The organism is Vibrio sp. 947, assembly GCF_033339115.1.
GTDB classification, from domain to species: Bacteria; Pseudomonadota; Gammaproteobacteria; order Enterobacterales; family Vibrionaceae; genus Vibrio; species Vibrio alginolyticus.
On record NZ_JAWOTX010000022.1, the window covers coordinates 1 to 94,659 of the forward strand.

Annotated in this window: 97 protein-coding genes and 1 pseudogene; 47 read left to right on the plus strand and 51 right to left on the minus strand. The window is 37.4% G+C overall.

Annotated features, from left to right (window positions below; all coding sequences use genetic code 11):
• Positions 1–716, minus strand: a 716-nt coding sequence (locus tag R7Q39_RS21955) for a transposase (RefSeq protein ID WP_318076818.1), incomplete at its 3' end; no start/stop codon positions are given.
• A 24-nt stretch (positions 717–740) separates the two neighbouring features.
• Between R7Q39_RS21955 and tnpA the strand changes: the two genes are divergently transcribed.
• Positions 741–1,154 (plus strand): IS200/IS605 family transposase, encoded by a 414-nt coding sequence (gene tnpA / locus R7Q39_RS21960; RefSeq protein ID WP_138564053.1) that lies wholly within the window; start codon positions 741–743, stop codon positions 1,152–1,154.
• Here the strand turns inward: tnpA and R7Q39_RS21965 are convergent.
• Complete coding sequence (locus R7Q39_RS21965) at positions 1,151–1,555, minus strand: hypothetical protein (protein ID WP_318076819.1); 405 nt, start codon at positions 1,553–1,555, stop codon at positions 1,151–1,153. The genes tnpA and R7Q39_RS21965 overlap by 4 nt on opposite strands.
• 243 nt (positions 1,556–1,798) lie before the next feature.
• Here R7Q39_RS21965 and R7Q39_RS21970 point away from each other — a divergent pair, with 243 nt between their 5' ends.
• Positions 1,799–2,731 carry a hypothetical protein gene (locus R7Q39_RS21970; protein ID WP_318076820.1) on the plus strand — a complete coding sequence of 311 codons (933 nt, stop codon included), beginning with the start codon at positions 1,799–1,801 and terminating at the stop codon, positions 2,729–2,731.
• Between the two features lie 29 nt (positions 2,732–2,760).
• Here R7Q39_RS21970 and R7Q39_RS21975 read toward each other — a convergent pair whose 3' ends face one another.
• Positions 2,761–3,258: a hypothetical protein gene (locus tag R7Q39_RS21975; RefSeq protein WP_318076821.1), complete on the minus strand. Its 498-nt coding sequence runs from the start codon at positions 3,256–3,258 to the stop codon at positions 2,761–2,763.
• 309 nt (positions 3,259–3,567) lie between these two features.
• On the opposite strand from R7Q39_RS21975, the gene R7Q39_RS21980 reads away from it, so the two are divergent.
• Positions 3,568–3,951: a hypothetical protein gene (locus tag R7Q39_RS21980; protein ID WP_318076822.1), complete on the plus strand. Its 384-nt coding sequence runs from the start codon at positions 3,568–3,570 to the stop codon at positions 3,949–3,951.
• A gap of 53 nt (positions 3,952–4,004) precedes the next feature.
• Here R7Q39_RS21980 and R7Q39_RS21985 read toward each other — a convergent pair whose 3' ends face one another.
• Positions 4,005–4,346, minus strand: coding sequence for a hypothetical protein (locus tag R7Q39_RS21985; RefSeq protein WP_318076823.1), 342 nt, complete (start codon positions 4,344–4,346; stop codon positions 4,005–4,007).
• 245 nt (positions 4,347–4,591) lie between these two features.
• On the opposite strand from R7Q39_RS21985, the gene R7Q39_RS21990 reads away from it, so the two are divergent.
• From R7Q39_RS21990 to R7Q39_RS22035, 10 genes are all read left to right on the plus strand, one after another.
• Entirely contained in the window at positions 4,592–5,188 is a 597-nt protein-coding gene (locus R7Q39_RS21990; RefSeq protein WP_318076824.1) for a hypothetical protein, read from the plus strand.
• A gap of 4 nt (positions 5,189–5,192) precedes the next feature.
• Positions 5,193–5,558: a hypothetical protein gene (locus R7Q39_RS21995; RefSeq protein WP_038129015.1), complete on the plus strand. Its 366-nt coding sequence runs from the start codon at positions 5,193–5,195 to the stop codon at positions 5,556–5,558.
• A 153-nt stretch (positions 5,559–5,711) separates the two neighbouring features.
• Positions 5,712–9,371, plus strand: coding sequence for an ATP-binding protein (locus tag R7Q39_RS22000; RefSeq protein WP_318076825.1), 3,660 nt, complete (start codon positions 5,712–5,714; stop codon positions 9,369–9,371).
• A complete protein-coding gene (locus R7Q39_RS22005; RefSeq protein WP_020331331.1) occupies positions 9,371–10,012 on the plus strand; it encodes a condensin complex protein MksE in 642 nt (213 codons plus the stop codon). Before R7Q39_RS22000 ends, R7Q39_RS22005 begins: the two co-directional genes overlap by 1 nt.
• The gene (locus R7Q39_RS22010) at positions 10,009–11,235 is read left to right on the plus strand and encodes a hypothetical protein (RefSeq protein WP_318076826.1); all 1,227 of its coding nucleotides are present in this window, start codon (positions 10,009–10,011) and stop codon (positions 11,233–11,235) included. The genes R7Q39_RS22005 and R7Q39_RS22010 overlap by 4 nt, the downstream gene beginning before the upstream one ends.
• Positions 11,236–11,279: 44 nt before the next feature.
• On the plus strand, positions 11,280–12,131 hold the full coding sequence (locus R7Q39_RS22015; protein ID WP_318076827.1) for a hypothetical protein: 852 nt from the start codon (positions 11,280–11,282) through the stop codon (positions 12,129–12,131).
• Positions 12,132–12,350: 219 nt separating this feature from the next.
• The gene (locus tag R7Q39_RS22020) at positions 12,351–13,727 is read left to right on the plus strand and encodes a transposase (protein ID WP_318076828.1); all 1,377 of its coding nucleotides are present in this window, start codon (positions 12,351–12,353) and stop codon (positions 13,725–13,727) included.
• 374 nt (positions 13,728–14,101) lie between these two features.
• Positions 14,102–15,043, plus strand: a complete 942-nt coding sequence (locus tag R7Q39_RS22025) for a hypothetical protein (protein ID WP_318076829.1) — start codon at positions 14,102–14,104, stop codon at positions 15,041–15,043.
• A gap of 800 nt (positions 15,044–15,843) precedes the next feature.
• Positions 15,844–16,140, plus strand: coding sequence for a hypothetical protein (locus tag R7Q39_RS22030; protein ID WP_318076830.1), 297 nt, complete (start codon positions 15,844–15,846; stop codon positions 16,138–16,140).
• A 227-nt stretch (positions 16,141–16,367) separates the two neighbouring features.
• Positions 16,368–17,507 (plus strand): hypothetical protein, encoded by a 1,140-nt coding sequence (locus R7Q39_RS22035; RefSeq protein WP_318076831.1) that lies wholly within the window; start codon positions 16,368–16,370, stop codon positions 17,505–17,507.
• 249 nt (positions 17,508–17,756) lie between these two features.
• Here the strand turns inward: R7Q39_RS22035 and R7Q39_RS22040 are convergent, their stop codons facing one another.
• On the minus strand, positions 17,757–18,134 hold the full coding sequence (locus R7Q39_RS22040) for a hypothetical protein (protein ID WP_318076832.1): 378 nt from the start codon (positions 18,132–18,134) through the stop codon (positions 17,757–17,759).
• Between the two features lie 128 nt (positions 18,135–18,262).
• Complete coding sequence (locus tag R7Q39_RS22045) at positions 18,263–18,556, minus strand: hypothetical protein (protein WP_318076833.1); 294 nt, start codon at positions 18,554–18,556, stop codon at positions 18,263–18,265.
• Positions 18,557–18,934: 378 nt separating this feature from the next.
• Here R7Q39_RS22045 and R7Q39_RS22050 point away from each other — a divergent pair, with 378 nt between their 5' ends.
• Positions 18,935–19,525, plus strand: a complete 591-nt coding sequence (locus tag R7Q39_RS22050; RefSeq protein ID WP_318076834.1) for a hypothetical protein — start codon at positions 18,935–18,937, stop codon at positions 19,523–19,525.
• Positions 19,526–19,703: 178 nt separating this feature from the next.
• On the plus strand, positions 19,704–20,057 hold the full coding sequence (locus tag R7Q39_RS22055; protein WP_318076835.1) for a hypothetical protein: 354 nt from the start codon (positions 19,704–19,706) through the stop codon (positions 20,055–20,057).
• 119 nt (positions 20,058–20,176) lie between these two features.
• On the opposite strand, the gene R7Q39_RS22060 is transcribed toward R7Q39_RS22055, so the two are convergent.
• The 4 genes from R7Q39_RS22060 to R7Q39_RS22075 form a co-directional block, all read right to left on the minus strand.
• Positions 20,177–20,350 carry a hypothetical protein gene (locus R7Q39_RS22060; protein WP_318076836.1) on the minus strand — a complete coding sequence of 58 codons (174 nt, stop codon included), beginning with the start codon at positions 20,348–20,350 and terminating at the stop codon, positions 20,177–20,179.
• 169 nt (positions 20,351–20,519) lie between these two features.
• Complete coding sequence (locus tag R7Q39_RS22065) at positions 20,520–21,071, minus strand: HEPN domain-containing protein (RefSeq protein WP_318076837.1); 552 nt, start codon at positions 21,069–21,071, stop codon at positions 20,520–20,522.
• A gap of 542 nt (positions 21,072–21,613) precedes the next feature.
• Positions 21,614–22,429 (minus strand): alpha/beta hydrolase, encoded by an 816-nt coding sequence (locus tag R7Q39_RS22070; protein WP_318076838.1) that lies wholly within the window; start codon positions 22,427–22,429, stop codon positions 21,614–21,616.
• 25 nt (positions 22,430–22,454) lie between these two features.
• Positions 22,455–23,177: a hypothetical protein gene (locus R7Q39_RS22075; RefSeq protein WP_318076839.1), complete on the minus strand. Its 723-nt coding sequence runs from the start codon at positions 23,175–23,177 to the stop codon at positions 22,455–22,457.
• A gap of 129 nt (positions 23,178–23,306) precedes the next feature.
• On the opposite strand from R7Q39_RS22075, the gene R7Q39_RS22080 reads away from it, so the two are divergent.
• Positions 23,307–23,645, plus strand: a complete 339-nt coding sequence (locus R7Q39_RS22080) for a hypothetical protein (RefSeq protein ID WP_318076840.1) — start codon at positions 23,307–23,309, stop codon at positions 23,643–23,645.
• A gap of 23 nt (positions 23,646–23,668) precedes the next feature.
• Here the strand turns inward: R7Q39_RS22080 and R7Q39_RS22085 are convergent, their stop codons facing one another.
• On the minus strand, positions 23,669–25,129 hold the full coding sequence (locus R7Q39_RS22085) for a hypothetical protein (RefSeq protein WP_318076841.1): 1,461 nt from the start codon (positions 25,127–25,129) through the stop codon (positions 23,669–23,671).
• A 32-nt stretch (positions 25,130–25,161) separates the two neighbouring features.
• The gene (locus tag R7Q39_RS22090; RefSeq protein WP_258667573.1) at positions 25,162–25,470 is read right to left on the minus strand and encodes a hypothetical protein; all 309 of its coding nucleotides are present in this window, start codon (positions 25,468–25,470) and stop codon (positions 25,162–25,164) included.
• A gap of 393 nt (positions 25,471–25,863) precedes the next feature.
• Here R7Q39_RS22090 and R7Q39_RS22095 point away from each other — a divergent pair, with 393 nt between their 5' ends.
• The gene (locus tag R7Q39_RS22095; protein ID WP_318076842.1) at positions 25,864–26,418 is read left to right on the plus strand and encodes a hypothetical protein; all 555 of its coding nucleotides are present in this window, start codon (positions 25,864–25,866) and stop codon (positions 26,416–26,418) included.
• A gap of 205 nt (positions 26,419–26,623) precedes the next feature.
• On the opposite strand, the pseudogene R7Q39_RS29305 reads toward R7Q39_RS22095, so the two are convergent.
• The 10 genes and pseudogenes from R7Q39_RS29305 to R7Q39_RS22140 all read right to left on the minus strand — a co-directional run.
• Positions 26,624–26,821 (minus strand): annotated as a pseudogene (locus R7Q39_RS29305) (transposase); the annotation flags it as partial.
• Between the two features lie 140 nt (positions 26,822–26,961).
• Positions 26,962–27,591: a hypothetical protein gene (locus R7Q39_RS22100; protein WP_318076843.1), complete on the minus strand. Its 630-nt coding sequence runs from the start codon at positions 27,589–27,591 to the stop codon at positions 26,962–26,964.
• A 103-nt stretch (positions 27,592–27,694) separates the two neighbouring features.
• Positions 27,695–30,310 (minus strand): type IV secretory system conjugative DNA transfer family protein, encoded by a 2,616-nt coding sequence (locus tag R7Q39_RS22105; protein ID WP_318076844.1) that lies wholly within the window; start codon positions 30,308–30,310, stop codon positions 27,695–27,697.
• 156 nt (positions 30,311–30,466) lie between these two features.
• Entirely contained in the window at positions 30,467–30,664 is a 198-nt protein-coding gene (locus tag R7Q39_RS22110; RefSeq protein WP_318076845.1) for a hypothetical protein, read from the minus strand.
• Positions 30,665–30,711: 47 nt separating this feature from the next.
• Positions 30,712–32,007 (minus strand): hypothetical protein, encoded by a 1,296-nt coding sequence (locus tag R7Q39_RS22115; protein ID WP_318076846.1) that lies wholly within the window; start codon positions 32,005–32,007, stop codon positions 30,712–30,714.
• A 28-nt stretch (positions 32,008–32,035) separates the two neighbouring features.
• Positions 32,036–32,863: a hypothetical protein gene (locus tag R7Q39_RS22120; RefSeq protein ID WP_318076847.1), complete on the minus strand. Its 828-nt coding sequence runs from the start codon at positions 32,861–32,863 to the stop codon at positions 32,036–32,038.
• 12 nt (positions 32,864–32,875) lie between these two features.
• Complete coding sequence (locus R7Q39_RS22125) at positions 32,876–33,922, minus strand: ParM/StbA family protein (RefSeq protein ID WP_020331349.1); 1,047 nt, start codon at positions 33,920–33,922, stop codon at positions 32,876–32,878.
• A 150-nt stretch (positions 33,923–34,072) separates the two neighbouring features.
• Positions 34,073–35,716 (minus strand): response regulator, encoded by a 1,644-nt coding sequence (locus tag R7Q39_RS22130; protein WP_318076848.1) that lies wholly within the window; start codon positions 35,714–35,716, stop codon positions 34,073–34,075.
• Between the two features lie 83 nt (positions 35,717–35,799).
• The gene (locus tag R7Q39_RS22135) at positions 35,800–37,365 is read right to left on the minus strand and encodes a hypothetical protein (protein ID WP_318076849.1); all 1,566 of its coding nucleotides are present in this window, start codon (positions 37,363–37,365) and stop codon (positions 35,800–35,802) included.
• Positions 37,366–37,738: 373 nt separating this feature from the next.
• On the minus strand, positions 37,739–38,446 hold the full coding sequence (locus R7Q39_RS22140; RefSeq protein ID WP_318076850.1) for a hypothetical protein: 708 nt from the start codon (positions 38,444–38,446) through the stop codon (positions 37,739–37,741).
• Positions 38,447–38,829: 383 nt separating this feature from the next.
• Between R7Q39_RS22140 and R7Q39_RS22145 the strand changes: the two genes are divergently transcribed.
• Complete coding sequence (locus R7Q39_RS22145) at positions 38,830–40,107, plus strand: GGDEF domain-containing protein (RefSeq protein WP_318076851.1); 1,278 nt, start codon at positions 38,830–38,832, stop codon at positions 40,105–40,107.
• Positions 40,104–40,559 (plus strand): hypothetical protein, encoded by a 456-nt coding sequence (locus R7Q39_RS22150; protein ID WP_318076852.1) that lies wholly within the window; start codon positions 40,104–40,106, stop codon positions 40,557–40,559. Before R7Q39_RS22145 ends, R7Q39_RS22150 begins: the two co-directional genes overlap by 4 nt.
• A gap of 28 nt (positions 40,560–40,587) precedes the next feature.
• Here R7Q39_RS22150 and R7Q39_RS22155 read toward each other — a convergent pair whose 3' ends face one another.
• Positions 40,588–41,490 (minus strand): hypothetical protein, encoded by a 903-nt coding sequence (locus R7Q39_RS22155; RefSeq protein WP_318076853.1) that lies wholly within the window; start codon positions 41,488–41,490, stop codon positions 40,588–40,590.
• Between the two features lie 139 nt (positions 41,491–41,629).
• Between R7Q39_RS22155 and R7Q39_RS22160 the strand changes: the two genes are divergently transcribed.
• Together R7Q39_RS22160 and R7Q39_RS22165 are read left to right on the plus strand one after the other, a co-directional pair.
• Entirely contained in the window at positions 41,630–42,853 is a 1,224-nt protein-coding gene (locus R7Q39_RS22160) for an EAL and HDOD domain-containing protein (RefSeq protein WP_318076854.1), read from the plus strand.
• 118 nt (positions 42,854–42,971) lie between these two features.
• Positions 42,972–43,745 (plus strand): hypothetical protein, encoded by a 774-nt coding sequence (locus R7Q39_RS22165; protein WP_318076855.1) that lies wholly within the window; start codon positions 42,972–42,974, stop codon positions 43,743–43,745.
• A gap of 44 nt (positions 43,746–43,789) precedes the next feature.
• On the opposite strand, the gene R7Q39_RS22170 is transcribed toward R7Q39_RS22165, so the two are convergent.
• Positions 43,790–45,511 carry a hypothetical protein gene (locus R7Q39_RS22170; protein WP_318076856.1) on the minus strand — a complete coding sequence of 574 codons (1,722 nt, stop codon included), beginning with the start codon at positions 45,509–45,511 and terminating at the stop codon, positions 43,790–43,792.
• A 465-nt stretch (positions 45,512–45,976) separates the two neighbouring features.
• Between R7Q39_RS22170 and R7Q39_RS22175 the strand changes: the two genes are divergently transcribed.
• Positions 45,977–46,561, plus strand: coding sequence for a hypothetical protein (locus R7Q39_RS22175; protein ID WP_318076857.1), 585 nt, complete (start codon positions 45,977–45,979; stop codon positions 46,559–46,561).
• 85 nt (positions 46,562–46,646) lie between these two features.
• The gene (locus tag R7Q39_RS22180; RefSeq protein ID WP_318076858.1) at positions 46,647–46,955 is read left to right on the plus strand and encodes a hypothetical protein; all 309 of its coding nucleotides are present in this window, start codon (positions 46,647–46,649) and stop codon (positions 46,953–46,955) included.
• A gap of 51 nt (positions 46,956–47,006) precedes the next feature.
• On the opposite strand, the gene radA is transcribed toward R7Q39_RS22180, so the two are convergent.
• A complete protein-coding gene (radA, locus tag R7Q39_RS22185) occupies positions 47,007–48,413 on the minus strand; it encodes a DNA repair protein RadA (protein ID WP_020331360.1) in 1,407 nt (468 codons plus the stop codon).
• Between the two features lie 129 nt (positions 48,414–48,542).
• Here radA and R7Q39_RS22190 point away from each other — a divergent pair, with 129 nt between their 5' ends.
• From R7Q39_RS22190 to R7Q39_RS22235, 10 genes are all read left to right on the plus strand, one after another.
• Positions 48,543–49,700 (plus strand): TerB family tellurite resistance protein, encoded by a 1,158-nt coding sequence (locus tag R7Q39_RS22190; RefSeq protein ID WP_048515930.1) that lies wholly within the window; start codon positions 48,543–48,545, stop codon positions 49,698–49,700.
• A gap of 232 nt (positions 49,701–49,932) precedes the next feature.
• Positions 49,933–50,526 (plus strand): TerD family protein, encoded by a 594-nt coding sequence (locus R7Q39_RS22195; protein ID WP_318076859.1) that lies wholly within the window; start codon positions 49,933–49,935, stop codon positions 50,524–50,526.
• A gap of 81 nt (positions 50,527–50,607) precedes the next feature.
• Complete coding sequence (locus R7Q39_RS22200; protein ID WP_020331365.1) at positions 50,608–51,210, plus strand: TerD family protein; 603 nt, start codon at positions 50,608–50,610, stop codon at positions 51,208–51,210.
• Between the two features lie 133 nt (positions 51,211–51,343).
• The gene (locus R7Q39_RS22205) at positions 51,344–52,474 is read left to right on the plus strand and encodes a phosphoribosyltransferase domain-containing protein (protein WP_318076860.1); all 1,131 of its coding nucleotides are present in this window, start codon (positions 51,344–51,346) and stop codon (positions 52,472–52,474) included.
• Positions 52,475–52,531: 57 nt separating this feature from the next.
• Positions 52,532–52,837: a hypothetical protein gene (locus tag R7Q39_RS22210; protein ID WP_045592983.1), complete on the plus strand. Its 306-nt coding sequence runs from the start codon at positions 52,532–52,534 to the stop codon at positions 52,835–52,837.
• A gap of 30 nt (positions 52,838–52,867) precedes the next feature.
• On the plus strand, positions 52,868–53,965 hold the full coding sequence (locus tag R7Q39_RS22215; RefSeq protein ID WP_080930757.1) for a cysteine protease StiP family protein: 1,098 nt from the start codon (positions 52,868–52,870) through the stop codon (positions 53,963–53,965).
• 6 nt (positions 53,966–53,971) lie between these two features.
• The gene (locus R7Q39_RS22220) at positions 53,972–54,850 is read left to right on the plus strand and encodes an aldolase/citrate lyase family protein (protein WP_318076861.1); all 879 of its coding nucleotides are present in this window, start codon (positions 53,972–53,974) and stop codon (positions 54,848–54,850) included.
• A 12-nt stretch (positions 54,851–54,862) separates the two neighbouring features.
• Positions 54,863–55,438 (plus strand): hypothetical protein, encoded by a 576-nt coding sequence (locus R7Q39_RS22225; protein WP_048515932.1) that lies wholly within the window; start codon positions 54,863–54,865, stop codon positions 55,436–55,438.
• Between the two features lie 54 nt (positions 55,439–55,492).
• Complete coding sequence (locus R7Q39_RS22230) at positions 55,493–56,137, plus strand: TerD family protein (protein ID WP_021485646.1); 645 nt, start codon at positions 55,493–55,495, stop codon at positions 56,135–56,137.
• A 56-nt stretch (positions 56,138–56,193) separates the two neighbouring features.
• Positions 56,194–56,598, plus strand: a complete 405-nt coding sequence (locus R7Q39_RS22235) for a hypothetical protein (RefSeq protein WP_053318444.1) — start codon at positions 56,194–56,196, stop codon at positions 56,596–56,598.
• 24 nt (positions 56,599–56,622) lie between these two features.
• Here R7Q39_RS22235 and R7Q39_RS22240 read toward each other — a convergent pair whose 3' ends face one another.
• From R7Q39_RS22240 to R7Q39_RS22260, 5 genes are all read right to left on the minus strand, one after another.
• Complete coding sequence (locus R7Q39_RS22240; protein ID WP_318076862.1) at positions 56,623–56,946, minus strand: hypothetical protein; 324 nt, start codon at positions 56,944–56,946, stop codon at positions 56,623–56,625.
• A gap of 53 nt (positions 56,947–56,999) precedes the next feature.
• Positions 57,000–58,253: a hypothetical protein gene (locus R7Q39_RS22245; RefSeq protein ID WP_318076863.1), complete on the minus strand. Its 1,254-nt coding sequence runs from the start codon at positions 58,251–58,253 to the stop codon at positions 57,000–57,002.
• A 169-nt stretch (positions 58,254–58,422) separates the two neighbouring features.
• Positions 58,423–59,556 carry a class Ia ribonucleoside-diphosphate reductase subunit beta gene (gene nrdB / locus R7Q39_RS22250; protein WP_318076864.1) on the minus strand — a complete coding sequence of 378 codons (1,134 nt, stop codon included), beginning with the start codon at positions 59,554–59,556 and terminating at the stop codon, positions 58,423–58,425.
• A 90-nt stretch (positions 59,557–59,646) separates the two neighbouring features.
• A complete protein-coding gene (gene nrdA, locus R7Q39_RS22255) occupies positions 59,647–61,920 on the minus strand; it encodes a class 1a ribonucleoside-diphosphate reductase subunit alpha (RefSeq protein ID WP_085762411.1) in 2,274 nt (757 codons plus the stop codon).
• Positions 61,921–62,184: 264 nt separating this feature from the next.
• Positions 62,185–63,309, minus strand: a complete 1,125-nt coding sequence (locus tag R7Q39_RS22260) for a hypothetical protein (protein WP_318076865.1) — start codon at positions 63,307–63,309, stop codon at positions 62,185–62,187.
• A 428-nt stretch (positions 63,310–63,737) separates the two neighbouring features.
• Here R7Q39_RS22260 and R7Q39_RS22265 point away from each other — a divergent pair, with 428 nt between their 5' ends.
• The 5 genes from R7Q39_RS22265 to R7Q39_RS22285 all read left to right on the plus strand — a co-directional run bounded on the left by R7Q39_RS22265 (position 63,738) and on the right by R7Q39_RS22285 (position 67,069).
• Positions 63,738–64,112 (plus strand): TraR/DksA family transcriptional regulator, encoded by a 375-nt coding sequence (locus tag R7Q39_RS22265; protein WP_054390089.1) that lies wholly within the window; start codon positions 63,738–63,740, stop codon positions 64,110–64,112.
• A gap of 5 nt (positions 64,113–64,117) precedes the next feature.
• The gene (locus R7Q39_RS22270) at positions 64,118–65,029 is read left to right on the plus strand and encodes a hypothetical protein (protein ID WP_318076866.1); all 912 of its coding nucleotides are present in this window, start codon (positions 64,118–64,120) and stop codon (positions 65,027–65,029) included.
• Positions 65,030–65,102: 73 nt separating this feature from the next.
• Positions 65,103–65,813, plus strand: a complete 711-nt coding sequence (locus tag R7Q39_RS22275; RefSeq protein WP_020331379.1) for an NUDIX hydrolase — start codon at positions 65,103–65,105, stop codon at positions 65,811–65,813.
• A 150-nt stretch (positions 65,814–65,963) separates the two neighbouring features.
• Positions 65,964–66,503: a cytochrome b gene (locus R7Q39_RS22280; RefSeq protein WP_318076867.1), complete on the plus strand. Its 540-nt coding sequence runs from the start codon at positions 65,964–65,966 to the stop codon at positions 66,501–66,503.
• The gene (locus R7Q39_RS22285; protein ID WP_318076868.1) at positions 66,500–67,069 is read left to right on the plus strand and encodes a YceI family protein; all 570 of its coding nucleotides are present in this window, start codon (positions 66,500–66,502) and stop codon (positions 67,067–67,069) included. The genes R7Q39_RS22280 and R7Q39_RS22285 overlap by 4 nt, the downstream gene beginning before the upstream one ends.
• A gap of 61 nt (positions 67,070–67,130) precedes the next feature.
• Here the strand turns inward: R7Q39_RS22285 and R7Q39_RS22290 are convergent, their stop codons facing one another.
• From R7Q39_RS22290 to R7Q39_RS22305, 4 genes are all read right to left on the minus strand, one after another.
• Complete coding sequence (locus R7Q39_RS22290) at positions 67,131–67,325, minus strand: hypothetical protein (protein WP_020331381.1); 195 nt, start codon at positions 67,323–67,325, stop codon at positions 67,131–67,133.
• Between the two features lie 18 nt (positions 67,326–67,343).
• The gene (locus R7Q39_RS22295) at positions 67,344–67,730 is read right to left on the minus strand and encodes a hypothetical protein (protein ID WP_318076869.1); all 387 of its coding nucleotides are present in this window, start codon (positions 67,728–67,730) and stop codon (positions 67,344–67,346) included.
• A gap of 124 nt (positions 67,731–67,854) precedes the next feature.
• Positions 67,855–68,484 carry an NADAR family protein gene (locus R7Q39_RS22300; RefSeq protein ID WP_318076870.1) on the minus strand — a complete coding sequence of 210 codons (630 nt, stop codon included), beginning with the start codon at positions 68,482–68,484 and terminating at the stop codon, positions 67,855–67,857.
• Between the two features lie 51 nt (positions 68,485–68,535).
• Complete coding sequence (locus R7Q39_RS22305; RefSeq protein ID WP_318076871.1) at positions 68,536–69,351, minus strand: Dam family site-specific DNA-(adenine-N6)-methyltransferase; 816 nt, start codon at positions 69,349–69,351, stop codon at positions 68,536–68,538.
• A gap of 144 nt (positions 69,352–69,495) precedes the next feature.
• Between R7Q39_RS22305 and R7Q39_RS22310 the strand changes: the two genes are divergently transcribed.
• Positions 69,496–70,014 carry a hypothetical protein gene (locus R7Q39_RS22310; RefSeq protein ID WP_318076872.1) on the plus strand — a complete coding sequence of 173 codons (519 nt, stop codon included), beginning with the start codon at positions 69,496–69,498 and terminating at the stop codon, positions 70,012–70,014.
• A gap of 236 nt (positions 70,015–70,250) precedes the next feature.
• On the opposite strand, the gene R7Q39_RS22315 is transcribed toward R7Q39_RS22310, so the two are convergent.
• The 7 genes from R7Q39_RS22315 to R7Q39_RS22345 all read right to left on the minus strand — a co-directional run bounded on the left by R7Q39_RS22315 (position 70,251) and on the right by R7Q39_RS22345 (position 75,215).
• Positions 70,251–70,532, minus strand: a complete 282-nt coding sequence (locus R7Q39_RS22315) for a hypothetical protein (protein ID WP_318076873.1) — start codon at positions 70,530–70,532, stop codon at positions 70,251–70,253.
• A 298-nt stretch (positions 70,533–70,830) separates the two neighbouring features.
• The gene (locus tag R7Q39_RS22320; RefSeq protein WP_318076874.1) at positions 70,831–72,051 is read right to left on the minus strand and encodes a hypothetical protein; all 1,221 of its coding nucleotides are present in this window, start codon (positions 72,049–72,051) and stop codon (positions 70,831–70,833) included.
• 2 nt (positions 72,052–72,053) lie between these two features.
• Positions 72,054–72,533, minus strand: a complete 480-nt coding sequence (locus tag R7Q39_RS22325; RefSeq protein WP_318076875.1) for a hypothetical protein — start codon at positions 72,531–72,533, stop codon at positions 72,054–72,056.
• A 73-nt stretch (positions 72,534–72,606) separates the two neighbouring features.
• Entirely contained in the window at positions 72,607–73,125 is a 519-nt protein-coding gene (locus R7Q39_RS22330; protein ID WP_038129067.1) for a hypothetical protein, read from the minus strand.
• An 18-nt stretch (positions 73,126–73,143) separates the two neighbouring features.
• Positions 73,144–73,596 carry a hypothetical protein gene (locus R7Q39_RS22335; RefSeq protein ID WP_020331391.1) on the minus strand — a complete coding sequence of 151 codons (453 nt, stop codon included), beginning with the start codon at positions 73,594–73,596 and terminating at the stop codon, positions 73,144–73,146.
• A gap of 42 nt (positions 73,597–73,638) precedes the next feature.
• On the minus strand, positions 73,639–74,562 hold the full coding sequence (lpxC, locus tag R7Q39_RS22340; protein WP_318076876.1) for a UDP-3-O-acyl-N-acetylglucosamine deacetylase: 924 nt from the start codon (positions 74,560–74,562) through the stop codon (positions 73,639–73,641).
• A 113-nt stretch (positions 74,563–74,675) separates the two neighbouring features.
• A complete protein-coding gene (locus tag R7Q39_RS22345) occupies positions 74,676–75,215 on the minus strand; it encodes a nicotinate-nicotinamide nucleotide adenylyltransferase (protein ID WP_318076877.1) in 540 nt (179 codons plus the stop codon).
• Between the two features lie 181 nt (positions 75,216–75,396).
• On the opposite strand from R7Q39_RS22345, the gene pncB reads away from it, so the two are divergent.
• From pncB to R7Q39_RS22360, 3 genes are all read left to right on the plus strand, one after another.
• A complete protein-coding gene (pncB, locus tag R7Q39_RS22350) occupies positions 75,397–76,704 on the plus strand; it encodes a nicotinate phosphoribosyltransferase (RefSeq protein WP_318076878.1) in 1,308 nt (435 codons plus the stop codon).
• Between the two features lie 75 nt (positions 76,705–76,779).
• Positions 76,780–78,867: an NAD(+) synthase gene (nadE, locus tag R7Q39_RS22355; RefSeq protein ID WP_318076879.1), complete on the plus strand. Its 2,088-nt coding sequence runs from the start codon at positions 76,780–76,782 to the stop codon at positions 78,865–78,867.
• Between the two features lie 294 nt (positions 78,868–79,161).
• A complete protein-coding gene (locus R7Q39_RS22360) occupies positions 79,162–80,523 on the plus strand; it encodes a hypothetical protein (protein WP_318076880.1) in 1,362 nt (453 codons plus the stop codon).
• Positions 80,524–80,631: 108 nt separating this feature from the next.
• Here R7Q39_RS22360 and R7Q39_RS22365 read toward each other — a convergent pair whose 3' ends face one another.
• On the minus strand, positions 80,632–81,909 hold the full coding sequence (locus R7Q39_RS22365) for a hypothetical protein (RefSeq protein WP_045593017.1): 1,278 nt from the start codon (positions 81,907–81,909) through the stop codon (positions 80,632–80,634).
• A gap of 149 nt (positions 81,910–82,058) precedes the next feature.
• Positions 82,059–84,254 (minus strand): EAL domain-containing protein, encoded by a 2,196-nt coding sequence (locus tag R7Q39_RS22370; protein WP_318076881.1) that lies wholly within the window; start codon positions 84,252–84,254, stop codon positions 82,059–82,061.
• Positions 84,255–84,336: 82 nt separating this feature from the next.
• Here R7Q39_RS22370 and R7Q39_RS22375 point away from each other — a divergent pair, with 82 nt between their 5' ends.
• Positions 84,337–84,846, plus strand: a complete 510-nt coding sequence (locus R7Q39_RS22375) for a hypothetical protein (RefSeq protein WP_258636956.1) — start codon at positions 84,337–84,339, stop codon at positions 84,844–84,846.
• On the opposite strand, the gene R7Q39_RS22380 is transcribed toward R7Q39_RS22375, so the two are convergent.
• From R7Q39_RS22380 to R7Q39_RS22400, 5 genes are all read right to left on the minus strand, one after another.
• Entirely contained in the window at positions 84,823–85,224 is a 402-nt protein-coding gene (locus R7Q39_RS22380) for a hypothetical protein (RefSeq protein ID WP_258636957.1), read from the minus strand. The two genes, R7Q39_RS22375 and R7Q39_RS22380, sit on opposite strands and share 24 nt — an antisense overlap.
• A 6-nt stretch (positions 85,225–85,230) precedes the next feature.
• Complete coding sequence (locus tag R7Q39_RS22385) at positions 85,231–86,319, minus strand: hypothetical protein (protein WP_318076882.1); 1,089 nt, start codon at positions 86,317–86,319, stop codon at positions 85,231–85,233.
• Positions 86,320–86,400: 81 nt separating this feature from the next.
• On the minus strand, positions 86,401–87,147 hold the full coding sequence (locus tag R7Q39_RS22390) for a hypothetical protein (protein WP_258636959.1): 747 nt from the start codon (positions 87,145–87,147) through the stop codon (positions 86,401–86,403).
• Between the two features lie 60 nt (positions 87,148–87,207).
• Positions 87,208–87,795 (minus strand): thymidine kinase, encoded by a 588-nt coding sequence (locus tag R7Q39_RS22395; RefSeq protein ID WP_258636960.1) that lies wholly within the window; start codon positions 87,793–87,795, stop codon positions 87,208–87,210.
• Positions 87,792–88,640 carry a hypothetical protein gene (locus R7Q39_RS22400; RefSeq protein WP_045593028.1) on the minus strand — a complete coding sequence of 283 codons (849 nt, stop codon included), beginning with the start codon at positions 88,638–88,640 and terminating at the stop codon, positions 87,792–87,794. Before R7Q39_RS22400 ends, R7Q39_RS22395 begins: the two co-directional genes overlap by 4 nt.
• A gap of 95 nt (positions 88,641–88,735) precedes the next feature.
• Between R7Q39_RS22400 and R7Q39_RS22405 the strand changes: the two genes are divergently transcribed.
• Positions 88,736–89,428, plus strand: coding sequence for a hypothetical protein (locus R7Q39_RS22405; protein WP_318076883.1), 693 nt, complete (start codon positions 88,736–88,738; stop codon positions 89,426–89,428).
• A gap of 8 nt (positions 89,429–89,436) precedes the next feature.
• On the opposite strand, the gene R7Q39_RS22410 is transcribed toward R7Q39_RS22405, so the two are convergent.
• Together R7Q39_RS22410 and iscU are read right to left on the minus strand one after the other, a co-directional pair.
• Complete coding sequence (locus tag R7Q39_RS22410) at positions 89,437–89,778, minus strand: iron-sulfur cluster assembly accessory protein (protein WP_318076884.1); 342 nt, start codon at positions 89,776–89,778, stop codon at positions 89,437–89,439.
• Between the two features lie 12 nt (positions 89,779–89,790).
• Positions 89,791–90,168 carry a Fe-S cluster assembly scaffold IscU gene (iscU, locus tag R7Q39_RS22415; RefSeq protein WP_020331406.1) on the minus strand — a complete coding sequence of 126 codons (378 nt, stop codon included), beginning with the start codon at positions 90,166–90,168 and terminating at the stop codon, positions 89,791–89,793.
• 182 nt (positions 90,169–90,350) lie between these two features.
• On the opposite strand from iscU, the gene R7Q39_RS22420 reads away from it, so the two are divergent.
• The 3 genes from R7Q39_RS22420 to R7Q39_RS22430 all read left to right on the plus strand — a co-directional run bounded on the left by R7Q39_RS22420 (position 90,351) and on the right by R7Q39_RS22430 (position 93,821).
• Positions 90,351–90,983 carry a hypothetical protein gene (locus tag R7Q39_RS22420; RefSeq protein ID WP_045593031.1) on the plus strand — a complete coding sequence of 211 codons (633 nt, stop codon included), beginning with the start codon at positions 90,351–90,353 and terminating at the stop codon, positions 90,981–90,983.
• A 77-nt stretch (positions 90,984–91,060) separates the two neighbouring features.
• Positions 91,061–93,127 (plus strand): NAD-dependent DNA ligase LigA, encoded by a 2,067-nt coding sequence (gene ligA / locus R7Q39_RS22425; RefSeq protein ID WP_318076885.1) that lies wholly within the window; start codon positions 91,061–91,063, stop codon positions 93,125–93,127.
• A gap of 127 nt (positions 93,128–93,254) precedes the next feature.
• Positions 93,255–93,821 carry a hypothetical protein gene (locus tag R7Q39_RS22430; protein ID WP_258636964.1) on the plus strand — a complete coding sequence of 189 codons (567 nt, stop codon included), beginning with the start codon at positions 93,255–93,257 and terminating at the stop codon, positions 93,819–93,821.
• 35 nt (positions 93,822–93,856) lie between these two features.
• Here R7Q39_RS22430 and R7Q39_RS22435 read toward each other — a convergent pair whose 3' ends face one another.
• On the minus strand, positions 93,857–94,147 hold the full coding sequence (locus R7Q39_RS22435) for a hypothetical protein (protein WP_258636966.1): 291 nt from the start codon (positions 94,145–94,147) through the stop codon (positions 93,857–93,859).
• Positions 94,148–94,659: the final 512 nt, after the last annotated feature.

The window sequence follows — 94,659 nt, forward strand, 5'->3', positions numbered from 1 at the left end:
TTCGCTAACGCGAGGTCACGTTGTAAAGAGGTTAATCGCTCTTTGCTGTTTCTGAGGTAACGGGGGTTTTCGACTTGCTCAAAATTACCATCCTGATCGATAGTCGAAAAGTAATGAGAAACACCCCAATCCAAGCCAACAGCTTTAGTGCCGCAGTTTCTCTCAATGGTGTCATACTCCATTGAAACTGAAATGAACCACTCACCATTCTTTCGGTTGATTTCGGCAGTTTTCGGCTTGCCTCCTGTGTTTCTAGCTTTACCTCGGATCTTAACGATACCAACATCAGCCAAATAAACAGCACCATGCTTTTTTTCTTTCAGGTTGAGCTTCCAACCATCACCATGAGCCTTGTAGCCCCAACCTTTAAAGCGTTGAAATGGTTTAAAACGTGGGAATCCAGCTTTCTTATCACCTTTTTTGAGCCGTCTAAAAAAACCGTCAAAAGCCAGTGCAACACGTTTTAATGTGACTTGCTCACTCTGAGCATTAGCATTGAAAATGCCATGCGCTTTACGATTATTACGCCACAGAGTGTTGATTTTGCACTGTTCGTGAAAGTTAAGACCGTAATTAGAATCACGATATGTTTCGATGCGATCACGTAAAGCCCAGTTGTACAACTGGTGATGGTGGACAAACAAATCCATCAGCGATTCTTCTTGAGAAACTGATGGTTTCATTTTATATGTAACTTTACGGATTGCTTTTTTCATAACAACTAATTATATTTAGTTGTTATGAAAAAACAAGCCCTAAACACGCTGTATCACAGCGTTTATAATATTCACTATCATTTAGTTCTTGTAACTAAATATCGTCGTCGCTGTATCACGCCAGAGGTTGCCGCGTACTTAGAATCTCAGTACAAAAGGTTGTTAAAATCTTGGGATTGTGAGCTTTTGGAGTGCAATGGTGAGCCAGATCACCTTCACCTTTTAATTTCTGCTAATCCCAAGATGCAACCAAGTAAAATGGTGAACAGTTTAAAAACTGCTACATCAAGACTTGTGCGAAAGGAGTTTTCCGAACACTTGGGTGAGTTTTACTGGAAGCCAGTTTTTTACAGCAGAAGTTATTGTCTGGTTAGTTGCGGAGGTGCGCCACTTGAAATCGTGAAGCAATATTTAGCTCAGCAGGAAGGATTTGATTAAAGCCACCACTTCGTGGTGGTGCGCCTTTCACCACCACCTAAATTAACTCGCTTTGGCTCATTAGATTTAGATGGAGCACTTGGCGCTATTGGGTAGATAAATCTTGGATGGATCATCGACCTAAATGCAAAGTTAAATGCTTCTTTAGGCTTAAAAACCATCCAGTCGCTAACATCAAAGTCTAGCCCATCATACATTTGCTTCATTGACTTCTCGCAATACTTTGCGCCTGGTGCAGATTTAATGGTTTCATTTACAGCTTTTACATAGTCAAGATTTGGACCGCCTGTGATTCCATGAAGAATACCATATACATGCACTGTCACCCCATCGATTGTCACCACAACGCTATCAAGTCTCTCTTGTTTTTTATCTTTAATATTATTTAGAATTGACATCATTTTTTCTCTTTAGATTTTTTCTGAAGTTATTCTATTTTTTTGTCGAATATCAACACCGTTCAGTGCTTAACCTTCAAGACTATTTCTAATTTTCGATGAAAATTTGCGTCAATACGCTGTTTTTGTGTCGTTTTTTATTAAACAAAACATTTTTGTAAACATTGTTGTGTACAATTCATGAAGTGAAAGCTATGATTATAAAAACAAAAACCTTGAAAAAACAAACAAAAGAGTAAAATCTCAATGATATCTAAACAGACTCGAATTGAGTTTTTCTCGCTAGCAGTAATGCATCTATCTATGGTGTACATTCTAATGCTAGCTAATGAAAACGCTACTTACATCGCTCTTGATTACTATGGGCTATACGTATTTGCTACACTTGCCGTTATTGGCACATTCAAAGACAAGTACGATTTCAAGTATGGTGTGATTTCACTACTGGTTGGGGGAAGCCTTGCTTACTTTATCGATATAAAGGACGTAGTGGTCTACGTCATGGAACAAATGGGTATGCACTTCCCAAACCCTAACACAATTGGCTTTTTTACATACTTGGCAGTATCAATCATTTCGATATGGAACATACTAGGAATCATCTTGAAAAAGATTAAGTTTTCATTTTTCAAAATGTTCTCATCAATCATGTTCCTTGCATCATTTACTGTCGCTATATTGTTCCACCAGCTTATCGTGATCAATCAATTTAATTTCTCTCACGATACGAGAAGTGTTCAGACAAAATCAATTCTATCTGATATTCATAAAAAGGAATTCTTTGACGGGTACTGTCAGGGCAATTATTTATTATGCATATCAACAACAGGTGAAGAATTTGAAGACTCAATCAATCATCTAGCGAAAAGAGTGCCGAGCATCAGCGAGACTAAAGATGTCATTATTGATGTCCATAACACACTGAAGAAAAGTGAAGTAGGGTATTTCTCATACACTTACACAAACTTAATCGATGAATTCTTCATCATTGAAACATACGTAAATAAAGACGCTTCTTACCTTGTGATTGATAAACCCACACATGAAGCCCACGTATTCTTTGCCTCTAAAATATTCATGTATTTATTCCAGGCTTTTACTACTATTTGGTTTTTATTTGGCACTATGCTAATAGCGATGCACCAAGATGTAATAAACAGGAAGAAAGCAGAAAGTTGAGAATTGATGGAGCCTGAAGGCTCCATTTTTTATCTGGAAAGGACAGTTCCATCAAGGTATTCTCTATCCATTTTTTGGATTGTATCGATTGGTAGCTTACGCCTCTCATTAATTGGGAGTCTCAATATATCTTTCTTATAAACAGGCACCACCTTTAACACCTTTACATCAGAAGTCCTGTATACCAGATACTCGTCATTTAAAGCCTCACCATTTTCCATCGCAATAGCAATTGAAGTACCGCACGTATCAATAATGGGCGAAATAAGCTCATCAAATTTCTCTTTTGATAACTCGTAATCATTCCTTAACTCATTAATATCTTCTATTAAATCAAAGACAGAGTCGAAGTTGTTAGCATACTCAGAGAACTGTTTAGTGTCGCGAAAAAGGGTATCATCAATGTCATTAAGCAATTGGTATACAGTCGGTAACACAGTGCAAACAGAATCAACTGGAATATGATTTAACATTTTCGGTTCTCTATCCTTGTACTGACACTGATACAGAACGCCATTTCCACCCATTCTGACTCTTCATCAAAATCCAGATCTTCTTCAAATATCTTATAATTAGTCAAAGCGTATGCCAACGCAGAGCTTCTGCGCTCAAAACCTGAAAAGGTATCGAGGTTAAGATTTTATCAAAGCCTGTTGCAGATATTACCGTCTACTTTATAAATGGTGATTCCATTACTATTCCATTTGCAAATGATATTAGAGACGCATTCAGATTTTGTACGTTGTTTGAAAACAATTTAGGAAAAGACCCTTTCTCTAAAGATGGGGGCAAAAGTAAAGTCATTATCAATAATTGATTAATAAAAGAGGTAAATTGTGAGTTTATATCTACAAAGATCTATCAATAGAATTTCTACTCTTGATGGAGCAGACACTAATGGCAAAGAAACATGGGAATTGATCGACAGTATCGATAAAAAACTGAACGAGATCGCTTCAAAATATGGACACTACTTTGATAGATGTTCCATAGGTGATCACGAACAATATGTACTCGTGTTGCACGACAAGAGACATGGTTCGACCTGCGTTTATAGTGGAGAATCCTTTAGCTATGAACAGATTGAAATTCCAGACAATCCTGAATTCCCAGCAAATTCTGAAGCGATTATCGCTGAGATTAATGCTTGTGAAGAGCTAAAGTGTATTCACGGCATTCAGTTTGACGAACCACAAAAACGCATATTTGTGTTTTCGTAAGTCCGTCTCTTGTTGATAAATTATAAATGCAGGTCTAAACAGCCTGTATTTTTTCATAAATAATTTTCTATAAAAACTGGTTTTTGATTCATTATTAGCACATAAACACGTTCATTCTTAATAATAGCTTTCACGTAATCTTTGTTTAAGTTGTCAAAATATTCTCCTTCAAAACCTATCAAAATCAGATTTTTTATCCAAGCCGCTTTCTCAGGCTTATCTGACGTTATAAAGCCTCCAAACTGAATTAGTTCAGATTCATCATTTTCCTTCACAACCTCCAAATGGTTTTGAATCAATGAGTTGCCGTACAGCGTTTCCCCCTGATCATCTAAAGTAACGGTTTCATAACCGCTTAGATGAACGACAAAACTAGGTGCGTCAAAGATCATCATCCCCTCATGGTACACTGTATGGATGTACAGTATTATGCTGATCATTTCACAATTGTGTCAACCCTAACATTCAGTTAATTTATTTGTTAAAGATCGCCTTCATGATAAAATTTATTAAAACGCCAATTTAATTGGCGAATATTCGAATGGTTTTCTCGCTCTTTGTGCGTTTTGATTTTCAGAATATTCTGAACACTCGAATTTTGTATGTTTAATAAATAAACTAATTAATAGAGATATTATTTATGAATAAGTATTGTGAAGCTTGGGCGGAAAAGCTTGGAATTGAGATCGCTGAATACATGGGTGCTGGTGATAATGGAATTGCATTCAAAACCAGTGATGACAAGGTAATGAAAATCACAGGCGATGTGGGAGAGTTCCTACATGCTCATAATCTTAAAGGAAAGTCTCTAAAGCACTTTGCCGAGATTTATGACACACGAATATTTCTAGACGGTAGTATGGGCATACTAATGGAAAAGCTTGAAATATGTGAAGAGCTAAAAGAACAATTCAAGACACTCTGTTCAATTGCCAAATCGAAGAATATGGGGATAGAGGAAGTCGATATCGATGAGGATGAATACTTCGACAGCATTTACGATCTTCAGCAAAACATCGCTGAGCTATTCACCGAAGACCACCAAAACAGACTTTTTTCAAGTGATCTACATCATGACAATATTGGTCTTAAGGAAGATGGGACGATTGCGGTTTTCGATATGCGGTATGATGAGCACATATTGAGAAAATTAGACATCGATGCGGAGCTTAACAAGATTAAACATGAACAATACCATTCTTTACATCAAGATCGCTCTTACGATATAGAGAGGTGACTTCATGAATATTACTGATCTTAAGCTTTTTCACGGCACCACCTCTGATAACTGGAATCCCAACTGTAATATGGGATATCTTTATGTGACAACCCATATCGAACATGCAAAGTATCACGCAAAAGATAGAGTTGAATCTGAAATGTCCGAGGGGATTGCTTCAGATATGGTGCTAATAATGCTCAATAATGAATGCTTATCTGAATTTGAGCTGCTTCCTGATAATGATGTGGACGAAAGTAACGGCTACGAGACATGGCAAGAGTCTTTGAAAGAGATTGGCACACTTATCCTGGTAGGCGACACACGAAAGCTTAAGTACCATTCTAAGATTCTTAAGCTAACTCCATCTTCTGACCTTGCTCCTTAACCATTAAGTATCAACATCCACTTGCATCAAGGATGATGCAACATAATACATATCAGATTTTTTCACCTAAATACTTGATTCTTATTATTGAAATTGGACTCAATTTATTGTCTAATTGTTTTTTATTAATCAATAAAAAGATAAGCATCAAATATGAAAAAAGGTCTACGAAAAATCATACTGATCAATTCCTACATGAAGGAGCTTGTATCGGAAGTTGAGATTGGTAACAACACCATGATTACGGGTGATAATGGCGCGGGTAAAACTAGCTTTCTTAAGCTAATTCCAGCCTTTTTCGGCATGAAAACATCCAAAATCTCAAAGAAATCTGAAAATACTGACAATTTTGTGCAGTTTTACCTTCCATATAAAAACTCATACATTGTCTATGAGTACGTGACACATTTAGGCAATGTGGCTCAAGTGGTTCTATCTAGACACCATACCACCAGCATCGAGCCTAAAGTTCAGTATCGTTTCGTAGCCAAGCCGTTTGATGCTTCTGATTACCTTAATGAAGAGCAAGAAGGTAAGTTCATTGCGCTCGAACCGCATGAATTGCATACGTTATGGTCTGAGCGCCTTATTAACTTCACTAAAGCAGTACCTACACAGTCAGACTTCCGTAAGGTTATGCAAAATGATGAGTTAAGAACCGTTGAAAAAGACTTCCATCCATACTCACTAACAGGTGGTCGAAACAACCTTAAACACATCGATTACATCGTTCATGCCTTGATAACGGGTAAGGTTAGCATTCCTGATATCAAATCATTATTAGCAAAAATCATGCATCAAAGCGGTGGAGACTACAAACTCCAGTTTAACCCGAATGAGGCTGAGCGTTGGATTGAGCATTACGAAGTTGTCAGCAAGTTCGAGTCTAAAAAAGAGCCTTACATGACCACTCTTGAAAACGGCAATGAACTGATTGAAAACGAAGACCAGCTTGAAGTTCAAGCTAAGTACATCGAATCTGCCTTGCAGGTAATTACTGAGCAGTTTGTAGAGCTTCAACAATCGGTGCAGGGCAAGAAGTCGGTACTGAAAGAAGCTGAAAACGCGAAGAATCAATTAATTGAGACAAGTAGTGAATCGCTATCCAATCTAAAGGGTCGCATTAGCGGTGCTTCAACTCAAATCGATAAAATCAACCGTCAGCAAGATCACTTCATCGACCAGGAGATTGAGCACAAATTAGCGTTGTTTGAGTCCATTCCTGAAAAAGAAGCCGATGTTGCAACGCTTCAGTCTGATCTTGATTACTATAGCTCTCACTCTAAAGATATTGAGCAAATTAATACTGAGTCAGAGCTTCGTGTTAAAGAAAAGAATGCAGACATTAAGCGCGAACAGAAAGCGAAAGAGTCCGCATTAAAAGCAATTGATGGAGAGCATGAGATTGCCAAGTCTTCTCTAGAGCAAAATCATTCGAAACTTATCAGTCAGATTGAAAAACAATACTCTCAAGAGCGCGAAATTTCGATTGGTGAAAAGCACAAAGTTGAAGCAGAGATATCCTCATTAAGCAACGCTATCTTATCCGTACCTCTCGATGAAGAAGTGGTAGCAATAGCGGCTGAAATCTCTAAGACTCACACTAGAGAAGTTGAGCTTCTTAACGAGAGTGGCAGCTTGAGCAGCCAAAAGTACAGCATCCAGAATTCAGACCTGTTGAGTGAAAAAAATACAATCACATCACAACTTAAAGAATTTCTGAATGAGAAAAACGCTCACTTAAAATCTATTGAAACACTGGATGAATTGAAGAACGGACTAAAAGGCTCTGCTCTTAATGCGATTCGCGCTATTGATCCAGAACTAATCAACAACCCAATCATCAAGGTACTTGGTCATAAACTGCTTCTCAGAACCGATTTAAGTGCTCATATTGATGAAATCGATATTGATGCTGGCATCTACGGTCTACACCTAGATATCGACTCTCTTCAGTCACCAAGCGAATTCGAAGACATGGATAACCAAATCATTATCCTTGATGAGAAAATCGCAGAAATTGACGAAAAAACTGAAGCTATACGTCAACGTTTAAAAGAAATCGATGCCAAAATTGCAACCAACAACGTTGAGCTTAAGCGACTTGACAAAAAACTTGATGAAGTAAGAACTCTGATCGATGAAAACAAATCGAAAAGGGAGTTCTTGTCAGATAAGAAAGCTTCTCTTATCGCGGAAAAAGAAGCCTCACTCATTAAGCGAAAAGAAGCCGCTGAAAAGATGCTTCGTAAGGCTGAACGCAACATTGCTGCTATCACAGAGAAAAGAGATGAAAGCATTGAAGAGCTTAATGCTTCACACCTTACTGCAAAGTCAGACTGCGACACCATGTTTTCTGAAAAGCGCGAAGCAAGTGAAGACATTTTTGAGCAGCGCATTGACCGTTTAAAGAAAGACATTAAAGCGATTAGAGAAGACGCTAACGCTCGCATCAATGACATCGATTTCGACAATGAAGCCTACCGCGCCGTTAAAGCAAGCTATGACAAGCTCATTGAAACGATTGAAGAGTACAGAAGCTACGAACCTTTAATCAACAGCTATACAAAATTCAAAGAGGACGACTTAACGCGTCTCGATGACCTGATAGCTGAAAAGCAAAGCTTACTGCAAGAGCAATCACTTTTGACTCAAAAAGTTGAAATAGCGAAGCAAGACTACGCTCGTAAGAAAGCCGATATCGAAACTGAAGTGTCAGCACTAAACAGAAAGATTGATGCTTTGACAGAGCTAAAATCAAACCTAACATCTCTAAGCTCAAGCTTGAGTGATATGGGTATTGAAACAGTCCACGATGCTGAGCTTCCTAATGACTTTGATATTTCGGACTTTGTAGCCACCAACCAGAAACTTGTCAGCAAAACAATTGCTATGGGTAAGAGTGTTAAGCGCGAGCTTTCTTCAATTCAACAAGAGTTGGTTAGTAATGGCAGCGAAGATATCCGTAAATGTTGGAATGATGAAGTCGGGATGATGACCACAAGCAATAGTCACAGACTTTACCGCGCTCAAATTGTCGCATTTAACAAAATCGTTCATGAAATCATTCCAGGCTTCAAACAGATCGTGATCAGTAATGCCTTAGCTATGGGGCATGGTGTAAATGAGTTCAAACTCCAGCTAAATGGCATTTCTAGAACGATTAACGACCTTGGAAGAAAAATTTCGGATGCAGTAAACGGGTGCTCAAACTACGACTCTATTACAGATATCAGCATCAACCTAGAGTCCGTAATCCATAAAATCCACGGTTGGGAAAGCATTGTTGATTTTTGTGATGCCTACACAAGCTGGCAAGAAAGCGATTACAAAGAGAATATTCTACCTGGTGAAACATTCAAAAATCGCCTGAAGCAAATCATCGATATTAAACGTATCGGTAACTCAGACGTTAAGATTGAAGACTTGTTTAATGTCGTATTCGCTGTAACTGAAAATGGCAGAAGAAAGACCGCTCGCACAGCGACTGACCTTGAGAAAATGAGTAGTAACGGTCTTACATTCCTATTCATCTCAACACTGTATCTAGGCATGATTAAGGTGCAGAGGGGCGCTAGCCTTGTCTCTATCCAATGGCCTGTAGACGAATTAGGCAAGCTTTCTACTGAAAACACGCTGAGACTTATCGGCATTCTTGAAAATAACAACATAGCCATCGCTACAGCTCTACCAGAGCCGAATATCGATTTGATGAACTCCTTTGGCAAGATGTATCACATTAGCAAACATGGATACCTAGTAGAGAACAACGTTGAAAAAGATGAGCTAGCACTAATGATGGAGAATGCGTAATGAGCACACTATTTGAAAAAACCGTGAACTTACTTTTGAGTGGTGCATTCATTTGCAAAATCACCGAACCTGAAGCACATAACTATCTTAATGACAGCCAAAATCAATACAGCGTAGATGTATTTGTTAAGCAAATTGGTAAAACACTGAAGAGCAGCAACAACGAAAATTGTTTCTATCTAGCATATCAAGAGATAACCTCAGAAAACCGCGCTCAAATCGCCAAGAACATCGAGCAGGCTAGAAATAGTGTTAAGCCAGCCGTTGAGTCAATTCGCGTCATTCTGGACGGTTTAAGAAGCGATATGGGCTTGTACGAGGGTCAAGAGATCGTTGAGGCTACAATTGAGAGCTACGCAGAAAATAATGACTCTTGTAAGGAGAGATTCCGTATCTTGTCGCAATCTCCAAGCATCAAGAAAGGCTCTAAGCTGAAAGACAACCTTCACGACCAAATCATGATGGTGTTGCAGTACCTTGTTCGTGAAGGATACCTTGTTCAACCTAATAAAAATCGAAACATCTTCCTGGTCACAGGGAAAATTTCATTCTTAATTGATTACCTTGATTTCATCAATGAGCGAGAAAAAATTATCGAAAAAGTTCGTGATGAAAGTGCTAAGCAAGGAGTGTTGTTTTGAGTGAATTATCAACGCTTATCAATCTTTTAAAGAAGAACTCTGACATTCTTGATGACGTATACAATCAAGGAACAAAGATTGAAGAAACCCAGAATAGGGAAAGAGCATTGGAACTGACTACCCAACGGGTAGTCTATGCCACCTCTGAGGGGTATCGCCTGAATCCGAAATTGAGAAACTTTTTTGACTCAATTTTCGGCAAAGAAACCAGCTCATACATTGATACTGATTTCAATGAACGCAAAAAGGTGATCCTAAATCAGATCAGTGCATATTCAGTTGCTAAGTACAACAATGACATGATCGGTATGGATAATGCCTTCTTCCTGATAACGGATGAAAGCTTTGCTACTGCGCACCAAGCTAAAGATGTAGTCGCAAAACTTCGTAGACGCGCAAATAGTGAGTTTTCTCACATCAAACGTCTGGAGGAAAAAATTAAGCTCAATGAAGATTCAGCAAGGATTAGTCGCGATGTAATTGAAGCATTTAGGCAGTTCAGTTCAGATGATTTTCTATTGGCACCAAATATCGACCATAAAATTTACAACTTCATCAAAAAAGAACTGATAGATCCTGTCATCAAGCTATGCGCTGAAATGACAGAAATCTTGAACAAACTTGCTGAAAACTCGATCAAGTTTAAAGAGTACAGTAAAAGCAATGAGCTTATCACCGCATTCTCTGACTATTGGATGCTTAGTCCTTCATATGAAATTGATGAGTTTACCGATGAGCAGTACGGTGAAAGCCAGTTCTTGATTCCAGACCCAATAATTCAAAGTGCTGTTATCGATATAGATTCTGATGAAAATGACGAGTTTGTGACAGATACGATTGAGAAAATCAAAGATGGAAACGATAAGTTAACGAAGGTAAAAAGTGAAGTCATTGAGGCTGAAAGCGTTGAGGCACAAGAGCTGCAAACCGAAAAGATTGTCACATTACAGCGAGGTCAGTTTGAAGTTGATTGCCGCAGCTTCCTCACAGAAGTTGTCAAAGAAAAAACCCGTACCAATAACGGATTGTCAGCGAAGAGATATCATAGTGAGAAGGGGCTAGTCTATGACCTAGACCAGTGGCTATTTGGCTTAACAATGTATCACGCTAAATTGAATAATCTTTATAGAAGCAGGTTTAAGATCGAATTGGATGGCGATAAACGCTATGACACTTTCGGAAACCTACTTTTGAAAGAGGTATCTGTAGAATACCAACATTAACAGTATCCCGCTAAGCGGGATACCTTAAATTCTGTAGAAATAAAATGAATAAATTAACGAAATCAGACATCAATAGACTGCACGGAATAGTCAACAAAACTACTGATAGCACCTGCATGGCTACCAATGCCATAAAATCTTTGCACGAGGACTTCGGGATTGGGAAAAGAGTGTCGAAGACGCATGTTAAATTCAATTCAAACGACAAAATAAAAATAATTAACAATATAAAAAGTCGTTTTAATTTAGATTTAAGAATCGCGTTAGAGGGTGACAGGACTACATTTTCTAATAAATCTGGCAATGAAAAGCTCGCTACTGAATCGCCAAAAGAGAAGAATATTGAAGTCCGATCTTTAATGGGAATCGTGAAGATTAATGGCATTGAATCTCACTTGTTTGATCCTTCAATCTCAATAGTTATGAATTCTGAGCAACTTAAGTCAGTTGAGCATACTTCAATTATCATTGTGGAAAACTATGTTGCCTTCAAGAAATTGTCTTCATCTATTCTACCCAAGCATCATGATTTTGCAGACCCTCTTATTGCATACAGGGGTGATAACACAAGGTCTCCGATTGATGGGGCTATTGAGCGTCTAAATACCATTACTTATAGCTGGATGGATTACGACCCACAAGGTTTCAATTTAGCCATTGCTAAAAAAGAAATTACGAAGGGAACCTTAATACCTTCAAACCCTGAGCAATTGTATTCGCAAAATTACGGTAAAAAGGATGTTTTTAATAAACAGTTACGATTTGTTGATGGGCTTAAGGATAAAAACATTGAGTGGGTTAATGATCATATAAACATAATGACGAACAAACTCATGGTACTTACTCAAGAGGGCATCATACACTCTGAGCAGCCGCTAAAACTAAAAAGCTGGTGAGCATTGACCGAAGTCATTAGTGTTTATGATTGAAACCACTATCGCTCTTATTAGAATTTGAACAAGTGTGAGCGCATTCCCCTTCCTTCAGGGAGGGGTGAGCGAACATGAAAACAAACTTGATTTATTTCTTGTTTTCACAATAAACTTTGTTGCCACATAGAGTAATGCGTGATACCTTAAGCTTTCGATTAATCTAATGATTTATTAGGATTTACCTTGGCAATATTAGGCTTTAGCTACAATATTTCTGATAAGATTAATCCAGAGCAAGCCACACTTTTTGCTCAATGGATTGGTGCTGCTAATGTGATCCGAAATCAAAAGATTAATGAATATAAAACCTTTCTAAAAAGCAAAACGCCAGAGCTTATTGCTCAAGGTTACGCTTCAATCAAAAACAATCCCGAGCTTTTATTTTTAAAAGACATTCCAGTTCAACTTTTACGCAATGCCGCAAGCTTGGTTTTCTCTGATGCGGAAGCCGCGAGAAAAGGACTTAGGAAGTTTCCAAAAATTAAAAACAAGTTTAAAAAACGAAGTGTTGTTTTAACTAAAGAAATGTTCTTTGTTGAGCCTTTCGAGAATGGCTCTCGGATCGTGATTAACAATCATGCCAAAGCGAAGCGAAGAATTGTTTTCTCTCTCACTGTTCCTCTTAAACCAGAACAAATCGGGAATCAAATAAGGCTTTCACGACAAGGTGCAAAATTCACTTTATCTGGCAGTTTTGATGATGGTCTCTTGGTTTTAGATGAAAAACAAATCCTTTCAGATTTGTCGCATTTATCTTATGAAGATCTTGAGCTTAAAACGACTGGAGTTGATAGAGGTATTGCGCTTCACCTTTGCTCTAGCGATGGATTTTCAGTCACTTACAGCCCTGAAGAAATGGTGCGTAAAAAGCACAGAGCCAAAAAGATAGCGCATTATCAACGCATTCTTGCACGTAAAAAACGCAGGAATAAGAACAAAACTAAAGCTTGTGAAACGAATCAACAACGCATTGTACAGGCCAGGATCAGCCGTATTCAGGCGAAAGAGTCCGATTGCCGAAACAATCATAATCACCACATTTCAAAAGCATTAGTCGAAAGTGCGAATCAGGTTATCGGTCTGGAAGATCTGAATTTAACTGGCATGACCAAACGTGCTAAACCTAAGAAAAATGAAGATGGAAAAGGATATGCCAGAAACAGAGCCAGAGCGAAAAGCGGTCTGAATCGATCACTGCTTGGCGTTGCGCTAGGTCAACTGGCTACTTACATCGAATATAAAGCCCGTAAAGTGGGTAAAATTGTAATTAGTGAACTGAATCCAGTGAATAGCTCAAAAGAGTGTGCTTGTTGTGGTAGCTTAAATACAGAGCGTCCAGACCAAGCGACTTTTAAGTGCTTATCATGCGGAAATGAAGATAACGCTGATGCAAATGCATCAAAAGTGCTAAAGAAACGACTGATACATTACATTAAAGAGCATACGTTTGCCAAAAGCAAAACTCGTAAAAGTATCGTAGCAAGAAAGAAAAAACTGGCTGACAGAGCCGACACCAGTATAAAAACGAGAGACAAAGAAAGCGCGGTGCTAACATCCTAGTGATGTTAGCTATAAGACCATAAAACTATGGCACCTTTCGCCTGATATTTTATATCGGAAATGTTTCTAATAGGACGAATATTTGGGCTTCGGCATCAATTATTCAGAAACCCAGCACTTTAGGGCTGGGAGGTTCATTATTGCAGATTAGCTTTTACAACCCTCCAATGGCAACCACTACATTCACATTTATGAATAAAATGGCAATATACCCTGATATTACCCTCGGAGATTTTCCAATATCGGGGTTATTTATGCATACATCATGAATACTGGATAAAGCGTGTGTGCCACACGCAAACTTCAATACCACTCGCTTTCTTTTCCTGTTTTTTATATCATATAAAAAATAACAATAGAAAAAGCAGAAGAAAATGAAGAAGGTAAACGAGGTTCAATTTTATCAAAATGGTAAAGTTCAAGTACCTATAGCCATAGGTGTCAACAACTTAGATATTAGCCAAGATACCCTCACATCCACTCTCAAGAGTTTTGAAGAGTTTTTTGCCATTGAACTGGCAGGTGAGTACTTAAGATTTAGTGCAGACCGCTCGGAAATTTGGGACTACGTTGATGAAGGACTCGGCACACACGATTTCCCATCCGAAATTGATGATTTCACACTTGAGTGCCTGAACAATGGTGAAAGCAGAAGAATCTCTGTAAACAACATTGATGTTTTGAATCTGGATGAAGAAGATGAACCATACTTCCATAATGGAGGCGTTAGGGCAGAGTGGGTTGATGGGAAGCTTGACCGAGAAAAATGGCTCTATCTGGTTGAATCGAGACCTGATGAACCAAAAGAGGGAGATAAGCCATTCATTGCAGCGATCATGACATACGCTGCTGCTTTCAACCAAAAGGCTTACCGTCCGAACTGGCAATCTTCCGATCAATGGAACTGGGATCTGATTAATGAAGATCACCCGTCATTAGATACGCTACGAAATATCAATGAGGCTCAATATTCAACCCCTATGGTGGTAGATGTTCCATTTGATGAGGTCAGATATCAGTTGTTTAGAGATCACATACACAATCAATATCCACACCTGGACATCAATTTTCTCGATTCCATTAACCAGGCAGTATTGAAGCTTAATGAGAGAATTGCTTACGAGCATGATACCGACAAGTTGGCCGAAAAATTTCTTTCAGTAATATCAAAATTCGATAAAGAAACTCAGAAAAACATGTGTTCTTTCATCAACAAAAAGAGCTTCAATGAAGCAAAATCTTTTGTTAATAGCTCACACAAGCGTATTTTTGAGCCAGAGTTACCAGAAGTGTCTGACAGCTCCTTAACGATGTGAACTTCACTTTAGACAAAAAAAGAAAAACCAGTCATAGACTGGTTTTTTTCATAATAACTGTTTAAGAGTGATTCACAACGCAAATGATATAAAAGCACATAAGACTTATACATCGCTTGTAGGTTCTGAATGTTTTTTATTATACATAAACTATTCACAGTGTAAAGCATTATTTGGCTAAGGTTAACAGCGCATTGACGTTCTAGAGTGATAAATCACCCATCCCTCTACCGATCTTGTTCAAGTTATCCTCTAAATGCTTAGCCAGAATATTTCTTAAGCTTTGATTGTCACCCGTATCTTTGAGCAGATCCATAAGGTTATGCACCTTTGTAGCGGAGCTAGGCATAAGGACATCGATCTAATGACTCCTGAAAGGAGTTTTAGGGTATCTGGTTAAAGTAGATGTGGTAGATTTATTAAAACCAGGGAATCTATCATCAACCCCCTTAATTTGAGTATCTCTGTTCAAAACAACTACATTTTCAGACAGGCACCTTTCGACTGATATTTTATATCGGAAATGTTTCTAACAGGATGAATATTTGGGCTTCGGCATCAATTATTCAGAAACCCAGCCCTTTAGCGCTGGGAGGTTCATTAGGGCAGAAATAACATCGGTATGCGAATAACCGTAGTTACATTATGTGAACAATGTAAAATTTTGATTTTCATTTATGGTGATATCTCATTGAAGAACAAGTTACCTTATTGAGATTGTTAACAACATCGAAACCATTGATAAAATAACGATTGTCTAATAAAATAAAATACTTACAAAGTCAAAATGGTTGTTGAAAATGAAGAAAATTCCAGATGAGTTCACACTCAAAACAGGTAGGTACTATGATTTCGAACAAGTTCTTTATTGCTACCTAACAGAACAAGATGGCGAAGACGCAGTTTACTTCATCGTAGACCCATCAAGAGGAATGTCATACGAAATTCGAGTTCCTCTTAATCTTCATAGCAGCGATAAGGAAATCAAGGAAAGAGTATTAAAGTCATTCATGAATGATGATTACGTTGGCTCACCTGCGCATTTTCAACAAAAACTAACTAAGTTTGGATGGCGAAATCATAAGGAAAAACTCTAGCTAATAGCGAACACTAATTTTCAATAAAGGCAGCATTTTCAATGCTGCCTTTAAATTTAAAATCATCAAGTTAATTTATTTCATTTTTCGTAATGAACATGTGAATAGGGCGGTTGAATAATAATTTCATCTATCAATATAAGTACGCATATATGTAAAAAAATAAAACTGTTTGCAAAGTATGTTATTTGCTAAAATGTATACAGATAAGTAGAGTTATAGGTTTTATGATGAGTGACAAATTAAGGTTTATGGTCGAAGCTATTGATGGAAACTTCGAGCGTGAATACGATACAGTTGAAGAATTCAAGAATAAAGAGTTAGGTCAGTACGTTGGCTTAAACTCTTACAGTATGACATCTTCTGATGGAATTTGCGTATATTACCCAGCAGATGATTACACAAAAAATAAAATTGAAGATTACCAATCCGCATCAATCGCAAACGATCTCGCAAAAAACTATGAGAGAAACACACAAGTCATCATTGCCAATGCTAGCGGCTTAGGCTTTGCAAATTTGTACAAAATGCAAAAGCATATCGAGAAAAATGGCAATGATGGTGAATACTATGTTGAAACTGACTCTGGAAGGTTCTTTATTGAATCTAGAGATGATGGCTCGTTCTTTAAGCCTTTAGAGCAGGGTAGGTACTTCAACATATATGAGGCTAAAAAAGACCAAATCGTTGACGTGTTTAAAAGTGAGAGCTTAGGATTTGGTGTTAAGAAGAAAGAAGGTATCAACTCTTTCCTAATCGATCCGAATACCATGCTTATACAGGACACCACCAAGACACACACTTCCATTGAATCAATCAAGAATGTTAAAGCTTCAAAGGAAAATGGTGTAGTCTCAGTTATTCGCTCTAGCTTTTATGATGGAAATGAAGATACTCCTGGCACAACGCACAAGTACACACCTGCTGTTATATCAGTCGATAGAGATACATACTTTTCAATTCTGAAAGAGCACTATCCAGAGTATGCGCGTGAAAGTGAACGTGATCAATTTGATTATGATGAACACTATAATCTAGAAACAAATACGCTCGGATACGTTTACGATAAAGATTTCCCAATTGAGAGCAGTAAAGTAAATGGTTTTAGCGCCAAAATACTAAAAGATAACGATACCACTATGGGTGAAGTAATCTTGGTTACTAAGGACTTTCTAGATGAAGTCCATTCTAATGATGATCAAGGTCTGACTGTGAGTATGTATGATGGTGACGTATATTTAGAGCTAGGTAAGTCATATGAGGCAACTGGGTCAACCTTTAGCTCCAAGCGCTCATTCACTGAAATACCGACAACTCATTTCAAGAAGATGAAGCCCAAAGAGAATGATTTAGATTTTCTCTTCTAATCTATAAGCGCTCTTAAGGGCGCTTTTATTTCCAGCCAATAGCGGAACAAAACTAAATTAATGTCCTATAGTAGAACTGTACTCCTTTACTTATATTGAATTTGATAAATCCACCCATAAAATTAATTTGTTTGAAAGGGCACGAAATTTATAGCTCACTTAAAAAGCCTCAGCTACCAACTGAGGCTTTTTACAATTATAGTGAAACTAAGTTTTAACACTGGATATCGATAATTACTCTTCCACAAACTAACAAGAAATAGTGTCTTTGGATTGTTTGCGAATGTTTCCACCCGCTAAACTGGAAAGAAAATGCATAGTATCAACAAGCTCTTCTAAGCTGCTCATTTTAATCCTTTTCTTGGTGCCATCAACAACCTCTAATTCTAACGAAAAGCTAATGGACATAGATCTATCTGACGTTTTTGCTAAAGGTTTCGCTTGGATTATCTCAGAGATTAAGTATGGTCGTTTACCGTATAGAAGTGTAATTTGCTTTGTCGAACAAGATACACTTGCGTCTGTACCAAATCTCTTAGTTTCTACGTAGTTTCCTCCTGACGAGTTAAAAGAAGTAATTTGTTCATCTAAATCTTCATTATTCATCTTTTGTGCAAATTTGTTCATGATGATTAGACAAATCCCCGCGAACGCGCAAAACAAAACCACGGATAAAAATATATAGTCTTCTGTCATATTACTCATAATATGGTCTTTTTATTTGTTTAATTAATAAAGTCAACATTCATCATAACTTATGAGGCTATGTGGACAATAACTGCTATCAATGAAAGGGCGATAAGGATAATAGAACCTATAAGCGTCATATCTTTATCAAATGCTTCAGTTTGGGCATACTGAGACTCAAGAACCGAATCATCGTCTTCAAAGCTTAAAAGCCCACCAGACCAGCCAGCCATTGCTTCTGGTGCTAAAACTAAAGCAGGGAGTAGGATGCCAAACAGTAAACTATATACTGTTAATTTTGCATACAAATACTTCCTGTTCTTCTTTTCAATCGCGCAGATTTTTCCTTTATTTAGAAACATAAGAAAAGCAAAGAGGACTAGTGAACCAATAAAGTAATAAGTTAGAAATTCTATTTTGAACTCTCAATTTTTATTTTCAATTAATTATACGGTCAATTCCCTTAAAATCAACGTAAATTGACTGGCTCATTAATCACATACTAAACCGTATACTAATGAATAAAGGGTAGCTCAAGGCTACCCAATACCGATTGGTCACTTTCTTCTCTGATTCGTGCCACCTGTGTGAGCAAGGATAGAGCTTGATCTTAAAGTTACACTTCGACACCTAACTAGACCCAAATAGTATGTTTACTACAATTATAATTGTTAAATGAATTGAATAACTTTCCTTATGCTTGATAAAATAGGATTAAGAATTAGCAATGAAAAATAAACATGAATAAGATAATCAAAGCTCTAGAGTGCAGACTTAACATTAAAGTTTTAAAAGAAATTGGCTCAGGTCTACAAGGAGTAGCTTACGAAACTGATGATGGTAGAGTATTAAAAATCACAAACTCTTTTTCAGAGGCGCTTAATTCAAAACACTTAATGAATGAACGCTCACAGCATACTGTAGAGTTTTATGATGTCGGTAAACTTATCAACGACAAATACTATATCCTTCAGGAGAAAGTTGAAACGGGTATCGCTCAGCAATTATTTGAGGATTTAATGGAATATGCTGAAGACAAATTCAATTATGACTTTGATTCAATGTTAGGATGTGAAACAAAGGCAGATATAGACCTCTCTGAAGAACACGCTATATTCTTCGAATCAATTCAACTGGCATTAAGAGATTTGGCTTCAAAGGGTATTTATTCTTTTGATTTAACTGAAGGAAATGTGGGTCGAACTACAGACGGTAGATATGTTGTATTTGATATCGAGACTGAAGACTATGAGCCTACATTAGAAGATTTCGCCTATATGAACAGGAATCAAAATACAGATAAAGGCTGCTCACATAGTCCAGGATTCTGATTTCAAGGACTTCATTTGCTGTCCTTTATTCATTTGTATCGAGTAGATGCGAAATTGTTAGAACAGGGCATCTGGCGGGTTGTGAGCAAACTTTAAAAGATAAGTAATTAATATTATATAAAGTTATTCAAAACTTCTTGCAACTGGTAAACTAAGCAAAAAATATAAGGAAATAATCATGACAATCGATCCAGGCGTATATGGACTCATAGGCGGAGTGGGAATGTTTTTAACGGAAGCGCTCATTTGCTATAAAGCTCTAAGGTTTGAGCCTAAATGCATGGCTTTGGTCTGGTGTAGCGCTTGCGTAGCATTAATTATAATACTTGGAATGATGTTAAGTTATTACCACTCTGTCAATGTAACTGATGCAAATCGAGTTCTTTATGAGGGCTTTAAGCCTCTTGTTATAGGGGTGCGTGATCAGATAGGTTTAACTTTGCTAACATACAGTATTTTAACTTGGAGCCTTATTGGATTTCAGGTTTACAAGAAAAAAGAATCTGAGTATTACTCTAGATACTATAACTAAAATGAAGTCTTGACCCCAAGGGCTGCTCTAGCAGCTCTTTCTCATATTTGGAGTGGTATGATAGCTCAGGGTAGAGCAGAGCATATGCGGGTTTCGGACAATAGTTGCTGAAATGACCATCAAATAAATGTCACTTCATAATCTTGATCCTTGTTTTGGAAAAGGTTAAATGTGACATTATTACCGTCAATTTCCATCCATGCTATACCTGCTACTTGTTCTTTTTTCTCTATTGCTTTATGCAGCTTGCTACATCCCAAGAACTCTTTTCTTCTTGCAGATCTAGATTGCATGAAATTTATATCTGGGTCAAAAGTGGCTCTTTAAAGCAACCAAAATTAATTATTAAGAATATAATAACATGCGAGATTAAGCACGACACCTCTGGACTTTAGTTGAGAAAAGGGTGGTGCAGGGTATCTAGCAACTTATAAGCGAGGTGCTAATCAAAAGTCATATTTTTTATTTCTCTTTTTCTACTATGCTTTTGACGGATTCCCTTATATCTCTTGACAGCAAGATTAATTGATTTGATGCTGATTTAAAATCGAATTGCTGAATATTACTTCCTTTTTCAATTTTATCTTTATTGTCTTCATAAAGATACCTTGAGTACTTGAAGTAATTAGCGTACCTGTATAATTCTTGTTCTATTTCCCATCCACGCTTAATTAAGCTTTCTGATAACTGTACTTTAGCTTTTATAGGAATCCTTTTATAAAGATTATGTAGGGTATGTCCTGATTTACCATTAATCCTGTTTGTTTGCGGATTGATTAAGAATGACTTTAAGTAAATCTCTATTGCAAGAGATGCATTTATACAGCTTGAGTGAAGACTATTAGATTCTAAACATAATGATAGATCGTTATTTATGTTTTTACTTATAGACTTTAAGAATAATAAATATCCGTGTTCTGCCAAATCCTGAAATCCATTTGCAGTTTGATATGCTGGTAAGAATACACTTTTTTTAAACGAATGAATGCAGCCAGATGAAGTTTTCTTTTTCATATTTTAAGCCTCTTTTTATTTAATAATGTAGATAAATCAGGCGTGAGTCAAGATCTGACTACTTGTAGATTTATCCAGATTTACAGAGCCGATGGTAAACAGTGTTTTTGGAGTTAGCGCTTCAGTAAAAGGTTTAATCGATGGCGGGTTGAAAGAGTTACTTGGAATAATGATTTTATACCTGGTACTTACTCCTTGTTATGCCGAATATAGGCGATACGTAATAAATAAGTCTAACGAAAATATTAAATTTTTAATCAAAGAACCATAGGTATCGCATAGAGATATTTAGAAATTGCAAATTGATCGCTGAGTAATGACTTAAGAATCTGAATTTGTACAGCTTTTTGCCTCTTGCATTATTTGTGCCAAGTGCGTATTATATGGATTATGTTAAATCCAGTGTGATCTAAGTCACACTTTCAGTGTAATGCAATGCAATAGCACTTATGACCCTCCCCGAATCTTTGTAAGTAATTGAATATTAAGGCAATTTAACATAAAAACTGTAATCTGCATTTTTTGCAGATTACAGTTTAAATCTATTTCACTAAGATGTGTTGAAGCCCCATAAGCAGCTTAAAATGACTAAAGTTAGTCGAATTATGATCGCCGTTAAACTCAATGAAATTAACAGAAAAGCCATCTGCCATTAGAGCATTCTTAAAACTCACCGCAGATTCAATGCTGAACAACTGATCTTTATTTCCGTGAATCAAAGTAAATTTAGTATTTCTAGCTAAATCAGGAGTTTCTAATAACTTATTTAACGAGTTGTAATCCTCTAATAGAAATGAGTTTATGAGGCTTTTCAGACCTTTTGATTCTGTCACTGCTACCGACAAGTCTGAGAATCCAGATTGGATAATTACATTACTCACAGCAGAAGGATTTTGAACAAAAAGCTCTATTGCGTGAGCTGAACCAATAGAACGCCCCCATAATATTAACTCGCTCCCATCATAATGTTGCTCTAGCCATTTATTCGTTGCCTTTATGGAGCCTTTAAGACTAGGAAATCCATCGCTATTACCGTATCCAGGATATTCAATCATAACTATATTGTACCCAATCTCTCTGGACAGGTTTTTAAAGCTCCAAGCATAGTCGTCTACTAACTCCATGTTTCCATGAAAAAAGACAATGAGTGGCTTTGACTCATCTCCTTTAAAGTAGAGAGTTTTAATCTGATTGTTATCAACCACAATCTTCCCAACAACCATGTTTTCAGAGCTGCTAAGTTCGTACTCTTGAAGTGATCGGAAATACGCTGGGTAAATCGCAGCGTTTTGCAGTAGAAAGAGCAATGCCATTCCAAGTATTATGGAAGATGCAATGAGTGCAGCTTTAACTTTCATAATAAATTACCCACTACTACATTAATTAGAATGGTGATACTTTTAAGCAGACAGTATCAATGTCTCTAGGCAAATCATCATCAAACAAGAACTTAACTGTACCCACATAAGACTGACCATCTTGCTTGAAATCGGATAGTAAAGCGCAAGGATGCCAATCATCAATCGCCTGACTCATCGCACTATATGACAACAAAAGATTTGTATCTGATACCACCTTAAACTCATACTTAGTCAAAAATGTATCTATACCAAATACATCAGCATCAATCTTACGTGTGAATTCAATTTCAATATCTACTTTTTTGAAGTCATCTTCAGATAGTGGTTTATTTACCGAATCTTGTTGGTTTACACGGCTAGCAAGCCCCTTCAACATTTGCTCAATTTCAGTAATTGAACTCTCTGCATCATCGAGATCATATGATGATTCACCTACGTAACCTTTAGCTATCTCATTCACGTTACAGTCTTGGCATTCCAAAAATGCTTGTTCGCTACGAAAGGCTTGGTCTTTTCTTGATTTACTCAACTCATCACGAAGTGCATTCATCGAAAATACTAAACTTGAAAGTCTGGCTTTAATCTCTTCTCTTCGATCTGCAACAAGTTTGGCTTCTCGCTCTCTCTTTTCTCTACCTTGTAACTCCCTAATGTAGTCCATTATGTTGATGGAAATTACAAATACGAAGAATGCAATGACAAACGCGCCAACTATAGCTACTACATCTAATAACCCCAAAACCATATCTAAATTCCTCAATTTTTTAGTGTGTCAGGCTTACATCTCTATGTAAATAATCCCGACACTTGATTTATTTGTTTTATTCTTTCCGTTAAAATAGCACCATTAATTAAACAAATAAAAAGGTTTATTGTGGAAAAATCAAAAAAATTTAAAAGAATGGTAGCGAAACATCTTGTAGGTAGCTCGGTAAAATGTTTGGAATATCGTAAGAGTTTTACGAATGGGGAGTCTGTAACATTCATGTATGGAAATTATTATTCTGCGAGCAAGAAATTCACATTAATTCCTGAAGGTAACAGTCTGAAGATAAAAACTGGTAAAAACACATTCGAGCATGTCGTTAACTTTACGCCATATGATTCTATTGATGAAGAATACTCTGAAGCATTTAATAAAACATTAACAGAGGATGGTTTTGCGATAGATGAAGATCTTATGGACAGATATTTTAAACGATTTGAAGACTAGGGTATCGTTAGATACCCTTTTAATTAAATGCCATAGGTCGTATTGGTATGAGCCGCTTTTTGGGTATAGTCATTAGTTCTTTCATTATTAACCCAAACACTTGAGTTCTCTAATTCAGACATCATGTCATGCGTAAAACCATCAAAATTGTCCACGTAAGCTATCATTCTCTGTTGCTTAACATCATTGATGGTCAGCTCCCCTAACCCCTTTTGCAGCAGCTCTCTTGACGCTTCTACCTTATCAATTTTAAAAGCCTTATGATAATGTTTGGTATTAGATGACAGTTCAGAAGCTATCGCTATCCAAGATTCATTTCCGCTCTTGTTAACTGCATCCAAGAGCGCTGAAGCTGCCTGGTTAATTTTTTCCGTTTTACCACTAGGACTTGATTTGTGTATATGCTCCAAGAACTGTTCAGTAACTAAACCGAATTCGAACTGTTGATTAACTCTATCCAGGTCATCCTTTGTTTTTACACGGTCTATAGCAGTTAATGAATGTTCCACAAAATCCCGATTAAAGTCATAATCAATGACTTTAGTAGCTATAATCTCAGCCATTTTTTCAATATCAGAGTTTGTTAGACGATGAAATTGTTCAGGGTCTTTATTGTATAGTGACTTCACGAAAGCCAAGCTAGGAACTGTTCTGTGCGTAGGGTTATGACTCCCTTCGTTTTCGATCTCTTTATTGTGAGCACGGACAACGGCTTTCCTGTCTCTGATCGCTTCATTCAAAAACTCATTAATGAATTCCTGGCTAGCACCAGACTCATGAAGTACATTGATGGTCTTTGCGCTCCCAATTACATCTGAAGAGTTTTCGAGCATGTATAACTGCTTTTGAGAGAAAATGAGCTTTGCTGCATCAATTGCGCCTACTTGCTGGTGTTCTACTGAATGACCAGCTTCATGCATCATTACAAACAAAGTCATCGCTCTTGCAATATCTTCGTTAACTGGGTTTTGCGATCTGAAATCTTTGTATACAGCCTGATTAACATATGAGTAATTGATATCCGCATTGAGTGGATTAGGATCTTGAATATGCCTTGAAGCAAGAGACTTTTCATCTTGTAGTATATCCTTTAGCATCCTATTCCAATCGTAAACATCTGGGTCAATACCAAACTCACTCAAGTCATTACGAATACTGTCTGATGCATCTTTATCATGACTGAACTCAAACACTACCACTTTATCATCATACAATGGGTGCTTATATAAACCACTTTTACTATGGTCAACAATATCAGTAAATGTGTTGCCGTTCACTTCAGCAATTTGCTTTTGACCATAACTCATATCGATAGAATCCTGAACACTTTGCATAGCAGGTGACGCACAGCCTGCAAGAGCCATTGATGAAGCAAGTGCTATTGCTTTCATTGCTCTCATAGTAAGAAAGCCTGAGTTCCCATGCTCTATGCACACACTATCTTTCAAAACCCCTAGCAAGTTTTTTGTTGAAATTTTTGCCATAACTATTTCTTATTGTTTGTATTAATTAAAATTTAGAAAACTTCGTTTTCACGACCAATTGGGCTTACTGTCTGTGCGTCTTCAAATTCTGATTTTTCGTTTAAAAACGCTATTACTAGATATTCGACTTCATTAATTTTAGGGATTAAATGACTTTTGATGCCTTTAAGGACTAAGATTTTTGATTTTGATTGTGATATCTCAGATGGCTCTATGAAGAGATCTTCATTTTCAAGTCTGAAAGCATAGCCATCAAGATTGCATTTATGCTCTGAAGACAAACCAAAAGTAACAGCAAATCTAGATTCGAAAGCTAAGAAGTCTGTAATTTTATTTTCCATTTTCAAGTTCTCTTTAATTATTTCTTTGATTATGCCGTAATCAGGAAACATGATCCATCAAATAGGGTCTCAATCATTGAACTCACCTGAGAATTAAAAAAGAATAGGCTCCCTACCCTTACTTAAAGCACTCATTGGTATCAAATGACACTGTATTCGATAGCCAATACTGATATTATTAGATTAAACATTTCACACTCTTTGATATTGTTTATTTTATATTTGTTAAGTTATAACCCCATTAATATCATAAGTGAACAATATTCCAATATTTTTCTACACTTGAGTTAGTTTTAAACAAAAATTCATTGTTAAAACCAACTCCATAATGTACAATTTTCTCGAAATCTAATTAATTAAACTTTAAATAAACAAGTAAAAAGGAATAATAAAATGGCACTTAAAAAAGCACATGCTACCGCACTTGAAGATTTACTTAATCTTGCAAATCGCTTCTACAAGTTTTCTGGTGACGTTAAAGGCGTTGAAAGCGAGTTCGAATCTGACTTCAATGAGCTGATGAAAGAGTCAAACACAAAAATCACTCTTGTAGAGCGTGATGGTAAACTTGAAGCTGATGTTGTAGAGCTACAACGCGACTTTCTTAAAGTTGTACACAAAAACGAAGAAAACATCTCTATTAAGTCCAAAACCCTTGGCGTGGAAATTGAAGTTAAGGTTTGGCGACAAGATAAGTTTGAGCACACAAACGAACAAATTCGCACAGCTCTCCTTCAGCTAGCTGACCAAATCGAAATCATCCCTACTGAAGCAAAAGATATTGATGAAGATATTTTGATCAAGGGCATCGACTTGTTCAAAAAGACTGAAACAGAATCTGAAGATGAAGATCTGCATGAAGAAGAAGAAGTAGAAGCTGAAGAGCTTGAAGAAGACCAAGATGAAGATCTAGAAGAAGAAGAGCAAGAAGAACTTGAAGAAGAGTAATTCCTTCTTGTTATAAGACTTTATGCTGAAAGGCTCGAAATCAACATTTCGAGCCTTTTAATATATATTTTACATTAAAATATACACCCTATTTATTTTAAGTCTGAGTCTACCCAATAGCGCCAAGTGCTCCATCTAAATCTAATGAGCCTAAGCGAGTTAATTTAGGTGGTGGTGAAAGGCGCACCACCACGAAGTGGTGGCTTTAATCAAAACCTTCCTGCTGATCCAAATACTGTTTTACGATGTCTAGCGGCGCACCTCCACAACTAACCAAACAATAGCTCCTGCTGTAAAAAACGGGCTTCCAGTAAAACTTACCCAAGTGCTCAGAAAACTCCTTTCTTACCAGTCTTGATGTGGCAGTTTTTAGACTATTCACCATTTTACTTGGTTGTATTTTAGGATTAAATCGCTGCTGTGATGATAGAAAATGAGAAAATAATCCCTAAATTTACATAATCTTGACTGGTAAGATTCGAAAACATATAATTCTCCATTAATTAAGGCTAGCACCCTGCTAGCCTTTGTATTTACTTTATATTAAGTTTGTTTTTTTGATTTAACATCTGGTTCTTCATCATCAAAATCATGCGATGAGTCTTCTCCGTAACGTTCTTCTGATTCGTCTGCTTTAGGCGCTACAGAAGCAAAATCAATCTGCTCAGCTTTCTCTTGATATTTAATTGAAATTCCACGGTAAACACCTTTCAATTTGGTAACAATTAGCTCTTTCAAATGAGCAACCAAATCATCAGAAACATGATAGATAAAGCTAGGTAAGAAGCCTAGAATCCAACATGCAATTTTTTCCTTGTTTGAAGTGATCTTCATTTGCTCTTTGATTTTTGCTGCTTGTGATTGAGCTTGAGATACACAAATTTCACCTGATGAGACACTTTCTTTCAACTGTTCTAGCTTTTGAATTGACTCAATATTGAGTACAGCATATCTAGATCTTGACCATAAGATACCAAGCGCCAAGTACCCCACTGCACAACCTAGAATCTCATACCAGGCTAAATCGCCAGTACAAGCGAGCAGAACAAAACCGAAGAAAGACAGGGCTGCGGTTGTTTTTAGGTTTTCACAAAATGCCATGTAAATACTAAATACAAAGAGAACACCAAATATGACAAATGGCATTGCAAAAAAACCAAGTAAGGTTTCCATAAATTTTTCCTTTTTTATTGAAGATTTTTATGGAGTGTATACTCTGACCCAGCGCAATACAATTAGAATTACAAATAAAAAGCCCCTTTCGGGGCTTTTTTGTTTAGACCTTAATCTTAGAAGTTAAGTTATTAAGGAGCATTTTCAAACTATCTTGCGATTGCTTTTCAGGTATTGGTTCTTCAGCATAGTCATCAAATGCAAACTTTTTAGAAATAAATCCTATTCCTTTTTCAGCTTCGCTTTCACTTGCAACTACGTTCTTACCACCAAGCCTTTCCAGCTCAATCAACGTATTAGAAACATCAACTTTTTCGCCAGCACCTTGCTCGACAGTCTTCATTAGTCTTTCAACAAATGAAGTTTCAATGCTTTCAACACTTTCCCTAATAGACAAATCAGGACGGTTTTGCTCTTGAACAACGTCAAGGTATCCTGACTCCATCTCTTCAGCAATTTCTTGTTCTTTAGTTTTGACTTCAGGAGAAGATTTCTCTTGCCCTTCACTCATCACCTTGCTTTTCGCAAGATCAAGAATCTCTTTAGCAGATGGTTCTTTTTCCGTACTAGATGAAGGATTCGCTTGCTTAGCTTCTGATGGCTTAGAAAGGTTCTCTTCTGCTTTGACCTTATCCTTTGAAGGCTCTACTTCTTTTGCCGCAACAGGCTTAGCTTTCGCCTTAGGAGCAGCTTTAACAGCAGGTTTAGCTGTCTTCGGAGTATTGTCCTCTAGAGATTTAGCGTTAAGAATTTCATCACGCATAACTTCTCTTAACTCATACGTACCAATAGCCATTTGAGCTGAATCTGAAATTGATAGTTTGTGGTCAATACACATATTCAAATCAGAAATTAACTGTACGATACCAGGGTCAGACTCAAGATCACTAAAGTCTTGCTTTTCTTCTTCTTCCCATAGTCTCTTAAGTTTTTGGCAAGCATTGTTGTACTTATCCAAAATAGCTCTAGAAGGCTTATCAACCATCATAAACTTGTTTAGCTTGGCTTCTTCAACCTCATGCGGATCCGCAAAGTATAGAGAGCATCTTTCTAGTTTATCACCATTGATTACATGAGCTTTACCAGGTGGCTGCTGAACCAAGTCGCGTAGACTCATACGTTTAACAAGTTCAACCTGAGTATTCTTCATTTGTTTGTACAGAGAACCAATAGCAGCATCATCTTTTCCTTCGTGACCTGGAAGCCTTGCTAAATAAGCCTCACCTGCACGATCTTGCATAATTTGAAGCGTCTCTTTTGGATCTTCAAGTTTCATACAGACTTTTATATTGGTATTCGCAACAGTTGCAGCAGCTTCTTCTTCTGATGCTTTCTTTAGCGACTGATAATCCTGTCCAGCGAACACAACCGACACCCCCAAAGATCGGGCTTGGGCGGCAACGACCGCAAAACCTTTTACCGCATAGTATCCGTATTCGTCCATTATCATTATGAATGGTACGGAACATTTAGTAGGCTTCTTATCGATAACATTTATCTTCAGACCTTCAAGCTCATCACCAAGTGCTGGAGCCAAAGCTGAACGAACACCAGCCACCACTAACTTGCCTAATCCTGCAAGCGCATCAGGGTCTTTCTCTAAACTTGGCAGTATTACAAACAACACTCGACGGTTAAACACGACATCTTTATAATCAACTTCGCCAAGCTTAGCTGAGAAGATATGACCATACGTCTCCGCCAAATCTGCCATGATTTCAGTAAGTTGCATCGTCAGATAACCATGTTGTTCATAGGCTTTTTGTTCAATTGTACCCATTAAAGCATCTTGCTCTTTGTAACCTGGCAAGTCTTGAAGGTATTTTTGGATAGAATTTAGAACACTTGGTTTGAAGTCTTCACGCATAGAAAGTTGCACAATCCTATCGAGAGGCATGTGGTCACGGATGGTGTCGATATCCAGATTTATCTCTCCAGAGTTCCTCATAGCAGTTAGTGCTTTAAGAAGAGTTCCTAACATTGATGATGCGCGACCTTTCCACATATCATCACCACCACCATCACGCATTAGACCTACAATCAATGATCTGAGCTGTTCTGAGGATCCGTGAGCAAAGGGGTTTGAAGTATTGGATTTACGCTTAAGGGACGGTTTACCATCCATCGTCGTGTCTTCTTCACCTGTTAAGTAGTTAATAACAAGCAAATCATCGACTTTATCGACCTTTCTACAGAAACTGAAAACGAGCCACCATACAGTATTATCCCCTTTTCCGTCCACGTATAGACAGCCTGATCCGAACATCATGCTTTGGTATAATACCCCTAATAAAAATCTGGTCTTTCCGCTCCCTGTAGTCCCGAACACGAGCATGTGCGTTCTCAAATCATCATCTGAGAACCATAATGCGGATTTATCTATGATTGAGTTACCTAAGAGAAGAAGACCTTTACCACTGCCCTTGAGTGGCTTTTTCTTATCGTCTACAGCAGAGATGGGTTCATGAAAGATATACTCTTTCACTTTTCGTTTTTGATATGGGTAATACATCATTGCCAAAACAAACAATGCTTCAGCAAGTATGACATTTCCCATTATTGGAGCAGCTAAGATAAGCAATCCAAGACCTAGCATTACCTCACCCGAGTTGTTATAGGTAAGATCTCGGAAAGATTCCATTGTTGTTCTGGTATCTTTCTTTACTAGTCCTGGTTGCAAATCTTCGTTTGCAGTTACACCATGAACTTGTACACTCATTATTATGCCTTTCTTATAATTTATTTATTTCTTTATTATTTATTATTAAATAATCTTGTGCGAGATTTATTTATTATAATTCAGTTAGGATTTTATATTGAAATCAAAACAAAATCCAGAAAGATGAGGTAAATGAATAAAATTTTGAAGGTCAGGTTATACCTGACCATTAAAACGACACTTTCCTTTTCTCACATGTAAATTTCCGCTTCCAATTCTCCACATGTGCTCCCTTAAGTCTTCTTCAGTAAACAATATTTCCTGATTTGGATTTTTCATTAAATAGAATACATGATCAGGCTCTTTCTTCCTGAAAATATTCAATTTTCCGATTGCTGATAATATTTTTTTCATAATTTATTCTCTAGATTTAAGAATACAGCCCCTAAGGGCTGCATAAGTTACTCTGAGTAGCCTTCTCGCTCATGAAGCTTAAGCTCAAGTTTTAGTGCATTAACTGCTTCACTGACTTCAGCATTCATCAATGGCTCGCCAATTACCTGTTCAACCAACCAATGCGCAAAAGGACCAGAACACTCTACAAACGATACTTTTCTACCGTGGGAAGATAAACAGTAGTACAGAACTCTATCGTGCTGCTTAACCCATCCAAGCTCACCCATATCAATTACACCAACACTTCTAGCTCTACCAAATAAACTCATCAAGCCACACCTGATAAATGCATGGTTTGCCAAAATATCTTGCGCATCAGCTTCTTTAATTGGAACAAAGTATTTATCATTTCTGATATACGTTAGAATTCTTCGCTTATCTAGGAACATGCCGCGTGTCATTTTTTGCTTCTTCTTCTTAGCTTCTGCAATTTCAGCGTCAATATCTTCCTTTAGAAGTTTGTATATTTGAGCATTAGGAGGCGTTAACTTCGAAACATTAATCTTTGGAGCATTTGGAACTTTGATGATCGAAGAAATATATTTTTTGAACTTTGGAATGTTCTCTACATGGTTAATTTCCATTCTCTTAATGAAGAAGTCGTAAACCCCTTTCTCAACATCATTTAGAGACTTAATACCAGTAAATCTATTACCCATTTGAGCTATAAAAGCTCTCTCAGCCAAGTCCATGTCAAAACCGACATCACCATCCCAAATTGCTTTGAACTGGTTACTTTTCTTCGCTTCGTCTTCCAGACCCAACGGTGGAGATAAAAGAGCAAAATCTGATGGATCCAAGGAACATCCATATTGATATGTATCTTCCTTCATGTCCCTATCGTAGCGAACAGACTTGTATTCAGGTTTATCCTTCACATATGGCTTAAGGTGAGGGTAAATTTCTGAAAGCTCTGACAGCAATGTATCGTGGTTATAGATGGTATCGATCTTAGTCGTAGACATAGAACGTTTGAATCCAAGGTAAATAACCCAAACAGCGAAAGGCCAAGTTACCCAGCCAGATAAGTGATCATTGATGCTGAACACAGTATCTTTATGAATTAGGTCGTATGGTTGACTCCATATGTAATCAAATAGACCTTTTATTTCCATTTTTCCGTAGATTGGGAACCAATCTGGTAAAACATAGAATAATGAAAGTTCAGCAAGTTTTATCCATTTCCATAGAAAAACCAGCCAAGAATAATGCGTACTAACAAACCAGCAGAGGGCTAAAAAGCCCACTGCTGCTGCTATGTAAAACATATCATTGTCTTGTTGAGGATTTTGTTGACTCATTTTTTATTCTCTTTATTAATTATTCAATTTATCCACCAAATTTCGCCCCAAGCATTTCAAGAGGATCAATGAAATCGTCATCGTCATCGTCATCATTGAAAACATCAGATTCTCCATCACCTAGATCAAATCCGACAAACCCCTCTTCTTCATTTTGAATCATTAAATCAGGGTCGATAATCTCTTCATCAAAACTGACTGGTTTTACTGCTTCTTTCTTAATTACTTGGCTTTCATTTGATTTATTAATGTTTTCTTCATTTTTACTTATGCTTTTAGACTCTTGAACACGCTTATTTTCTTCTCTAACTGACTCATTAAATTGTCGAGAATCACTTTGCTTCCTAACATCCGATGGGCTTTCAGAAGCTGGTGGATGAGGATTTCTTTCCATTTCTCTCTGTTCAGAGCTATCCCTTACCTCAGTCCCATGCTCACTTTCTGGATAATTCATACCAGGTGGCATCATGTGCGGAGGATAAGGATATGGATAAGACGCGGGAGAAGGAAAACTTTGTTGATTGGCGGGGTTAACCCCGCCTCTCATCATCTCAAACATTTGCATCATTCTGAACATATCATCAGGGCTAGGTTGAGGCGCTTGCTGTGTAGCAGGCGCTTTCTTCATTATTCCTGATAGCATCTCAACGACCATTTTCAGGTCATTTTCGTTCACTGAATGCTCTACAGACTGTTGAGAATCCATATGCCTAATGAGAGTGTTATATCCAACTTTTATCAGAGTTCTTATTGCTTCTGAACGCTCCATTCCCTTTGGGTGTTCAGCAATATAATCAGCTATTTCAGAGTCAAGTTTTTTATCTGTGTACAGATTTAAGGTATATCTAACTCTCATTATTTAGATACCTTATTTTTTTAATGCTGTTTCAATGAATTTAGCCATTCCGCGAGCATTAGCAAAACCAGGGTCTTTAACAATGTTTTGGTTACGGAACCAGCCTTGAAGCTCATGCTCTACAGCTACAGTTGTTCCACCTACAAAGTTTACGCTATCAAGATCCGCCGCAGAACCTAAACGTCTGCTAACTTCCGCATGAATCTTAGCCATTTCTTGCTTGATAGCTAATTCGATAAACTCAGATACATCATAGTCAGTTCCCCAAGCGCGGAACATTTTAGTTTTCATCACTTGGTTCATTTGAGCAGTAGTAGGAATAACATCGTACTCGTCTGAAATCTTCTCTTTAACAAGATTCTCAATGTTCAGCATACCAGCTTCAATAGTAGTAGATTTGTCGGTTTCAATATTGCAGTCTTCAATAACTGCGATATCTGTAGTACGACCACCAATATCTACGAAAGCAGTTGGTACTGATGACTTGTCTTTGTTCATTGTCAGATTGCCAGTTTCAGGGTCGCGCTCAAGAACGTAATCCATCCATGCAGCAATACCTTCAGAAATGACGTGATGCTCAACAATACGTGGAATGTTAAGGTTTGATAGAGACTTACCATTAGTGCCGTATAAAACCTCTTTTACATCATTAAGGAGCAGGTTTTTACGCTTAGCCTTAATAAGAGGAAGGTTTTTATCCTTACCACGGTAATAACGTTTGTACGGTAGACCTGTAGCAATAGCAAGGCGGTTTGCGCCTGTAAAGCCAAGTGAAATTAAGGCGTGAGTAACCAGAACGCGGTTCATAGCGCTGATTGGGTAATCATCATTTGATGTAGCATCACTTTCTTTAATTTTACCAACAATGAATGCACCATCTTTGGTTTCATAAGGAAACACAGTTTTAGCACCACCATCAATGGAAATTTGCGTCATCTCACCTGCACGAGCTTGGGATGGAATTACGATCTTAACATCATCACTAACCCAGACTTTAGTTTCACGGAAACCATCGTCAACGCCTACGAAAGCTATCTTTTCTTTGTTATTTTCGCTCATTTTTACACCATGTTTTTCTATTATAATTAGTTTTTATTTATTAATTTATTGAGTTGTGGTGTATATTTTAAATTAATTGTTCAAATAGTCAAACAATTCAGAGCTTTTTAATGACAAATAAAAAGGTCGAGTTCATGGAACCCGACCTTCTTATGCTGCAACGACTTGAAGTCGTTTTTGTATGCTTTCTTTAACGCTTTTTATAGATGAAATAACAGACTCATTCGTGACATGCTTCTCAGCTCTATAGATACACCTCATGCACTCCCTTACTGAGCTGTTGTTGAAGTTATACTGCTTTGCCATTTTATAACTAATCTTTACAGCTAGATTTTGAAGTGATTGAATTTTTGGTTTTTTCTCTAATAAATCATCAATTTTTTTCAATGCATCATAAAGTTTATCATTCGCAATCAGCTCTGTTATCTCGTTTTGAGCATTTTCAACATAGTTTTTTAACTTAAGCCTTCTTGCATTTTTCTCTTCTAATTTTTTTCTAATTTGGGAGTATGTTTCATGAACCCCCATTTTCATCTTCATTCTTTCAACGAGGTTGTTAGCCATATCTTTATGGCATAGACCCAAGTAAAGAAACATTATGCATATCATCGAATCTGAATTGTTTTCAATAAACTCTTTGTGCTCAACATAAGTTCTATTGAGTAAGCTTAGCGCTTTTTGGTTTTCACCTGCCTCATGCAAATGGATCACTTTAAACAACGCCTGGTTAACATGGATAACCTTACTTTCTGGGAAGTTTTCATATCCACGATTCAAGTACTTAATGCTTTCCTTGATAGCATCAATCATTGGAACTTTAATTTTTGATTCCGCATAGTCACGTTTCAAATTTGCCATTTCCACATAGATGTCAGGATATGACTGCAATCTTTTTTCCAGCAAAGAGATGATTTTCTCGTATGAATCAATTGCTTGTTCATACTTCATTTCCTTAGCGTCAATCTTAGAAATTGCGAGACATGCCTTAATGTAGTCTGGACAGCAGCCAGTAACTTCCTTGTAGCACTTATAGGCTTCATCTGTATTACCTAGATTGTCGTAAATATCGCCAAGCAACAGGGTGGCTTTAATACTAGAAGGATGTTTTCGCTTGCAGATCAGTACTTCTTGAAGCGCTTCCTTGTATCGGCGCGTTGCTATAAGTGATTCAGCAAGATAGGTTCTTATCCATTCAGCCTCATTATTAACCAAAAGGAATCGACAAAAACTCTCTATATTTTTGTACATTTTCAGTTCTAGCATGGCTTGGATTTTTACTTTATATAGCCAGCCCCTGATTTGACCTGTATTAAAGTGCTTTTCAAGCTCATAAATAGATTCTAGTACTTCTTGATGATTACCTTCGCTTATAAGTTTTCGCAGTTTTAAAGTCATGATAATGTTTTGAGCATTAGCGAAAATTCTCTGACTTAAGACTTTTAATGTAAAAGGCTTAAGTATGATATCTTCTGCTTCAATTTGTATCATCTCGGCAATATTACGCTTAGTATGGTTGGAGCTGATAAATACAGTACACACCTTAGTATTTGACTCACGGATATGCTTAAAGAGTTCAACGTAGTTATCTTTTAACTCTGAATCAAAGTCGATAATAACCAAGTTAAACTTTTGTTTTTTGAATATGCGAGCGGCTTTATCAGGACTTGAAGCTAGTGTGACGTTGTGGATACCCATTGTGTAGCAATTTTTTCGAATGATTGCCTGAGTAAACTCCGAACTGTCTAAAATCAATACTTTTAATTTATTAGCGTCTTCTGCCGAAAACTTATGCATTTGATAAATTTACTTTATTAGTTAATTGGGCTGTCGATTATAATAATCAACAACCCTAAGTCAATACCTTATTGATTAAGTGCTCAAGAAAGAGTCAGCCTCTCAATTTTCTCTTTAGTTTTAGTGTATTCCGAGAATAGAGGGTGTCTATCACCAACATGACCTATTGATTCTAAAATTGTAAATGCCTGATTCAATAATCTTCCTGAGCCAAGATTCACATGGATTTCAATCAGGATATTTACAAACAACAATGATGATTCTAGGTTGTTTGGTCTTAGCATATAAGCCTTGCGACCAGCTTCTTCAGCCTCACTCAAATTCCCACTCTCAAACAACTCTTTCGCTTTCTCATACGACTCATTAGCCTTTTTAATCGCATCTGAGTTAATTTTAACATTTGAAAGCTCTGTCATTTCAGCAACATTTTGAAGCTTCATTAAACAGTCTGAGTCCAAGTTTAGCTTACCCGCCAGCTCAAGAATGTATTCCATTAGGTATCTGTTTTGCAGTAAAACTGATCTTTCTTTATTTTCGATAGAGCCGATGTGAAGCTTAAGCTTCTGAATATCTCCGCGTAGTGCTGTTTCTTTCAGCTTATACTCTAAAAACGCTGCTTTTAACCAAGTTTTCTGGTGCTTTCTGAAACCTCGACCAATAGCATTAGCCAATTTAGAAACAATTGTTGTACTTGCCGCTTCATTGGATACCCAGTATTTATTTCCATAATGAATCAATCGCTTATACGAATCCTCATCATCTTCTTTACAGTCAATCCTTAGCTTCATAGAATCAAGTTCAACTTCAACTGAACTCTTAAATTCTCCACATTCAAAAAGGCTTTTTGCATGACTAGCGAAAACATTAAACTCCATCACCCCATTAGCAATGATTGTTGATGTAAGAGATTTAGCGCTTGAGAAATCCCCAATGGACATAAACGCCTGTGACATTACAAACAACGCAGCATTCGTCATAGAGCCACCTTCAATCTCATCAGCATAAAGCATCAATGCTTCTGAAGGTCGATTGTCAGCAATTAGCAATTTAGCCATAAGGATCTTAGCTGTAGGATCGTTACGATCCATCATAAGGTCACTAAGCAAAAACTTGCACTTGTCTTTCATCCCTTGAGACATCAAAGATTCAAAAGTGACTTGCAGAAACCACTTATCCAAACCGCTAATTTGTCTGTTTTGTTTGGTGGATAAGCGTTTATGAAGCATCGATTGAAGAGACAGTGAATCTCCAGCGAGGAACATGCGTCTTGCGTCAGACGTTACAACGTAATTTTCTTTGGCAGCACGTAGAGCGAGAAGAGCATCGTTAATTTTGAATGGTCTGGGTATAACGATATCTGCCTGCTTATCTACTGGAATTGAGATCGATTCAACCAAATCATTAGTTACCACGACAGTAACCTGGCTAAACTTAATGTGATTAACCATCTTTAATGATTTTAAAGTCGAATACGATGACATACCCATGTCAATAATTACGGCATCAAATCTATCTCGCTGGAGGTGTGAAATTGCATCAGTTAGAGATAAACACACTTCATACTCATCAGAGGCAGGACTTTTAGCTAAAATTAACTTCCAGTCTTTCAGTGTTATAGATTTTGGGTGCGAAATGAGCAGGAATTTCATCTTCCCTCCTTTTAGAAGAGCCTAAATTATATTAGTGAGTAGTTGCATGTCAAGGTAAACACAATTAAACAGTTAAAATTTCCATATTTGGAAGCCGTGTCAAAAAACCCTTATAAATCAGATATGTTTTTATTTTGCAATCAATTGAAATGTAGAGAGTTGCATATTGTCGTGTTGCTTATGTTATACGCAAAAAATGAAAAAACTTAACCACTTGGTTAATAAAAGTTTCGCATTATTACAAGTATTGAAAATATTAAAAAATCGAATACTTTTCAAAAAAGTATCCAATATACAACCAATGTCGAAAAATCAAAAAACCCTACATCAATTGCAGGGTTTCTATTAACATTTTTTAATAACTAAAAGCGTCCTATAGAGCCAACTCAGGCTCTTTAGCCTTACTCTTAGAGTTACCAAAAGTGTTATTAAATGATTCTAGGTTAAGCTCATCTATGGACTCAAACTCACTAACGTCGAAATTTTCCATGTCATACACACGAAGATCACAACTGGTCACGTTATCCATAGGATACTTATCTTCATTACTTTGGATGAACCTTAAGTCTTCCAGTACCTGACTTAAGTTTAGAGACGTAGCCATAGAAGACGCTTCCAATGAGTCTAGCTGCTTTTCACCCTCAAATACTTGCAAAGTATCTTCTAACTCAATCATCCCAACAAGCTCTCTTTCTGAGTACTCCTGGCTATCATACTCACCATCAACAATGATCTTGATGGTATCCTTATCCCACATCATTTGGCTTTTAATTGTCATAAGAGGTTCATTCGAGAGATTTACAACCTCCATCTCAAACTCATCTTCATTGATAACCATATTGAATGCGAAACCACGCTTTATCACTTTTTCCAACCTGCTTAAAGCCGCACTCAAGGATAGAAGTGATTGCTCTTTAGGAGTCGGTTTAATTGAAGTGACCTTTTCAAACATTTCTGCTTTAAACAGTAAAGAGTTTGGGTCTTGCCCATTTACTGTAGATTCCGTTTCAAATGGGATGCTTAGACCAAGCTTTTCATTTAGGTTGTGAATAGCCGCGTTTCTTGTATTTAGTTGTTTCATCGCAATTCTCGTTATTTTTTATTTATTAATTAAATTATACCCTACGAAATAAAAAAAGCCCATCTATGATGGGCTAAAAAACAAGATAACTATCGCGTCCGTTACTTAAATCACTGTCTAAAACTAACAATGAGAAGTTAACCTAGAAAAATAAAGTATGTGTAACTCTATGATTAAAATTTACTACAAATATTTTTTATTTAATATAAAAAACACCTGTAAGTGTGACGACGATCATGCAATTATTTTACTCTCTAGAATGGACGTATTGATAAAAGTCAGTATAATGAGCGCAAATGAAACTAGAATTGACTGAAAAACATACAAATTATTGTTGATTCAAGCGTTTTTAATAACTAATGCAATTTAACAGTAGGCTTCAAATGGTTCATACAGACTCAACATCATCGGCAGCTAAAAGCCCATGCGTGAAAAGACTTCTTCATGCCTGTGCTTATGTTACCAACTTCAAAAACTCTAGTGGTGATTGTAAGCTTCGCGCTGAAAATCTTAAGAAAAAATTAAAATCTGGTAGCTGCAATTCTGAAGAAGTAATAAATGACCTTGTAGTGATTATTGGACAGTTAACAAGTGTTAATGATTCAACCTCAGAAAATTCACCGCTTACAAAAGAAACCACTGTGTCCGACAAGGACGTTAAGGATGTAGAGAAGGCTGTAAATGAGGTGTTTGAAGGAAATCCAGATTCTCCTGTTCGACTAGGGCTTCTTAACAAGTTAAATGCAAATAGAAATTGCGCATTCTCTGTAATGCGTCAACTGGTTAACTTTGCCATCATAGAAGCTCGTAACCGCGCCGAACGAGAGCGTCAATTAATGACTAACATTGAAGGTGCTGTATCTAGTCTTATTACCAAATCAAAGAGTGCTAAAGAAGCAGAAAGCTCTCACATCGCTGATACAGTAAGCTTTATTCGCGATATGACTAACTCATCAGCTTCACTGAAAGACGAGATAGGTAGCGATAGCGCCCTAAACAATCCCAAGGTGATTGGACTAATTTCAAGCATTGAAAGCCAATTGAACGCCCAAGCGATCAGTCAAAAGACATACCAGGATAAAGCCGAATCTCTCTTAATCGCTCAGCAAGCCCAAGTTGACAACTTGCTTGCTGAAACAGAGAATTTGAAGAAACAGCTATTGGAAACAAAAAAACTTGCTGAAACTGACTCGTTAACAAGACTAAAAAATCGCAGGTCTTTTGAAATCAAGAAGGCAGAGAATAAAAGCTTAAACAAGCCATTTTCTTTCGCGATTATTGATATCGACCACTTCAAGAAAATTAATGATAACTTTGGTCATGCGGCTGGGGATATGGTGATCAAGTCATTCTCCGATATTCTTCATTCAATTTCGTCATCGACAGTTCACCCATACAGAATCGGGGGTGAAGAGTTTGGTGTAATTATTGACGGTGAATATAATGCGCATCACTTATCAATGATGCGGTATATTAGAGTCTCAGCAGCAAAAGATACATGTAACACTCCATATGGTGATATCTCATATACAGTATCAATCGGTCAATCTTCATCTAAAGAAGGCGATAAGTTTGTTGAAATGGCTGACCGAAGATTATACAAATCCAAGGAGTCTGGAAGAAACATGATTACCTATATGAAAAAGGCGATTCAAAAATGACAAAATCAAAAATTTCCTTATCCGCCCTAAATGGTATGCAAAAGAAATACGAAACCTCTACCATAACAATGAGAGCATGGCTCTCTGTATCGGTTATTTTCTTTGTGATAATGGTGCTTAAAGGCTCATACTTTTCACCCCAATCGCTACTACCCTCACCAGAGCTACTATTTGTTTTGAGTGGATTGGTAATCTCTGCATTCCTCTATGACAGAAACAAGAGAATTTCGAATCAGATTGAAGAACTCATTGAGGAAGATGAGCAAAAACTACTTAAAGATAAATTTATTAATCGCTTATCGGGGATGAAAACTAAAGGTGGCACCGTTAAGCTTATCTTTCAGAAATATGGAGTGCTTGGTTGCATTGACCAAAAAACCAACCTAACTCCGTTCCAAAGAGCTAGATTGGTTTTATGCACACAGCATCTAATCAGAGAGAACTACTTTTGACTATGAACACGCAAACGCGTGTTCTTTTTTATTTAGCTAGCTCATTAGCTGGCGAGTCATTTTTTTCAATCTTCGCGACCAAGTAATCCCTTAGAACAATGCCCTTCTTCACTTCATAATCATTCATGTTTGATACAAGCTCTCTTGCCTGCTTTAAAGAATGTTCTGAAAGTACATCTGGCGAAGAACAGCCCTTAGCCGTTGCGATCTGTTTAATTTCAAATTTCATAGGGCTTCCAAGTCTCTCATTATCTGAAAGGTTGTCAGTTACGTAATTTGAGTCGAGCTGGAAAGTCCAGTCAACAAGAAACGATATAGGCTTCGATGTTGGCGTTGGTTTGTCCGTTAAACCTCTTAAAGATGTCGTATCGCCCGTTCTTGTGAAACCTTCGTAATAAAGCATGTATGTTCTACGCTCTTTACTCACACCATCTTGTTCAATCTTAAACTTTGAGTTACTTTTGCCATTAGTTAGCGGCATTTCGTTACATGAGGTTATTTTGATCGTTGAAGTGTGTTCTGAGTTTTTAACCCTGTAGTTATCACTAAGCAGGTCAACTCTCCCTGTACACATACCCGAAATCTTTTCATAGAAATCAGGAGAAAGCTTTTCTTTCTCAGTGACAGTTCCATAAGTACCAATTAGCCCCTGAATATCGAATGCGCTAGTTACTGTTTTTGCAGTTGACGCTTCAAGCTTCATTTGGGAAACCTGTTCTCTTGCTTCTTTCTTGTTTTTCGCAAAAACAATAAGTGAATATTCTTCTTCAACGGACAGATCTAAAAGAGCAGCAGTCTTTTTGTTTTCCTCATCAAAAGCCACGTCATTTGCGACCAATTGATTATCAACGAGCTTAGAACTGCTGTAACTGAAAGGAATTCCAGATTGGCATTTTTTTATATTTGTAAAATTAACTACGAATGGCTTCATCTTTTTTATTCTTTAATTTATTTACTTAGCTTCTATCTTACCACTTTTTGCGCCACAGCAAAATAATTGGTGCTCGTTATTGACATAATTGGCAGCGTATGTAAAATAGCCGCAGTTTAAATGGATAATATTGATTTACATGAAAATTTATATGGGCAGACAGCCAATTCTCGATAGAGCGAGAAAGATTGTTGGTTATGAGTTGCTATTCCGTGACAGTGAAGAGAACAGGTTTCCTATGCATGTGCCTCAAGATGTGAGCACTGCGAAACTTCTGATCAATTCATTTCTAAATATGGACTTTGATGAGGTTGTGAACGGTAAAACAGCCCTTATAAATTTCCCTATCGAAATGCTTAGAAACAAAGTTTCTACACTATTACCGAATAAGCGTATTGTTATTGAAATCCTTGAGTCTGTTGAACCAAATGAAGAGACCAAGGATTTGCTTCGAGAACTACACCGAAAAGGTTATAGAATTGCTTTAGACGATTTTATCTACAGCCCTCAATGGGATGACATTTTACGTTACGTTTCCATTATTAAGATTGATATCCAGGCTACTCCTTTGGATACAATCCCTCACGTTTTGGAAAAGTTAAAATCTCAAAAAGTAAAGATTCTTGCTGAAAAGGTGGAAACCTACGAAGAATACCAAGAATGCAGAAAAGCTGGATTCCAATACTTCCAAGGGTACTTTTTCTCTAAGCCAGAAATGATATCTGGAAACGAAGCTGAAATTTCTAACAGTTTGATCATGCAGATTTACAGAGAAGCAACAAGGAATGTTATTAATTTTGACCGAATTTCTAAACTTTTCGAACAAGAATCTACCCTTACGTATCAAACGTTAAAGCTGGTAAATACCCGCAGACAAAGCAATAAGAAACCTGAAATTAAGAGTGTAAAACAAGCTCTAGTTTATCTCGGTGAGCAGCATGTGAGGCGCTATGTTTGTTTGTTGGCAATAGGAAAGTTAGGTAAAAACAAACCTGCTGAATTGGTTAAAATGGCTCTTACAAGATCTCGATTCTTCGAGCAAATTGCAACTTTAACTCCATATAAAAGAGAAAGAGAAGAAGTGTTCCTTATGGGTCTACTATCAACTCTAGATGCTTTGCTGGATAAGGAGATGTCCACTGTTATGGACAGCTTACCCGTTAATGATGCTGTTAAAGATGCTTTAGTTTCGAAGTCAGGTAGGTACTACCCTTTCTTAGCTATTATATGCGCCATAGAACGTGCGGAATGGGATAAGTTTGAGCATTACTGCTCCAAAATTAATATCGACTCCCAAACCGCTATGACATTTTATAAAAATGTCCTACGAGCTGAAAGAAAGGATTTGCTGATTGCTGCCTAAACTTTACATTTTATGTATTCAGTAAAACCTCCCTACTTGTAGTGAGGTTTTTTTGTTTATATTTTACACAACTGATTTTATAGTGATAAAATAATTAAAACAATAAAAAGGTAATAACATGAAATCTAGTGACCTAACCTCAAAAACAACAGCGACTAAACTTTGCACTTTAGCTCTTTTATTAAAAGAACGTGCCGAGATGAGAGTGCAAAAGTTTAAAGAAAGCAATGTGGCTGATAAAATCTTAAAAAAATTGAATACCATAAAATCTGAATCACTTACATATCCCCGCGATTTAGAAGCATCTAAACCTTTTGGTATTGAAGAATCATTTAACGATTTTTTTGCTAAAGTAGATAAAATGAAAACCAGCTCGAATGAAATTGGTTTCGATAAAAGTCATCTACTAGCAATAACTCTCGACAAGCTGGTGGATGAAGGGATTATATACTTCGACTCTGAGTTTATATTTGATAAAGATAGCGATATCGATGTATATGCGGTTTCCAAAGCTCTTAATGAAAAGTTTGGCAAGGAAGTGTCTTACGGCACATCAAACTTTTTGGAGAACAGCGCTAAATTGCAAGTGTGCGGCTCTGAACGTGTTCTTGAATCACTAAGTAATGACTTTGGAATTTCACCTTCTACTTGCGATATCGAATACCTATACGTTGACTTACCTACCAAGAAAATAGCCCCTGAACTTGATTGGGATTTCGCAAATAGTGACTTATGGAATTCAGAAAAGTGCATGTCAATTCAGACTCTTATTTGCAAACAGTACTTAGAAGAGAATAGTGAGCCAGCAAAAACATCTGATAAGTGGATTGCTAGTCAGTTGTCAAAAGCTAACACTCAAGAAAAAGAGCTAACTTTAGAAAAGTCTATGTAGCCTTCCTCTGAATATAAAAAAGCCCGCTCAAAGCGGGCTTTTAATTACTTGTACATTGGATGGTCTATGTTGTTCAGATCAAATGTATTAAGCAGCTTCATGCCTATCGGATATATGACTGGCTCCACCCCAAGAACCCATTTGTACCCGAGCACTTGCTGAATCTCCAGCTTTTCACCTCTCATAAGCTCAAAGCGCTCAATAACAGACGAACTAGTGAACTTACTATTAGATCTCAATACTGGGTATGACAGTATCACAATAAGATCAAGCATGGTCATGTATTGCTTCAGTTTTACTTTCCAATTTGCACCATTCTTGATTTGGCTAATTTCAAGCAAGCGAAGCGGTAATCTTGCAAGCGCAAACAGTGAAAAGAACAGGCTAAAGAACAGTGCAATTGGTGGCACTATTATCATTTTCAGATAACCGTTACCTTCTTCTACACGACTTCCACCTGGCGCAAAGTCTCTCTTACTATTTTTCAGCTTAGAAACTTCTGCTCTCACTTCCGATGCAAGATTTCCATTGACATATTTACGCTCAAACTGTGACTTAGACAAGCCCAATGGCACTGAACCACTATAAGCACTGCCTAGCAGCTTCTTAAATCCTGACTGAACTTCGTTCAGAGCAACGAACTGTGCTTTTGTCTTGGTTCCCGATGCACCTCCAGTTGCTTTATTGAACTCTCTTATAAAGTTAGCTTTGTTCATTGTCATGCCATATGGCAGATGAACACCTTTATCTGCAAGCTCAGAGCGTATGCTCATCGCAACCGTTGGCTCATTCATGAATTGGGACACTGAGTTTATATCTGGATTCAGTCCAGACATGTAGCTAAACATCCCATCCATCAATGGCACAGCTTGTTTTGCCAAGAACTTTTCATCACCAGGACATTTGTTTCCATCACACCATTTTTGCCAATTAGACTTTGAACCCGTGGCTTGTTCCATAATGGCCTCAACTTTACCAAGGGCTTGTCTACGGCAGTTAGTGCCACAACCATTTGAGAATGCTTTCTCATACTGATCGTAAAGCAAATCGTGAATATTGTTCTTTCTGATTTGCGTTTCTACGTATTCAGGAAATTCAACATCTCGCTTGTGCTTATAGTTAGCGTACTCTTTCGAAGACTTACTATATATTTTTTCCCACTGAGCATTCGGGTCAAGTGCCTTTTGACCAGAGTTGTACTTCTTCCATTGGGAATCGACCTCTTTAGACACCTGAAGGTAGCCGTCATAAAGAAGGTCAGTTTTCATTGAGTTTCTGATCTTGACGATATCACTCACCCAAGAGTTAAGATCCTGTGTCAGCAACCCCTCTGTTCTAGTTGAGTCGAACATCATCAATGAATACATTGAAAAAAGCGCTAGCTCTTCAGCGCTTGTCGGGTTATCTCGATTGATCGGAACTTCTTTACCAAGACCAAAATCGCCAGATATCAATCCCTCTTTATATGTTACGAACAGTTCTGCTCTCGACTTGGTTTCAGCAGTTGCGTTACCAACAATTAAGTCATCTATAAGTAGAGACTGCGCTTTATGCATAAGCGGAATGCAAACAACAAGGGTTAAGATGAAGTTGAACACTCTTCTTCTAAAAGAATACTTAGTACCCAAGAAGCCGAACACAAGCAATGACAAACCTACGCCGCTTAATAGGCGACCATACTTTTCTAGGTTATCAATCCCATGCTGGGTTACAACTAAACCACCACCCGCGTTCAGAATTGCAGCATTCAGAGCGAATTCAGACAAGATGTACAGCAACTCAAATACTATGAGAAACCGTATCCACTTTATTCTGTCTCCGTCAAAAAAGCTCTTCATCATCTATTCCAATTAATTACATCACTGCACACAGTATACATAAAACAACAACAGAGTCAATTTTTTTAGCTAAATATAAAAACAAAAATATCCATATATTCTATGATGATAGGATATTTCCGACTAAATAATTAAAATTGTTGCTGATAAAGCAATCAATTGTATAAAATTCAGTCATTTAATGCAATTCTTTTGTAATAAAAGCCTTTATCAATTGATTTGACACCTATAGTCATGTAATGCAAAAAAGTTCAATTAAGTTACTAATTTTAGTGAAATTCTTTTTGACAATTCACAAAAAAACACTTATTGTAAGAACTATTGAGGCAAATGTTGCTCTCTATTAATAAACAAACCAAAAAAATATCTTTAAATAACTAAAGGAATTTAACTATGAAAAAGACTCTGATCGCACTTGCTGCACTGACTATCTCTGGCGTTGCTTCTGCTGCTTCTGTTGATAACGTTTCTGTTGGCTTCACTGATGTGGAAGATTTCCAGGGTATCACTGTAGGTGTTGAGAAAAGCATCACTGAAAGCGTTTACGTTGGCGCTAATGTACAAGCTCTAGAGCATGTAGATCGCGCAGATGTAACTGCTCAAGATTACAGCGCTAAAGTTGGTGCTCTTCACGCTCTGAGCGCAACTCACAACCTTTACGGTGAAGTGGGTGTTGGTCACGTAGTGCTTGAAGATGTTGATGGCAAAGTGTCTGACGACTACGCAAGCCTAGAAGTGGGTGTTAAAGGCGACCTTTCTCAGAAAGCTCCAATCCAATACTCTGCGTTCGTAGGTAGCAAGGCTTACACTGATCTAGACAACACTTACTACGTAGGTGCAGACATGGATTACGCTGTAACTGACACATTCGCTGTTGGTGTTGGCTACAAATTCGAAGCTTACGATAGCAATGATCAATCTCTGTACGGTGAAGAAAACGAAAGTCAATTCTTCGTACAAACTAAATTCAAATTCTAATTTGAATAATGAAAAAAAACGAGGCTATTGCCTCGTTTTTTTATGCCTATTAAAATAACGAAGTTTACTTTTTAGGATTGAATCGATGGCTAAACATAAAAAATACGACATGTTGCTGGCAAAAGCCGACAACATGGATTTGGTGATTTTACTCAAATACCAATCAAACTACACTTGGAGCAAGTCTCCAAATGCCTACCCGCCAAATAATGACTATACTATTGGATTCCTTTGCCTACCTAAACACGAAGAAGCCTGTCTTGGTGCTTTAAATGGTACTAAAATTCAAATTAGAGAGGGTGAAGGAGATTGGGTTGAAGTAGAGCTAGACAGTAAATGGAAAAAAAATGAATGGTATATGTCAGAACACTTTGACTCAAGAACTGTAAATTAGATTAACAAATAAAAAAGGGATGATTTAACAAACCATCCCTTTTCTCATTTTTCAGCTAACAGAGATTCTTTTCAGTACGGCTATAGCTTCAGAGACAGTTTTTACAGGAATAATTTCCATATCTGTTTTTAGCCCCTTCATATTTGAAGCTGGAATTATTGCCCTATGGAAGTCATGCTTACGACACTCTTTAAGTCTCTCTCCACCACTAGGAACTGGTCTAATTTCACCACCAAGCCCCACCTCCCCCATAACGATAACGTCTTGCGGAATGACTATGTTTTCAATTGCTGAACAGATCGCTAAGACTACAGCCAAATCTGAAGCTGTTTCGCCTATCTTAATACCACCGACTACGTTAAGGAATGTATCTTTATCATAGGTAGCTACTTTGCAGCGACTGTGTAGTACAGCCATCAGCATTGAGTTTCTATTTGAATCCAAACCCACAGACACTCTCTTTGTATATTGCGGATTTCCTTTTGCGACCAAAGCTTGGATCTCCAGCAACATAATACCATTACCCTCTTTGTAAGGGATAACCACCGTACCAGGCGTAGGTACATCGGGTCTTTGAAGGAAAATTGCGCTCGGGTTTTTAACGTCTTTCATTCCCGACTCTGTCATGATGAAAACGCTCATTTCATTAGCTGTACCAAAACGGTTTTTTGCAGATTTAATTGTCCTATATCTATCGCTGGTGGTCGTATCTAAATGGATGGTGCAGTCAACAGTATGTTCAAGAACCTTTGGACCCGCTAACGTTCCGTCTTTTGTAACGTGACCGATAACAAGTACAGAAACGTCATTTGTTTTCGCGTACTGAGTTAGGATATGTCCGCAATCTTTTACCTGTGAGGTTGAACCTGGTGAGGAATTGTTTGTTTCCGAGTACATAGTTTGAATTGAGTCAACAATGATTACTTTAGCATCTATTGAAGAAGCGTTTTCGATAATCCTTTCAACACAAGTTTCAGATTTTAACTTTACCTTATCGCCATTCTTTACATGCAATCTAGTTGCTCTCGAAGAAATCTGATCTACTGATTCCTCACCTGTAAAATAAGCTGAAGATACTTGAGACGCAAGGTAATCTATTGCCTGCAAGAGTATTGTTGATTTACCTGCACCAGGGCTACCAGATAACAAAACAACACTGCCTTTTACTAAACCCCCGCCTAGAACCCTGTTAAGACCCGCTATGCCTGTATCATATCTAGATAACGCGGCTTCTTTACCTTGCAACTCACTAAGGCTAACCATCCCTTCACTGATTTGACCAGCGTATCCTTTATGTTTCGCGTTTATAGCAGTGTTTCTTATCTTCTCATTAACGTTATTACTTACCTTCGATTCCGCAAAGGTGTTCCACGCTCCGCAGCCTCTGCACTGACCAACCCATCTAGGACTGTCATAACCACAATCGGAACAAATATACACTGTTTTCGTCTTACTCATAATTCTTGCTTTTATTTTGATTTAATTACCTATATTATAACGCAGACTTTTATTAAGACAAATAAATAGTCGAACCAAATCAATTAATAAAACTAAAGGTATATGATGATAAACATACTAGAAAGAGGCATGAACTTTGCCATCTCAAGTGCTAGTGTTACAGTTGAAATCAACTCTCGTGATAACGGGCTAAAATTGATGGCTGTTGTAACAGATAGCAATCAGAACTCAAAAATCTCAGCGCTACAGATCCCTACAAATGAATGTGTATTTGAAACTGATAAAAAGTGCAAAATCTCACTACCATCTTGCGGTGCCGCATTCGAGAAAATTGAGTTTTACGCATTTAACGATGATGCGCAGTCTGTCGATGCTACCTTAATCATTACTCAAGACAATGGTGCTCGACATTCCATTCAAACCAATTTTGTCAACGCTAGCGCCTGCATGTTTGGCAGAATCTACAACCATAACGGCACATGGAAAGCTAAAAACCTTGCAGACATGGTAAGTGGCAATATTGATACAGTTCTAACCATGTATAAAGGCAACAACCTTGCTGAAGAATTGCTTAAAATGAAATCCCACGGTGGACTAAACAGCAACGGTAATAGTCAGATCAGCATGGCATCGAGCCAGCCTGTAGCTCAGAACCAGAGTGGTCATTTTAATATGGCTCCTACTCCATCACCGCAAAACGGACAGGTTGAACGAATTAATCCTGGTTCAAACTTACCAGCTACAACAAGACCATCATTTGGTCGAAATCGTTCAAATTCTGGCTTTTCTAGCCGTATTGAGCAAGGTCAAGAGGCAGCTACACAAACCCTCGGAAATGTACTTAATCAAGGTCGCTCACTGTTCTCTCGATTCGCCAACTTTTCAAAAGGTAAAGCTCAAGAAGCTACAGATGAAATCAATAAACTTAGAAGCAAAAAGCTACTTGAGGGTGTCATCGCTTCCTGTGCGTATATGGCGTTTGCAGACGGTCACGTTGATGCAGTAGAAAAGCAGAAAACTCTTGAGTTGATGTCAAACCATCAATACCTAAAGCTATTTGACCAAAAAGATGTCATTGAATGCTTCGACTCTTACATTAAGTGCTTTGAAAATGACTTTGATGAGGGTGAGATCTACGTATTCGAATCCCTAAATCCGTTGAAAGGCTCTACAGAAGAAAGCAGCTTAATTCTAGCTGTGGCTCTGGATATTGCGAATGCAGACGGAATCTTCTCACCTGAAGAAGAAAGAACATTGAAGCGTATCCGTCTAATCCTTGACGCTTAAATAAAATTAAAGATAAAAAGCCTGTTATGGGCTTTTTTAATTGTTTAATTAATCGGTATTTTAGATATTTTAGAAAAAATATCCTATCAAAGTAAAAAAATCAGCTATTTATGCTTTTTTGGTGTTGACAAGTTTTTATCATTCAATATAAACTCAATCTCAAATGAGGCAATGAAGTTCCTCTTAAATATCAATAAAGTTTGTAATCAATCAACAAATAAAAGGTAATATTATGCAAGTTATTAACATGTCAAAAGGTCAACGCATCGATCTAAGCAAACCAGACAACACTCCACTGAAAAAAATTCATGTGGGTCTGAACTGGAAAGAGCGTGTATCTGAAGGCGAAAAATTTGATGCAGACCTATTGGTTATGCTTAGCGGCGCAAATGGTGAAAACCTTGGCGTAGATAACTTTGTATTCTACGGCAACCCAGCAAAAGCAAGTACATGTGGCGCTGTTAAAATCAGTGAAGATAACCGTGACGGTGTAGACCGTGAAGGTGAAGATGATGAATGGGCAACAGTAGACCTAGAAGCGCTGAACCCTGCTGTGGAGCGCATCAGCTTTGCAGTTAACATTTTCGAAGCTGAAGCTCGTAACCAAAACTTCGGCATTATTGAAGACTGTGGTATCCGTATCGATGACCAAGAAAGCGGCGAAACACAATCTTCATACGATCTTACTGAAGATTACTGCCAGTACACTTCTGTACTAGTTGCTGAGATGTACAAAAAAGACGGCAAATGGAAGTTTGTGGCTAAAGGCGAAGGTCTAAAAGGCGGTCTAAACGAATTCCTAAACCGCTTTGGCTTCAAAGCATAACAACATTGCTCTATGGGATGGCTTAGCCATCCCTTAAAAATTAATTAATTAATCAATAAATAATTTATTAAGAGAAATAAAATGAATGCTCCAGTAATTAACTTAAGAAAAGCTCAGACAATTGATTTGCGTAAATCAAATGGTCAGGCAATGACTAACCCTTTTATTGCTATCGGTTGGAACGAAAGTCAAGCCCACCAAGATCAAGAATTTGATCTTGATGTATTGGCGATGATGCAAGATGCTGCTGGCAACGCAATTAGCCCAGAACATTTCATTTTCTATAATACTCCTGGTCGTATCAGCCAATGTCGTGGTATTGAAATTAGTCCAGACAACCGTACTGGCGCTGGTGAAGGTGATGACGAATGGCTAAAAATTGATTTTAACAAGATTGATCCTCGTTGTGAGAAGATCACTCTTGGTGTAAGCATTAATGATGCTGAGATCAATGGTCAAAACTTCGGTATGATTGACAATGCATTTATGCGCATTCTTGAAAGTGAAGGTGGTCGCGAACACGCTGTCTACGACCTTACTGAAAACTACCCTCAATACACTGGTATGATTTTCGGCATCTTCGAAAAGCGCAATAACGAATGGTTCTTTACTACAATCGGTGAAGGTCTTCGCAATGGCATTGTTGAATTTGTAGAGCGATTCAATTTCCAAGGTCAAAAGTAAGTCGTTAGACTTAAAGCTAAAAAATAAAAAGCAAGGGTGTTAGCACCCTTGCTTAATTAAGTTAGCAAGTAAAATTGTTAATTTAACAAATATCTAAATAAACTAAATCAAAAACAAAATTAATGAGCATTAAATGAAAGTTGTAATAGATTCAGGAAAAATTGGGATTACCCCATCGTACATTCATGAAGACTTTAATGGTATTGAAGACTTAATTGGATTTGCAAACCGTAAAAATGAAAATCGTGGTTTTTTGTTTGTAAGCAAAGTTTTAGGTAAGCACATCCCTGTGACACCTACAGAAATGAACAAGGTTTACTCCGTATTCTCTAAAGAGTTGTCTTCAGATTCAAAAGCATTTGTTGTGGGCTTGGCAGAAACAGCCACAGGTCTTGGCGCTGGTGTAGCAAGCAGTTTAGAAAATAAACAAGTTTATTTTCAGCATACGACTCGTTCTATTCTTCCACATGCGGAAAGATGGTTTGAGATTTCTGAAAGCCATTCCCATGCGGTTTCGCACATTATCTATAAGCCTAGCCAGGAAATGCTAGACAGCTTAATTGATGTTGAGAACCTTATTTTGGTTGATGATGAAATTACAACAGGCAACACTCTTAAACAACTTGCTAAAGAGTATCTGAAGGTTCTTCCAAATATCAAAAAAATCAACATCGTTTCTCTTTTAAGCTGGCTTGATGATGCTAAGTTCTCCGAATTCAAGCGAGATGTAACTGAGTTTTGTAAAGAAGAAGGTTTGGTAGCTCCTGAGCTTACTCAGAGCTTCCTATTTAACGGCAGCTTTGAATTTGAACCAAACTCTGACTACAAACAGGAACTGCCTAAATCGGCGCATAAGGGTGCTTCTTTACTCGATTGCTCTTGGAACATGGGACGCCTACCCGTTCAAATGAAGCATGTAGTAACAACTGACTATGTGACCAAGATTGAGAAGATTGTTGCATCAGAAGGTTCTGAAAAAGAGATTTCAATAATCGGTACTGGTGAAAACATGTATTTACCATACCTAATTGCATCACAGCTAGAAATTTCTGGTTACAATGTCACTGTACAGTCCACTACTCGCTCACCAGTTGTTGTAGATGGCAAGGTGATTACAAGCTGTCACAAAATTCCAATGCATGATAATGGACTGGTAGAGCACTACATCTACAATTTGAATGTAAACAAGCTGAATGTCGTAATTACAGAAACTGGCTCAAAGTCAGAAAAGGAAGCATATCAACATCTAGGCTATGTGCTTTAAATTAAATTAATAAATAAATTATTGAATTTAGAATAAAAGATTAAATTTGGAAATATCATGAGTTTAGAACAGTGGAAATCCAGTGAGTATGCTTCGAAAGTAAACGTAAATTCTCAGTTTGGACGCGTAATTTCTGTGATGGTTAATAATGCTGGCTGGCATACTCTTCGTGAAATTGAAGATATGATCCATGCAAAATTTCCTGATCGGGACACACAAGCAGCAATTTCAGCAAGACTAAGGGAGCTTAACCCTCTAAAGCATGGACTTGAAAAAGAAAAATGCATGGAAGTTGTCAACAAAAAGCAAGTTTGGCGATACCGATTAGTTCCAGCTAAAAAATGTGAATCACAAGAAAGCTAAACAAAAACTGATGCAATCTAAGGAATAACGATGAACACTTTAAAACCAATCTTAGGCAGCTATGCGAAAGAAGATTGCCAATTTCTAATGCAAGCAATTGAAACCGAATTTGTTTCTGTTGAAGAAAAAGAAAAAAGGATTCAATCTGGAGAAGCTCACTATTCTGAAATGATTAACAAAGAAAATGCTCCATCTAAAGAGTACATGGCTTTGTTTAATCAGATGCTTGGTAAATACGAAGTTCGACTTGCAAAAGAAATCATGTCATTAGCGAGCAAAATGATTATTGCTAGACCTGATTATGGAATGGAGAACAAACCAATTGTTGTTGTTTCTCTTGCGCGAGCTGGCACTCCAATTGGCGTTTTAGTAAAGCGAGCAATTGAGTTTTTTGGTCTTAAAGCAGTTCACTACTCTGTTTCAATCATTCGAGACAAAGGCATCGATACCAAAGCGCTTGATTACTTAACAGATAAGTATGACGCTGAATCTATTGCCTTTGTTGATGGCTGGACAGCTAAAGGTGTGATTACTAAAGAGCTGGAAACATCAGTTGATTTATACAATTCCGCAAATGAGACCAAGATATCTGACGACTTGTTTGTTATTAGCGATATTGGTGGTTCAGCGACATATTGCGCGACAATGGATGATTACGCAATTCCTTCGTCCATTCTAAATTCAACAATCTCAGGTTTGATTTCAAGAACAATTTGTTCAGATAAAACTGAGGGCGGTTTCCACGGTTGCGTTAAGTACAAGCACCTTGAAGAACACGACATTAGCAACTGGTTTGTAGATAAGATTGCACAAAACTTCGATTATGAGTTTGCAAATGGTAACGCTACATACCTATGCCCTACTATCAGAAAAGAGAAAACTAAACAGTTTGTTGAAACTCTAATGGCAGAGCAAGGCATTGATCACATCAATATGATTAAGCCTGGTATCGCAGAGGCAACTCGAATCCTACTACGCCGCGTACCTGACTTTATTATGCTTAAAAACGTCAAAAGCGATGACGTAAGTCACTTAATCCAAATGGCTAAAAAAGCGAACGTTAAAATTATCGAAAATGATGCAATGCCATTCCAAGCTTGCGCTGTTATCAAAAAAGTTACGGACTAAATTAAAATGAGCAATAAATACTTTCAATTAGGCGCTAGCCTATACACGCCAGCAACAAACAAAAACCTTCTAAAAGAACTTGATGGTTTAAAAAGCGAATCAAAATCAATGATTGTTGATACTGAAGATGCAGTTTCAGAAGAACGATTAGAGGAAGCGCTTGAGAGCTTAGAAGCAGCACTTAAAAAGACTGTTGATAAGTCGAAAATCAAAAAATTGCGCTTCATTCGACCTCGCAACTCAACAGTTCTTAAACGCATCCTTAAAATGGAAGGCGTTGAAAAGATTGACGGGTTTGTACTTCCAAAATGCACAATTGATAGTTCAATTATCTACCGTGAGATCTTGGAAAACTGCGGAATGTCATTTGGTGTGATGCCTACTATTGAAAGTATTGAAATGACAAAAACCTCCAAGATTGAACAACTAAAATCAATCTTTAAATCTTTCGAAAAAACAGAGATTATCTGTATTCGCATTGGTGGTAATGACTTGTTTAATGAGTTAGGCTTAAAGCGTCACCCTAAAGTGACAATTTACGAGACTCCACTTCGAATTATCATTGAAAAGATTGTGCTCGGATTTAAAACCTCAGGATTTGAAATTGCATCTCCTGTGTTTGATATCATTGACGATAGAATCACTCTTCAGCGAGAGCTAGAGTACGATATGAGTTACGGCTTCTTTGCTAAAACTGCAATTCACCCTTCTCAAGCAACTATCATTGAGCAGCACATTGGTGAATATGCGAAACAAAATGTTAGCAAAGCAAAAGGCGTTATCACTGAATCTAACGCTGTTTATATCCATGACGGTCAAATGATGGAGAAGACTTGTCATATCAATTGGTCACAAAGGATTGTTTCGCTTTCAAGCAATTATTAAAAGAGTTAAAAAATGGATACCCTTACAAATAAAATAAATGAATCACAAAAAAGCTTTTCGATCTTACTAAGCTGGTCTGGCAAAAACGGTAAAGAGATCGATCTAGACTTATCAGTCGGTTTTGTTAACGGTCTAAATGAACGTGCAATGCAGAAAGTCTATTTTGGTCATGAGGGAAGTATTGGTGTAAATTATCATGGCGATTCAAAAGGGGATGTACAGAATGATTGTGGTCTGAGTACCGAACGTATTTCTTTCTCACCATCAAAACTTCCTATTAATGTGAAATCTTCATTTGTAGTAATTACAAATAATGATATAAAAGAATTGTTTAGCGAACTTGAAAATTGTGATCTATGCATCAAAGATGATAGCTCTGATGATGTATTATTCGCTCTCAATCTATTAGAAGTTGACGGATTTACAGAAAGCTCTGCATTCTCACCTTTAAAAATAAATTTTGGTGAAAATGATTGGACTGTTAAAGAATCTAAAATTTCTCTAGAAAATACTTATCTTGATGATGTCCACAACCAATACTTTAATGTATTGAAATGTCTAAACCAAGATAACAGCAACACCAATTAATTAACAAATAAATTAATTAGTAAATAAATTAAATACTAAATTTAGGAAAAATATATGTCTCAAGTAATTAATCTACAAAAGAAACAAGTAATCAATCTATCTAAACACAAGCCTGGTCTATCTCGCGTATGTGTGGGTGTAAACTGGGGTCAAGTTTTGCGCGAGCAAAACGTAGGTGGATTCTTGGGTTTTGGTAGCCGCACTGAAATGAAGCCTACTCCTGTAGACCTAGATATCTCTGCTGGTCTTCTTGATGCTTCTGGTAGCCCTGTTCACAGCCCTGTTTGTTACTACAACCATGACGAACCAGGTCTTCACCATAGCGGCGATGATCTGGAAGGTGACGTTGTAAATGACGGTATTGACAACGAAGTTATCGAAATCGATTTCTCTCGTGTAAGCGCGAATGTAAGCCATATTCCTGTAGTTCTAAATGACTTCCGCCGTGAACTTAAGAACTTCGGTGAGCTTCCACACCTAGAGATTCGCATTTACGAAGGAACTCCTACTCGCGTAGATAATGTTATCGCTACATTCAACATCAAGAACAATGAAGATCTTAACAACGCGCAAGCGGTAGTTCTAGGTAACTTCTCTCGCGTTAATGGCGAGTTCCAATTCGAGGCGATTGGCAAATCAGAGCCAAACACTCGACTTGAAGATCTGATCCAGCGCGGTTTCAAAATCGCATCAAAGTAATTGATTACTAGTAAATAAGGTGTCATTCGTGACACCTTTTTTTTGAGAAAATAGAGATGAAAATCATAAGCCCTATCATCACAAGCAACACTAGAAAAACTGAGTTCCTAATTTTAAAGGAGCTGAAACTTCGAACTGATTCTGGTTGGGAAAAGGCATTTTTGGTTTGTGATACAGACTGCAAAAGAGTTGAATGTTACTTAGCCAGCGACTTCAATAATGAGTTTAGTTTCAAAAAAGATAGCACCATTGTCGTACAAGAACATTGTTTAAGCATTAAGCATGAAGATTGCCAGAAATGGATTCATACTAAATCCAATGGAATGTATTCTTTCATCACCGAACTATGGATATTCATAGAAGGCGGTTTTCTTTCAGGAGTTCTATACAGATCTGTTGAAGATGATGAATCCTATGTCCGTGATTCAGGTGATTTTACTGCTTCATTTACTAAAAAATAAAAAAAGCCCAATGTTAAATTGGGCTTACTTTTGTATTGGGATATGAAAAGTCGTTACGCCACTTTCTTTATCAACATCAAAGTTTAAGATACCGCGCCTATTGGTAGCATAAGATGACAAATCAAAGTTTGGATTCAATTTGAATTGATCTTCTTCATTTTTAAGAAGGTATCCAACCTCTACCATGTATTCGAGAAAGAACCATAGCATCGTACCAATATCATTATTACCCCAATAAACCCACTTCACATCTTTTGAGAAGCTGTCCTCTTCTTTTATAATACCTAGTGCTCTACCAATATAATGCTGAGCACCATCAATATCCGTCCAATTTTCTAAGTTAAACATAAAATTCCTCGTTGAAGTGACCTTCATTGAATCACATCAATGAAGGTTACTTGTTAAACTTCGTTTGCTTTCCTTACCTTTGCAATCATATCATGATCAAAATGATGTTCTGATATGATTTTCAAGGCAGTCTCGTAAGATGGTTCACATAGACACCATTGTTCTTTACTGTTTTTTCTAATTAAGCCTTGCTCATCAAGATTTTTCACAGCGCCATAGATTGGGGTTGCTGTAAGACCTGTTAACACACAGAAATCAGCAGATCTCACACTTTTAGGTCTAGTATGCGCAATTGCCTGTAGAGTTGCTACTTCTGCCCTTTTGTTAGCATTTAGCTTCTCTTTTAAAATTGACTCAACTTCATCAATAACAACACACTTAACATATTGCAGCCAAGATTCTTCTACCAAAGAGAGTGTAATATGTTTCGTATTTTCAGCATAGAATGTTGCATTCTCGAAAACCTGCAAAGACAAATGAGAAAAATCCCTCGGATGACCCGATGTAAGTTTCGCTATAAATGGTAAAGCATCCTCATCATATGTGTATCCACAGTCTTTAGCGGCTACCTTAAGGTGTTCTAAGCATTCATCTTCAGGGAGTTCGAATACGCTAATTCTTCTACACATTCCGTAAAGACCTCTATTCCGACTCATGAATACATCACTCATCATTCTGCGCTTAGAGCCTGCAAAAATCATTGAAACACGCTCGGAACGCTGCAATCCCCCACGAATATCCCACTCTACCTTCTCACCATCGCTTAGGTTGATTTCAGATAGAGTTTGAAACTCATCAATAATCAGCGCTACCCTGGCATTACACTTTGAAGCTAATTGATCTAGAGATAGCAAAGCTTCCTCTAATGGACTATCCATCACTACTGGAGCCTTTAACTTCAATGTGACTTTTGCAAGATCTCTTCCACCCAGAGAAAATTCAGGATCGAATCTTGAGAAGAGGTTCTTAATGTAATTCTTACCCTCTTCTTTCCCGTCCGTAAGCTCACTAGCAGCTTCAGCAATTGAATGAAGCACTTTTCTTTTGACTGCATCAATCGTTGGACAGGATGAGATATCACAATCGCTCCAAACGAATTTATCGATACCGAATTTAGAAGGGTTAGAAGCAATGTCGGAACAGACATGTATTGCCATTGAGGTCTTTCCTACTCTTCTCTCACCAGAAAGCCAAACCGATGATGAGGATGAAAGCTCTGTCATTAATGACCTACGCTCTTCAAACCTATCAAAAAAGGCTCTGTTTTTTGCAATTTTTCGAGAAAAGAAATCTGTATATCTGAGCATAGACACCTCGCTTTAATGTGAACCTATCAAAATAGCACAATGCAAGTATACACGCTCTAATAGCTAGACACTAGAACTTAGACACTAAGTCTTAGTGGTGTAAAATTTAAGGGATTTAAATTCATTCAGTAAAAATAAAAAAGGCTGGAAAACCAGCCTTTTCAGTACATTAAAGCTCAAAACCTTGCAAGTCTTCACTTGAAACATCGTTGTCAATTTGACCTACAAGATATGAGGAAATTTCCGCTTCCTGAGGCGCAACTTGGACGTTATCAGAGCTAATCCATGCGTTGATCCAAGGAATGGGGTTCGCCGTTGCATTTGGATAAGGAGCATCAAGACCTACAGCCTTCATTCGCAGGTTAGTAATGTACTCGACATACTGACATAGGATTTCTTTATTAAGCCCGATCATTGAACCATCTTTGAATAGGTAATCAGCCCACTCTTTTTCTTGTTCAGCCGCGTCTTTAAACAGTTTGAAGCAAACATCCTTACATTCTTCTGCGATCTCAAGCATTTCCAAATCATCTGTGCCGTTACGCAGAAGATTAATCATATGCTGAGTACCTGTAAGGTGCAGAGATTCATCACGAGCAATTAGCTTGATGATTTTTGCATTACCTTCCATTAATTCGCGTTCAGCGAATGCAAATGAGCAAGCAAAGCTTACATAAAAACGAATGGCCTCTAGTGCGTTTACTGACATCAAACAGATGTATAGCTTCTTCTTTAATTCTCTTAATGAAACTTCAACTTTTTCACCATTAATAGTGTGCTCTCCACTAGCGAACATATGATACATATTCGTGTATTGGATTAAGTCATCATAATAATGAGCTATATCTTTTGCACGTTTCAAAATATGTTCGTTTTCTACCACGTCATCAAAAACAACTGATGGGTTGTTAACAATATTACGAATAATGTGCGTGTAGCTTCTTGAATGAATTGTTTCACTAAAAGACCAAGTTTCTAACCATGTCTCTAATTCAGGAATAGACACAATAGGTAATAAAGCTACGTTAGGACTTCTACCTTGAATTGAATCTAGTAATGTCTGATACTTCAAATTCGAAATAAAGATATGCTTCTCATGCTCTGGAAGCTTATTAAAATCGATTCGATCCTGAGAAACATCAACTTCTTCAGGTCTCCAAAAAAAACTCAATTGTTTTTCAATTAATTTCTCGAAGATTTCATACTTTTGCTGGTCGTATCTAGCAACGTTTACATTATTACCAAAGAACATTGGCTCTAATAACTGGTCATTCTTTTTAGTGTTAAAAGTAGTATATGCCATTTTTTATTCTCACGATTTATTAAAGTCGATTATGGCTCACCAATCGGTGAGCCTTTATTTATTTGGTTAAAGATCTAAGTCAATTTCCATTCAGATCTTGCAACCGCCACCTGAACACGAGTCATCTTCTTGAACAATATCATCTTGGTTATCTTTAGCACCATCACGAGTGTTATGGTAGTAAAGTGTTTTAACACCAAGCTTATATGCCATTAACAAATCTTGAAGCAGCTTTTTCATCGGTACTTTAGAAGATTCGTATCTAGATGGGTCATAGTTTGTATTTGCACTAATTGCCTGATCCACGAATTTCTGCATGATGCCAACTAAAGTTAAATAGCCTGAATTGTCGCCAATATTCCATAGCAGTTCATAGTTCTCTTTGTATTCCTTAATACCAGGAACAACTTGCTTTAAAATACCGTCTTTCGATGCTTTAACAGATACGTAGCCTCTTGGTGGCTCAATACCATTTGTCGCATTTGAAATTTGAGAACTTGTCTCTGAAGGCATAAGAGCTGTTAAAGTTGAGTTTCTTAACCCATTAGCCTGAATCTCTTTACGAAGTTCTTCCCAATCTAGTTGCAATGGAGTTTTACATACAGCATCCAAATCAGACTTGTAAGTGTCAATTGGTAAGATTCCTTGACTGTAACGTGTCTCATTGAATCCAGAACAAGCACCAAACTCTTTAGCCAAGTTCATTGAAGCTTTTAGTAAGTAGTATTGGATTGCTTCAAATGTCTTATGAGTCAGATCATTTGCACTACCGTCTGAGTACTTAACACCATTCTTAGCTAAATAGTATGCGTAGTTGATAACACCAACACCAAGAGAACGTCTCTTCATTGTAGAAATTCGTGCCGCTGGCAATGGGTAATCTTGATAATCCAATAGAGCATCCAGAGCGCGAACTACAAGATCAGAAAGCTCATCAAGCTCACTAAGATCAGAAATTGCACCAAGGTTGAAAGCTGATAGAGTACAAAGAGCAATCTCACCGTCTTCACTTTCAACATTATTTAAAGGCTTAGTTGGCAGTGCAATTTCAAGACAAAGGTTTGATTGGCGTATAGGAGCTACAGACGGATCAAACGGACTGTGAGTATTGCAGTGGTCAACGTTCTGAATGTAGATTCGACCTGTTGATGCTCGTTCTTGCATTAAGAGAGTAAACAGCTCAAGAGCTTTAACAGTCTCTTTTTTGATCTTCGGATCGTTTTCATACTGAACATAAAGTCTCTCAAACTCATCTTGGTCTGCGAAAAATGCTTCGTACAATCCTGGTACATCAGATGGAGAAAATAGAGATATGTTTCCACCATTCACCAAACGCTGATACATCAATCTGTTTAGCTGAACACCATAGTCCATATGACGAACACGGTTTTCTTCAACACCACGGTTATTTTTCAATACCAATAGTGAACGCGCTTCACCATGCCATAAAGGATAAAATACTGTTGCAGCACCACCACGTACACCGCCCTGAGAACAGCATTTAACAGCCGTTTGGAAGTATTTTAAGAAAGGAATGACACCCGTGTGGAATGCTTCACCACCGCGAATCTCAGAACCAAGAGCACGGATACGTCCAGCGTTAATGCCGATACCTGCACGTTGAGAAACGTAACGAACGATTGAGCTAGCAGTTGCGTTGATAGAATCTAGACTATCATCTGATTCAATTAGTACACATGAGCTAAATTGACGTGTAGGAGTACGAACGCCAGACATAATAGGAGTCGGTAACGAGATTTTGAATTTTGATGATGCATCATAAAAACGCTTAACATAGCGCATACGTTTTTTAGGCTTGTATTTTGAGAACAAGCAAGCAGCAACAAGCATGTACAGGAATTGAGGGCTTTCGTAAATTTCACCAGAAACACGGTTCTGAACCAAGTATTTATTCTCTAGTTGTTTTACAGCAGCATATGCAAAATCCATATCACGATTATGATCGATATAATCATTCAATTCGTTCAATTCTTCACGAGTGTAATCCTCAAGAATATGCTTGTCATACTTACCCATTCCAACAAGCTTAACTACATGATCATAAAGGTGTGGTGGATTAAACTCACCATATGCTTTTTTGCGGATATGGAAGATAGCCATACGCGCTGCAAGAATTGCATAATTTGGGTTCGTCTCTGAAATCAGATCCGCTGCTGACTTGATCAAGGTTTCATGAATATCTGATGTTTTCATACCATCAGAAAACTGAATTCTTGCTCTCATTTCTACTTGACTGACTGAAACGCCTTCTAGATCTTCAGCAGCCCAAGTTACCATGCGGTGGATCTTGTCAATGTTGCCTTGTTCTAGTTTGCCGTTTCTTTTAGTTACTTTAATGTCCATGATTATCACTATATATGGTTTATTTTTATTAATTGGGATACTACATGTTGATATTATATCACCTGAAATTGAGATAGATCAACAATGTGTTATTTAATATTTTTTATCTAATATATTAAATGTGCTATCTTGAGCAAATAAAAAGCACACAAAAACATACACTTTATGTTTATTTTCGTGTGCGCTCTAACTGTTCAATAAATCCAAAACATTCTAGATAACGGTCTAAATTAGGGCTAGCTAAGCTAGCCCAATAGCAATTGCTTACTTTTTCTGTACTGCTTCTGTTACCACGAATGGAGTATCGCATGAAGCTTTGCTAGTAACTGTACCAACCATAGTGATTTCTTCACCTTTCACCATGTAGTAGCCTGCGCCTTTTGTCTTAAAGAAGACTTTAGCTTTAGCTTCATCACCAGCTTGGATTTCGACGTAATCTTTGTTTACATCAACAACTTTACCAGACCATTTCACATAGCTTCCAGCATATTCCTTATTGAATACATCTTGGCTACGCTCCGCAGAGTACTTAGTTTCACAACCAACTTCTTTGCTTGCTTCTGATAGTGATTTCACGCTGAATTCGATTGTAAGCAATGGAGCTACATCACCACGACCTACATTTTCTACAGTTAAAGGAGCGCTTTCGAAAGTAGTGGCTTCTGATGCTTCACTTTTCAAGATTGATGTTCTTGTAATGTTACTCACTGTAGCTTCCGCATCAAGACGATCTTCAAGCTCAGCAATTTTTTGCTTCTGCTCTGCGATTAGTTTGTCTTTCAATGCAATTGTCTCTTTCAGTTTACCAAACTCTTTACCAATACTATTAGTAGAGTTCTTCAGCTTATCTTGTAGCCTTTGGATTTCAGCATCTTTATCTTTGATCAGAGCATCATACTCAGCTTTTACTGCTTCTAGTTCAGCTTTTGTAGAAACTTTACCTTCTTCAAAAGGCAGAACTTCTGGAAGTACATCAACTTCTAGCTGTAGTTGCTCACGAGCAGCTTGGTTAAACTCAGCCTTGAAGAAGCGCTCTGTGATCAACGCGCCAGAAAGAAGCGTTAGCATGATAACGGTAACAAGCCAGCTACCCTTCCATCCACCTTTACGAGGGCGGAATCTATTCCAAAGACCAAAAGTAAGAATAGAGATAAGCCAGTAAACGAAAATATTCATTTTCTTGTCTTTCTTATCTACAGCTTTTTTGTCTTTCTTGTCAGAAGGCTTACCGTTCTTGTTCTTATCATCACCATTATCACCAGGCGCAAAACCAAGACCTTTATCTGAACCTGCCTCTTTAGTTAGCTCAGCGCCACCAGCAACATTATGATTTTCTGTAGAAAGCTTGTCACTTACTGGTGTTGAGGCATTTTCATTATTTTGATCCATAAAATACTCCAAGTTTATTTATTGATTAATTAATTGAATTAAGGTCGCCCTTAAAAGCAACTCAACACCATTACGGTGCTGAGTTGTTTACTTTTTTGTGTTTTGTGTTTGTGTTGGGTCATTAGTTTATGACTTGAGAATAAATTACCTAAATAAAAAAGGCAGGTCAACATAAAAAACAATATTTTTCACTAATATGAAAAAAGTTCTTGCCAACCTATTTTGATACATGTATAAACTCGACCCAGCAAAAAAGGCAGCCCTGTTTATATATAGTTACAGTTGCAAAAAGCCGTATGCTTGTTTAATGACCAGAAGTTATGTTGTAACGTAAAATTTTTCTGGTATGATCAATAATCAAATAAATATTAAATTTAAAATATGGCATGGCGAGTCCTGCCATTAGTTTATAATAAATAGGTAAAAACATGGACAACTCAACTCCTGAAATGACTAATGAAATGCGCGAAGCTTTCCGTACTCGTCTGATTGAAGAAGAAATTAAGGTCACTAACTCGCGTAAAGCCGCATTAGAAGCTGCAAACGGTACTCATGAAAAATCAGCAGACCAATGTGATGAAGCTAGTCGAATCGAAGACCGTAACTATCATCTAGCTATGGCTGACCAACAACTTCTTCGCCTACGTGAAATCCAAGTAGCACTTAAGAATTTTGATGACGATTTTGGTTACTGTATTGATTGTGGCGATGAAATCAACATTAAACGACTAGAAATCAACCCTGCATATCAACGCTGTACTTCTTGTGAACATGACCACTCATTAAGAAAGAAAAACGGGTAATGGATATGAAGGTTGTAACAGGGAACGCTAGAAAATTTGTAATATCAGCTACTCTGATGTCAGCTATCTTGCTTTCAACTAATGCAAACTCTAAAGAAGTTGGTGAAAGTTACATTCATGACAAGTCAGTAGTAAAAAGCTTGCTTCAACCTTCCATATCAAAAACTGAAAAAAGTAAAATTACTCGCAAAGTAGAAGAAATCATTAAGCATTATAGCCAACAAGATAACTACCTTGCTCACAAACTACTTTTTACTATTTACTCTGAAGATAAAAGTGACTTCTATTCTCTGCGATCAGCAGAAGCGCAGTTAGAGAAAATGGGAACTGTAAGTCATGGTTCCTACTCTAAATATGTCATAGATTATTATGCAGATAAAAACTCACCTTTTTACAATCCTAAAAGAGCAGAGAGAATTGCTAGTGTATGCGCTGAGCAAGGTGTAGAAAAATGCCTTGTTATCATGTTTGATGCTGCACTGCATGATAAAGCCTTTGAAAAATCATTAACAACCTCAATGAAAGAATCATTTTACAGGCTTGCGAAAGAAGGATTCAAAACAAACAAAGCTAAGTATACTTACTCACGAGCAGCAGGTACTGGAATTATTCCAAATAAAGGATTGCAAGATAAAATGCTCATCGAAGCGGCAGAAGATCTACACATCCCATCATTGGAAACTGTAACTGGATTGTACGCAGAGCAATTCTACAAAGATCCCTCTAAAACCAAAACATTTTACTACACCTATTTAACCATGATTGTGAAGAGTGACTTATCTCCGACAGCAATGACTCGCTTAGGTGATGCCGCATCAGGTGTCCCTTTGGAAGCAATTGAGAAGACAATGAAGTTGGCAAATGAAAAGCTAATTTCAAGAGGCTATAAGATTCCAGACCAGTTCGCACAACCTTAATTCACATTTGACATTTAGGTTAAGTTGGTAGATAATCCTGCTAATCGCTTAATAGCATAGCAGGATTTTTAATATGACCGATAAATTTGACGCGTACCGCCCTAACGTTGGCGTTACAGCAGTTCCATTGATTCTCAAAGACAATAAAGTTCAGGTTCTTACTTACGTTCGTCCCGATGATGCTGAAACATTTGCGTCAAAAATCGCCCTACCTAATGGCTTTATGAATATCACCAAGCATACCACTCTTGAAGATGCTGCTATGGATGCGCTTTTAGAGAAGACTGGCGCTAAAGTTGCTCGACTAGAACAGTTTCATGTTTTCTCTGGTGACTACATTGACCCAACAAGACGTATCACGCTAAACGTACCATTTTTAGCGATGCACAAGATTAACGAAATCTCTTTTGTTGATGGTGATGATACCCCGTCTATCAATCACGCTCAGTGGATGCCAATTGAAGAAGCTCTAAGCCTCACAGAGAGCGATTTCGCGTTTAACCACTACCAAGTATTATCTAGCGCTATCGAGCAGATTAGAAAGCCTGGCAACGAGGTACGATCTGCCATTGACCTTTTACCTGAGCAGTTTACCATTCCTGAGCTTATGGAGGCTTACAAATCCATTACAGGAACTGACATTAATGAAAACCGCCTAAGAAAGAAAATCCGCGACACTAACTTCATTATTGATAGTGGTGAAAAAAGACGAATCAAAGGCATTCGTCCAGCGACTCTGTACACGAATAATCCGAAGTACGTTGAGCCTATCGTATTCAATTAATCTCCTTGTATTCTTTTAAATAGCCAGACACTTGTCTGGTTATTTTTTATTCATCGAAAATATTGAATGACTCCATTTATAAATTCGACTTTTTAATCGAAGTTATTGTTGGATAATGCTTTTCATCAACTAAATTAACGAATAAATAAAATGAAAGAAGCACCAAAAAACTATAGCTTAATGATGAGAACGATACATTGGTTCTCAGCACTAACCGTTGTAGGCATGTTTGGTTCAGGGTTGTGGATGGTAGATTTATCCTACTACAGCGAATGGTATAAGACAGCACCACATTGGCACAAGTCTATTGGTATTATGCTAGCCGCAATCACCATCTTTAGATTCTTATGGAAAGCCTTTACCAAGCAACCTAAAACCGAAGGAAAGAAACCTGAGGTTCTATTGGCAAAAGTTGCGCATTTAAGTATCTACTTGCTACTAGCCGCATTGTTTGTCAGTGGGTATCTAATATCCACATCAGACGGTAGAGGGATCGATATATTCAATTGGTTTACATTACCTGGCGCTGGAGAGGTTTTTAGCAATCAATCTGACATCGCAGGGAGAATCCATTTGTATGCAGCAGTATCACTAATTGCATTATCAGCTCTACATGCGCTTGCAGCAATAAAGCACCACTACATCGATAAAGACAACACATTAAATAAAATGATAGGAAAAGCAAAATGAAAAAGTTACTACTCGCGACAGCACTTACAGCTTCCATGTTCGCATCTTACACAGCTAATGCAGCAGACTATGTAATCGACACAAAAGGCGCTCATGCTTCTGTAAACTTTGCTGTTAGTCACCTTGGCTACAGCTTTATTAAAGGACGATTTAACTCATTCGAAGGTGAATTCAGCTTCGACAAAGAAAACGTGGAAGCCTCCAAGATCAATGTTACTGTTGACACTCGCAGTTTAGATTCGAATCATGCAGAAAGAGACAAGCACATTCGAAGCTCTGACTTTATCAATACTCAGAAGTTTGGCACCGCGACCTTCCAAAGCACTAAGGTGACTGATCAGGGTGATGGAAAGCTATTGATCGATGGTGATATAACGCTACATGGCGTAACTAAGCCAATTAGTATTGATGCTACGTTCATCGGTGAGGGGCAAGACCCTTGGGGCGGTTACAGAGCTGGCTTTGAGGGTTCTACTCGAATTGAGCTTGAAGATTTCGGCATTCCTATCATGGGTACTAGTAGTTATGTTGACCTAGAACTTCATGTTGAAGGTGTTCGAAAATAATGTTTTTTAATAAACAATAAAAAAGCTCCCTGATTGGGAGCTTTTCATTTCTAAAGGGGGCTTAATTTTCCCCTGATTTTTTCATTCTACTTTCGTAGATTTCGATAGCTGTTTTAAATTCTTCACGAAGCGATTTTGCAGCTAACTCCATTCCTTCTGCTTTTTGCAGCATTTGATTAGCTTCATATCTCATCTTGCCTGCTTTCTTCTCAATGTCTTGAATAGCAATGATTACATTGACAGTTTCCACATTCATCGATTGAATCCTTTAAAACTATTGAATTTTATTATCATCGCCTTTCTTAATCTCTGTACAGAAGTACAAGATAAGAATATGAATCATAGTGTAAGAGAAGAGAACATCACCCTGATCCACCAGCATGTAACAAAGGATCATACTTACTGGCAGAATAATAAGCGCTGCTGATTTCACCTTGAGAACTGTATCGTTAATAGAGACCGTTGAGCGGTGAGAAAAGAAGTGCTTAACCTTACGCCAAGTTAAAGCACAAACTTCACCAAGTGTATAGTCCTCGATAGGCTTATCCTCAATAACGTCATTGTCTTTCTCTAAGCCAAGCAGCATACGGATAGCCAAAACAATTTCTTCTTTAAAGTAAAACAGAAGACCAAAGATAGTTAACATCACAATGTATTTCATAATTCACCTTTTATTAATTTTTTGATTATTAAAACAATCAGATTGATTTTCATTTGATTGATAGATAAATACTACAGTAAAGAAAGTTTGAAGTCATTGAAAATTGGAGGTCATTAAAGACCTCCTAAAAGAACCCAAGCTGATCACATGCCTCACGAGGCTTTTTACTCAAACAACCTAGTGCTGGCTTTCCAAGTATCATCAAACCTTCCAAATCTGGAGGTAAAACTTTTTCGAACGCTTTAAAGCCTGTATTGAAGACGATTTCTCTTTGTTCCATCCAAAGCCTACCAAGCACATTCATTCCATATAGACTGCCATCCCCTTGAAGTTTCGCGCCCCAAAAGTCATCATGCTTTGAAATTTCAACGATGGGCATCCCTTTAGATTCATTTAGGATTGGAACAATAACATCCCAGTGTTGCGCAATCTTAAGCTGTAAGCACCATCGCATAAACTGAATCCTTTCTTTCATCCAATACTTTCTAGATTTTTCAACAAAAGGTTGACAGCACTTCTTAGAAAAGTACGAGTTCTCCTGTTCAAAGATCAACTTTTGGATTTCAGGGTGTTCAGTAAAACGAAGTGATTGATACAAAGCTTCTGTGCCAAGAAGTTCCAATCCATTAATTGAGATCGGAAACCCCGCACACATGTTAGACAGTTCTCCCCACTTCCCTCTTGTTTTCAAAAATGCTGCTGAGGTTTCTTTATCATATGTACGAAAATGAACCTTGTTTTTTTGTTGATTCATAAAATTTCCTTTCTCAATCCTTTAAGGGGGCAAGCCCCCAAAAATCGACTCTTAGCTTAGTCTCTTTATCTTGTCTGGCGCTTGAACATTTTTCCAGGCGATAACTTCAGGTTTCTTACCGCGCTTCTCCCCATCTGCCGCGATAGAATGGTTTTTCGTAATTACTTTAAACTCGAATCCATTTTCTTCTAGTAGACTTAGAATGAAGTCTGTAGGGTTATTTGTTAGTACTGTAGGCAACCCTGTGCTACCAGCCCACTTAATACAGCGTACATGATCATCTTTTGAGAAACCGTCTACCCAGTAGCTAGAGAACGTTTCATCGTATGGAGAGTCAACAAAAAGGAATGCGTTATCAGGAAGAAGAATCTTTTCAAAGTCCGTAGAGAGGATTTCCCAATTACTCATGATATTTTTGTAGCCAAGAAGGTCTTCACGGATTAGTGGCTTAGAATCGCCTTGTGGGACGTTGAAGAAGCCTTTCTTATTGTAGCGACACATACCATTGAAGCTTGTTCTAAGAATGACGTAAAACAGTATGGCAAATTCCTCACTGTGCGTTTTACCATTGGTGATTAATTGATTTAAACGCTCTCGGTTTTTATAGTAATCACCGTCGATACCGTATTTCTTCAAATCAACTACCAGACCACTCTTAACATGCCTGTACATATTCATTAGATGAGGGTTTATGTCGTTAACAATGGTTTTTTCTGCTTCAATCGCAAACGCGCAAGCTCCACCACCAAAGAATGGTTCAACAAAGCTTGTTGCTTCGCTATTGGTGTAAAACTCTTTTATAACATCAGTAAGCCAACGCTTACCACCAGCCCACTTGATAAACGGTTCATAAGTAATTCCACTCATTTTTTATCTCTTTTATTAATTAATTTTTAGTTCTTCAATTTGTTTAGTGCGAAATACAGGTAAAAATGCACATCAAAATATTTTACCACATAAAAAAGATTGTGTAAGATGTAAATAATCAAAAAATGACAAATAGTAAAATTTATGAAAGAGTTAAGCGAAAAACTACGCGAGCTGGCTGGCAATCCAGAAACAGAAAGCATGAGTAAAGAAGAAGTAATTAACCAGATTCGAACACTATGCGGTGATGATAATAGTGACCATTTTTTCCTGGCTCGATTTCATTTCGAAACAACAAGAATGGACGTGTTTGATGAGATGCTTTCAATGTCAATGATTGAAGCCATTCTTCCTGACTTAATCAAGATTGACGACATTGATTCCCCACTAGCTGATATTGCATCAATGACTCTGATGACAATGAGTGTCAGTCATGACCCATTTGTTGATAAGTTAAAAGATGGTTTAGGCGACTCATTTCCTCTTTGGGAAGAAAAGATGTTAACCAGGCTAAAGTTAACAATGAGAAATCTATTTTATCATTTCAAGAGCGTGGGCGAATCAGAGTCTGAAGCCAGAGCCAGGATAAACTCACACTATCTTGCAGAATATGCCAAATCAAGGTATCTACCTTTCGTAAGAAAAAGCCTTGAATTTATCTAGAACACAACAATCTTAATATTGCGGGAAAATACAATGGTCGAATTACGACATCCCATCGGATATCGACAAGGAATTAAAGATTGAGATAGGAAGGTCGAATGAACCTCCCAGCCCAAAAGGGCTGGGTTTCTGAATAATTGATGCCGAAGCCCAAATATTCATCCTGTTAGAAACGTTTCTGATGTGAAATATCAGGCGAAAGGTGCCATCGTTCTATGGTCTTATGGCTAACATCACTAAAGCGTTAGCACCGCGCTTTCTTTGTCTCTCGTTTTTATACTGGTGTCGGTTCTGTCAGCCAGTTTTTTCTTTCTTTTTACGATACTTTTACGAGTTTTGCTTTTGGCAAACGCATTCTCTTTAATGTAATGTATCAGTCGTTTCTTTAGCACTTTAGCTGCATTTGAGTCTGCATTATCTCTGTTCCCACATGACAAACAGATAAAAGTCGCTTGATCTGGACGCTCTGTATTTAAGCTCAAAACATGTGTCTGATTGGTAGAATTATAAATACTCATGCTAAACCTGACCATCTAGCCGTATTGAACTACTTAACTTAATTTCTTCTCTTAAATCAATAATCCGACTATTTGCTTTAGTCGGATTTTTGCTTTGAGATTAACCCTAAGCACAATGAAAACGACTTCGGGTAGATCACCCCTACAACATAAATTATCGCATTTAAGCCAAGACAGACATATTGGACTAATAGAGGCTCAATTCCCTGACTAGATAAAACATGCATGGCAAAGGGGATGTGAGTCAAAAGAAGTAATGCGCTCAACACTCTTACCTTTGTCCCGTTACCTATCCTCATTAGAAGAAGCCTAGTTGTTGCTGAGAACCTATTTCCCTACCTGATGTGTAATTAAGTTCGAGATCTAGTTCCTTCTCTTTCTTCTCAACAATTGTTATGTCTCTTCCATTCAGTTCGGTAGCAATGATATTCGATACTGTTACCCAACATCCATTAGATAGTCCAGACGCGATTCTAGGCATCAGAATCCTGCCTGTTGGGAATGCCTTATTGATTGCTCTTAGAGACTTTCTAACAGCCTCATAATCGCTATGTAGTATCGGTTGTCTTCCCCACCTAAACTGAGTGTATGCATTCACAACAGTGAAGTTTGCATCGCCGCGCTGAAGGTTTGCATAGGTGAAAGTACCAAGCTTTTTCCTATCAGCTTTTTTGGTTCGTAGATCAGCTTGGTACGCCTCATTAAATTCTTGCTTAACTCTCAGAGCGAAACCACTACCCATCGCATTTTGACAGTTACAGCCATGAATAAGTATGTCGTATTCCTTGTCCAACATAGCCTGCACAAAGTCACCCTTATGCACTTTCTTAAATGGTTGGAACTCATTGTATTTCTTCTCAACATACTCTAGTGGATCAAACCCAAAATGCTGAAGAATCACATGTCGCGCATTTTCGAGCTTCTGATCAATTAACGCATCAATTTGAGGATTACCTGTATTAAATACCTTGATACCTCTTCTGCTAGCTATACGGATAGCTTGACCAGTACCTCCCGTCTTTGAAGATGTTTGAGATTCATCTAAAGCACCATCAGGAGTGTGGCACATGACAAAGTTCACAGGCTTCTGTAGTGTTTCACCAAGAACCTGGCAGGTGTTTCTACACATCATGTTTCTTGCGCCATCCCCAAGATACTGCCAATCTGGATGGTGACTTTGAGCAATGCTAACGATCTGATTTGTTTTAGGCGGAACGATATATTCTTTGCCGTTACCTCTACCATTAAAACCAGCCCAAGGTAAGAAGCAGTTTAGCACTCTTTCGTATTCACCCTTTGGCAATCCAAAGTTATCTGAAAGCCAATCATACGCAAGCTTGGAACCAAATTCTGTCGATGTGTCTATACCATCTGCCCCACCTGTGTTGTTCGTATAACCAAACAACGCCATGCAGAATGCAAACTGCGCATGTTTTAGTGAAGTAATATGACTGATTCGTCTACTACCGATACCTGCGAAAGACCCTAAATTTGCATAGCCTATGATGGGATCAAACATTCCTAACCTCTTAGCTTATCTCTTAGCTGAGAAAGGGAGCTGTCACTTAAGAACTCTGGAACAAACCAATGATCCATACTGAGATTATCAATATGCTCATCTTCAATTTTGGATGTAGAAAACCTTTCTTCGATAAAACGAGCCACATTACTAACGCTATTTCTGTTTGTGTAAAAACAGAAAGCCTTTGTTTTATTGAAGTCGTGAGATTTATCAATAAAAAGAAGATCATCTTCATGAGTTTTTAAGTATTCATCTACAAACTCATTAATCATGTTTCCATCAATACTTTCATCAGTAATTCGAATCGCAGAATCAAAGAAGCGGATACCTTCAACTTCCATTTCTCTTTTCTTTTTTAGGATTAACAGGTCAACTTGCATAGCAAATTGAGTGTTATGCTGATTACGATATTGTACTTTCTTAATGGTTAGCTCAACCAATTCAAGCAATAATTTTTTCTGAATTTTTGTATATTTCATTATAACTTATTTTTTATTAATTTAATAAATTTAATGCGGGGTGCTAACACCCCGCCCCTGAATCATAAGCTGATTAAGACAGCTCAAATGACTCACTATTAACATAACTAATGACTGCTAACTCTTTAGATTCCACCAGCTCGTGGAAGAACTCTTTATCACTGTATGCTTCAATCAAAAGACCTTCTTCCAATGATTTAATTTCTCTATGAAGAGCGAATTCCATCAAAGCAATGAAGATTGCAATTCCTAGCGTTGAAGCCAGAATCACTGGAACGAATAAGAGCAACAAAACCACAAAGAATGTTTCGATAGACAAGAAATCCATAAAATCTAAGAATTTTGCTCTTAGCTTTCCATAAACACCCATGCCATGAACATAGTTCGATGTAAAGTATCGATGCAAACCAAATGGCGCACTTTGAGGTTTGCTAGAATACTCGACAAAAAGCCTATGTGGATTTTTGAATTCGAAACTAGCAAAAGACAAAGTTCTTTCCCTTTCATCTTCTGACTCTTTAGATTTCGCAACTAGAAAGTCATAGATGTCACGAAATTTATCGTGGTCTTCAATTTTAAAACCTGGAAACATTTTAGCTATCTCCAAAAATTAATCTAAAGGTTTTTCATCTGATTTCTCAGACTCATCAACTGCTTCTGTGTCTGCAATTGAAACAATCACTACGCGATCATCAACCATTTTTTGGTAAAACTCTTCACTAGAAGCCATGTGCGCAAAAACTTCATCTTTGAAGATCTTGTAAGCAAGATGCATAACACCTGCGAATACCAGTGTCGCTAGCAAGAACATACGTAGCGGCGTGATTAGCAGCAAAAAGTTCATCGCCCAGAAAAACGCTTTGTGCTTCTGATAAGCTGCAAGCGGCTTAATGAGTTTGTTTTTCTTATGTCGCATCAATGAATCAGGGAAAATTGTCTTTGATTCTTCAAGTGACACAAAAACATTAACAAGCTCTTTGCTATTGATAGCTACTTGTACTGTATCGTTTAGCGACTTGAAGTTCGCGACAAACTCCGCATGGGTTGCATTTCTCATACTCATAAATTTTCCTTTTCAATGTTAGTGAAGACCAGCGAAGCTCAACTAACACTCTAAAATTACATTTTCATTTATTAATTGATTTGAATATTTCAGACCTGAATCTTTACTTTCTATCTTAACCAACTCCCAAGCTTCTTCATTATTGAGAAGTTCAGTGAGAGCCAAGCTATTTAGAGCGTGTCCAGATTTGAACGCTGTAATCTTGCCTACAATCTGTTTCCCCTTCACATAGAAGTCACCGACTGCATCCAAAATTTTATGATTGACGAACTCTGCGTCACATCTTAACCCATTATCATTCAAAACCTTAAAATCATCAAGCACTATCGCATTGTCAAAACTACCACCTTTGACCAAGCCTATGCTTTGTAGATACTCAATTTCCTTTAGAAACCCGAACGTTCTAGATCTAGCCACTTCACTTACCAAGTCCAAAGAAGCAAAGCTAAACAAAGCTTGTTGCGGAGTGCTTCTGATTGCTGTGTGTTCAAAGTCTATTTGATAGTCAATAACGAAGTTATTTGATGGTTCAATCGTTATGTACTTGTCATCCATTTCAACATGAATCTTACGCTTAACCTTAATGATTTCCTTTGGGGCATGTTGAATCTCAATGCCAGCTTCCTTGATTAGATAAACGAAAGGACTCGCTGACCCATCCATAATTGGCATCTCATCGCCACTTACGAAAACACTGATATTATCAATTCCTGCCATTGCTAAAGCAGCCATGAAATGTTCTACAGTCTTTATCTTTGCACCGTTGTACTCAATAGCTGAACAAAGCTGTGTATCTTTCACTGATGCTAATGAGAGAGGGATCTCTACATCCATATCAGACTCGCGCTTATAAAATCTGATGCCTTGGTTTACAGGGGCAGGCATTAAAAGCACATGGGAAATTTTCCCTGTATGCAATCCAATACCAGAAAACTCTGATTTCTTCCTGATAGTTCTTTGCTTCATTTCTTTTTCTTCTTATTTTTTATTTGCAATATCAATTGATAATACCAATTGAGCGATAGTTGGTCAATTTTGGTCATACCAGTAATAAAAAAGCCGCTTAAAAGCGGCTAATATCAAATGTAGCTCTTGTTTATGCCTTCTCGGAAGATGACATCTTTCACTAATGGGAAGACAACTTCATCAATAGCCTTTCCCTCTTTAATGAGATTCCGCACTAACGTACTTCGGATGCTTACGATATCCTGAGCTACCGATAAAGACCATTTCTCTTTTATCTCCGCGCTGCGGTAAAACGCATCAAAGTTATCTTCATTATCCTTACCTATGATTAGGCTAAATTCACAACCAGGATACTGCCGTGTCAGGTGAGAAAGGAGATCGTAACTATAAACAGGCTTACCATCTTTCGCGATGTCCTTTTCACAGTATTCCCCTTTAACCTTTACACCATAGTTGTTGACCATCTCTTTACTAAATGCATCCACCAGCTTACATCTTAGGTCGAAATCGACCATCTGCTTACCGAAAGCATGGCTAAAGTTTGGAACCATCCAAATTTCATCAAACTGATCGCGAACTTGCAATATCGCATTTGCATGACCCATTGTTGGTGGATTGAATGCACTACCGAAAATTCCTATCTTAAGACTCATAAAAAACCTTTTTATTTCAAATGTAAAAACTTGATTGGGATATTACCCTTCTATTTCTATATAAGAGCACAAAAATACAAACCAAGCAACCTTAATTCATTTTTTGAATTTAGGTATTGACAGTATGCTTTCTGAGGGTTAGTATTTACCTAAATTCAGATTATGCATTAAGGTAAATCACATGAACGGTCAAACAAATACTCAGTTTAAAAAAGAACAACACAACTCCCTTTTAAGCAATGTAGAAGTAAATTCTATTAACTCTGCATTCCATCATCGTGACCGTATCATCACGAGCTTGCTTGATAACGATTTCTACAAGTTCAACATGATGTACGCAATCTTTAAGATGCATCTTGGCGCTAAAGTTAAAGCAAAATTCAAAGTGCGCAATGATGAAGATCTTGCTTCTGTTATGCCTGAGGTTAAACGCCAGATTGAAATGCTTAGTCATTTGCGTCTGGATGAAACAGGCTTAAACAACCTACGCGAGAAAGCGCCGTTCTACGATGAGACGTTCTTTGAGTACCTATCAATGTACAAACTGAACAGCAATCACATCTCAATTACGCAAACAGGTAAAAACAACCTAGAAATCGAGTATAACGGTTCTTGGATTGGTTACATTCTTTACGAAATCTACGTAATGGCTATCGTCAGCGAATGTCGTAACCTATACCTGTACCCTAATGCAACAATGGAACAATTCCAAAAACCACTTCACGAAAAAATCAAATGGCTTAAAAAGCAACGTGAGTTAGGTCGTATTGATGAAAACTTCCATTTCGCTGACTTTGGTACTCGTCGCCGTTTTTCTGGAAAAGTACATGAATACCTTGTCGAAACACTAAAGCGTGAGTTGCCAGAACATTTCGTTGGCACTTCAAATGTGCGCCTTGCCTCTCAGCACCATCTTACAGCGATTGGCACTCAAGCGCATGAATGGTTCCAAGCGCACCAGAACCTTGGATACCAGCTTGTCAATAGCCAGAAAGCTGCGCTAGAAAACTGGGTACAGGTTTTCCGTGGTGAGCTAGGTATTGCTCTAACAGACTGCATTTCAATGAAAGCATTTGTTAAAGACTTTGACCTGTTTTTTGGCAAGCTGTTCGACGGACTTCGTCATGACTCTGGTTGCCCATTTAAATGGGGTGAGATGGCTATTCAAGCATATGAAGATCTTGGAATCGACCCTAACACAAAAACACTCATCTTTAGTGATGGTCTAGACTTAGAGAAAGCTGTAGACATCTACAACCACTTCAAAGGTCGTATCAAAATGTCTTTCGGTATCGGCACATTCCTAACTGCTGACATGGATATCGAAGGTTTCAAAGCAATGAACATGGTGATGAAGCTTGTTGAAACTAACGGCAAACCAGTAGCTAAACTATCTGACAGCCCAGGAAAAACCATGTGTGAAGATGAGGAATTCATCACTTACCTGAAAAAAGTTTTTGATTACAAAGAAGAAGATCTTTTAAGTTAATTATTTGATAACTATAATCTAAAAGTGCAAAGCCCTGCTTGCAGGGCTTGATTAATAATTAAATTGGAAAAGTTTATGAAAAATACGATCCGCGTGAGCACCTGCTCTCTTAATCAGACCCCTATGGACTGGTATGGCAACATCGAACACATCAAAGAAGCCATTCAGCAGGCAAACAAGGATGGCGCAGCAATTCTTATCACTCCTGAATTGTCAATCACAGGCTATGGCTGTGAGGATTTCTTCTACACGCCTCATCTAAGCGAAGAAGCTTTAAAGCACACCCTAGAACTCACTCAACACGTACCTGAAACGATGGTTGTAGCGGTTGGACTTCCTGTTCTGATCAACAACCGTGTTTATAACGGTGTTGCTATGCTTACCCACAATGGGATTAAAGGCATCTCACTGAAACGAAATCTTGCAGCAAACGGTCTCCATTATGAGCAACGCTGGTTCACTCCTTGGACAAGCAAGAAAAACGCACTAATCAACCTTCCTGGCATCGAAGAAGAAGTTGCAATTGGCAATATCGTTTATGATGTAAACGGGGTAAAGGTTGGTCTTGAAATCTGTGAAGATGGCTGGGTATCAGCTCGTACAGCACAAGGTCTTTTCGATCAAGGCGTAGACATTATTGCTAACCCAAGTGCAAGTCATTTCTCAATCGGTAAATTCCTGACGCGTAAGCGTCTGGTAGAAGAATCAAGCCGCGCATATTCAGCTTGTTACGTGTATTCAAACCTATCGGGTTGTGAGTCGGGTCGTTCGATCTATGATGCTGGCGCGATGATTGCTGTAGATGGTAAACTCGTCAACCAAGGTAAGCGATTCCACTATTCTAACTGTGAAGTTGTAACTGCCGATATCGACCTATCTCAAAGCCGCATTGGTCAGATTAATACTAGCCAGCGTTACTACTCAGACTTTAACGCTGAGAATCAAACTATCAAGGTCAAACTTGAGCATAACTTTGATTCGAAAATCTTAGATAAGTCTTTCGACATTGAAGCTTGGGAATTGAGTGATAATCTGGCTCATGAGGAAGCCATTCGAGCAATTTCAATTGGCTTGCGTGACTGGTCAAGAAAAACAAAAACTCAAGGTTACGCTCTTTCTCTTAGCGGTGGCGCTGACTCAGCTCTTGTAGGTTCAGCAACATTCCTATCTGTGTACTTTGAACTTGCTGAATTGATCAGCAAGAAAGACAATGGTGCCTGCTCTCTCCCTGAACATTTGCTTCAATACATGGATGATGAATTGGTTAGCAAACTAGAGTCACTAGATAGCTCTAATGATTCTTTGCATAAACTAAAAGTCGATATTTGTCCTTCAATTGTGTCCAAGTACCTAACTTGCGCTTATCAAGGCTCTAGCAATAGTGGTGACGTGACACTTAACGCAGCGAAGTCTCTTGCGCGTGAAATCGGCTCAAAATTCCACAACTTTAATATTTCTGAGCTTGTTGATAGCTATGAAGGCATGATTGGAACATCACTAGGCATCGAATTTGATTGGGATAAACACGACATCGCCCGTCAAAACATTCAAGCTCGCGTTCGTTCTCCGAGCATTTGGATGGTAGCGAACCTAGAAAACAAACTTTTGCTAACCACCAGTAATATGTCAGAAGGCGCGGTTGGATATGTAACAATGGATGGTGATAGTTCTGGTGTGCTAGCGCCAATTTCAGGGGTAACGAAAACTCGAATCCTCTCTATGTTGCAATGGCTGGAAGAGCAAGGCGTAACAGTAAATGAGGAATATTCTGTATGCCTGCACTCTCTGAGCTTCATCAATAACCAAAGACCTACTGCTGAGCTTAGACCTACTGCACAACAAGACGAAGATGATTTGATGCCATTCCCTATCCTAGATCGCATCCTAATCCTTACTCTAGAAGCAGGAAAAAGCCCAACTGAAACATGGGAAGCCATCTGTGTTGAGTTCCCGAACTTCAGTAAGGCAACTTTGTGTCAATACGTAGTACGTTACTTCCAGCTACTATTTAGAAACCAATGGAAGCGAGATCGTCAAGCTCCAGGTTTCCACATTGAGATTAACAGCCTGGATCCAAAAACGTATAAGCGATTCCCTCTTCTTTCATCAGCATATGAAAAAGAAATCTTAGAGTTACAAGCAGAAGTAGATACTTTTCACTAATTAGTAAACCTCGAAAACTCCAATTCAAAGGAAACAAAAACACCCGCTTGGCAAGCGGGTGTTTTATTTTTGTTACTAGGCGGCTAGGTCGTTTATAGACGTTGGTAAGCTGGGAGCCGTTCCAGTTCATACCCAATCAAGCCAAGGTATACGAATTCTTTTTTCAGTCAAGATAAATTTGAGTCGCCCAATGTTCTATTGGGATTTTCCACAAAAAATAAAAAAAGGTTTTTATTAATTTAAATAATGATTTAGACTTATGAAAAATATAAATAAATGGAAAACAATTAAAAAATGAATATGATCGAAAAAATATCCAGCTTTCTGGATAACCTTTCAAAAAAAACCGACATGTCCACTTATGAGCTAAGGCAATCTCAATACAAGAAATCCCTGCCTTTGTTTGCTTTTTTTATCATCTGCATGATTGGAGTGACTATCTCAATGCCAATGGCTATCGATAGTGGTGACTCTATGGATTATTTTAGCATTGTTTCTCCGCTAATGTTCGTTGCAGCTTTGTATACTTTCGGAACCATGTTTATTCCGTTTATTAATACATATGCAAGCATTGATGATGAAATCTTTTTGGATAAGATTTTGCCATTTAAACTTCTAAAAAGCATCAAGAGAAACCACCCTTTTAATGTTAGTTACATATGGTTTCACGCTATTATGCTAGCCGTTCCAATATACATGATTATTGCCATGTTATATCCATTATATGGGACATACCCACTTATGGAGCCAAGCGCTTTATTCTTTGAATCTGAGAAAGTAACAAGCATTTACGAAGGTCTATCAATTTTTGTAATGTTCATTTACCTATTCGGAAACACCAGAGAGCAGAATTATGTTGAGTTTCAAGCAAAAGAGAAAAAGTTTGAAGAAAAGAACATAGTAATCGCAAAGCAAAAGATCACATATAAACATCTACAATTAGCAAAAGTATTGTGTATCTTATCCATCATGATGGTTGTATTGATAAATTTTGCTAACATGAATAAGAACTTGTTAGAAACTAACCTTCCAGTTAAGTACGTCAGCGAATCCGAAACAAAAATTATTCCATATAATCAGATAAATGCAATTTCAAGCTACGGTTCTCCTGACATAAAAATGTACAATGCTTCTTTGATGGGTGATCCTCTTGGTCAATTAATTTTATTAAGCGCGTTTACAGAAGTTGAATATAAGGAAACACCTGAACTATCTAAAGCAGTTGCTTTCTCGTTAATGAAAGGATTAAACGAATTTAAATCAAGCAAAGCTAGGGTAGAACTAATGGTTGAAAAATATCCGATTCTACAAATGAACAAAACACATTATGAACTTTTCAAAAATCAGGATATAGACTTAGAAATTAAGATTCTAGATTTAATATACAAAAATGATTTAACAGCACTCAAATCAGAACTGGAAAAGCATCATTCGGAAATCTTTATATCCCCTAAAGATGCGGTAAAAGAAGGGAAAGAATCTATTGCCCCACTTTCTGCCATGACTATCAGCCATATGGTTAAATCAGGGAATTTTGAATATGAAGTGTCATACTTCAGAACAAAGAATCGAATTGACTACAAACCTAAACATGAAGCTGCAAAAGAAATGGTTAAGCTAATGAAGTTTTTTGAATCTGCTCATCGAGTTAAATAATAAAAAACGGACAAATCGCTCATGCACTGTCATGGGCGATTTTTTATACTCAATTTAATTAGACTGTTAAAAAATAAAAACCCAAAGCTATAACTTTGGGTTTTGTATTCAACAGCTACTTGCTATCTCATCATTTTCTTCGGTTTCTGCATTATCTATCTCAACATCCACCTTCGTACTTGGAATCAAATCAGCAACTGAAATTTTTAACATATCATCAATTTCTAAATCACTTACCCTATCCAAAACCACATCATAGAACGAGGTAATACCATGTAGCTTGTGCTTTAACTCATCACTTACGAAGCTCAGCTTTGATAAGTATGAGATTTGGAAAACCCTACCTGCCAGCTCTTTTGCCGTAAATGACTGACCTTTATAGATCTCTGTCATTTCAAACTGTTCGTAAGCGACAAGGTAAGAGAAGATTGATCTTAGCTTAGCATTATCTACGAATGATACACCTTCAGCCTTTGTTATGGCTGAAAAAATTGATATCACCGAATCTCTATTTTTTACAGAAATTTTAGATGTTCCGTAAACGTTGTCGAGGATTGTTAATGCCATATCGATATAGTCAGAAACAAGCTCGTCAATCAACTCATACCATTCGGTTTCAACGGATTCATGGATGACCATTGCCCTGATGATAAATGCCTTCTCAAGCTTTTGAGCAATTGAAGACAGCTCGCGTTTCTTGAACTGTTTGATATCACCGTCTTCGATTTCAAAAGCTTTCATTCTCTCTTTCAGGTTCATGTAAGAGCGATAAAGAGAAGCAAGCATTCCAACAACCGTACAGTGACGATTGATGTTTTGATCGATTACGTCTTCCTTGATATCTTTAATAAACAAAAGCTTTGGCTGATCAATCAAATAGGCAATTGCCTCATGATAGTCATCTTCGCGCTTTTGTTGATTACGAAGCCTTTCAAGCTCCTTCCTTTCTTCTTCTGTAAGAACTGGTTTTGGATCTTCATTTAAAGGTTTTGCGCTTTTATTTACTATTATTTCAGACGCAGCTTCTTTCTTTTGTTCAATTTTTTGTTCTTTCCTGTAAAGCTCTAAAGCATAATCAAGCATTTCCTGATGGAAACCCTTATCCTCATCTTTGAGGACTGTTATTACCTTTAGATGCTCTACACCTCCGATCACGCCCATTGTTTTGCAGATGAAATACGCACCACTATCGGATACTAAGAAACGATATTTATGACGTTCAGATTTTTTAATACGCCTATACGAAAGCGTACCTGAGATAAAGCTTAAATCTTTAGCTTTACATGGTGTTAGAGTCTTTATTTCATTACTTAAAACTAAACCTGGAAATCTTTGATTAAATCTTTTGTTAGCGTGATCAGAGAAAACGAATTCATACGGATTCATCCTCTCCACCTTTTATTAATAAATTTATATTTTATTTAGGTCAAAAAGACCCTTTTTCATAAATGATACTAACAAAAGAATCTGATGTTGTACATAGAATTAATAAACAAAAGCCCCGTATTTACGGGGCTTTAAGGCTATTTTTAATTTTATACCCTATATTTTTTAACTCTTGAATCTGAGAGATAAGCTGTATAAATTTTGTCCATTGATGTGGATGGTTGATAGAAATTCCCTTGCATTAACTTAAAGCCTCTGTCCCTAAAGTTATTGCTTGATTTTAGGTTCTCTACCATCTTTATAACTACATCAATAGACTTACCTGCCATATTGTCCTTAACTTGAGACATGATTTTCATATCAGCCTTATTCGATATCATCATTGAGTTTATTTTTACGCCTGTGATGTTCACATTGGCGGATAACTGGCTAACGATCAACGGGCTAGTCATATCATCTACAACAACCCCGAAGCCGAGATTGCTCAGGTTAATCAGGTTCTCCAGTACCTGAATATTCCTTTTCATAGCTATCGACTCAGAGACCTCAAACTCAATCATTTCAGGCTTAACTAAAGATGAAGTTAAATGCTTATTCACGATAGAGATAAGCTTTTTCTCCAGCAACTGCTTTTCTGAAAGATTGATTGAAATTTTAAGGTCAGTCCTACCTAGCAACTCAAACTTACGCGCCTCTATGAAGACCTTTTTAACAATAAACTCTGTTAATTTACCCAACCCACCATTCATATAGAACATGTCTATCAATTGCGCTGGTGATACTTGCTCATTTTTCTTATCCCATCTCAGAAGCGATTCTAGAGACACCATACGCTCTGATTTGATATTTATCACTGGTTGGTAGACTAGTGACAACTCGTCGTTCTCCAAAGCAGACGGAAGCTTTAAAGAGCACTCGCTTACATCCGTTTCAATATCAAAGAACTTCTCCTGGCAAACTAAGATATCATCATCGTGTTTTGTAAATGCATAAAGGAGCTTATACACAGAAATATCCACCTTATCTTCCATGCTTACAGGAAGAGCAAAAATTCTAAAGTGGCAATATGAAGAGTGGTCAGAAAGTCTATTATGAATAGCAATAAGATCTTGTCTTGTAAGAGGCGCTTCTAAACTTACAAAAGAGATCACCCTCTTGAAATCAAGAGAACCAACGTGATTTAAGAAAAGACCGTTTGACTCGTTAATATAGAAAGAAAACGAGTTGATAAATGAATTTACAGTGAAGTTTTCGTTCCTTGTAAGGGCAATATCAAAGACGTTCGTGACCTCAAGAACAAAAATGAAGTGATACTTGTATCCAGAATAAACATAGTCAGAAACCGATCCATTTAGCATTTTTTCTCTGAATACCATGACATCGTTTTTGGTCTGAAATAGGTCTTTATCAACTCTAAAGAGCTTCTCTGAAGACTCTTTCTTCAAAAGCTTCCCAAACAGCAAATCTTTGGTGCTAAGATCACCTGAGCCAATCATTCTTACTACATTATTTAACCGATCAGACTCTTTAGAATAAACTGAAGATTTTCTCATCAAGATAAGCAAGCAGCCAAGAAGAAGACTGATGGTAATCACATAGGAAGACACATCCACCAGCCTGAAGGCAGAAAAGTAGCTGTTATCATAAGATGGGATGGCTACTATAATATCGACTCCCATTTCACTGTGTTGCTTTGAAACATAGAACCCATCAATCTTAGTCGCTCTTTGCGCTAGGTTAGAATTGTAGATTAAATTACTGACAAAACTAGGTTCTATTACTGTACCATTCTCTTCAATGATAATGATTGTATTGTTTACAATATTAAAATAGTCGAAATGGTGCGATTCTTTTAAAGCATGAGTTTCCTCACTTATATTAAAAGTAACCAAAATCGCGTAATCCAAAGGAATGCCATTTTCCAATTTCTGAAATTGGTGATATACACTCACTGATTGATTAGGAACATCATATTTAATCTGATAGAACTTACCACCAACAATAAGACTCTTATAATTTTGTACACTTAAGACCTCAGGGAACTCCGCCGTTCTACCTATAAAATGACACTCCCACTTTTCGTTATTTTGCGAATAAACGATAGTGTCTATTTTATCTTTATCATACATATTTGCTTGTGTTAGCATGATGTATGATTGCTTATAAGTCTCTATCCTGTGTAAAACCCTAGACAAGTTAGTTTTAGCAATATCACTTACATGGTTAGACCGCTCGGTTGTAGCTTCTAGATCTTCATATTCTATTTCTAAGATCTCGATAAATAAATTAAAACACAGCACTAATATTACAAAAACAACAATAGCAATTGACTTGGCAAAATTCATACACACCTCTACTCAGGGCGCGAATTCTAACATAAATCAAGTTGTTATAAAAATATAATAAATTAAACAAAATCAGCTAGTTATGAAAAAGAAAATTTATCAAACCATTGACTCTGCCAGCACCGCTGAAAGATATGAAGTAGCAAGAAAGTTAAGGGAGGAATTTCCTGACATGGTTGCGTTTATTGATAGCGCAATGGAAGTGTATATTGATGAAGACATTTTTTCTAAAGATGAAAATGTGCGTAGTCTTGCATATATAGAAAAATTCAAGAAGCAGAACAGCCAGAACAATCTGGCATTTATCGAGTCTTTGTTCTCTCGTCGTATCATTACCCTGACGAATACCAAATCAGGCGGTGGATGGGTTGTTTTCGTAAAAAAGAATCGAGTTATTAGCTCACAATTTGACAAAAACTTAAACTTTACGAGCAAATTTTCAATTGAAACCAATAAATACAAAAGACTAACCAATCCAGTGAAAAACCTTTATGGGGATTCTGTCATTAACAACGAAGAAATGAGTAAAAAAATCATTACGGCTTTAAAAAGCAAAGTTAGTAAAGAATCATCCGAATTGACTTTTCAATAATTTATGGAACTCATTTACTTTTTCAGTGTTCTGGCAAAGATCTGGGTCTAATAGAACAATAGCCATACATACTTCAGAGTCTAGCGTATTATTCGTTATGTCATCTTTGCTAAACACCAATTCTTTATTAATTTGATTCAATATATCGAGCTTTACAAGGCTGAGTGCAGCCAAAAATTTCTTTTGGGCGACTGACAGTTTTGATGATACTAAAATCACCAACCTTTCATCCTCAACAGAAAAGTAAGCAATATCGTTACCATGTAAATTTGCATTTACGATTTGCATTCTTTTCGATTTTATTAGTTTATCAAATGAGTAATTCTTGTTGCCTGTTGTTTTTTCGATATAATTTAGCGCCAAGTTTATTCTTTTCATTATTATTTATGTCACTCTTAGCAGCGTCCTAGATAACTCTTCTGTGAGTGATCCCTCCACATTTTTTTCAACCACAGTCACTCCAAACCCATACTCACTTAAGAAGTATTGGATGTAATCTAGGTCTCTGGGCTGGTTTTCATGATCCATATTGATTGGCTTTCCATAATCGAAAGCATAAAAGTTTTCATTTTGTACGTAAAAACAAATCCTGATCTTACCTGTTTCTTCACAGCTTGAAACGACTACCTTGTAATCACTAGGTTTAGCAATAATTGCTTGCTTCGCTATCTCGTATAAGCACTTCTCAATTCGAACAAACGACAATGTTCCCCAAAGCGCCTCATTAGCAAGCATTGGATTTACAACAGATACGTTATACTTAGATGATTTAAAGATAAACTGAACTAGGCATCTAATATCATCTTGAAATGATTCAAATGATTCATAAGTGCTCGCGCTGTTGAATGACTCACCATTATCAAAGAAGTGGCTTTCAGCATCACGTTTAAGTGAAACTCGCATTGGTATCATGAACAGTTCATGCTTGTCACCGCTAACTGCAATCTCGTCTTTTGCGATTATTTTGAAGTACTTTTCATACTCTACATAATCAAAAATTCCTGGTTTGTAATCTTCATAGTTAAAGATTGAACCTTCAACTTTAACTGTGCAAGTCATACCGTTAGCCGAAAAGAATTGTTCAAGCTTACTTGAAAGATTGTTGCGAATAATTGGCGGTAATACACCATTCTCTTGATGAGAGCCAAAATGTGATTTGATGATAACTGGCAACATCACCAAGTAATCGACACGCTTATCATCATTTTCTTTGTAGTACCTGCTTGATGAAAGTCGTCTGATCAGGTCAATGATGTACGAGCGAGTCAAGTCACTATACAGCGAGTGATTCTTCAGTTTCTCCAGAAGATCACTTAAAGACTCTTGGTTTTTTAAAGCAAAATTAAATGCCAACTTAACAAAAGATTCTACATCTCTGTTCTCTTCAATACTTTTAACGATCTCTTCTAGAATTAAGCCAGGATTATCCATCTTTTTAGCCGCATCGTAGATGCTGTTTGTAGATTCCTTCATTCACTTGCCGTTCATTTTATATTGAAATTGAGGGAATGATACTCCCTTAGTAAGAAAGAATCAATCCCTCAAGATGGTTTTTTAAGCAGACTTTATGTTGTTGATTTTGTTAGCCTTGTGCGAGTTAAGAAAGCTAGCGCTTAGGTTATTAATAAAGAAATCAGCAAGCGTTTTGAACTCTTTTTCTTTAGAATCTTTTTTATTTATCATTCTAAAGACATTGAATCCAACTTTGCTTTTACCATCAGAACCCACTCTCACTTCCACTCTAAACGAAGCTCCGTTGTCAAAGTTAAAATCGTATTGCTTAACACTTGCATCGGTAGCGCAACATTCTTTCTCAGAAACCAAATCAAAACGTCCCATGTAACCTCTACTGCACTTGATGTTTGCAGACTTAGTTTCATAGAATTTTTGAGAGCACATATAAGTGAAATAAACTTCTATTAAACTCTTTAATGATTCATACTCAAATGGATTGCTTATGTAACCGTTGTAAGCCTCAACTCCTACAACCTGCATGTTCTTATCGCAGATAGAACGCGCCTCGAAGTATAGTTTTGGAAACAACTTAGACATCCCTAACAGAATCTCTGTGTCGATTCCTGCATCCTGAGAATTAACCGTTCCTGAAACTAAAGCTGTTGAGTCATTGACCAAGCTTACACACCTCATACCAATAGAGTAATCCGCATTTTTTATTATCGACTTAATTGAATTAAGGGAGTATCCCTTACTCTTAAAGTCCTTTAGGTTATGCTGATTGCAGTATGCTACGAAATCTTTCACTACCGATGAATCGCCTGTTACTTTTATTTTATATTTCATTTTATTATTCTTTTCTTTTGTTATTATTTGATTTTTTATTTGATTTTTTATTTGCTTAATTTATTTTCTCATTTCTTCTTTCCAGTGTTTTCTGCAAAAAGAGACATATTTGTCATTGCCACCGATATCAACCTGACTACCACTTTTTACAGGATTACCCTCCGAATCATATCTAACAACAAACGTGGCTTTTTTACCACACTTACAAATTGTTTTAACCTCTCTAATCTTATCAGCGAGCGCCAGTAGTCTCTTGCTACCAGGAAACAACTCACCAAATGAGTCTGTTCTTAAGCCATACGCCAACACAGCTAGCCCAAGGTCGTCAGCAATATCTGACAACTGGTCTACTTGAGCTTCTGACAAGAACTGAGCCTCATCAACAAACACAGCCCTTACAGGCAGTTCACTCTCTTGTGTTTTGATGATCTCTTTAACTTTTTCAAATAGGTTGTCATTAGGCTTCACAGCATGAGCATCTGCCTTAAGACCAATCCTTGAGCCTATTACACCAACTCCTGATCTGTCATCTACCATAGGAGTCATAAGTATCGTACCCATACCTCGCTCATTGTAATTGTAGCTTGCTTGCAAAAGTGATGTGCTTTTACCAGCATTCATACTTGAATAGTTGAAATACAGACTCATTTTCTTCCTACCTTTATTTTTTGCTTACTTAATCGTGGGTTAACTATTTCTTTCCTGAAAGCTCGATACAAGCTTTCAAATCCTTCACCATGATGAATCGAGTACTTACTACCCATCTCTAATTCATGCTGACAAAACTCTTGGATTCCATGAGCTGCCTGATGACAAAACATGGTCAACATATGAAACTGCCATATCTTTGTAGAAAACTGCCCTATATCGGGATCATTTTTGAAAGATGAGTACTCTTCTCTAGTTAGATTAAGAGGTTTGCCTGATGGAGAAAAAAATGACTTCATTGCTAAAATTACTTCGCACTGGACGAGACCGTCCTCTGAAAGATTGATTTCTTCATAAAAACCATATGAGTGCTTTCTAGACCGATCCCAATCGAGAGTAACTTTAATGTCAAAGTTCTTTGGAAGTTGTGGTATAAGTTTTCGCGCTACCGCGATACATTCTTTTTTAAGGGGGTCAACAAGCTTACTGGAATCTTCCTTGAGCTTGTCAAAAACTTTATTAATTGAAATTTCTTTTTTTTCTTTCTCTATGTCTCTACTCATTGAGTAGACCCAAGACTTTGCTTTATCCCTGCCTATTAACGGCTTACAGACACATAGATAATCAATACGGTCTCTAAGTAACTCCATCTGCTTCACGTCAGAAAATTTGAATGAAGTATCCTTCCCATTAACTTTCTTATTGTTAATGTGAAAAACGCTCGTCATTCTAGTTTCTATGTCTTGAGCCAGCACAAAGTCTTCAGCGGATAATGAATCCTTGTCCATGCCATGATCATGAACATAGCTAAAAACCAGCATTGGTATTTTTTTTACTATACTCATAGATTTGTCTTATCCAAATTGATTTAATGGTCTTATTTTGATAACTTTACATTCTAAATAAACTAAATAACTTTATCAATTATTATGGAGTCATAATGTGTGATCAAATTCGGCTGAATTCTCAGGCTATTAAAATGCTAAAAAGCAAAACAGTTCGCCCTGAGACTAGCCTTAACCAACAAATAATAACAACACACACTAAGTTTGCTCGCACCAATTTCAAGCTAAACTCTGACAAGGTTGTTATCATATCGAACGATTTTCAAAAGTCTTGTAAGCTTACAAGCTTGTTTATCCATAAAATTCTAACATTGAGAGATATTGAAACTCTTGATTCAGTTATTTATTTAAATAGGTTTGTTGGCGATCATATTATCATAGATTTTGATCAGCTTACCCATTTACTCACTCATGTTAAATCTGGCACTTCACTACCGAAGTACAAGAAGGTCTACATTATCGCGGGTAAAGATATATGTGATAAACGTATTTATGATGCCAGTATCCTTCTAAGAAATCCGACAGAAACTCAGAATGTTATCTTATGCCATTTTGATTCAGAATCTGAAACCGTTAAAGCTGATGAAGCTAGCAATCCTTTTTCGATGCTGGAAACAACAACATCGACAAGTACAGACACGTTAGAAGATAACGACAATGTTCTCATCATTAATAATAATGATAAAAACACAAAAAATGAAAAGCCAGCTTTGGTAACTGACTCTTCAAGTGATTATGTAGAGGGAATCCCAAGCTTTTTGCAGGGAAAGAAGATATCTAACGGTTAAATCCTATTTTAAACGTTAAAGCTTTCACCGCAGCCGCACTGGTCTTTTACGTTCGGGTTGATGAACTCAAATCCTTTATTTAACCCTTTTATTTTATAGTCAAGTATTGAACCATTTAGCAGCACTAAGCTTTTTTCATTTGATACCAAGGTTACACCTTTATCCTGGATAATTACGGATCCAGGCTTTTCTTCGTATGGGGCTAAATCGTCTATAAACTCTAAAACATAACTGTAACCTGTGCATCCAGAGGTTTTGACCCCCACAAAGAGTCCTACCCCATTTTTCCTTGCTTTGAAGGACTCTTGTACCATTCTTGCTGCTTCATCGCTAATTCCAATAGTTTGCATCTGTACTCATTCCTAGTTTTGTTTTGATTTGTAGTTTGCTATCGCGGCTTTTATTGCATCTTCAGCCAGAATTGAACAATGAACTTTCACTGGTGGTAATTCTAGCTCTTCTGCTATCTGGCTATTAGAGATTTCTATAGCCTCATCCACAGTCTTGCCCTTTACCCATTCAGTGACTAAAGAGCTTGACGCAATTGCGGAACCGCACCCATATGTTTTGAACTTCGCATCCTTTATAATTCCATTTTCAACTTGAATTTGAAGTTTCATTACGTCACCACAAGCAGGAGCGCCTACCATACCAGTCCCAACATCTTTCGATTCTTTATCCATTGAACCAACATTTCTTGGGTTTTCGTAATGATCGATTACTTTATTAGAATATGCCATTTTTAATACCTGAGTAATTTACTATGGTATTATGTTTTCATATTTAAAGATTAAATTCAAACAATATCTATAAAACCTTATCCGCACATTAAAATTGAATATAAAATCAAAAATACCCATTAATTGACAAACACTTGCGCTTGCAGTAAGTTCTATGCATCGTTCTTTATATTGGTGCTGATATGAATAGAGAATCACTTTTACACTCTATAAGTGGTGAAGTCCTAATTGCTACAGAATTGTTCATAGATAACATGTCCACTGTTCAGCTCAACGGAAGTTGCAATAAGGTAAATGTTCAAGATCTGGTAGAAGATATCGTGATACTATCTAGCTTTCAGGCTTTCACTATATCTGATGACACGCTTAAGAAGGGATTTATTGAGTTTATAAATGATACTAACCTCAACACGGCATATCAAAAAAGCTCCAGTGGCAATGACCCACTTCTCGGTATGAATCATGATGTTTTCGGCAATCTAGTACTTAAGTACAACCACTTTAATGAGGTAAAGCCAAAATTTCACGATGAACTTTTCGAAAATTCATTTGATTCAGGCATCGAGTTAAAAGATGCTTGTCTTATACAAAAACACTTTTCTGGGAAAAGTGAATTCAACAAACTCCATCCTGTCCTTCGCCGCTCTATGCTTCCTACGCAAATGGTTCGAAATTTTGAAACCACGGGAAATAGTTATTTCTTATTATACATAGATTGCATTCTAAGGTACATTAATGTAAGATATGTGGAATATGCTGAAGCATGTGCAAGAAAAATTGGCATAGCAACGCAAAAGAGAAAAGAAAACCATTGATGATTGAAGCAGGCTCGCCCTGCTTCTCTATTTAAATCATTAATTAATTAAATAAATAAATTGAAGGAAAGAGACAGATGAATTCTCCTGCTCAGATTTTAGATAACAGTGCAATTGCAACATATCAATCACTAATGCTACGTGATGATAAAGGCAGCTATGAACACTACTTGGCTATGGTGTCATTTGCGAACAAATGCAGCACTCAGTATTACGTAAATGATGTTTCAATCATTCCTGATGCAGATTATGACATTCTGTACCGAGAGATTCAAAAGTTCGAAAAATCCAACTCAAACAATATTGAGTCTACCTCACCAACTCAGCGTGTTGGTGACAAGCTTTCTGATAAGTTCAAATCCGTTAAGCATAAGAAGCCTATGCTTTCACTTGATAACGCCTTCGATAACGAAGAACTTAAAAAAACAATGCAAGGTAAAGCAAGCGTTGGTGGCAAGTACGTAGCGGAATTGAAACTGGATGGTCTAGCACTATCTATTTTTTACAAGAACAACAAGTTTGCATACGCTCTAACAAGGGGCGATAAAGAATATGGCGAGGATGTGAGCCATACAGTTAAAACCATCACTGACATCCCTATGGAACTTGATTGCGACATTATCATCCCTGAACTTGAAGTTCGCGGTGAAGGCTTTATGCTCAAGAAGCAATTAGAAGATTACAATGCCAAAGCCGAAGCAAATGGCAAAAAAGGCTTAGCAAACGCAAGAAACGGTGCTGCTGGAGCAATCCGTCAACTTGATCCTAAACTGAGTAAAGAAAGAAACCTTAGCTTTATTCCTTATGGTCTAGGTTATATTGAAAGTGGCGATCTTGATATTTCTAACAGTCATTTTGAACGACTATCCATGCTGCATAAGTTTGGTTTCCGTAAAAGCCCATACACTAAACAACTTTCATCAATCGAAGATATGTATAATTTCTACGATGAAATTGAAAATATTCGATCTGATATTCCTTTTGACATTGATGGAATTGTCTTCAAAGTTGATGATGTTGAAAGACAGGAAGAGCTAGGATACACGAACAGAATCCCTCGATTTGCTATTGCTAGAAAATTCCCTGCAATGACAGCCAACACGGATTTAAAGTCATCTGATGTTCAGGTAGGTCGTACAGGCATTTTAACTCCTATGGGGCGCGTAGAGCCTGTGCATTGTGGTGGTGTTACTGTATCCAACATTACCCTTCACAATTTTGAGAAGGTAGAAAAGCTCGGTTTACGAATCGGTGACACTGTAACCATCTCTCGCAGAGGCGATGTAATCCCACATCTTGAGGGCGTACTTGAATCAAATGGTGGAGAGTTAATTAAACCGCCGACTCACTGCCCAGTATGTAATGCACCTACTATGACCAAACCAGATATTATTGGTATCTTTTGTAGTGCAAGGTTAACTTGTCCAGCGCAGGCTATTGAAGCGATCTCGCACTTCACTGGCAAGAAGCAGATGAATATTGAAGGTATCGGTGACAAGATTGTTGAAGCGCTATATGAAAAAGGGGCAATTAAAAATGTCCTTGACCTGTACAAACTAGATATTGACGACATTCAATATCTACCAGGCAAAGGTATCGCAAGCGCTAAAAAAGCGATTGCGAGCATTCAAGCTTCAAAACATTGCCGCTTGGATAAGTTCATCAACAGCATTGGTATTCCTGGTGTTGGCGAATCAACGTCAAACGACTTAATGAAATACTTTGGCTCACTCGACGCGATTATGAATGCCAGCCATGATGAATTAATCAAAGTCAATGATGTGGGTGATGGTACTGCAAGTAACATCATTGAGTTCTTTGCTAGTCAAGAAAACATTGACCTTATCAATGGTCTTCTTGAGGTAGGGATTACCTTTGAAGAAGTCGAAGCTGCATCAAGTGAATTAGCAGGTCAAACGTGGATTGTTACTGGCACATTGGAAAACTTTGATAAAAACAGCATCAAAGAACTCCTTCAACAGAAAGGCGCTAAAGTAAGCGGCTCTGTAAGTAAAAAGACAAGCGCTGTTCTTTATGGTGATAAAGCTGGAAGCAAGCTTTCTAAAGCACAAGAACTACAAAACAGCGGCGTTGATATTAAGATCTTGAACGAAGCCGACTTCATGGCTCAATATATGAGCTAAGAGTCAATCTTCTTGCAAATCAAAGCCGCATCAACGATGCGGCTTTTTATTTGAATATAAATATTGTTGAGCGATCTGTCGGATGATATAATTCACATAATATAAATAATAATAAAAAAGAAATGACATGATTTTAAATAACCAAACTCGCCCAACAAGAAGCTATCAATTTGATAACGCTGACAACGCAATTTTATTCTCTGCAAGGAAAAGACCTCGCATATCTAAATCATATGCTGAATCGCACTTATCCTTATTAGAAGATATGAACAGATGCAAGCAAACCATTTCTGAATCAATTACAGAGTCATTACAAAGTGTAAATGGAAAGGTTTGGAAGATTGATATCAAATCGCTTCCATCTATAGGCTTAATTTCATATGTTAGTGAATTAGGACGTGGAATAAGTAAGCCAAACTTTTCAATTGGTTCTGGTTACTTTTACAATGAATTAGATGGCTATCAAATTTCGGATGACCATGTTTATATAGTTTCCAAAAAGCCCATAGAAAAGGACGTAATATCTGATGTTATTGCTTATTCTGTAGCTGAAGAAATTGTTGCCACGATTGAATCCTTATCATCAGAGAATGAGATTCAGATGAAAGCCGAAAAAGTAGGAACCAACCTCATTCTAACGATACCAAACGGAAAAAGGCTCGTCACTACACCAGAACTTGAAAATACGATTTAATAAAAAAGACTGATTAATAATCAGTCTTTAATTTTTTATTTCGGCATAAACTCTAGGATTTTACCTTTAACATCATTGCAAACAGACTCAAAATCCACTTTCGAGATCTCACTTGCAAATCCTTTATAGCCACTAATGGTGCCAATTTGTTTAGAGCTAAATGGTGACTGTTCAGAGTTTCTCCAAACCTCCAAAATAGGAACCTTACCTGGTCTATCTTCGCATATTACGGCAACCTGAAGCTGTGAATCCTTATAGATTAGCTTCATTGCCCTTTTCAATTCTAGTGACCCAAAATATTGAATAATCGCTTCTTGGTTATTCATCTTAATTTCTGCTTAATTTATTAGTTTTGTTGATTCACAGTTCGTCATTTTAAATAAAACGTAACTTCTAACTTTTGTGGCATCAATCGGGGATAACTTCTGGATTTCGTTTTCCAAAAATGACGATCTTTCGCAAGATTCACAAGTATCAATGTACCAGTATCTTTCCAGTGGAGTAAGCTTGCTTAAACAGCTTTTGCAAGATGTTGATTCAGAGCTAACTGATACAGCCTCTAAATTTTGCTTATGATTAATAACACCTAACCTTGCTTTATCATCGAAAATCAAGGTCATTCTTTCGATTATAGACTCTGCCTTTTGCGATATATCAACACTCAAAACTTTTACCATTTGATTATTTTGTTTAATGCTATACCAAAAACAAGGCAATAGTCAATAAAAAAGAAGCACTTAAAGTGCTTCAATCGACAATGTTTCTACCCAAAAGCGCCAAGTGCTCCATCTAAATCTAATGAGCCTAAGCGAAATTAATTTAGGTGGTGGTGAAAGGC

Excerpts from the sequence above, each read along its gene's own strand:
- tnpA (WP_138564053.1), top strand. The coding sequence starts at position 741 with ATGAAAAAACAAGCCCTAAACACGCTGTATCACAGCGTTTATAATATT.
- R7Q39_RS21965 (WP_318076819.1), bottom strand. The coding sequence starts at position 1,555 with ATGATGTCAATTCTAAATAATATTAAAGATAAAAAACAAGAGAGACTT.
- R7Q39_RS21970 (WP_318076820.1), top strand. The coding sequence starts at position 1,799 with ATGATATCTAAACAGACTCGAATTGAGTTTTTCTCGCTAGCAGTAATG.
- R7Q39_RS21975 (WP_318076821.1), bottom strand. The coding sequence starts at position 3,258 with ATGGGTGGAAATGGCGTTCTGTATCAGTGTCAGTACAAGGATAGAGAA.
- R7Q39_RS21985 (WP_318076823.1), bottom strand. The coding sequence starts at position 4,346 with ATGATGATCTTTGACGCACCTAGTTTTGTCGTTCATCTAAGCGGTTAT.
- R7Q39_RS21990 (WP_318076824.1), top strand. The coding sequence starts at position 4,592 with ATGAATAAGTATTGTGAAGCTTGGGCGGAAAAGCTTGGAATTGAGATC.
- R7Q39_RS21995 (WP_038129015.1), top strand. The coding sequence starts at position 5,193 with ATGAATATTACTGATCTTAAGCTTTTTCACGGCACCACCTCTGATAAC.
- R7Q39_RS22000 (WP_318076825.1), top strand. The coding sequence starts at position 5,712 with ATGAAAAAAGGTCTACGAAAAATCATACTGATCAATTCCTACATGAAG.
- R7Q39_RS22005 (WP_020331331.1), top strand. The coding sequence starts at position 9,371 with ATGAGCACACTATTTGAAAAAACCGTGAACTTACTTTTGAGTGGTGCA.
- R7Q39_RS22015 (WP_318076827.1), top strand. The coding sequence starts at position 11,280 with ATGAATAAATTAACGAAATCAGACATCAATAGACTGCACGGAATAGTC.
- R7Q39_RS22025 (WP_318076829.1), top strand. The coding sequence starts at position 14,102 with ATGAAGAAGGTAAACGAGGTTCAATTTTATCAAAATGGTAAAGTTCAA.
- R7Q39_RS22030 (WP_318076830.1), top strand. The coding sequence starts at position 15,844 with ATGAAGAAAATTCCAGATGAGTTCACACTCAAAACAGGTAGGTACTAT.
- R7Q39_RS22035 (WP_318076831.1), top strand. The coding sequence starts at position 16,368 with ATGATGAGTGACAAATTAAGGTTTATGGTCGAAGCTATTGATGGAAAC.
- R7Q39_RS22040 (WP_318076832.1), bottom strand. The coding sequence starts at position 18,134 with ATGAACAAATTTGCACAAAAGATGAATAATGAAGATTTAGATGAACAA.
- R7Q39_RS22045 (WP_318076833.1), bottom strand. The coding sequence starts at position 18,556 with ATGTTTCTAAATAAAGGAAAAATCTGCGCGATTGAAAAGAAGAACAGG.
- R7Q39_RS22050 (WP_318076834.1), top strand. The coding sequence starts at position 18,935 with ATGAATAAGATAATCAAAGCTCTAGAGTGCAGACTTAACATTAAAGTT.
- R7Q39_RS22055 (WP_318076835.1), top strand. The coding sequence starts at position 19,704 with ATGACAATCGATCCAGGCGTATATGGACTCATAGGCGGAGTGGGAATG.
- R7Q39_RS22060 (WP_318076836.1), bottom strand. The coding sequence starts at position 20,350 with ATGCAATCTAGATCTGCAAGAAGAAAAGAGTTCTTGGGATGTAGCAAG.
- R7Q39_RS22065 (WP_318076837.1), bottom strand. The coding sequence starts at position 21,071 with ATGAAAAAGAAAACTTCATCTGGCTGCATTCATTCGTTTAAAAAAAGT.
- R7Q39_RS22070 (WP_318076838.1), bottom strand. The coding sequence starts at position 22,429 with ATGAAAGTTAAAGCTGCACTCATTGCATCTTCCATAATACTTGGAATG.
- R7Q39_RS22075 (WP_318076839.1), bottom strand. The coding sequence starts at position 23,177 with ATGGTTTTGGGGTTATTAGATGTAGTAGCTATAGTTGGCGCGTTTGTC.
- R7Q39_RS22085 (WP_318076841.1), bottom strand. The coding sequence starts at position 25,129 with ATGGCAAAAATTTCAACAAAAAACTTGCTAGGGGTTTTGAAAGATAGT.
- R7Q39_RS22090 (WP_258667573.1), bottom strand. The coding sequence starts at position 25,470 with ATGGAAAATAAAATTACAGACTTCTTAGCTTTCGAATCTAGATTTGCT.
- R7Q39_RS22095 (WP_318076842.1), top strand. The coding sequence starts at position 25,864 with ATGGCACTTAAAAAAGCACATGCTACCGCACTTGAAGATTTACTTAAT.
- R7Q39_RS22100 (WP_318076843.1), bottom strand. The coding sequence starts at position 27,591 with ATGGAAACCTTACTTGGTTTTTTTGCAATGCCATTTGTCATATTTGGT.
- R7Q39_RS22105 (WP_318076844.1), bottom strand. The coding sequence starts at position 30,310 with ATGAGTGTACAAGTTCATGGTGTAACTGCAAACGAAGATTTGCAACCA.
- R7Q39_RS22110 (WP_318076845.1), bottom strand. The coding sequence starts at position 30,664 with ATGAAAAAAATATTATCAGCAATCGGAAAATTGAATATTTTCAGGAAG.
- R7Q39_RS22115 (WP_318076846.1), bottom strand. The coding sequence starts at position 32,007 with ATGAGTCAACAAAATCCTCAACAAGACAATGATATGTTTTACATAGCA.
- R7Q39_RS22120 (WP_318076847.1), bottom strand. The coding sequence starts at position 32,863 with ATGAGAGTTAGATATACCTTAAATCTGTACACAGATAAAAAACTTGAC.
- R7Q39_RS22125 (WP_020331349.1), bottom strand. The coding sequence starts at position 33,922 with ATGAGCGAAAATAACAAAGAAAAGATAGCTTTCGTAGGCGTTGACGAT.
- R7Q39_RS22130 (WP_318076848.1), bottom strand. The coding sequence starts at position 35,716 with ATGCATAAGTTTTCGGCAGAAGACGCTAATAAATTAAAAGTATTGATT.
- R7Q39_RS22135 (WP_318076849.1), bottom strand. The coding sequence starts at position 37,365 with ATGAAATTCCTGCTCATTTCGCACCCAAAATCTATAACACTGAAAGAC.
- R7Q39_RS22140 (WP_318076850.1), bottom strand. The coding sequence starts at position 38,446 with ATGAAACAACTAAATACAAGAAACGCGGCTATTCACAACCTAAATGAA.
- R7Q39_RS22145 (WP_318076851.1), top strand. The coding sequence starts at position 38,830 with ATGGTTCATACAGACTCAACATCATCGGCAGCTAAAAGCCCATGCGTG.
- R7Q39_RS22150 (WP_318076852.1), top strand. The coding sequence starts at position 40,104 with ATGACAAAATCAAAAATTTCCTTATCCGCCCTAAATGGTATGCAAAAG.
- R7Q39_RS22155 (WP_318076853.1), bottom strand. The coding sequence starts at position 41,490 with ATGAAGCCATTCGTAGTTAATTTTACAAATATAAAAAAATGCCAATCT.
- R7Q39_RS22160 (WP_318076854.1), top strand. The coding sequence starts at position 41,630 with ATGAAAATTTATATGGGCAGACAGCCAATTCTCGATAGAGCGAGAAAG.
- R7Q39_RS22165 (WP_318076855.1), top strand. The coding sequence starts at position 42,972 with ATGAAATCTAGTGACCTAACCTCAAAAACAACAGCGACTAAACTTTGC.
- R7Q39_RS22175 (WP_318076857.1), top strand. The coding sequence starts at position 45,977 with ATGAAAAAGACTCTGATCGCACTTGCTGCACTGACTATCTCTGGCGTT.
- R7Q39_RS22180 (WP_318076858.1), top strand. The coding sequence starts at position 46,647 with ATGGCTAAACATAAAAAATACGACATGTTGCTGGCAAAAGCCGACAAC.
- radA (WP_020331360.1), bottom strand. The coding sequence starts at position 48,413 with ATGAGTAAGACGAAAACAGTGTATATTTGTTCCGATTGTGGTTATGAC.
- R7Q39_RS22190 (WP_048515930.1), top strand. The coding sequence starts at position 48,543 with ATGAACTTTGCCATCTCAAGTGCTAGTGTTACAGTTGAAATCAACTCT.
- R7Q39_RS22195 (WP_318076859.1), top strand. The coding sequence starts at position 49,933 with ATGCAAGTTATTAACATGTCAAAAGGTCAACGCATCGATCTAAGCAAA.
- R7Q39_RS22200 (WP_020331365.1), top strand. The coding sequence starts at position 50,608 with ATGAATGCTCCAGTAATTAACTTAAGAAAAGCTCAGACAATTGATTTG.
- R7Q39_RS22205 (WP_318076860.1), top strand. The coding sequence starts at position 51,344 with ATGAAAGTTGTAATAGATTCAGGAAAAATTGGGATTACCCCATCGTAC.
- R7Q39_RS22210 (WP_045592983.1), top strand. The coding sequence starts at position 52,532 with ATGAGTTTAGAACAGTGGAAATCCAGTGAGTATGCTTCGAAAGTAAAC.
- R7Q39_RS22215 (WP_080930757.1), top strand. The coding sequence starts at position 52,868 with ATGAACACTTTAAAACCAATCTTAGGCAGCTATGCGAAAGAAGATTGC.
- R7Q39_RS22220 (WP_318076861.1), top strand. The coding sequence starts at position 53,972 with ATGAGCAATAAATACTTTCAATTAGGCGCTAGCCTATACACGCCAGCA.
- R7Q39_RS22225 (WP_048515932.1), top strand. The coding sequence starts at position 54,863 with ATGGATACCCTTACAAATAAAATAAATGAATCACAAAAAAGCTTTTCG.
- R7Q39_RS22230 (WP_021485646.1), top strand. The coding sequence starts at position 55,493 with ATGTCTCAAGTAATTAATCTACAAAAGAAACAAGTAATCAATCTATCT.
- R7Q39_RS22235 (WP_053318444.1), top strand. The coding sequence starts at position 56,194 with ATGAAAATCATAAGCCCTATCATCACAAGCAACACTAGAAAAACTGAG.
- R7Q39_RS22240 (WP_318076862.1), bottom strand. The coding sequence starts at position 56,946 with ATGTTTAACTTAGAAAATTGGACGGATATTGATGGTGCTCAGCATTAT.
- R7Q39_RS22245 (WP_318076863.1), bottom strand. The coding sequence starts at position 58,253 with ATGCTCAGATATACAGATTTCTTTTCTCGAAAAATTGCAAAAAACAGA.
- nrdB (WP_318076864.1), bottom strand. The coding sequence starts at position 59,556 with ATGGCATATACTACTTTTAACACTAAAAAGAATGACCAGTTATTAGAG.
- nrdA (WP_085762411.1), bottom strand. The coding sequence starts at position 61,920 with ATGGACATTAAAGTAACTAAAAGAAACGGCAAACTAGAACAAGGCAAC.
- R7Q39_RS22260 (WP_318076865.1), bottom strand. The coding sequence starts at position 63,309 with ATGGATCAAAATAATGAAAATGCCTCAACACCAGTAAGTGACAAGCTT.
- R7Q39_RS22265 (WP_054390089.1), top strand. The coding sequence starts at position 63,738 with ATGGACAACTCAACTCCTGAAATGACTAATGAAATGCGCGAAGCTTTC.
- R7Q39_RS22270 (WP_318076866.1), top strand. The coding sequence starts at position 64,118 with ATGAAGGTTGTAACAGGGAACGCTAGAAAATTTGTAATATCAGCTACT.
- R7Q39_RS22275 (WP_020331379.1), top strand. The coding sequence starts at position 65,103 with ATGACCGATAAATTTGACGCGTACCGCCCTAACGTTGGCGTTACAGCA.
- R7Q39_RS22280 (WP_318076867.1), top strand. The coding sequence starts at position 65,964 with ATGAAAGAAGCACCAAAAAACTATAGCTTAATGATGAGAACGATACAT.
- R7Q39_RS22285 (WP_318076868.1), top strand. The coding sequence starts at position 66,500 with ATGAAAAAGTTACTACTCGCGACAGCACTTACAGCTTCCATGTTCGCA.
- R7Q39_RS22290 (WP_020331381.1), bottom strand. The coding sequence starts at position 67,325 with ATGAATGTGGAAACTGTCAATGTAATCATTGCTATTCAAGACATTGAG.
- R7Q39_RS22295 (WP_318076869.1), bottom strand. The coding sequence starts at position 67,730 with ATGAAATACATTGTGATGTTAACTATCTTTGGTCTTCTGTTTTACTTT.
- R7Q39_RS22300 (WP_318076870.1), bottom strand. The coding sequence starts at position 68,484 with ATGAATCAACAAAAAAACAAGGTTCATTTTCGTACATATGATAAAGAA.
- R7Q39_RS22305 (WP_318076871.1), bottom strand. The coding sequence starts at position 69,351 with ATGAGTGGAATTACTTATGAACCGTTTATCAAGTGGGCTGGTGGTAAG.
- R7Q39_RS22310 (WP_318076872.1), top strand. The coding sequence starts at position 69,496 with ATGAAAGAGTTAAGCGAAAAACTACGCGAGCTGGCTGGCAATCCAGAA.
- R7Q39_RS22315 (WP_318076873.1), bottom strand. The coding sequence starts at position 70,532 with ATGAGTATTTATAATTCTACCAATCAGACACATGTTTTGAGCTTAAAT.
- R7Q39_RS22320 (WP_318076874.1), bottom strand. The coding sequence starts at position 72,051 with ATGTTTGATCCCATCATAGGCTATGCAAATTTAGGGTCTTTCGCAGGT.
- R7Q39_RS22325 (WP_318076875.1), bottom strand. The coding sequence starts at position 72,533 with ATGAAATATACAAAAATTCAGAAAAAATTATTGCTTGAATTGGTTGAG.
- R7Q39_RS22330 (WP_038129067.1), bottom strand. The coding sequence starts at position 73,125 with ATGTTTCCAGGTTTTAAAATTGAAGACCACGATAAATTTCGTGACATC.
- R7Q39_RS22335 (WP_020331391.1), bottom strand. The coding sequence starts at position 73,596 with ATGAGTATGAGAAATGCAACCCATGCGGAGTTTGTCGCGAACTTCAAG.
- lpxC (WP_318076876.1), bottom strand. The coding sequence starts at position 74,562 with ATGAAGCAAAGAACTATCAGGAAGAAATCAGAGTTTTCTGGTATTGGA.
- R7Q39_RS22345 (WP_318076877.1), bottom strand. The coding sequence starts at position 75,215 with ATGAGTCTTAAGATAGGAATTTTCGGTAGTGCATTCAATCCACCAACA.
- pncB (WP_318076878.1), top strand. The coding sequence starts at position 75,397 with ATGAACGGTCAAACAAATACTCAGTTTAAAAAAGAACAACACAACTCC.
- nadE (WP_318076879.1), top strand. The coding sequence starts at position 76,780 with ATGAAAAATACGATCCGCGTGAGCACCTGCTCTCTTAATCAGACCCCT.
- R7Q39_RS22360 (WP_318076880.1), top strand. The coding sequence starts at position 79,162 with ATGAATATGATCGAAAAAATATCCAGCTTTCTGGATAACCTTTCAAAA.
- R7Q39_RS22365 (WP_045593017.1), bottom strand. The coding sequence starts at position 81,909 with ATGAATCCGTATGAATTCGTTTTCTCTGATCACGCTAACAAAAGATTT.
- R7Q39_RS22370 (WP_318076881.1), bottom strand. The coding sequence starts at position 84,254 with ATGAATTTTGCCAAGTCAATTGCTATTGTTGTTTTTGTAATATTAGTG.
- R7Q39_RS22375 (WP_258636956.1), top strand. The coding sequence starts at position 84,337 with ATGAAAAAGAAAATTTATCAAACCATTGACTCTGCCAGCACCGCTGAA.
- R7Q39_RS22380 (WP_258636957.1), bottom strand. The coding sequence starts at position 85,224 with ATGAAAAGAATAAACTTGGCGCTAAATTATATCGAAAAAACAACAGGC.
- R7Q39_RS22385 (WP_318076882.1), bottom strand. The coding sequence starts at position 86,319 with ATGAAGGAATCTACAAACAGCATCTACGATGCGGCTAAAAAGATGGAT.
- R7Q39_RS22390 (WP_258636959.1), bottom strand. The coding sequence starts at position 87,147 with ATGAAATATAAAATAAAAGTAACAGGCGATTCATCGGTAGTGAAAGAT.
- R7Q39_RS22395 (WP_258636960.1), bottom strand. The coding sequence starts at position 87,795 with ATGAGTCTGTATTTCAACTATTCAAGTATGAATGCTGGTAAAAGCACA.
- R7Q39_RS22400 (WP_045593028.1), bottom strand. The coding sequence starts at position 88,640 with ATGAGTATAGTAAAAAAAATACCAATGCTGGTTTTTAGCTATGTTCAT.
- R7Q39_RS22405 (WP_318076883.1), top strand. The coding sequence starts at position 88,736 with ATGTGTGATCAAATTCGGCTGAATTCTCAGGCTATTAAAATGCTAAAA.
- R7Q39_RS22410 (WP_318076884.1), bottom strand. The coding sequence starts at position 89,778 with ATGCAAACTATTGGAATTAGCGATGAAGCAGCAAGAATGGTACAAGAG.
- iscU (WP_020331406.1), bottom strand. The coding sequence starts at position 90,168 with ATGGCATATTCTAATAAAGTAATCGATCATTACGAAAACCCAAGAAAT.
- R7Q39_RS22420 (WP_045593031.1), top strand. The coding sequence starts at position 90,351 with ATGAATAGAGAATCACTTTTACACTCTATAAGTGGTGAAGTCCTAATT.
- ligA (WP_318076885.1), top strand. The coding sequence starts at position 91,061 with ATGAATTCTCCTGCTCAGATTTTAGATAACAGTGCAATTGCAACATAT.
- R7Q39_RS22430 (WP_258636964.1), top strand. The coding sequence starts at position 93,255 with ATGATTTTAAATAACCAAACTCGCCCAACAAGAAGCTATCAATTTGAT.
- R7Q39_RS22435 (WP_258636966.1), bottom strand. The coding sequence starts at position 94,147 with ATGAATAACCAAGAAGCGATTATTCAATATTTTGGGTCACTAGAATTG.